Source organism: Novosphingobium anseongense, assembly GCF_037482895.1.
GTDB classification, from domain to species: Bacteria; Pseudomonadota; Alphaproteobacteria; order Sphingomonadales; family Sphingomonadaceae; genus Novosphingobium; species Novosphingobium anseongense.
This window is the reverse complement of sequence record NZ_JBBHJZ010000003.1, coordinates 224444-337059: the sequence shown is the minus strand read 5'-3', so window position 1 is coordinate 337059 and position 112616 is coordinate 224444. Positions and strand designations below refer to the sequence as shown.

The 112616-nt window shown below is 66.5% G+C and carries 108 protein-coding genes, 1 pseudogene and 1 riboswitch (2 of these 110 running past the window's edge); of the genes and pseudogenes, 49 read left to right on the top strand and 60 right to left on the bottom strand.

The features are described from left to right. Nucleotides 1-253, top strand: partial view of a hypothetical protein gene (locus tag WG901_RS15615; protein WP_339588022.1) — the 3' portion only. The gene continues 98 nt to the left of window position 1, outside the view; 253 of the gene's 351 nt are visible here — the last part of the coding sequence; its start codon lies off the left edge, out of view; its stop codon occupies nucleotides 251-253. Nucleotides 254-304: 51 nt separating this feature from the next. Here the strand turns inward: WG901_RS15615 and WG901_RS15610 are convergent, their stop codons facing one another. Further along, nucleotides 305-1213, bottom strand: a complete 909-nt coding sequence (locus tag WG901_RS15610) for an SMP-30/gluconolactonase/LRE family protein (protein ID WP_339588021.1) — start codon at nucleotides 1211-1213, stop codon at nucleotides 305-307. Nucleotides 1214-1395: 182 nt separating this feature from the next. Between WG901_RS15610 and WG901_RS15605 the strand changes: the two genes are divergently transcribed. From WG901_RS15605 to WG901_RS15590, 4 genes are read left to right on the top strand one after another with little or no spacing between them, the layout of a single operon-like run. After that, the gene (locus WG901_RS15605; protein WP_339588020.1) at nucleotides 1396-2706 is read left to right on the top strand and encodes an NtaA/DmoA family FMN-dependent monooxygenase; all 1311 of its coding nucleotides are present in this window, start codon (nucleotides 1396-1398) and stop codon (nucleotides 2704-2706) included. A 2-nt stretch (nucleotides 2707-2708) separates the two neighbouring features. Further along, on the top strand, nucleotides 2709-3665 hold the full coding sequence (locus WG901_RS15600; protein ID WP_339588423.1) for a hydroxyacid dehydrogenase: 957 nt from the start codon (nucleotides 2709-2711) through the stop codon (nucleotides 3663-3665). Beyond that, nucleotides 3662-4384, top strand: coding sequence for a 4-carboxy-4-hydroxy-2-oxoadipate aldolase/oxaloacetate decarboxylase (locus tag WG901_RS15595; RefSeq protein WP_339588019.1), 723 nt, complete (start codon nucleotides 3662-3664; stop codon nucleotides 4382-4384). The genes WG901_RS15600 and WG901_RS15595 overlap by 4 nt, the downstream gene beginning before the upstream one ends. Nucleotides 4385-4407: 23 nt before the next feature. Then, nucleotides 4408-5559: an alpha-hydroxy acid oxidase gene (locus WG901_RS15590; protein WP_339588018.1), complete on the top strand. Its 1152-nt coding sequence runs from the start codon at nucleotides 4408-4410 to the stop codon at nucleotides 5557-5559. Here WG901_RS15590 and WG901_RS15585 read toward each other — a convergent pair. After that, nucleotides 5556-6266, bottom strand: a complete 711-nt coding sequence (locus WG901_RS15585; RefSeq protein WP_339588017.1) for a Crp/Fnr family transcriptional regulator — start codon at nucleotides 6264-6266, stop codon at nucleotides 5556-5558. The genes WG901_RS15590 and WG901_RS15585 overlap by 4 nt on opposite strands. 360 nt (nucleotides 6267-6626) lie before the next feature. Between WG901_RS15585 and WG901_RS15580 the strand changes: the two genes are divergently transcribed. Then, on the top strand, nucleotides 6627-6944 hold the full coding sequence (locus tag WG901_RS15580) for a response regulator (RefSeq protein WP_339588016.1): 318 nt from the start codon (nucleotides 6627-6629) through the stop codon (nucleotides 6942-6944). Here WG901_RS15580 and WG901_RS15575 read toward each other — a convergent pair. Beyond that, nucleotides 6941-7963, bottom strand: a complete 1023-nt coding sequence (locus WG901_RS15575) for a DNA topoisomerase IB (protein ID WP_339588015.1) — start codon at nucleotides 7961-7963, stop codon at nucleotides 6941-6943. The two genes, WG901_RS15580 and WG901_RS15575, sit on opposite strands and share 4 nt — an antisense overlap. A 75-nt stretch (nucleotides 7964-8038) precedes the next feature. On the opposite strand from WG901_RS15575, the gene WG901_RS15570 reads away from it, so the two are divergent. The 5 genes from WG901_RS15570 (at nucleotide 8039) to WG901_RS15550 (ending at nucleotide 13312) form a co-directional block, all read left to right on the top strand. Beyond that, complete coding sequence (locus WG901_RS15570) at nucleotides 8039-9277, top strand: putative DNA modification/repair radical SAM protein (RefSeq protein ID WP_339588014.1); 1239 nt, start codon at nucleotides 8039-8041, stop codon at nucleotides 9275-9277. A 49-nt stretch (nucleotides 9278-9326) separates the two neighbouring features. After that, complete coding sequence (locus WG901_RS15565) at nucleotides 9327-9809, top strand: hemerythrin domain-containing protein (protein ID WP_339588013.1); 483 nt, start codon at nucleotides 9327-9329, stop codon at nucleotides 9807-9809. Continuing rightward, nucleotides 9793-11202, top strand: coding sequence for a UdgX family uracil-DNA binding protein (locus WG901_RS15560; RefSeq protein ID WP_339588012.1), 1410 nt, complete (start codon nucleotides 9793-9795; stop codon nucleotides 11200-11202). The genes WG901_RS15565 and WG901_RS15560 overlap by 17 nt, the downstream gene beginning before the upstream one ends. 103 nt (nucleotides 11203-11305) lie before the next feature. Beyond that, nucleotides 11306-11770: a pyridoxamine 5'-phosphate oxidase family protein gene (locus tag WG901_RS15555; protein WP_339588011.1), complete on the top strand. Its 465-nt coding sequence runs from the start codon at nucleotides 11306-11308 to the stop codon at nucleotides 11768-11770. Nucleotides 11771-11791: 21 nt separating this feature from the next. Then, nucleotides 11792-13312, top strand: coding sequence for a PAS domain-containing protein (locus WG901_RS15550; RefSeq protein WP_339588010.1), 1521 nt, complete (start codon nucleotides 11792-11794; stop codon nucleotides 13310-13312). A gap of 4 nt (nucleotides 13313-13316) precedes the next feature. Here WG901_RS15550 and WG901_RS15545 read toward each other — a convergent pair whose 3' ends face one another. From WG901_RS15545 to WG901_RS15525, 5 genes are all read right to left on the bottom strand, one after another. Next, on the bottom strand, nucleotides 13317-14657 hold the full coding sequence (locus WG901_RS15545; RefSeq protein WP_339588009.1) for a glycoside hydrolase family 130 protein: 1341 nt from the start codon (nucleotides 14655-14657) through the stop codon (nucleotides 13317-13319). Then, a complete protein-coding gene (locus WG901_RS15540; RefSeq protein ID WP_339588008.1) occupies nucleotides 14638-16851 on the bottom strand; it encodes a glycosyltransferase family 4 protein in 2214 nt (737 codons plus the stop codon). Before WG901_RS15540 ends, WG901_RS15545 begins: the two co-directional genes overlap by 20 nt. 299 nt (nucleotides 16852-17150) lie before the next feature. Beyond that, nucleotides 17151-17450: a hypothetical protein gene (locus WG901_RS15535; RefSeq protein ID WP_339588007.1), complete on the bottom strand. Its 300-nt coding sequence runs from the start codon at nucleotides 17448-17450 to the stop codon at nucleotides 17151-17153. Between the two features lie 24 nt (nucleotides 17451-17474). Further along, nucleotides 17475-17897, bottom strand: a complete 423-nt coding sequence (locus tag WG901_RS15530) for a response regulator (protein WP_339588006.1) — start codon at nucleotides 17895-17897, stop codon at nucleotides 17475-17477. Nucleotides 17898-17905: 8 nt separating this feature from the next. After that, nucleotides 17906-18556, bottom strand: a complete 651-nt coding sequence (locus WG901_RS15525; RefSeq protein WP_339588005.1) for a sigma-70 family RNA polymerase sigma factor — start codon at nucleotides 18554-18556, stop codon at nucleotides 17906-17908. A 178-nt stretch (nucleotides 18557-18734) separates the two neighbouring features. On the opposite strand from WG901_RS15525, the gene WG901_RS15520 reads away from it, so the two are divergent. After that, nucleotides 18735-19046, top strand: coding sequence for a hypothetical protein (locus tag WG901_RS15520; protein ID WP_339588004.1), 312 nt, complete (start codon nucleotides 18735-18737; stop codon nucleotides 19044-19046). Nucleotides 19047-19246: 200 nt separating this feature from the next. Here the strand turns inward: WG901_RS15520 and WG901_RS15515 are convergent, their stop codons facing one another. Then, a complete protein-coding gene (locus WG901_RS15515; RefSeq protein WP_339588003.1) occupies nucleotides 19247-20191 on the bottom strand; it encodes a TIGR03619 family F420-dependent LLM class oxidoreductase in 945 nt (314 codons plus the stop codon). 103 nt (nucleotides 20192-20294) lie between these two features. On the opposite strand from WG901_RS15515, the gene WG901_RS15510 reads away from it, so the two are divergent. The 6 genes from WG901_RS15510 to WG901_RS15485 all read left to right on the top strand — a co-directional run bounded on the left by WG901_RS15510 (nucleotide 20295) and on the right by WG901_RS15485 (nucleotide 25629). Further along, entirely contained in the window at nucleotides 20295-20972 is a 678-nt protein-coding gene (locus tag WG901_RS15510; protein WP_339588002.1) for a TetR/AcrR family transcriptional regulator, read from the top strand. 70 nt (nucleotides 20973-21042) lie between these two features. Then, nucleotides 21043-21807, top strand: coding sequence for an SDR family NAD(P)-dependent oxidoreductase (locus WG901_RS15505; RefSeq protein WP_339588001.1), 765 nt, complete (start codon nucleotides 21043-21045; stop codon nucleotides 21805-21807). A 13-nt stretch (nucleotides 21808-21820) separates the two neighbouring features. Continuing rightward, the gene (locus tag WG901_RS15500) at nucleotides 21821-22633 is read left to right on the top strand and encodes an SDR family NAD(P)-dependent oxidoreductase (protein WP_339588000.1); all 813 of its coding nucleotides are present in this window, start codon (nucleotides 21821-21823) and stop codon (nucleotides 22631-22633) included. 10 nt (nucleotides 22634-22643) lie between these two features. Then, entirely contained in the window at nucleotides 22644-23933 is a 1290-nt protein-coding gene (locus tag WG901_RS15495) for a hypothetical protein (RefSeq protein ID WP_339587999.1), read from the top strand. Next, complete coding sequence (locus tag WG901_RS15490) at nucleotides 23923-25107, top strand: sulfotransferase family protein (protein WP_339587998.1); 1185 nt, start codon at nucleotides 23923-23925, stop codon at nucleotides 25105-25107. The genes WG901_RS15495 and WG901_RS15490 overlap by 11 nt, the downstream gene beginning before the upstream one ends. A 12-nt stretch (nucleotides 25108-25119) precedes the next feature. Then, a complete protein-coding gene (locus tag WG901_RS15485) occupies nucleotides 25120-25629 on the top strand; it encodes a VOC family protein (protein WP_339587997.1) in 510 nt (169 codons plus the stop codon). 33 nt (nucleotides 25630-25662) lie between these two features. Here WG901_RS15485 and WG901_RS15480 read toward each other — a convergent pair whose 3' ends face one another. Continuing rightward, nucleotides 25663-26154 (bottom strand): VOC family protein, encoded by a 492-nt coding sequence (locus WG901_RS15480; protein ID WP_339587996.1) that lies wholly within the window; start codon nucleotides 26152-26154, stop codon nucleotides 25663-25665. A 218-nt stretch (nucleotides 26155-26372) separates the two neighbouring features. Between WG901_RS15480 and WG901_RS15475 the strand changes: the two genes are divergently transcribed. The 3 genes from WG901_RS15475 (at nucleotide 26373) to WG901_RS15465 (ending at nucleotide 30331) form a co-directional block, all read left to right on the top strand. Beyond that, nucleotides 26373-28952, top strand: a complete 2580-nt coding sequence (locus tag WG901_RS15475) for a putative bifunctional diguanylate cyclase/phosphodiesterase (RefSeq protein WP_339587995.1) — start codon at nucleotides 26373-26375, stop codon at nucleotides 28950-28952. A 327-nt stretch (nucleotides 28953-29279) separates the two neighbouring features. Beyond that, nucleotides 29280-29549 carry a GlsB/YeaQ/YmgE family stress response membrane protein gene (locus WG901_RS15470; protein ID WP_339587994.1) on the top strand — a complete coding sequence of 90 codons (270 nt, stop codon included), beginning with the start codon at nucleotides 29280-29282 and terminating at the stop codon, nucleotides 29547-29549. A 131-nt stretch (nucleotides 29550-29680) separates the two neighbouring features. Then, complete coding sequence (locus tag WG901_RS15465; RefSeq protein WP_339587993.1) at nucleotides 29681-30331, top strand: superoxide dismutase; 651 nt, start codon at nucleotides 29681-29683, stop codon at nucleotides 30329-30331. 59 nt (nucleotides 30332-30390) lie between these two features. Here WG901_RS15465 and WG901_RS15460 read toward each other — a convergent pair whose 3' ends face one another. Together WG901_RS15460 and WG901_RS15455 are read right to left on the bottom strand one after the other, a co-directional pair. Beyond that, nucleotides 30391-30936 (bottom strand): sigma-70 family RNA polymerase sigma factor, encoded by a 546-nt coding sequence (locus tag WG901_RS15460; protein WP_339587992.1) that lies wholly within the window; start codon nucleotides 30934-30936, stop codon nucleotides 30391-30393. Further along, on the bottom strand, nucleotides 30923-31210 hold the full coding sequence (locus tag WG901_RS15455; protein ID WP_339587991.1) for a NepR family anti-sigma factor: 288 nt from the start codon (nucleotides 31208-31210) through the stop codon (nucleotides 30923-30925). Before WG901_RS15455 ends, WG901_RS15460 begins: the two co-directional genes overlap by 14 nt. Nucleotides 31211-31308: 98 nt before the next feature. On the opposite strand from WG901_RS15455, the gene WG901_RS15450 reads away from it, so the two are divergent. Continuing rightward, the gene (locus WG901_RS15450) at nucleotides 31309-32964 is read left to right on the top strand and encodes a CHASE domain-containing protein (protein ID WP_339587990.1); all 1656 of its coding nucleotides are present in this window, start codon (nucleotides 31309-31311) and stop codon (nucleotides 32962-32964) included. Between the two features lie 177 nt (nucleotides 32965-33141). Here the strand turns inward: WG901_RS15450 and WG901_RS15445 are convergent, their stop codons facing one another. The 4 genes from WG901_RS15445 to WG901_RS15430 form a co-directional block, all read right to left on the bottom strand. Continuing rightward, nucleotides 33142-33939, bottom strand: a complete 798-nt coding sequence (locus WG901_RS15445; protein ID WP_339587989.1) for a response regulator — start codon at nucleotides 33937-33939, stop codon at nucleotides 33142-33144. Between the two features lie 466 nt (nucleotides 33940-34405). Continuing rightward, on the bottom strand, nucleotides 34406-34939 hold the full coding sequence (locus tag WG901_RS15440; RefSeq protein ID WP_339587988.1) for a nuclear transport factor 2 family protein: 534 nt from the start codon (nucleotides 34937-34939) through the stop codon (nucleotides 34406-34408). Continuing rightward, complete coding sequence (locus tag WG901_RS15435; protein WP_339587987.1) at nucleotides 34929-35828, bottom strand: SDR family NAD(P)-dependent oxidoreductase; 900 nt, start codon at nucleotides 35826-35828, stop codon at nucleotides 34929-34931. The genes WG901_RS15440 and WG901_RS15435 overlap by 11 nt, the downstream gene beginning before the upstream one ends. Beyond that, nucleotides 35828-36364 carry a nuclear transport factor 2 family protein gene (locus WG901_RS15430; RefSeq protein WP_339587986.1) on the bottom strand — a complete coding sequence of 179 codons (537 nt, stop codon included), beginning with the start codon at nucleotides 36362-36364 and terminating at the stop codon, nucleotides 35828-35830. The genes WG901_RS15435 and WG901_RS15430 overlap by 1 nt, the downstream gene beginning before the upstream one ends. Before the next feature lie 130 nt (nucleotides 36365-36494). On the opposite strand from WG901_RS15430, the gene WG901_RS15425 reads away from it, so the two are divergent. Next, the gene (locus tag WG901_RS15425) at nucleotides 36495-37505 is read left to right on the top strand and encodes an AraC family transcriptional regulator ligand-binding domain-containing protein (RefSeq protein ID WP_339587985.1); all 1011 of its coding nucleotides are present in this window, start codon (nucleotides 36495-36497) and stop codon (nucleotides 37503-37505) included. 70 nt (nucleotides 37506-37575) lie between these two features. Then, nucleotides 37576-38406 carry a TIGR00266 family protein gene (locus WG901_RS15420; protein WP_339587984.1) on the top strand — a complete coding sequence of 277 codons (831 nt, stop codon included), beginning with the start codon at nucleotides 37576-37578 and terminating at the stop codon, nucleotides 38404-38406. On the opposite strand, the gene WG901_RS15415 is transcribed toward WG901_RS15420, so the two are convergent. From WG901_RS15415 to WG901_RS15395, 5 genes are all read right to left on the bottom strand, one after another. Then, nucleotides 38407-38991 (bottom strand): nitroreductase family protein, encoded by a 585-nt coding sequence (locus WG901_RS15415; RefSeq protein ID WP_339587983.1) that lies wholly within the window; start codon nucleotides 38989-38991, stop codon nucleotides 38407-38409. 226 nt (nucleotides 38992-39217) lie between these two features. Next, a complete protein-coding gene (locus WG901_RS15410; protein ID WP_339587982.1) occupies nucleotides 39218-40117 on the bottom strand; it encodes an SDR family NAD(P)-dependent oxidoreductase in 900 nt (299 codons plus the stop codon). Between the two features lie 130 nt (nucleotides 40118-40247). Next, on the bottom strand, nucleotides 40248-40688 hold the full coding sequence (locus tag WG901_RS15405) for a cytidine deaminase (RefSeq protein ID WP_339587981.1): 441 nt from the start codon (nucleotides 40686-40688) through the stop codon (nucleotides 40248-40250). After that, complete coding sequence (locus WG901_RS15400; protein WP_339587980.1) at nucleotides 40667-41365, bottom strand: glycoside hydrolase family 25 protein; 699 nt, start codon at nucleotides 41363-41365, stop codon at nucleotides 40667-40669. Before WG901_RS15400 ends, WG901_RS15405 begins: the two co-directional genes overlap by 22 nt. 22 nt (nucleotides 41366-41387) lie before the next feature. Then, entirely contained in the window at nucleotides 41388-41864 is a 477-nt protein-coding gene (locus WG901_RS15395) for a UPF0262 family protein (RefSeq protein WP_339587979.1), read from the bottom strand. A gap of 156 nt (nucleotides 41865-42020) precedes the next feature. Here WG901_RS15395 and WG901_RS15390 point away from each other — a divergent pair, with 156 nt between their 5' ends. Further along, a complete protein-coding gene (locus WG901_RS15390) occupies nucleotides 42021-43538 on the top strand; it encodes a replicative DNA helicase (protein ID WP_339587978.1) in 1518 nt (505 codons plus the stop codon). Beyond that, nucleotides 43528-44286, top strand: coding sequence for an SDR family NAD(P)-dependent oxidoreductase (locus WG901_RS15385; RefSeq protein WP_339587977.1), 759 nt, complete (start codon nucleotides 43528-43530; stop codon nucleotides 44284-44286). The genes WG901_RS15390 and WG901_RS15385 overlap by 11 nt, the downstream gene beginning before the upstream one ends. A 4-nt stretch (nucleotides 44287-44290) precedes the next feature. Here WG901_RS15385 and WG901_RS15380 read toward each other — a convergent pair whose 3' ends face one another. The 3 genes from WG901_RS15380 to WG901_RS15370 all read right to left on the bottom strand — a co-directional run bounded on the left by WG901_RS15380 (nucleotide 44291) and on the right by WG901_RS15370 (nucleotide 46202). Further along, the gene (locus tag WG901_RS15380; protein ID WP_339587976.1) at nucleotides 44291-44479 is read right to left on the bottom strand and encodes an FmdB family zinc ribbon protein; all 189 of its coding nucleotides are present in this window, start codon (nucleotides 44477-44479) and stop codon (nucleotides 44291-44293) included. Between the two features lie 30 nt (nucleotides 44480-44509). Next, on the bottom strand, nucleotides 44510-44872 hold the full coding sequence (locus WG901_RS15375) for a winged helix DNA-binding protein (RefSeq protein WP_339587975.1): 363 nt from the start codon (nucleotides 44870-44872) through the stop codon (nucleotides 44510-44512). Nucleotides 44873-45014: 142 nt separating this feature from the next. Further along, nucleotides 45015-46202, bottom strand: coding sequence for an aminotransferase (locus WG901_RS15370; RefSeq protein ID WP_339587974.1), 1188 nt, complete (start codon nucleotides 46200-46202; stop codon nucleotides 45015-45017). Nucleotides 46203-46354: 152 nt separating this feature from the next. Here WG901_RS15370 and WG901_RS15365 point away from each other — a divergent pair, with 152 nt between their 5' ends. Next, complete coding sequence (locus WG901_RS15365) at nucleotides 46355-48184, top strand: hydantoinase B/oxoprolinase family protein (protein WP_339587973.1); 1830 nt, start codon at nucleotides 46355-46357, stop codon at nucleotides 48182-48184. Nucleotides 48185-48342: 158 nt separating this feature from the next. After that, a complete protein-coding gene (locus WG901_RS15360; RefSeq protein WP_339587972.1) occupies nucleotides 48343-50415 on the top strand; it encodes a hydantoinase/oxoprolinase family protein in 2073 nt (690 codons plus the stop codon). Here WG901_RS15360 and WG901_RS15355 read toward each other — a convergent pair. Both WG901_RS15355 and WG901_RS15350 read right to left on the bottom strand, forming a co-directional pair. Beyond that, nucleotides 50412-50795 (bottom strand): EthD domain-containing protein, encoded by a 384-nt coding sequence (locus tag WG901_RS15355; protein WP_339587971.1) that lies wholly within the window; start codon nucleotides 50793-50795, stop codon nucleotides 50412-50414. The two genes, WG901_RS15360 and WG901_RS15355, sit on opposite strands and share 4 nt — an antisense overlap. Before the next feature lie 12 nt (nucleotides 50796-50807). Beyond that, the gene (locus WG901_RS15350) at nucleotides 50808-51209 is read right to left on the bottom strand and encodes a nuclear transport factor 2 family protein (RefSeq protein ID WP_339587970.1); all 402 of its coding nucleotides are present in this window, start codon (nucleotides 51207-51209) and stop codon (nucleotides 50808-50810) included. Between the two features lie 164 nt (nucleotides 51210-51373). Here WG901_RS15350 and ftsH point away from each other — a divergent pair, with 164 nt between their 5' ends. Then, nucleotides 51374-53305, top strand: coding sequence for an ATP-dependent zinc metalloprotease FtsH (gene ftsH, locus WG901_RS15345; protein ID WP_339587969.1), 1932 nt, complete (start codon nucleotides 51374-51376; stop codon nucleotides 53303-53305). An 82-nt stretch (nucleotides 53306-53387) separates the two neighbouring features. On the opposite strand, the gene rpoZ is transcribed toward ftsH, so the two are convergent. From rpoZ to WG901_RS15330, 3 genes are all read right to left on the bottom strand, one after another. Continuing rightward, the gene (gene rpoZ, locus WG901_RS15340; RefSeq protein ID WP_339587968.1) at nucleotides 53388-53732 is read right to left on the bottom strand and encodes a DNA-directed RNA polymerase subunit omega; all 345 of its coding nucleotides are present in this window, start codon (nucleotides 53730-53732) and stop codon (nucleotides 53388-53390) included. 89 nt (nucleotides 53733-53821) lie between these two features. Next, nucleotides 53822-54142 carry a 2Fe-2S iron-sulfur cluster-binding protein gene (locus tag WG901_RS15335; protein ID WP_339587967.1) on the bottom strand — a complete coding sequence of 107 codons (321 nt, stop codon included), beginning with the start codon at nucleotides 54140-54142 and terminating at the stop codon, nucleotides 53822-53824. 8 nt (nucleotides 54143-54150) lie between these two features. Further along, nucleotides 54151-55356: a cytochrome P450 gene (locus WG901_RS15330; protein WP_339587966.1), complete on the bottom strand. Its 1206-nt coding sequence runs from the start codon at nucleotides 55354-55356 to the stop codon at nucleotides 54151-54153. Nucleotides 55357-55449: 93 nt separating this feature from the next. Between WG901_RS15330 and WG901_RS15325 the strand changes: the two genes are divergently transcribed. Beyond that, nucleotides 55450-56043, top strand: a complete 594-nt coding sequence (locus WG901_RS15325) for a TetR/AcrR family transcriptional regulator (RefSeq protein WP_339587965.1) — start codon at nucleotides 55450-55452, stop codon at nucleotides 56041-56043. On the opposite strand, the gene WG901_RS15320 is transcribed toward WG901_RS15325, so the two are convergent. Next, entirely contained in the window at nucleotides 56019-57149 is a 1131-nt protein-coding gene (locus WG901_RS15320) for a sulfotransferase family protein (protein ID WP_339587964.1), read from the bottom strand. The genes WG901_RS15325 and WG901_RS15320 overlap by 25 nt on opposite strands. A 13-nt stretch (nucleotides 57150-57162) precedes the next feature. Next, a complete protein-coding gene (locus tag WG901_RS15315; RefSeq protein ID WP_339587963.1) occupies nucleotides 57163-58194 on the bottom strand; it encodes a hypothetical protein in 1032 nt (343 codons plus the stop codon). A gap of 85 nt (nucleotides 58195-58279) precedes the next feature. Between WG901_RS15315 and WG901_RS23790 the strand changes: the two are divergent. Together WG901_RS23790 and WG901_RS15305 are read left to right on the top strand one after the other, a co-directional pair. Then, nucleotides 58280-58399, top strand: a pseudogene (locus WG901_RS23790) (hypothetical protein); the annotation flags it as partial. 403 nt (nucleotides 58400-58802) lie between these two features. After that, entirely contained in the window at nucleotides 58803-59117 is a 315-nt protein-coding gene (locus WG901_RS15305; RefSeq protein ID WP_339587961.1) for a hypothetical protein, read from the top strand. Nucleotides 59118-59120: 3 nt separating this feature from the next. On the opposite strand, the gene WG901_RS15300 is transcribed toward WG901_RS15305, so the two are convergent. Next, nucleotides 59121-59963, bottom strand: coding sequence for a MurR/RpiR family transcriptional regulator (locus tag WG901_RS15300; protein ID WP_339588422.1), 843 nt, complete (start codon nucleotides 59961-59963; stop codon nucleotides 59121-59123). 291 nt (nucleotides 59964-60254) lie between these two features. Between WG901_RS15300 and WG901_RS15295 the strand changes: the two genes are divergently transcribed. The 5 genes from WG901_RS15295 to WG901_RS15275 all read left to right on the top strand — a co-directional run bounded on the left by WG901_RS15295 (nucleotide 60255) and on the right by WG901_RS15275 (nucleotide 67292). After that, nucleotides 60255-62429, top strand: coding sequence for a TonB-dependent receptor plug domain-containing protein (locus WG901_RS15295; protein ID WP_339587960.1), 2175 nt, complete (start codon nucleotides 60255-60257; stop codon nucleotides 62427-62429). Nucleotides 62430-62556: 127 nt separating this feature from the next. Next, nucleotides 62557-63480, top strand: coding sequence for a phosphate/phosphite/phosphonate ABC transporter substrate-binding protein (locus WG901_RS15290; protein WP_339587959.1), 924 nt, complete (start codon nucleotides 62557-62559; stop codon nucleotides 63478-63480). A 10-nt stretch (nucleotides 63481-63490) separates the two neighbouring features. Further along, nucleotides 63491-64216, top strand: coding sequence for a phosphonate ABC transporter ATP-binding protein (locus tag WG901_RS15285; protein WP_339587958.1), 726 nt, complete (start codon nucleotides 63491-63493; stop codon nucleotides 64214-64216). Next, entirely contained in the window at nucleotides 64213-65160 is a 948-nt protein-coding gene (phnE, locus tag WG901_RS15280; protein WP_339587957.1) for a phosphonate ABC transporter, permease protein PhnE, read from the top strand. The genes WG901_RS15285 and phnE overlap by 4 nt, the downstream gene beginning before the upstream one ends. Before the next feature lie 26 nt (nucleotides 65161-65186). Next, on the top strand, nucleotides 65187-67292 hold the full coding sequence (locus WG901_RS15275) for a phosphocholine-specific phospholipase C (protein WP_339587956.1): 2106 nt from the start codon (nucleotides 65187-65189) through the stop codon (nucleotides 67290-67292). Here the strand turns inward: WG901_RS15275 and WG901_RS15270 are convergent. Genes WG901_RS15270 through WG901_RS15250 form a run of 5 tightly spaced genes read right to left on the bottom strand, consistent with a single transcriptional unit; the run spans nucleotide 67289 to nucleotide 72402 of the window. Beyond that, nucleotides 67289-68488 carry a glycosyltransferase family 87 protein gene (locus WG901_RS15270; RefSeq protein ID WP_339587955.1) on the bottom strand — a complete coding sequence of 400 codons (1200 nt, stop codon included), beginning with the start codon at nucleotides 68486-68488 and terminating at the stop codon, nucleotides 67289-67291. The genes WG901_RS15275 and WG901_RS15270 overlap by 4 nt on opposite strands. Then, nucleotides 68485-69222 (bottom strand): SDR family oxidoreductase, encoded by a 738-nt coding sequence (locus WG901_RS15265; protein WP_339587954.1) that lies wholly within the window; start codon nucleotides 69220-69222, stop codon nucleotides 68485-68487. Before WG901_RS15265 ends, WG901_RS15270 begins: the two co-directional genes overlap by 4 nt. After that, on the bottom strand, nucleotides 69219-70541 hold the full coding sequence (locus tag WG901_RS15260; RefSeq protein WP_339587953.1) for an FAD-binding oxidoreductase: 1323 nt from the start codon (nucleotides 70539-70541) through the stop codon (nucleotides 69219-69221). The genes WG901_RS15265 and WG901_RS15260 overlap by 4 nt, the downstream gene beginning before the upstream one ends. After that, complete coding sequence (locus WG901_RS15255; RefSeq protein ID WP_339587952.1) at nucleotides 70538-70963, bottom strand: GtrA family protein; 426 nt, start codon at nucleotides 70961-70963, stop codon at nucleotides 70538-70540. The genes WG901_RS15260 and WG901_RS15255 overlap by 4 nt, the downstream gene beginning before the upstream one ends. After that, on the bottom strand, nucleotides 70960-72402 hold the full coding sequence (locus WG901_RS15250) for a UbiA family prenyltransferase (RefSeq protein WP_339587951.1): 1443 nt from the start codon (nucleotides 72400-72402) through the stop codon (nucleotides 70960-70962). Before WG901_RS15250 ends, WG901_RS15255 begins: the two co-directional genes overlap by 4 nt. Before the next feature lie 237 nt (nucleotides 72403-72639). On the opposite strand from WG901_RS15250, the gene WG901_RS15245 reads away from it, so the two are divergent. Both WG901_RS15245 and WG901_RS15240 read left to right on the top strand, forming a co-directional pair. Further along, on the top strand, nucleotides 72640-73458 hold the full coding sequence (locus WG901_RS15245; protein WP_339587950.1) for an SDR family NAD(P)-dependent oxidoreductase: 819 nt from the start codon (nucleotides 72640-72642) through the stop codon (nucleotides 73456-73458). Nucleotides 73459-73579: 121 nt separating this feature from the next. Then, nucleotides 73580-74062 carry a Dps family protein gene (locus WG901_RS15240; RefSeq protein ID WP_339587949.1) on the top strand — a complete coding sequence of 161 codons (483 nt, stop codon included), beginning with the start codon at nucleotides 73580-73582 and terminating at the stop codon, nucleotides 74060-74062. Between the two features lie 7 nt (nucleotides 74063-74069). On the opposite strand, the gene WG901_RS15235 is transcribed toward WG901_RS15240, so the two are convergent. From WG901_RS15235 to cyoA, 5 genes are read right to left on the bottom strand one after another with little or no spacing between them, the layout of a single operon-like run. Next, the gene (locus WG901_RS15235) at nucleotides 74070-74738 is read right to left on the bottom strand and encodes an SURF1 family protein (protein ID WP_339587948.1); all 669 of its coding nucleotides are present in this window, start codon (nucleotides 74736-74738) and stop codon (nucleotides 74070-74072) included. A 26-nt stretch (nucleotides 74739-74764) separates the two neighbouring features. After that, nucleotides 74765-75109: a cytochrome o ubiquinol oxidase subunit IV gene (gene cyoD, locus WG901_RS15230; RefSeq protein ID WP_339587947.1), complete on the bottom strand. Its 345-nt coding sequence runs from the start codon at nucleotides 75107-75109 to the stop codon at nucleotides 74765-74767. Next, nucleotides 75106-75738: a cytochrome o ubiquinol oxidase subunit III gene (gene cyoC, locus WG901_RS15225; RefSeq protein ID WP_339588421.1), complete on the bottom strand. Its 633-nt coding sequence runs from the start codon at nucleotides 75736-75738 to the stop codon at nucleotides 75106-75108. Before cyoC ends, cyoD begins: the two co-directional genes overlap by 4 nt. Before the next feature lie 2 nt (nucleotides 75739-75740). Next, nucleotides 75741-77741, bottom strand: coding sequence for a cytochrome o ubiquinol oxidase subunit I (gene cyoB / locus WG901_RS15220; protein ID WP_339587946.1), 2001 nt, complete (start codon nucleotides 77739-77741; stop codon nucleotides 75741-75743). Further along, nucleotides 77738-78880 (bottom strand): ubiquinol oxidase subunit II, encoded by a 1143-nt coding sequence (gene cyoA / locus WG901_RS15215; RefSeq protein ID WP_339587945.1) that lies wholly within the window; start codon nucleotides 78878-78880, stop codon nucleotides 77738-77740. Before cyoA ends, cyoB begins: the two co-directional genes overlap by 4 nt. A 127-nt stretch (nucleotides 78881-79007) precedes the next feature. Here cyoA and WG901_RS15210 point away from each other — a divergent pair, with 127 nt between their 5' ends. Further along, complete coding sequence (locus tag WG901_RS15210) at nucleotides 79008-80339, top strand: MFS transporter (protein ID WP_339587944.1); 1332 nt, start codon at nucleotides 79008-79010, stop codon at nucleotides 80337-80339. Nucleotides 80340-80535: 196 nt separating this feature from the next. Here the strand turns inward: WG901_RS15210 and katG are convergent, their stop codons facing one another. The 4 genes from katG to WG901_RS15190 form a co-directional block, all read right to left on the bottom strand. Beyond that, nucleotides 80536-82776, bottom strand: coding sequence for a catalase/peroxidase HPI (gene katG, locus WG901_RS15205; RefSeq protein ID WP_339587943.1), 2241 nt, complete (start codon nucleotides 82774-82776; stop codon nucleotides 80536-80538). 124 nt (nucleotides 82777-82900) lie between these two features. Next, nucleotides 82901-83518, bottom strand: coding sequence for a response regulator transcription factor (locus tag WG901_RS15200; protein WP_339587942.1), 618 nt, complete (start codon nucleotides 83516-83518; stop codon nucleotides 82901-82903). Between the two features lie 68 nt (nucleotides 83519-83586). Beyond that, complete coding sequence (locus tag WG901_RS15195; RefSeq protein ID WP_339587941.1) at nucleotides 83587-83952, bottom strand: response regulator transcription factor; 366 nt, start codon at nucleotides 83950-83952, stop codon at nucleotides 83587-83589. Continuing rightward, the gene (locus WG901_RS15190; protein WP_339587940.1) at nucleotides 83949-85361 is read right to left on the bottom strand and encodes a sensor histidine kinase; all 1413 of its coding nucleotides are present in this window, start codon (nucleotides 85359-85361) and stop codon (nucleotides 83949-83951) included. Before WG901_RS15190 ends, WG901_RS15195 begins: the two co-directional genes overlap by 4 nt. Before the next feature lie 320 nt (nucleotides 85362-85681). Between WG901_RS15190 and WG901_RS15185 the strand changes: the two genes are divergently transcribed. The 8 genes from WG901_RS15185 to WG901_RS15150 all read left to right on the top strand — a co-directional run bounded on the left by WG901_RS15185 (nucleotide 85682) and on the right by WG901_RS15150 (nucleotide 93587). Continuing rightward, nucleotides 85682-87214, top strand: coding sequence for a sensor histidine kinase (locus WG901_RS15185; protein WP_339587939.1), 1533 nt, complete (start codon nucleotides 85682-85684; stop codon nucleotides 87212-87214). A 96-nt stretch (nucleotides 87215-87310) separates the two neighbouring features. Next, nucleotides 87311-88768, top strand: coding sequence for a catalase (locus tag WG901_RS15180; RefSeq protein ID WP_339587938.1), 1458 nt, complete (start codon nucleotides 87311-87313; stop codon nucleotides 88766-88768). Nucleotides 88769-88814: 46 nt separating this feature from the next. Continuing rightward, on the top strand, nucleotides 88815-89507 hold the full coding sequence (locus WG901_RS15175; RefSeq protein WP_339587937.1) for a hypothetical protein: 693 nt from the start codon (nucleotides 88815-88817) through the stop codon (nucleotides 89505-89507). A 25-nt stretch (nucleotides 89508-89532) separates the two neighbouring features. Next, a complete protein-coding gene (locus tag WG901_RS15170; protein WP_339587936.1) occupies nucleotides 89533-90228 on the top strand; it encodes a dienelactone hydrolase family protein in 696 nt (231 codons plus the stop codon). Between the two features lie 44 nt (nucleotides 90229-90272). After that, nucleotides 90273-91103: an alpha/beta fold hydrolase gene (locus WG901_RS15165; protein ID WP_339587935.1), complete on the top strand. Its 831-nt coding sequence runs from the start codon at nucleotides 90273-90275 to the stop codon at nucleotides 91101-91103. A 164-nt stretch (nucleotides 91104-91267) separates the two neighbouring features. Further along, complete coding sequence (locus tag WG901_RS15160) at nucleotides 91268-92068, top strand: alpha/beta hydrolase (protein WP_339587934.1); 801 nt, start codon at nucleotides 91268-91270, stop codon at nucleotides 92066-92068. Between the two features lie 18 nt (nucleotides 92069-92086). After that, nucleotides 92087-92686 (top strand): NAD(P)H:quinone oxidoreductase, encoded by a 600-nt coding sequence (gene wrbA / locus WG901_RS15155; protein WP_339587933.1) that lies wholly within the window; start codon nucleotides 92087-92089, stop codon nucleotides 92684-92686. Between the two features lie 10 nt (nucleotides 92687-92696). After that, nucleotides 92697-93587 carry an alpha/beta fold hydrolase gene (locus tag WG901_RS15150; protein WP_339587932.1) on the top strand — a complete coding sequence of 297 codons (891 nt, stop codon included), beginning with the start codon at nucleotides 92697-92699 and terminating at the stop codon, nucleotides 93585-93587. Nucleotides 93588-93594: 7 nt separating this feature from the next. Here WG901_RS15150 and WG901_RS15145 read toward each other — a convergent pair whose 3' ends face one another. The 6 genes from WG901_RS15145 to WG901_RS15120 form a co-directional block, all read right to left on the bottom strand. Beyond that, nucleotides 93595-94275: an MOSC domain-containing protein gene (locus WG901_RS15145; protein WP_339587931.1), complete on the bottom strand. Its 681-nt coding sequence runs from the start codon at nucleotides 94273-94275 to the stop codon at nucleotides 93595-93597. A gap of 24 nt (nucleotides 94276-94299) precedes the next feature. Next, nucleotides 94300-94962: a hydrolase gene (locus WG901_RS15140; RefSeq protein ID WP_339587930.1), complete on the bottom strand. Its 663-nt coding sequence runs from the start codon at nucleotides 94960-94962 to the stop codon at nucleotides 94300-94302. Between the two features lie 121 nt (nucleotides 94963-95083). After that, nucleotides 95084-95578 carry a peptidase S14 gene (locus WG901_RS15135; protein WP_339588420.1) on the bottom strand — a complete coding sequence of 165 codons (495 nt, stop codon included), beginning with the start codon at nucleotides 95576-95578 and terminating at the stop codon, nucleotides 95084-95086. 77 nt (nucleotides 95579-95655) lie between these two features. Further along, complete coding sequence (locus WG901_RS15130; protein ID WP_339587929.1) at nucleotides 95656-95955, bottom strand: hypothetical protein; 300 nt, start codon at nucleotides 95953-95955, stop codon at nucleotides 95656-95658. A gap of 85 nt (nucleotides 95956-96040) precedes the next feature. Further along, nucleotides 96041-97750: a methyl-accepting chemotaxis protein gene (locus WG901_RS15125; protein ID WP_339587928.1), complete on the bottom strand. Its 1710-nt coding sequence runs from the start codon at nucleotides 97748-97750 to the stop codon at nucleotides 96041-96043. A 187-nt stretch (nucleotides 97751-97937) separates the two neighbouring features. Continuing rightward, nucleotides 97938-99179 (bottom strand): cytochrome P450, encoded by a 1242-nt coding sequence (locus WG901_RS15120; protein ID WP_339587927.1) that lies wholly within the window; start codon nucleotides 99177-99179, stop codon nucleotides 97938-97940. A 115-nt stretch (nucleotides 99180-99294) separates the two neighbouring features. Between WG901_RS15120 and WG901_RS15115 the strand changes: the two genes are divergently transcribed. Continuing rightward, complete coding sequence (locus WG901_RS15115) at nucleotides 99295-99873, top strand: TetR/AcrR family transcriptional regulator (RefSeq protein ID WP_339587926.1); 579 nt, start codon at nucleotides 99295-99297, stop codon at nucleotides 99871-99873. Here WG901_RS15115 and cobN read toward each other — a convergent pair. The 8 genes from cobN to WG901_RS15075 form a co-directional block, all read right to left on the bottom strand. Continuing rightward, nucleotides 99870-103601 (bottom strand): cobaltochelatase subunit CobN, encoded by a 3732-nt coding sequence (gene cobN / locus WG901_RS15110; RefSeq protein ID WP_339587925.1) that lies wholly within the window; start codon nucleotides 103599-103601, stop codon nucleotides 99870-99872. The genes WG901_RS15115 and cobN overlap by 4 nt on opposite strands. A 157-nt stretch (nucleotides 103602-103758) precedes the next feature. Next, a complete protein-coding gene (gene cobW, locus WG901_RS15105; RefSeq protein ID WP_339587924.1) occupies nucleotides 103759-104793 on the bottom strand; it encodes a cobalamin biosynthesis protein CobW in 1035 nt (344 codons plus the stop codon). 111 nt (nucleotides 104794-104904) lie between these two features. Beyond that, a riboswitch (cobalamin riboswitch) is annotated at nucleotides 104905-105125 on the bottom strand. A 67-nt stretch (nucleotides 105126-105192) separates the two neighbouring features. After that, nucleotides 105193-106458 (bottom strand): acyl-CoA dehydrogenase family protein, encoded by a 1266-nt coding sequence (locus tag WG901_RS15100; protein WP_339587923.1) that lies wholly within the window; start codon nucleotides 106456-106458, stop codon nucleotides 105193-105195. Further along, nucleotides 106455-107594 carry an acyl-CoA dehydrogenase family protein gene (locus WG901_RS15095; RefSeq protein WP_339587922.1) on the bottom strand — a complete coding sequence of 380 codons (1140 nt, stop codon included), beginning with the start codon at nucleotides 107592-107594 and terminating at the stop codon, nucleotides 106455-106457. The genes WG901_RS15100 and WG901_RS15095 overlap by 4 nt, the downstream gene beginning before the upstream one ends. 96 nt (nucleotides 107595-107690) lie before the next feature. Next, nucleotides 107691-108899, bottom strand: a complete 1209-nt coding sequence (locus WG901_RS15090) for an ABC transporter permease (protein ID WP_339587921.1) — start codon at nucleotides 108897-108899, stop codon at nucleotides 107691-107693. A gap of 157 nt (nucleotides 108900-109056) precedes the next feature. After that, entirely contained in the window at nucleotides 109057-109776 is a 720-nt protein-coding gene (locus WG901_RS15085; RefSeq protein ID WP_339587920.1) for an ABC transporter ATP-binding protein, read from the bottom strand. Then, on the bottom strand, nucleotides 109766-111157 hold the full coding sequence (locus WG901_RS15080; protein ID WP_339587919.1) for an efflux RND transporter periplasmic adaptor subunit: 1392 nt from the start codon (nucleotides 111155-111157) through the stop codon (nucleotides 109766-109768). Before WG901_RS15080 ends, WG901_RS15085 begins: the two co-directional genes overlap by 11 nt. Nucleotides 111158-111159: 2 nt before the next feature. Continuing rightward, nucleotides 111160-112616: the 3' portion of an efflux transporter outer membrane subunit gene (locus WG901_RS15075; RefSeq protein ID WP_339587918.1), read on the bottom strand. 37 nt of this gene lie beyond the right edge of the window; the window shows 1457 of its 1494 coding nt (coding positions 38-1494); its start codon lies beyond the right edge, outside the window — the gene reads right to left on this strand; it ends in the stop codon at nucleotides 111160-111162.

Genomic DNA, 112616 nt, shown 5'->3' with positions numbered 1-112616 from the left:
GGTCATGTCCGATGCGCTCGCGAAGGCGCTGGCGACGCGCTCGTTCGAAGGCAATCCGCGCCTCGCGGGCTGGCAGACCTTCGTTCAGGGATTCCACGCCGATCTGGCTTGGGCGAAACCCGCGCTCGAGAGCGTTCGCGCCCTGACGCAGATCGCCACCTATTCGCCCCTCGACATGGCCGCGGTCGGCGACGACGCCTCTGCGCAACTGCTGGGTATCGAGGTGGGCGTCAGCATCCGCGCCACCTTCTGATCTTCGCGGCGTGCTTTCGGACACCTCCGGAGGCACGCCGCCCCAATGTGGTCAGAGCAAACGGCGCCCCGCCACCGGCACCTCGGCCTTGAGCACGGTCCCGCTCGACGATTCCGTGAAGTAGATCGTGCGGTTGCCGGGTCCGCCATAGGCGAGGTTCGTGGTCATCCGGCCCTTGGGCGACTTGATCCGCAAGGTCGGCTCGCCCCAGGCGTCGAACAGCCAGACCGAGCCCATGCCGACGTGGCAGACGGCCAGGCCGTCGTTCTCGTCGATCGTGATGCCGTCTGGGCCGTGGCCGCCCGAGAGCTGGATGAACAGACCGACCTTGCCCGTCGAGCCATCGGCGTTGAAGTTGATCTTCCAGATCGCATTGGCGCGCGTGACCGCGAGATAGAGCGCGTTTTCGGCCTTGTTGAGAACGAGGCCGTTGGGGCTCGGAATCTTGTCGAGCACGAGGTCGAGCTTACCCGTCGCGGCGCGCAGGCAATAGACCCGGCCGTAGGCGTCGGCGAGGCTCGATTGCGCCTGGTCGGTGAAATAGACGTCGCCATTCCGGGCGACGCAGAGGTCGTTGCAGCCGCGGAACGGTTCGAGCAGGCGGCGTGTCAGATAAGGCTCGACCGTACCCTTGGCCGCATCGAACTTCATCAGGCCGTTCTTGAGATCGGCGATCAGCGCCGTGCCGTCGGCGAGGAACTTGAGCCCGTTGGGATAGCCGTCGTACTCGGCTCCGACCGAAACCGTGCCGTCCTGTGCGATCTTGAGAACGCGCCCCCAGGGAATATCGGTGACCCAGAGATCGCCAGCGGCATCGAAGCACGGTCCCTCCAGGAAGGTCGGCGTGGCATTGCCATGCACCTGGACCGAGGCCCAGTCCGACTTTCGGCTTCCATAGCTGAGCGCCTCGGGGATTTCGGCAAAAACCTCGGCGTCGACGCTCGGGGAAATAGGATACATTTTTACCTCTCCTGTCACAAAAGGGATGCACACGGCCTTGCTGCAGCCTATAGGCACCATCAGTGATTCTTGTCGCATACGGCGCTTATTATGAGTTGCCCGGCGGTGGAAGAGCTTTCAAGCCCCGGCTAGAACCGGGCACGGATCGGATACGTTCGGCCACTCGGGCGAGAGGACAGGCAATGGGCAAATACATTCATCTGGTCAGTTTCCAGATCAATTCCCCGATCAACCACACCGTACTGTCCTGGGCGCACCCAGACGACAATCGACTCAAGGCACTGGGCGACATGAGCCTGTGGATCGACATGGCCAGGACGCTCGAGCGCGGCCTGTTCGACGCGATCTTCTTCGCCGACACGCCGGGCGTGTTCGACCGCTACGAGGATCGGATGGACGACGCGATCCGCTATGGCGTCTGCTGGCCGACGATGGACCCGGTGACCCTGCTCGGCGCGATCGCCGGAGCGACCACACAGCTCGGCCTTGCCGCCACGGTCTCCACTGGACCGCATCATCCCTATTCGGTGGTCCGCCAGCTCTCGACGCTCGACTACATGAGCGGTGGCCGCGTCGGCTGGAATATCGTCACCGGCCACCTGCGCGGCGAGCACCGCGCCTATGGCCTGACCGAACTGCCGCACGACGAACGCTACGACCGTGCCGAAGAGTATATGGAGATCTGCTACGCGCTGTGGAACAGCGTGGGCGAAGGCGCGGTGATCGCCGACAAGGCCAGCGGCGTCTTCGCCGATCCGAGCAAGGTCGCGAAGATCGCCCACCAGGGCAAATACTTCAATTGCAACACCGTTGCGCCCGCCCTGCCCTCGCCTCAGGGCCGCCCCGTGTTGTTCCAGGCCGGCTCGTCGGGCCGCGGCCAGGCCTTCGCGATGAAGCACGCCGATGTGGTTTTTGCGATCCAGCCGAACATTCCCGGCATGAAGAAGTTCATGACCGACTTCAATGCCACCGCCGCCTCGCTCGGCCGCCAGCCGGCGCCGGGCGTCACTTTCGGCATTCAGCCAGTGATCGCGGGGACCGAGGAAGAGGCCAGGAAGAAGCTGAACGACATCGTCGAGCGCATCCCCCTGGAGGGCGCGATCGCGCGGCTTTCGGGCACGATGGGCGTCGACTTCAGCGGCATGGAGCTCGACCAGCCGCTGGCCGAGATGCAGACGCAGGGCTCGCAGGGACTGATGAAGGCCTTCTCGAACATCGTCGGCGAGAAGCCGCTGACCCTGCGCGATGTCGCGATCCGCTGGGGTCTCGCCGTGGGCATGCCGCAGTTCGTCGGCAGCCCCGAACAGGTCGCCGATCAGATCGAGACGATCTGGCGCGAAACGGGTTGCCACGGCTTCAACGTCACCCCCAACATCATGCCCGTGTCGGTCGACGACTTCGTCAACGAGGTCGTGCCGATCCTGCAGAAGCGCGGCGTCTATCCGACCGAATACCTCGGCAAGACGCTGCGCGAGAAGCTGGAGCTGGCGTGACCATGTCGGGAGAAATCGTCTACATCCTCGATCCGATCCATCCTGCGGGCACCGAGGCCATCAGCGCCAAGCACGATGTCATCACCCCGGAACAGGGTGTGACGGATCCGCGCATCGAGGACACCAGCTTCATCGTCATTCGCACGACCGTGCTGCCCGAGGGGCTGATCGCGCGAATGCCCAGGCTCAAGGCGATCGTGAAGCACGGCGCGGGGGTCGACAACATCCCGATCCCGTTCGCGAGCCAGCGCGGCGTCCTCGTCTGCAACACGCCGGGCGGCAACAATTCGACCGCCGTCGCCGAAGGCGCGGTGACCCTGATGCTCGCCGTGCTGCGCCGCGTGCGCGAGATGGACGCGGTCGTGCGCGAGGATCGCTGGAACGAGCGCTGGAAGACGCGGCTGGGGGACCTGACCGAAGCCCGCGTCGGCCTGATCGGCTTCGGCCGGATCGCGCGCTTCACCGCGAAGATTTGCGGCGCCGGCTTCGGCGCCGAGCTCGGCGTCTACGACCCGATGCTCTCGGCCGAGGACGTCACCTCGGCTGGCGCCGCACCGATGGCCCTCGACGAACTGCTGGCCTGGGCCGACGTCATTTCGATCCACGTGCCGCTAACCGATGGCACGCGCAACCTGATCGGCGCCGACCAGCTCGCGAAGATGAAGCCCGGCGCGGTAATCGTGAACACCAGCCGAGGCGGCATCATCGACGAGTCCGCACTCGCCGATGCGCTCAAGGCCGGCACGATCGGCGGCGCGGGGATCGACGTGTTCGAAGCCGAGCCGCCGCCGGCCGATCATCCGCTGTTCGCGCTCGACAACATCGTACTCGGCCCGCATGTCGCCGGCGTGACCGAGGCGAGCATGAAGCACATGGCGCTGCATTGCGCGCAAGTAATCGAAACGATCCTGAGCGGCGAGCGCCCTGCGACGCTGCTGAATCCGGAGGCCCTCTCGTGAAGCCGCAAAAGTCCGTCATTTATCGCCAGATACCCCGCCCGGATCCGGCACTGCTCGCGCGCGCAGCCGAATTTGGCGTCGCCGATCTCCACGGCGCGCTGGGCCTCGTTGCGGGTCGGATGAGCCTGATGAGTCCGGCCATGAACCCGATCGCACCCGGCCAGAAGCTCTGCGGCCCCGCAATCACGGCGTGGAACTTCCCCGGCGACAACCTCGCGATCCACATCGCGCTCGACACCGCCCAGGTCGGCGACGTGCTGGTCTTCACCAACGGCGGCGGTCACCAGGGCGCGCTCTGGGGCGACGTCGCCTGCGGCTTCGCGGTCAAGAAGGGCGTCGCCGGCGCCGTGGTTCACGGCGCCTGCCGCGACACCGATGCGATCCGCGACCTGGGCTTCCCCGTCTGGTCGACCCACGTCTCGGTCGAACAGCCCGAAAAGCGCGGCCCCGCCGCGGTCAACGTGCCCGTGGTGGCGGACGGCGTGCTGGTCGAGCCGGGCGATATCGTCTGTGGCGATGCCGACGGCGTCGTCGTGATCCCGCTGGCGCTGCTGGCCGCGACCGTGGCCGGCGCAGAGGCGCGCGCCGCCAACGAGGTCAAGATTCGCGCGCGCATCGCCGCGGGCGAGCTGCCACTCGACATCCTGGGCATCCGCAATACGATCGAGACGCTCGGCATCGAGCAGATCGAAGGCACCTGGCAGGACGGCCAGGGCTGATCGCGACCGAGGGGGATGACAGCGTGAAGCCGGCCTACAACATCTGGGACCTGCGCGATCAGGCCAAGCGCAATCTCCCCAAGGCGATCTGGGAGTTCATCGAGCGCGGCACCGAGGACGACATCCTCACCGCGCACAACAACGCTGCGCTGCGCGCGATCAAGTTCGATCCGCGCACCCTGCGCGACGTCTCGACACGCGACCTGTCGATCGAGCTGTTCGGCAAGAAACGCCCCTCGCCGCTGATCATTGCGCCGACGGGCATCGCCGATCTTGCCTGCTTCCGCGGAGAGAGCGCGATAGCCGGCGCGGCCGCGGCGGCGGGCCTGCCGTTCAGTCTCGCGACCAGTTCGACGACGAGCGTTCAGACGATCGCCGACATCACCCGGTCGGGCGCCGGCTTCTGGCAGCAGATGTACCTCTGGGAACGCCGTGACCTGTCATGGCAGGTGGTCGACCGCGCGGCGCAGCTCGGCGCCGAGGCACTGATCATCACGGTCGACACGCCGATCTGGCCGAACCGCGAATTCAACAAGCGCAACGGCATGGCCAATCCGATCAAGGCCAATCCGCTGCTCGCCTGGTCGATCATGCAGAAGCCCGGCTGGATGACCACCGTGCTCGGTCGTTACATGTTGAACGGCGGCCTGCCCAAGTTCGCCAACTATCCTGCGGAAGTCGCCGCCAGCGGCGGGCGCGTGACCAATTCGCCGTCGGTGAGCTGGGACGACGTGGCCGAACTCAAGCGCCGCTTCCCCGGCAAGCTGCTGCTCAAAGGCATGCTCAATGTCGACGATGTCATCGCGGCAGCCGATCACGGGGTCGATGGCGTGATCGTCTCGAACCACGGCGGCCGCACCTTCGACGCCTCGCCCGCCTCGATCGAGGTGCTCGCCGGAATCGTCGATGCCGTCGGCACCCGCATGACCGTGATCTTCGACAGCGGCGTGCGCCGTGGCAGCGACGTGCTCAAGGCCATGGCGATCGGCGCGCATGCGGTGATGATCGGCCGGGCGACGCTCTACGGCGCGGGCGCGGGCGGCCAGGCCGGCGCCGCGCGCGCGATCGAAATCCTCAAGGAAGAGATCAGCACCGCCATGGCCATGGTCGGGGTGACCAACCTTGGCGAACTCGACCGCAGCTTCCTGCGGCGCCAGACCGTACCCGGCCTCTAACCCTCGGGATATACGCCAGCCAGCACGGCTTCGAAGTGCTCCTTGACCAGTTCGTTGCACTGGCAGGCACGCGCGCGCAAGGCCTCTGGCTGGAGCACTTTGAGGCCGCCTCGACGCGTCTGGATGATGGCATCGGCCTTGAACCGCTGCACGACGCGGCTGGCATAGGATCGCCCGATGCCCATCATCGCCGCGAGCTGTTCCTGAGTCATCGTGATCTCGGACTCGCCGGTGCGTTCCATCGCCGCGCTCAGCCACTTGGCCGCGCGCTGCTCGATCGTGTGCGTGGCGTTGCAGGCAACCGCCTGGAAGACCTGCGCCATCATGCAATCGGCATAGCGCGCGAAGAGCTGGCGGATCTGCGGCGACTGCTCCTTGAGCTGCGCGAGATCGGACGAGGCGATGCGATAGAAGCTGCCCTCGTGCATCACGCAGGACCTCGCATAGCTGGGCACCCGTCCCTGGCTGACGATGCCGCCGAGCGCACCTTCGCGCCCGACCATCGTCGTTTCGACGACTTCGCCGTTTTCCATAGTCACGAGAAACACCGCGAGCGCCGCATCGCGCGGAAAATAGGCGTGACGCACGACTTCACCGGGCTCGTAAATCGATTCGCCTGCAGAAAGCTGAACCTCGGTAACGAACGGTTTGAGCAGGGCGCGATCCTTTTGCCGCAATGCACCCAGCAGATTGCTGCCCTCCAGCATCCCCTAACCTCTTCACGCCAAACTAAAACCCCATCTCGGGCGAACGGCACAGCCAAGGAAAAGTTCCAGAAAATGCACACAAGTGGACAGACAGCGCATAACTATGTGCTATGGTGAACATAGGCAAAGGTGCCACCCGAGCGGGGGCGCCATAGGCCTGCGGGCATCCTGATCGCCGCAAAATGTCGCACGCCCAGGGTGTGATTGGTTCGCCAGCGGGGTATCCACCGCCGATCGCACGAATCGCGCTTTCTGCCGCATTGTGAACTTTTCTTGCGGTCTAAGATGAGAAATATAGATCGATCGGGTACGGGACAGATGACAGAAATTCCGCGGACGGCGCTCGTCGTCGAAGATAACATGATCATCGCCATGGAGGCCGAGGAAATCCTGCGCGACCTCGGCTATGAAGATTGTCATGTCTGCGGCTCGGTTCGAAGTGCGCTCAAACTGATCGCCGACCATCCGATTACTTTCGCGCTACTCGATATCGATTTGGGCAGCGAGACCAGCGAGGAAATCGCAACGACGCTTCTGTCCCGCGGAACGCCGTTTATCTTCGCGAGTGGCTATAACGAATTTCCGGAACTCGCCAAGGATCTGGTCGAGGTGCCGGTGGTGACCAAGCCCTATACCGCGAGCGACGTTGCCGGCGTGATCCGGAAGCTCGGCCTCTAACTCGCCGTCAGCGCGGCCATCGCGCGCGGGCTTTCCAGAAAATCGAGCAATCCACGCTCGACCCGGCTCAACCACTGCGTCTTGCGCGGCAGCTGCGGGGGCAGCTCGGCAATCGGCGCCTCGCCCTTGGCCGCAGCGGTAACGGCCGGGTGGATGTAGGACTTGCGTACGATCGCCGGCGTGTTGCCCAGCCGTTCGGACACCGCGGCAAGCATGGTCTTGAGCGGAACGTCGAGCTCTTCCACCAGCATTCCGAACGCCAGAGCCGAGGCCGTCCAGGTGCGGAAGTTCCGCGCTGTGAACTCCTCACCCATCGTTTCGCGCAGGTAGTCGTTGACCTCGGCGCTATCGACCGGAACCGCGCTGCCGTCTTCGGGATCGACATATTGGAACAGGTGCTGCCCCGGCAGGTCCTGCATCTTGCGTACGCAGCGTACCAGCGCAGCGTCGGTGCAGGCGATCTCCTGCTGCTTGCCCGACTTGCCGCGGAAACGCAGCCGCAGCAGCCGGCCCTCGATTCGGGCATGGCGATTGCGCAAGGTCGTAGCGCCGTAGCTCTTGTTCTCGCGCACGTAACACTCGTTGCCAACGCGGATCATGCCCGTGTCGAGCAAGGCGAGGACCGAGGCAACGGCGCGGTCGCGCGTCAGGCCGCGGATCGCCAGATCCTCTGCCACCCGCGCGCGCAACCTGGGCAAAGCCCGCCCGAAAGGCGCGCAAAGCTCGAACTTGCGCGCCTCGCGCTCCTGCCGATAGTCCGCGTGATAGCGATACTGCTTGCGCCCGCGCGCATCGAATCCCGTCGCCTGCAAATGGGCATTCGGCTTGGGCGCATACCAGGCATCCCGATAGGCTGGCGGCAGCGCGATCCGGTTGAGCCGCGCCACCTCATCGGGATCGTTGATGCGCTCACCCAGCGGATCGAAATACACCCACTTCCCGCGCAGCAGGCGTCGGGTGATGCCCGGCGCGCTGTCATCGACGAAGGTCAGGCGCGGTCGCGAAACTCTGTCCAGCATGAGGCTGCAACGCATGAACGAGGAAAGAGTTGTCAGCCGCTGGACAAAAGGCCGACAGGAACATATGAAGAACCAATGGCCCATATGTCTTTGAAACAGAAGCTGGAAGTTCTGGCCGACGCGGCCAAGTACGATGCTTCCTGCGCCTCCTCCGGCACGGCCAAACGCGATTCGCGCGGCGGTGGTATCGGTTCGACCGAAGGCATGGGCATCTGCCACGCCTATGCACCCGACGGTCGCTGCATCTCGCTGCTCAAGATCCTGCTGACCAACGTCTGCGTGTTCGATTGCCACTATTGCATCAATCGCAAGAGCTCGAACGTTCGCCGCGCGCGCTTTACCGTCGAAGAGGTCGTCCAGCTTACGCTCGGCTTCTACCGACGCAACTATATCGAGGGGCTGTTCCTGTCCTCGGGCATCATCAAATCGTCCGACTACACGATGGAGCAGATCGTCGAAGTGGCGAGGCTGCTGCGCGAGGAGCACCAGTTCCACGGTTATATCCACCTCAAGACGATCCCCGACGCCGATCCCGCGCTGATCGAGGCCGCGGGTCGCTATGCCGATCGCATCTCGATCAATGTCGAATTGCCGACCGTGGCCGGGCTCAAGCGGCTCGCACCCGAGAAGTCGGCGACGCGGATCAGCACGGCCATGGCGGGGATGAAATCGGCAATCGTCGATGCGCACGATGCCAGCCGACGGTACAAGTCGGCGCCGCGTTACGCGCCCGCCGGCCAGTCCACGCAAATGATCGTCGGCGCCGATGCCGCGACGGACAGCCAGATCATCACCAGCGCCTCGGGACTCTACGACAGCTTCGGCATGCGCCGCGTTTACTATTCGGCCTTCTCGCCGATCCCCGACGCCAGCGCCGTGCTGCCGCTCAAGCGCCCGCCGCTGCTGCGCGAGCATCGGCTCTACCAGTCCGACTGGCTGATGCGGTTTTACGGCTTTCGCGCCGAGGAGGTGGGCGCCGCGACCGAGGGCGGCATGCTACCGCTCGACATCGATCCCAAGCTTGCCTGGGCGCTCAAGTTCCGCGACAGCTTCCCGGTCGACGTCAATCGCGCCGACAAGGAACGCCTGCTGCGCGTCCCCGGGCTCGGCACCAAGGCGGTCAAGACGATCCTGTCGGCCCGGCGTCACCGCCAGTTGCGGCTCGAGGACGTCGGTCGGCTGACGCAGTCGATTGCCAAGGTCCGGCCTTTCATCACGGCCGCAGACTGGCGCCCCGTTGCGCTGGTCGACCGCGCCGACCTGCGCACGCGGCTCGCGCCGCCCGCCGAGCAGCTCGAACTTTTCGCCGCCTGATCCGTTGATCCCAGCAAAGCTCGCATGAGCCAAGTTCAGGAGAAAAGTCATGGCCGAAGCCCGTATCTTTGCCGATCTCAAGAAAGACCACGATCGCCAGCGCAAGTTGCTCGAGGATCTGGGCGAGACCCAGGGTGCGAGCGACGACCGCAAGACGCTGTTCGAGACGCTGCGCCAGGAGCTGCAGGCGCATGCCGCGGCGGAGGAGGAGTCGCTCTACGCGACGATGCTCGGTCTGCCCGACCTGCGCGAGGATGCACGCCATTCGGTCAGCGAACACAAGGAGGTCGACGACATGCTCGGCGAACTCGTCGAGATGGACATGAGCTCGAGCGGCTGGCTCGTGAAGTTCAAGGAGATGCGCCACCGCTATCTCCACCACATCGACGAGGAAGAGGAAGAGATGTTTCCCTCCGCGGCCAAGGGCCTGACCAAGGAGGCCGAGGACCGCATCGCCAAGGTGTTCGAGACGCGCAAGCCACGCGAGCTCGAGCGCGCTGCCGCAGAAATGCCCGGTGACGCCCGCGAGTAAACCCGCTCCCGCCAGCCGTGCGCGTTTCCTGACCGTGCGGCTGGCGGCCGAGGATGATTTCGACGGCTGGCGCGATGCCGCGCGCCGCCTTGCCGGCGCGGATGTGTCGCCCGATGTGGTGATATGGCAGGTCGGCGAACATGTCGGAGAGCTTTTCGCCGATGCTCTCCCCCTGCCCCCGCCGCCCGTCAGCGAGTTGCGCGTTTCGCGGGCTTTCGTAGAGCTGGCACGAGCCGCCGCGCTCCACCGCGATCCCGAGCGCTTCGCGCTGCTCTATCGCCTGCTCGTGCGGCTGAGCGCCAAGCCGGGGCTGATCGAGGATCACGCCGATCCGCTCGTCCGCCGGATCGAGATGCTGGCCAAGGCCGTGCGCCGTGACATTCACAAGATGCGCGCCTTCGTGCGCTTTCGCGAGCTGGACGGCGCCTTCGTCGCTTGGTTCGAGCCCGAGCATCACATCGTCCGCGCCAATGTCGGCTTCTTCGTCCGCCGCTTCGCGGCGATGCGCTGGTCGATCCTGACGCCCGATGTCTCGCTGCACTGGGACGGAGCGAACCTGCAGGAAGGACCCGGCGCCGATCGTTCGCAGGCTCCCGACGGCGACGTCCTCGAAGAGGTGTGGAAGGCCTACTATGCGTCGATCTTCAATCCGGCGCGTCTCAAGGTTGGCACCATGCTCAAGGAAATGCCGCGCAAGTATTGGAAGAACATGCCCGAGGCAGAGCTTATCGCGCCGCTGATCGCCGGTGCCCAGGCGCGCGAGGCGACCATGACCGCGCAGGTCGTGGCCGAGCCTGAGCGCGCAATCACCCTGTCCGGCCTGCGCGAGGAGGCCCAGGCCTGCCGTCGCTGTCCGTTGTACCAAGACGCAACGCAATGCGTGTTCGGCGAAGGACCCAGCGATGCGCGGATCATGATCGTCGGCGAGCAACCCGGCGACGAGGAGGACAGACAGGGTCATCCCTTCGTGGGTCCTGCCGGCCAAGTGCTGGAACGCGCCATGGCCGAGGCGGAAATCGATCGAGGAAGGATCTGGCTGACCAATGCGGTCAAGCATTTCAAATTCGTCCAGCGCGGCAAGCGGCGTATCCACCAGTCGCCCACCGCGGGCGAGATCACGGCCTGCAAGTGGTGGCTCGATCAGGAGATCAGCCTGCTGCGCCCCAAGGCCACGGTCATGCTCGGCGCCAGCGCGATCCGCGGCGTGACCGGCAAAGCGGGCGCGGTCGGCGCTCTGCGCGAGCAGGCGCTGCCGTTGGCACACGGCCTGGGGATCGCCTCCTACCATCCGTCCTACATCCTGCGGCAGCCCGATCGCGAGGCGGCCGATCAAGCCTATGCCGCGCTCGTCACCGATCTGCGCCGGGCCGTGTCGGAAGCTGGTTCAGACTGAGACCTCTCGCGGAAATACGGCGAATTGCCGGAACGAGCCCACGGTCCCCGCGTTGATCCTGCACAAACGCCCGAGGCGTCCCCAAAAAAGCAGGAGAGATCCGATGAAAAAGGAACTGCGCGAGGAATTCTGGCACGCGTTCGAAAAGAGCCCGTTCATCATGCTGCGGCTCGAAGACAACGGCGGCCATGCCGAACCGATGACCGCCCAGTTGGACAAGGAAGCGATCCATACGATCTGGTTCTTCACCTCGAAGGACAATCGCATCGCCGTTGGCGGCCGCGCCATGGGGCAGTTCTCGGCCAAGGGCCACGATGTCTTCGCCTGTCTCGCAGGCACGCTCGTCGAGGAGACCGACCAGGCGCGGATCGACAAGCACTGGTCGAAGGAGGTTGAAGCCTGGTTCCCCGAGGGTCGTAACGATCCCAATCTCAAGATGCTGCGCTATGAAATCGACGACGCCGAGGTCTGGACCGTCGAACTCGGCCTGTTCGGCACGTTCAAGATGCTGACGGGACAAGAGGTCAAGTCGAGCGAGCTGGGCCAGCACGCCACCGGCCTGGTCTGAGGAGTAAAGGGGTAGCGAGACGTGAGTGAAAACTGGGCGACCGCGGGGGCCGAAGCTCGGCGGTTGGCCATCCTCCGCTCCTACCCCGTCGATCGCGCGGGGATATCCGAGCAACTCGATAGGCTGGCGGCGCTTGCCGCCAAACTTTGCGACACGCCGATCGGCCTCGTCAGCCTCGTCGAGGCCGATCGCCAGCGTTTCGTCGGCCGCAGCGGCATGGAACTGACCGAGACCGCGCGCGAGCATGCCTTCTGTGATCTCGGCCGCTTGGCCGATTTTGGCATGGTCGTGCCCGACGCCCGTGAGGACGCTCGCTTCAACGGCAATCCGTTGGTGACGGGTGCGCCGGGCATTCGGCTGTACGCAAGCCAGCCGCTGCGCTCGCTCGAAGGCGCGCCGCTCGGCACCCTTTGCGTGATAGATACTCGACCGCGGCCAGATCTGTCGCAAGACCAGATCGAAGCGCTGCGCACGCTGGCCGACGCCGCGATGGGACTGCTCGAGCGCTGGCGACTCGATGGTCGCCGAAAAACCGAAGCCGCGCGTTCTAAGACGACGCTCTATGACCTCGAGCAGCGCTTCCAGATCCTGGCGGATGTCATGCCGCAGATGGTCTGGTCGAGTCTTTCCAGCGGCCGCTCCGACTATTTCAACCGCCTGTGGTGCGACTATACCGGGGCGCCCGTCGAGAGGAGTCTGGGCGACGGCTGGATGCGGTTCCTCCACCCAGACGACGTGGACCAGGTCAGCGCCACCTGGCAGGAGGCCGTGCGCAGCGGCGGCAGCTATGACCTCGAATATCGCCTGCGCCGCGCCGACGGCGTCTATCACTGGATGCTCGTGCGCGGCATGCCGATGCGTGACGAGGAGGGTACGGTCTACCGCTGGCTAGGCACCTGCACCGACATTCACGACCAGAAGCTGGCCGCCGATCAGCACGCCCTGCTGACGCGCGAACTCAGCCACCGGATCAAGAACATCTTCGCGGTGATCAGCGGCCTGATCACGCTGTCGCTGCGCCGCAATCCGACCTTCGAGGCAGTCGGCGGCGATCTTCAGAAGCGCGTGCTCGCCCTGGGCCGCGCGCACGATTTCGTGCGGCCGCATAGCGAGCAATCGCGATCGGCGCATTCGCACAACAGCCTGTTCGGGATGCTCGAAAGCCTGCTGGGCGCCTATCAGGCGGCCCCGGGAGAGCGTGTGACGGTGTTCGGCGACGACGTGCGCATCGACGATCGTTCGGCGACGCCGCTGGCACTGTTCTTCCACGAACTGGCGACCAACGCCGCCAAATACGGCGCACTGGCGGCAAGTGACGGCCACGTCACGATCACCGTCGCACCCGATGGCGAGGACCACGTCGTGCTCGTCTGGGACGAGGCCGGCGGCCCGGCGGTCGCCCCCCATCCGGCCTCTGGCTTCGGTTCGCATCTGATCGATATGAGCATCACGCGTCAGCTGGGCGGCACCCTGCGACACGACTGGCGCGACGAGGGTCTGCGCGTCGAGGCGCGCGTTCCCAAGACGATGATGGCGCGCTGATGCCTCACCCCAGCGAGGCGATCAGTTCCTCGATCCCGACCGTCGCGAAGCCGATCGCGCTGTCCGAGATGCCGTAAGGCATGAACAGCGTCTCGCCGACCTTCATCGCGCCGCAGGTGTAGACGACATTGGGCACGTAGCCCTCGCGGTCGCTGTCCTTGGGCGAGAGGATCGGCTTCTCGCTGCGCGCGAGCACTTTCGACGGAATGTGCCGGTCGAGCAGCAGCGCGCCGATCGAATACTTGCGCATCGCGCCAACGCCATGGGTCAGCACCAGCCAGCCGTGATCGGTCAGGATCGGGCTGCCGCAATTGCCGATCTGGATGAATTCCCAGGGAAACTTCGGCTCGAGCAGCAGCACGCCATCGTCGTCCCAGCGGTCGATCTTGTCGGAAGACAGCAGGTAGAGGTTCTTCCCGTCCTGTCGGCCGATCATGTAGTAGCTGCCACCGAGCTTCTCGGGGAACAGCGCCAGACCCTTGTTGCGTCCGGCCTTGCCTTCGATCGGTCCGAGCGTGAAGTTGCGGAAATCCCGCGTATGGAGAATCTCCGAGCGGATCTCGCGGCCGTTGAAGGCGGTATAGGTGCCGACCCATTCGAAATCGCCGTTGTCATCGACGAACCGGACCAGGCGTAGATCCTCGAGCCCATTGCTCTGCTGCTCGGTGATCGGGAAGATCACCGAGCCCGACAGCGTGGACTCGGGGTGACGACAGATTGCCACTTCGCTTTTCGAATCGATCTGGCTCTTGTCGATCAGCGAGAAGGCCGTCGCGACATTCGGCTGCGGCCAGAGGTCGAACGAACCGTCGGGCTCGACGATACCCTCACGAAAGGCGATCGAACTGATGTGCCCCTCGCCCACCGAACGCAACGACATGACGAAGCGGACCGCGCCGCCAGTCAGTCCCGACTGATCGGGATGCTCGACCACGCTGGGATTCATCAGCGCCGCGGCGGCGTAGGAATATTCGTGGCAGAAATAGGCTCCGATCAGCCGGCGCCGCTCTTCCGACAGGTTCTTCGGCAGGCGTACGGTTTCGGCGACTTCCTTCGCGCGTTCGTCGAACACGCGCTCGGTCTGCCAATGGCGTTCCGAGAAGTCTGACAGGATCGCGCGGTATTCCTCGTGAACCTGTTCATCGCTGAGCGCGAGAATGTCGGACACGAGCCGGCCGGCCCGCGACGAGCTGTGCCCCGAGGCCTGCCAACCCAGGTGGAACGGCCGGATCACGACGCGCGAAGGCGCAGCCATCAGCTTGCGCTCGTGCAGTTTCAGCAGACCACCTCCAGAACCGGGCTCTGGCGTGGTTTCCATCTCGTCCTTAATGGCTCTGAGCCGCATCTTCCCTCCAATCGGGGGCACATCCCAGCAACTGCTCGAAACCATAATAGGCCAATTGGAACGCCAGCAAAGATTCCGCGCCGACATTCTGGTTCGCGCCAAGCGGCGTGACGCCGTCCATGCACGAACCGAGTTGCAGGTCGGCCAGCGGTACGTTGCGATCGTTCTCGCCCAAAAACCAGCGATAAGCCCGGCGCCCGTGTTCGAGCCAAAGCGACGATGCCGGATCGCAGCGCCGTGCCGTCACGCAGGCGTCGATCGCCGCCCAGGCTTCGAGCGGCTGCTGGTCGAATGGCAGGATATCGCCGGTTCGGCCGAAGCTTTCGGACCCGACAGGGCGGAACTGGCCCGAGGCGCCACATTGATTGGCCATGACCCAGCGCAGGCTGTCGAGCCCGGCTTCGATCCAGTCCGGCCGCCCGCTCACCCGTCCGCATTCGATGAGCGCTTGCGACAGGCGCGGATTGTCGTAGCCGATGATAGTCTCGAACCAGGTCCAGTCTGGCCGACGCGTGCCGCAGAGCAGCTTGTCGAGCAGATCGCCGCATCGCTCGACGATCGCGCGGGCCGTACGGTTGCCGGCATCGACTTCGAGCAATGCGGCCGCCCCTAGCGCGGCGAAAGCGATGGCGCGCGGCGCCTCGAACTCGAAGGCGATCTCGGCATGCGAGGCGAAGCCGTGCGCCGCCCAGTTGCGCATGCCGGCCAGGCGCGAGTTCGCCGCGGTATCGCCGAGCGCCCAGATCGTCCGGCCATTGCTATCTTCCGATCCGATGTCTTCGCACCAGGAGCGGTCGTAGTTCATGAAGTTGCGGAAGCGCTTTGCATCCGGGTTCCACGCGTATTGCAGGAACGATGCGAAGGTGCTGGCCCGGCGCAGTTCCTCGCCGGGGCTGCGCCAGGGCACGCGGTTCACCAGCATCAGCGCACGCACGTTGTCGTCGAGACAATAGCCGTGATGACGGTTGGGCACCGCATAGTGCCCGTGCTGGAGCATGCCGGTACCGTCGCAGAGCGCGTCGAAGGCCGCCAGTCCCGGCGCCACGCGCTCGACCGCGGCCGGCACGGCGCGGCCCGGGGCGACGGCGGACTCGAGCATGGCCTTGGCATTGGCGGCGAAATGCCGCCAGATGGTCTGCCGCCCGCGACGATAGGTGCGAAGCTGCAGCGCTTCGAGCTCCGCCGGATGATCGAGCAGCCGCGTGACGGCCTGGGCGATTGCCTCGGAATCGTTGGGCTCGACGAGCATCCCGCCCGTGTCTGACAGCAGTTCTCGTGCGTGGATATAGGGGGTCGAGACGATCGCCCGGCCCAGCGCGACCGCATAGCTCAGCGTCCCGGAGGTCGCCTGCTGAAGGTTGAGATAGGGCGTCATGTAGATGTCGCAGTCCTCGAGCATCGCGACGAGTTCGTCGGCGTCGAGGAAGCGGTTCACCCACTCGATATGATCGCCCACGCCAAGGCTCTTGGCGAGCGCCTCGAGGCTCTGACGATAGGCCTCGCCATGACGGCGCAATTCGTTGGGATGCGAGACGCCGACGATGCGATAGACCACGTCGGGATGGCGCGCGACGATGGCGGGCAAAGCCTCGATCGCGGTTTCGAGCCCTTTGCCCGGCCCCAGCAGACCGAAAGTCATCAGCTTGCGCGGAGTGTGCTTTTCTTCCGCGTGCGAGAGGCGCAACGGCCGATCGGGCGCGCCGTGCTCGATTACACTGACGCGGTCGCTCTGCGCGCCGTAACGCTCGATCAACAGCCGGCGCCCGGTCTGGCACATCACCATGATATGACTTGCGCGCGCCACGAGGCGGCGCGTGATGACGTCCTGCTTCTTCGAAGGCTGGGACAACACCGTGTGGAGGGTCACGATCAGCGGCGCCGCGATCCGCTCGACCAGACCGAGAACATGTTCGCCGCTGTCGCCGCCGAAGATACCGAACTCATGCTGAAGCCATACCGCATCGACCCCATTTTCGTTCATGCGGCGCGCGGCTTCGGCGTAGGAAGCGCGCTCTGAACGCAGGATTTCAGCATGGGCCTGATCGTGGTCGACCGGATCGTCGAGGTCCTGAAGCGCATAGACGTCGAGCCGGGTCTCGGGCTGGAAAATGCCGAGTTGATCGACGATGTCGGTGGTGAAGGTTGCGATACCGCATTTGCGCGGGGCGAAATTGCCCACCAACGCCACGCGCATCGATCGCGCAGACCTATACGAAGCGAGAGCCCTGGGTTCGAGTGAAACGACCGCCAAGGCAGGATCGCAGGCCGGCCGATCGCCATCACTCCCCAGAAGCACGTTCTCCATGATTGACCCTTCTCGATTGCAGACGCACGTCCGCCCGCACGCCGCTGACCATTCAACGACCTGCGTCGGCGAAGGTTTCTTGCACTGCACAATTTTCGGACGAAGCGATGGCGCAGATCGCCGAATGCTCGACCCTGGTGGGGAGCACTCCGGAATGCCCCCAGCCGATATCGATGGCGACGTTCCGATCAGGCGACGGGCGCGGGCTCATGCGGGCGATCGCCCGCCGCATCCTTGCGGTGCGGAGACAGCAAGTAGCGCCAGACGCCGACCCCGTTGATGACCAGAAGGACCACGTTCTGCATGCCGATGCCCTCGCTATCGGGCTGGAGAAAACCCCAGACGATCAGCGCCAGCGAGGACGTCACGAACACCACCATGGCATAGCCGGTCCATCGCCGACCGAGATCGAGCGAGACCAGGAGAGCCGCGATCGTCGCCGCGATCGCGCCGTAATATTGCAGCCCGGTGAGGACAGCTTCGTTCATGGCGCCACCGTCAAAATAGAGAGTTCAACTGGCCGCGCGAAAGCAGAGATTGAGTTCTGGCGGCACGTTCTCGGCCTCACCGTTCAACGCCATCGACACGGCCGCCAGAATCGCGTGGTGTGAAAACGGTTTCTGCACCACGCCCAGCGCAGTGGGTGCCGGCGTACCGATCTGTGCAGGGTTCGCCGTGACATAGACGATCACCGTGCCATAGCGCTCTGCAAGCTGTTGCGCGATCGTCAGACCCGACGGCCCGTCACGCAGATTGAGATCGACGAGCGCCACTTCGGGCCATTCGTCGAGTGCATGCGCGGAAGCCTGATCCGGAACGATGCCGACCACCTTGTGGCCAGCATCGGTAAGGATGTCTTCGAGTTGGAGCGCCACCAGAAACTCGTCCTCGACGATAAGGACGTTGGCGCTCGTACGGGTCGTCGTTTGCAGCATCTGCTTTTTCAGGCCGCCCTGGCTTCCAGAGCCTGGGGGTTGGCGATCCGCGCCAGTTCGTCAAAGAACGCGCCGACCGCATCGCCCGACAGGACGAAGTTGTGACGGAAGTCCGGCAACTTGCCCGAAGCGAGAACGTGGCTCAGCATTGCACGAGCGCGACAAATCCGGCTCTTCACCGTACCCAACGCGATTCCGCAGATGTCGGCAATTTCCTCATAGGAAAGGCTGCCGATGGCGACCAGGATAAGGGCTTCGCGATAAGTGTCGGGAACGACGGCCAGCGCACGCAGCACGTCCGAGAGCTCGACCGCGCTTTCCTGCGAGGCGGGTGCGCGCAGCACGCGCTCGGCAACGCCCTCGTCGTAATCACCATGAAAGCGAGCACGGCGCGCTTCGCTGTAGAAGTGGTTGCGCAAGATCGTGAAGGTCCATGCCTTGAAGTTGGTGCCTGCGCGATAACGCTCACGTGCAGCCCAGGCACGCAGCAGCGCTTCCTGAGCCAAGTCGTCCGCGCGATCGCGACATCCACAGAGCCCGCGAGCAAAGGCACGAAGATGGGGTGCGACTTCGGTGAGCGCGCGCTTGAAATCCCTGTCGCTCAGGGGGGCGAATTCGCGCTCGGCCGTATCAGCCGCCTCATTCATCTCCACCGCCATGCGATAACCTCCGCTTGTTAATCCTTGACCCCGTTAACTGTTCTCGATGCGCGATGGTTCCCGAGTGCGCAATTTTACACGGAACCTCATGATCTCGACGATCGCCGGGAACCGCTTTCGCATGCGTCACGTTCTTCCCTCACCGGCCCGAAAGTGGCCGTGAGCACAGGAGATCATCATGAGTGACATCGCCGAAACCGCGCCAGCGCAGGCCGTCACCAGCGACGCCGCGTCGGCCAGGGCGCCCGATCCGCGCCGCCACTATTCGAGCCCGGAAGAACTGCGCGAGGACATTGCGCTCGATCTCGACACCCGCGAGGAACTGTTGCGCCAGTGGCAGAAGGATCTCGATCAGCGGCTCGAGGCAGAGTCCGAAGGAATGAGCGCGTCAGATCCGATTTCGGAAGAGCAGGAATCGAAGCTCGCAAGCGAACATCGTCGCGTCAGCAAGGCTCTCGAAAACATCGCCGCGGAACGCCAGCGCATCTAGCCTGCGTCCGCTCCCCATCCCAGGTGCGCCCCCGCTGGCAAAGCGGGGGCGCGGGTCTACTGGGGCCGGCCGCAGTGCCCTTCACACGACGGCTGACGATCCCTGTTTGGGCGAAATGCCTTGTAGTGAGCTTTACCGGACTGGTTGCCAAACGACCTTGCCACTTTGCTAACCCGCATCGGCCGATTCAAGGCAAGTGCTTATAAATCCTCGATCGGCGCCACGATCGTTTCTGCGAATTCGGCAAATTTGGCCTTAATACCCGCCTGTTCGCGCGGAAGCTCGCCGCTCGAAGCGAGGTTGAATTCGGTGACACCGGCGTCGCGATAGCGCTTGAGATCGTCGAGCGATGCATTGCTGTAGACGATCTTGATGATCCGCAGCGCCTCCGGATCACGGCCGGCCTCACGCGTCATCGCCTTGAGCTCGGCGATTGCGGCAGGCGCCTGATCCACGGGCAGGTTGTAGGGCAGCCAGCCGTCGGCCAACCGCGCGACGCGGCGCATGGCGGGCTTGCTCTCGCCGCCGATCAGAATCGGCACGCCGCCCGGGCGCCTGGGCTTGGGGAAGGAATAAGCATCGGCGAAGGCGAAGTGATCGCCCTGATAGCTGGACCTTTCGTCGCGCCAAAGGCGGCGCAGCGCGACGATCGCCTCGTCGGTGCGCTTGCCGCGCGTGTGAAAGTCGAGCCCGAGCGCGTCGAACTCTTCCTTGGCCCAGCCGACGCCGACGCCGAGCACCACGCGACCGCCGCAGAACGAGTCCAGCGAGGCCAGTTCCTTGGCGAGGGATAGCGGATTGCGCTGCGGCAGGACTAGGATGTTGCTGCCCACCTCGATCGTCGATGTCGCTGCCGCGGCCCAGGCCATGCCCATCACCGGATCGACCAGCGGCGCGCGCACGTCGGCCATGGCATAGGTGTCGTCGTCCCATTGCAGCGGCGCATCGTCCGACTGTTCGGGCATGTCCTGCCCCGAACCCGCGGCATAGGGGTAGGCGCTATCGGGATAGGCGGCGAACTGGACGACATGCTCGGGCAGCCAGTAATGCGCGAAACCCGCCTCCTCGGCGGCGCGCGCCGAATGCCGGATGAAATGGCCATCAGCATAAGGGCCGATGCCGCCGCAGGTGATGCCCACCTTCATCGCACACGCTCCTCGTTGCCGCCGCTGACAGACGAACGGCTTGGCAAGGCGCCAAACCTGTCCTAATCCTTACGAATTATCAAGCGAGCGGACGGACTGCAGGTTGACCGAGAAGGCAAGGCGAATTTCCGAGGCCGCGAGTGGCGGCGAGACCGCGCTGATCCTGGCGGCCGAGCGCCTGTTTGCCGAGCGCGGGATCGCGGCCGTGGCGCTGCGCCATGTCAACCAGGCGGCGAACCAGCGCAACATGTCGGCCGCACATTACCACTTCGGCTCGCGTGAGGGGCTGGTCCATGCCGTGCTGATGTACCGCTGGCCAGACCTCGATCGGCGCCGCGGCGTCATGCTCGAGGAACGATCGGGCAAGCGCGACCTGCGCTTCTACCTCGAGGCTTTCATCATGCCGCTGGCAGAGGAATTGCACCCGCGCGACGGGGGCAATTTCTACATTCGCTTCATGCAGCAATACGAACGGTTCCGGCAGGACTACAGCACCGCGCGCCAGTTGACGCCGTTCAGCGTCGAGATCTACGATCATATCGAGCGGCTGATCGGCTATCTGCCCGAGGCCGTCCGCCGGCTGCGCATCGGCTATCTGATCAACATGATCCATTCGGTCCTGGCGATCGCCGAAGAGCGGCTGGGCCAGGACAAGGTCGCGCCCGCCGAGATCGCGTTGATCGCCGCGAACCTGATCGACATGTGCGCGAGCGCGCTGACCGCGCCGCTGTCGATCGACACCCAGGATCTGCTTCCCGGCGAGCCAAGTACCTTGCCCTGACGGTCAAGCGTGGCGCGCTTGACCGCAAATCCTAATTCCCACAGATTATTCCGTGAGAGGGAGAGTCGCGATGGGCATGCTCGAAGGCAAGATCGCGCTGATCACCGGCGCGGGCACCGGAATCGGCAAGGGCACGGCGCTGATGTTCGCCGAGGAGGGCGCCAAGGTCGTCATCGCCGCGCGACGCGAAGCGCCCTTGCAGGCGGTTTCTGCGCTCGCACCCGACAGCATCAGCTACGTGCAGATGGACCTGACCAGCGCCGAAGGTCGCGCCCGCGCACTGCAGACCGTGATCGATCGCCACGGCCGGCTCGACGTGCTTGTCAGCAATGCCGGCGCCCAGCTGTGGAAGAGCTTCGCCGAGACCAGCGACGACGAGATCGAGACGATCTTCGCGACCAACCTCGCCGCGACCACGCGCTTCTTCAAGCAGGCGTTGCCCTACCTCGAAGCGAGCAAGGGCAACGTCGTGGTCGTCTCGTCGACGGCCTCGCACTACACCTTGGTGCCCACGCAGAAGCTCTCGGTCTACGGCGCCTCGAAGGCCGGCCTCAACCAGCTGACGCGCACGCTGGCACCCGAGCTCGGGCCGCTCGGCATTCGCATCAACGCGGTCGCGCCGGGGCTGACGCGCGGCGAATATTCGGGCGAAAGCCTCGATCTCGAACAGGATCAGGCGACACGCGACTGGATCGCCTCGGTCACCGCGCTCGGCCGCATGGGCGAGCCGCGCGACATTGCCGAGGCGATCACCTGGCTCGCCAGCGACCGCGCCGCCTGGATCACCGGCCAGGTCATCGACGCAAGCGGCGGCTGGCAGATCGGGCCGCGGTGAGGGGAGAAGCGCGATGAGCGAAGGCAAAAACGTAGTCGTCACCGGTGCGGCCGGCGGCATCGGCCGGGCGACCTGCGAGCGGCTGGCCGCGGCCGGCTGGCAAGTGCTCGCGGTCGATCACGACGCGGGCAAGCTCGCCTGGACGCAGGGTCTGGCCAACGTCGTGGCGCTGGCGGCCGACGTATCGTCGGAGGCGGACAACCAGCGGATCGCAGCGGAGGCCGAAACGCGGTTTGGTGGTGTTCGGGCGGCTATTTTCAACGCCGGGATCGGCGGCGGCGGATCGATCGACGGCCTGCCTTTCGCCCAGTTTCAACGGATTCTCGGGGTGAACCTCGTCGGTCCCGTGCTCGGCATCCGCGCGCTGCTGCCGCTGCTGCGCCGGGCCGGCGGTGGCGCGATCGCGGTGACGTCTTCGACGATGGGCGTGGGTGGCGAGGCCGAAAACTGGGCCTATTCGATGACCAAGCACGCGCTGATCGGCCTGGTCCAGTCGCTCTCGCGCGAGATCGGCTGGGAAGGCATCCGCATCAACGCGCTCTGCCCCGGGCCGACCCGAACCGCAATCGCCGGCATGGAAGGTCAGGACGGCGTTGCCGAGGCCGATCTGCCGCCGCACTATCATTCGCTGAAGCGCCAGGTGCCGCTGCAGCGCTGGGCCGATCCTGACGAGATGGCCTCGGTGCTCGAATTCCTCGTCTCCCCGGCATCGTCCTACGTCAACGGTCACGCGCTCGTCGCCGACGGCGGCGCTGTGGTCGGCACGGGGTTGACCCTGCCCAAGACCGGCGCGGCGCGTACCTACCCCCTCGACGACAAGCATTGAGGCAACACCCATGACCGACAATTCGAGTGGCATGTCGCAGGACAATTTCGTGCCTGTCGTCGATAGCGCCGAGCGCGCGCCCGCCGACTTCTCGTCGGACGAGGGCGCGCTGGCCTATGCCTATGGCGAGATCGACAAGCTCGTCGAATCGATGCGCTATTCGCTGAAGAAGCAGATAGTCGGCTGGCCCGCGGAAGACCGCGAGATCAACACCTACGAGGCGCTGCGCCACCTGCTGCGCAACATGAGCTTCGGCCACGCCGCGCATGTCGAGGGCGACTACGGCAACCCGACCCTGACCAAGATGGGCGGCACCAACCGCATCCAGTTCCAGCTGCAATCGACCGACTGCAACTACCATTCGGCGATCCTCCACGGCGCCCACACCTATCGCCTCAAGGGCCATCGCGGCTCCTGCGCGGTGTTCCAGATCAGCACCTACAACAGCCATTCGTGCGACTTCGTCGGCGGCTGGAAGATGATCGGCAACGCCAACAACGTCGACACGCCGCAATTCGCCGCGGGCCAGGACATCGACGTCGTGCTGAGCCACCAGCGGCCCGCGGACCTCGGCCCCGGCCAGGTCTGGCTCGAACTGCCCGAGGGCCGCTGCGAGATGCATATCCGCCAGTATTATGCCGACTGGTTCACCGAGCAGCCCGCCAATCTGATGCTGACCTGCGAGAACCAGGTCTTCCCCGCGCCGCTGCTCACGCGCGAGAGTTCGGAAGAGCGGTTCAAGCGCCTCGTCGACCTGCTGCGCGTCCACGCCGATTTCTGCGAGGCTGGCGTCAAGGGCCACCTCGCGTCGCCACCCGACCGGATCGCGCGCTTCGTCGTCCCCGGGGCTTTCGCCGGCACCGACTATTTCTCGGGCGCCCTCCGCTGCCGGCCCGACGAGGCGGTGATCATCGAAGTCGACAAGCCCGACTGCGAATACTGGAACGTCGAGTTGACCCAGCTCCAGTGGGAGCCCGGCGACTGGTGGGCGCGGCTCCTCAACTACAACCTCGCACAGGTCCACTACGAGGCCGACGGCAAGGTGCGCTTCATCGCCAGCTGGAACGATCCGGGGCTGCCCAACTGGTTCGACTGCTCGGGCCGCACCACGCACCTCGTCGGCTTCCGCTTCTTCGAGACCAAGAGCGAGCAGGCCGAGCCGCGGGTCAAGGTGGTGCCGCTGGCCGAGCTCGCACAGCACATTTCCGCCGACATGCCGCGGATCAGCCCGGCCGAGCGGCAGGCGCAGATGGAGGCGCGGCTGGTCTCGGTCTACCGGAGGCGTTTCCATGACTTCTGAACTCGATCAGGCCAAGCAGGCCTTTGCCTTCGAGCCGCTGCTCGACCAGGCCTTCGCCGAGGCCGGCACGGGTGCCAGTTCGTTCCGCGACGAACGCTTCTTCGAGGGCCTGCATCGCGTCCTGGCGATCCCGCACAACATCGCCATCTCGCTGAGCGGGGTGCAGATCATGCACGCGAACTCGCTGCGCTTCCTGGTCAACCGGCTGCGCTGGGAAGCCGACGTCGCGCGGCATCCCGAGATCCTCGACGAGGACGTCGACGATCCGATCGTCGTGCTCGGCCTGCCGCGCTCGGGCACGACCAAGCTGCAGCGCTTCCTCTCGGCCGATCCGGCGCTGCAGGCGACCCCGGCCTGGGCGATGTGGAACCCCGCGCCGTTCCCCGGCGAGATGCGTGGCGATCCCTCGCCCCGCCGCGAATGGGCCGCGCGGATGATGAACGCGGTGACCAACACCGGCGAAACCTATCAGAAGATGCACGAGTTCGCCGCCGACGAGGCCGAGGAATCGAGCTTCATCCCGATCGCCAATTTCGACAACATCGGCCAGTTCATCACCGCGCCCGACTATTCCTATCTCGACTGGCTGCGCTCGCGCAGCCGCGTGCCGTCGCAAGAGTACCTCAAGCAACAGCTCAAGTACCTGCAGTGGCAGAACGGCGGCAAGAACGACCGGCCCTGGCTGCTCAAGAACCCCTGCAACACCGGCGAATTCCTCGAAGTTCTCGAGGTCTTCCCGCGCGCGACCTTCGTGATCTCGCGACGCGACATCTACAAGACGATGGGCTCGTCGATGCGCATGGGCACCGAAATCCTGCAGAACACCTTCGACCCGCTCGATCCGCAATTCGTCGGCCGGTACACGGTCGACATCTGGGCCTATGAGGCGAAGCGTTATCTCGAACAGCGCCAGGCCAAGGGTTCCGAGGTGCGGCTGATCGAGGCAGACTACCGGACTTGCGTGACCGATGGCATCAGCGTCGCACGCGAGGTCTATGCGGCGCACGGCCTGCCCTGGACCGCGCGGGGCGAGGCCGCGATGCGCCAATGGGACATCGACAACCCGCGTCACAAGCTCGGCTCCTACGGTTACGAGCTCGAGGACTACGGCTGGTCAGAGGAAAAGATCGCCGAGGCCTTCGGCCCAATCGCCGAAGATTGGCGCGGAAAGTAAGGGAGAGATACAATGATGTTCCTGCGCGGACACATGCAGAATGCCTATGTCACCCACGATCTCGACAAGGCGATCGAGATCATCGGCAACCAGTACGACATGGAGCCGTTCCAGCGGATCGATCCCGTGCTGACGATCAAGACGCCAAAGGGCAATCAGCCGATGGCGAACCGCGTGGCGTCCTACTGGGCCGGCGGGCTCAACATCGAGATCATCCAGCCCGTTTCAGGCTATGTCGATGATTACCTGGCGATGCTGCCGAGCGATAAGACCGACTGCGTGCCGCGCTTCCACCACATCTCGCTGCGCCGAGACGACGAGGCCGAGATGCGCAAGGAGATCGCCGCGCTGGGCCTGCCGCTCGCTTTCGAGGGGCCGCTGACCAGCGAGGCCGATATCCCGCCGCTGATCTTCATCTATCTCGACGGCCGCAAGTCGCTTGGCCACTACGTCGAGTTCACCTGGAAGAGCCCCGAGGCTTGGCAGTTCGTAGGTTGGCCAGAGGGTCGGCCGGTCTGGTAAAGCGGCGGCCCGGGTAAGCCCGGGCCACTCGCCTCAGGCCTTCACCGCTTTGCCCTCGGGCCAGCCCTGGCCTTTCCAGCCCTCGGCATCGGCCCAGACATATTCGAAGAAGTGCCCGAGGCTTTCGCGCGCGTCGAGATAGATGAAGACGAGGCCCGGCACCGAACCCTCGAACACGACCGGCAGCCCCAGGTCGGCGATCTCCTGGCGCATCTGCGCCTCGTCGTCGCGGCGCACGGCCACGTGGTGGAAGACGGGTGTCGGATCCGATCTGTCGGCGCCGAGCACGCAGGCATAGGGATCGGTCCAGCCCTCGACCGGCTGGATCAACTCGATCTGCACGTCGTCGCACCAGCCGAGCGCCACGCGCACGCTGGCCTCCTTGTCGCCCGTAGGCGTGGCCAGCACCATGTCGGGCTCGAAGCGGATCCAGTCCTTCACACCCCAGCGATCGCTGACGAGCGTCATCGCCGCTTCGAGATCATGCGTGATGTAAGCGTTCTGGTAGTGGTTCCTCAGGAACATGCGCCGATCCTCCGCCCGATTTCCTCGAAAGGTGCGGGGCGCACTTCGGGTCGTCAAGCGCGGCGACGGGCCGGTCAAGCACCTCTGCCGCCCCGGCCAATCCCCGCTCACCGGGCCGAAACAGGCTTAGCGAAATCTCAACCAAAACCGGTCCAAGAGCATGCGGACTTGGAAAAATGGTGGCCTGACCAGGGCAGGCAATAGGAAACCGAACGAGCATGGAGCGCTTCCAGTCCCTGATTGCTCGCCTTAAAGGCACGCGGCGCACGCAGGCAGCGATCTTCGTCTGCGCCGCGCTGGCGATTGCCATGGGCCTGCTCGGCATGTCGGGCTGGGTCTTTGCCAGCGACGTCCTCCGCGTCCAACTGATCGAATACACGACCCTCAATCCGGCGACGGCCATCGGGCTCATTCTGGCTGGCACCTCGGTTGCCTTTACCGCGCTACGCCAGCGGCCCTGGGCCATGGGCGCTGCGCTGCTGGTGATCGCCATTGCCGCCGCGAAGATTGCGGACATCGTGATCGGCGGAATCCCGGTCGATCGCCTGATCTTCACCGACCTGCTCGACAGCGGCATCGTTCCGCGCCCGAGCCGGATGGCACCGAACACCGCCGTCGCGCTCATGTGCGCAGGACTGGCGCTCTGCCTGCTCCAGACCCACGGACGTCTGACGCGTCAGGGCGCGCAACTCCTGGCGATGTGGGTCATGCTCGGCGCGTCCTTCGTGCTGGTCGGCCACACCTTCAGCCTGTTCTACTTCAACCGTTTCGGAACCTATCTGCCGATGGCCAAGCCCACGGCGATCGGTCTCCAGGCAATCGGCTTCGCCGTCATGGCGCTGTCGCGCGACATCGGCCTCATGCTGGTGCTGCGCGACCGCGGTCCTTCGGGCGCCATGTTCCGGATCACCCTGCCGCTGATCATCGTCATCCCGCTGACCGTGGGCGTGCTCCGCATCCTGGGCGAGCGCAACGGGCTCTACGGCCGAGAGGCGGGGATGGCACTGCAGGTCATGGGCAATGTCATGGTCACTTCGACCCTGCTTCTGGCCTGCGCGATCGTGCTCTACCGCAGCGACATCGCGCGACGCCAGCAGGAGATCGAACTGCGCAACAGCGAACAGTTCAGCCGGTTGGTGGCTTCGGCCAACCCCGATTGCATCTCGCTGCTCGACGAAGACCACACCGTGCTCTTCGCCAACGAAGCGCTGCTGCGTGCTTACAGGCTCGACAACGTATCGCAGATCATCGGCAAGCCGTATGGCCATCTGCTCGACAACGGCACTCGGGCAGATCGCGACGCCGCCCTGGCTGCGGCGCGCGACGAGGGCAGCGGGCGCTTCACGCTGTGCTATCCCGACGCGGCGGGCAAGCCCCGCTGGTTCGACTCGATCATCTCGCGGCTGCCGGACGACCACAATTGGCCGTTCCGCTACATGGTGATCTCGCGCGACGTCTCGGAAAAGCGCGAGATCGAGGACAAGGTTCGCTGGAAGGCATCGCACGACGACCTTACCAAACTGCCGAACCGCGCCCAGTTCCAGACCCATCTCGATCGCCATGTCCGCCAGGCCGGGCAGGAAGGCTTCGCGCTCTTCGCGCTCGACATCGACAACTTCAAGACGGTCAACGACACGCTCGGACACGACGCCGGGGATCGGCTGCTGAAGACCGTTGCCGAGCGCATCAGCCGCGCCGTCCGCCAGGGCGACGTCGTCGCCCGCCTGGCCGGCGACGAATTCGCGGTCATCGCGCGCAACGTGCGCACCGAGCCGGGCGCGGTGGCGTTGGCCGAGCGGATCTTCGACAGCCTGCGCGAGCCATGGCTCTATGAGGGCCGGCCGCACGAATGCCGTGTGAGCATCGGCGCGTCGCTCGCGCCGCGCCATGGCGATGGCGCCGAGGAACTTTTCAAGCACGCTGACATCGCGCTCTACGAGGCGAAGGCGCGCGGCAAGGGGCAGATCGCGGTCTTCCGTCAGACCATGAAATCGGCGGTCGAGAAGCGCAGCCGCCAGCTTTCGCTGGCCCGTCATGCGCTCAGCAGCGATTTCATCGTGCCCTACTACCAGCCCAAGGTGGAACTCAGCACGGGTCGCGTCGCCGGCTTCGAAGCACTGCTGCGCTGGCGGCACCCGACCCAGGGCGTGCAGATGCCGGGCACGATCGCTGCCGCTTTCGAAGACCTGGAACTCGCGCATGAGATCACCGATCGCATGCTCGGCCAAATCCTGATCGACATGCGTCGCTGGCTCGATCGCGGCCTGCCGTTCGGCCATGTCGCGATGAATGTCACCGCGTCGGATCTGCGCCAGGAGAATTTCTCCGATCGGCTGCTCACCAGCCTGGCCGAGCTGTCGTTGCCGCACGATTGCCTGCAGGTGGAGGTCACCGAAACCGTGTTCCTTGGCCGCGGCGCCGAATATGTCGAGCGGGCGCTACGGCAGCTCCACGATGCCGGCATCCGCGTTGCGCTCGACGACTTCGGCACGGGCTACGCCTCGTTGTCGCACCTCAAGCAGTTCCCGGTCGACATCGTGAAGATCGACCGTTCGTTCCTGCACGACTTTGCGCTCGATCCGCAGAACCAGGCCATCATAAACACGGTGATCAACTTGGGGCACAGCCTCGACATCGAGATCGTCGCCGAAGGGATCGAGACTCGCGAGCAGGAGCGGCATCTGCTGTCGCGCAATTGCACCTATGGACAGGGCTATCTCTACGGCAAGGCGATGCCGGCGCTGCGTGTGCCGCGGCTGTTGACCACGTTCCAGAGCGAGTTTCAGCGCGCCGCCTGAGGTCTCAGAGGCTTAACACAAAAAAGCCCCCGCCGGAGCGGGGGCAAGACAGTCGTGTTTTTCGAGATCTGCCACCCGTGGTCATGGGCGGCGGACTCGACCGTCTTACAACGCCGGAGCTCCCTTGTCTCGCCCTTTGCCGGGCACTGTTTCAAAGCGGGACAAGCACTTAGCCGCGAAATCGAGCCACCCCGCCGACACTGCCCAAATACCGCCATCGCGCCACGCCAGGCCGCCCGCGCCACCGGTGGGCGCCGCCCGGCGCAACGGGAACAAATTCCGAACCCTGTCGTTAGGTTCTACACATCTGACAGGAGTTTGCGTGCCATGACTCTCATACTCGTACTCGTCGTCGGCGGCGTCATCGGCTGGCTTGCCAGCATCGTCATGCGCACCGACGCCCAGCAGGGCATCCTGCTCAACATCGTCGTCGGCATCGTCGGCGCGCTCATCGCGGGCGTGCTGATCACCCCGCTGATCGGCGGCGCGCCGATCACCAGCGGCGCCTTCGACTTCATGTCGCTGCTCGCCTCGTTCCTCGGCGCGGTGGTCCTGCTGGCGATCATCAATCTGTTTCGTCGCGGCTCGACGCGTTAAGCCATAGACCTACGATACAAGAGGATGACGGGCCGATGTGCCCGTCATCTTTTTTGCACGTCCGGGCTGGGCGCAGAAACCAGCCAAGGGCACGAGGGGTTTGAAGGGCAAGCATCATAGGAACCTGATCCATGACCATTTCGCTCATTCCCCTGCCCTATCCCGCCGATGCTCTCGAACCGCATATCTCGAAGCGGACGCTCGACCTGCATCACGGCGCTCATCACAAGACCTATGTCGACAAGACAAACGACGCGATCGCCGGCACCAAGCTCGCCGACGCTGAACTCAACGACGTGGTCAAGGCCGCGAAGGACGATCCCAAGCTGTTCAACAACGCCGCGCAGGTTTGGAACCATGGCTTCTACTGGCACAGCCTGACTCCGGAGACGACGACGCCCAGTGGGGCGCTCGCGAAGGCGATCGATCGCGACTTCGGGTCGCTCGACGCGCTCAAGGAAAAGCTCGAAGCCGAGGCTGTCGGACATTTCGGTTCGGGCTGGGCGTGGCTGGTGGCCAAGGGCGACACCCTCGAGGTCGTGTCGACACACGACGCCCATTCGCCGTTCAGCGACGACAGCGGCATTCCGCTGCTGACGATCGACGTCTGGGAGCACGCCTATTACCTCGACGTGCAGAACAAGCGCCCCGCCTATATCAAGGCGGTGCTCGACAAACTGATCAACTGGCGCTTCGCTTCGGAGAATTTCGAGCGTGGCAGCGTCTGGCGCTATCCGAGCGAGGTCGAGCAGTCGACGGGCAAGCTTGAAAACGCGAGCTGATCCAAAGCTGAAATCAAAAGAACGGCCCGCCAGATCGGCGGGCCGTTTGGTTTGTGGCGTCAGACCTTCTCGGGCTCGACGATGATCGTGTCGCGCTCGGGGTCGAGCAATCGCGCGAGCTGATCGCGGGCGCGGGCGACGCGGCTCTTCATCGTACCGACCGCGCAATCGCTGATCTTGGCCGCTTCCTCGTACGTGAAGCCGCCGGCTCCGACGAGAAGCAACGCTTCGCGCCGTTCGGGCGAAAGCTTCATCAGCGCCACTTCCATGTCCGAGAGATGCAGCGGTGCTTCCTGATCGGCGTCGATCACCAGCAGGCGCTCGGCCGAATCCGGATCGTAGTCGGCCTGATGGCGGTTGCGGCGGAGTTCGCTGAGGAAATGATTGCGCAGGATCGCGAAGGTCCAGGCACGCATGTTCGTCCCGGGCGTGAAACGCTCGCGCGCGGTCCAGGCCTTGATCGCGGTTTCCTGCACAAGGTCGTCGGCAAAGTCGGGACGGCCGCAAAGGCCGCGCGCGAAGGCGCGAAGGTGCGGCAGAACGGCGAGCAGATCGCGCTTGAAGACCTCGTCGTCGTGAGCGATCGAGCCGTCAGTCACGCTCATTTTTCGCCCGGTCGAGCTTTTTGAGCAGATCGTCAAAGCTGTCGGGCAGGGGTTCGTGCACGACGGAGTTGTAGAGCTGCCTCAGGCCATCGGCCCAGCCCGGCTCCGCGCGATCGCGTGCCGGTTCCGAACGCACCTGACTAGGCTTCCGGTCATTCATTCCCGGTGGCTGGCTCAAAACAAACTCCATCTTGCAAGGTCCTATTTCCTTCCAATCCGCCGGAGCGTCAAGCACACCGCTCATTGCGACAGTCAGCAATGGAACTTTCGACACTGGACATGGTTCCATTGCCGACGAAAGCTTGCCAAGTAGTCGAAGGGGGGCACTTGCGCAGGTCCGTGACCGTCATCCCCATTTGTATTTGAGGCGTCATGGATAAAGCGCTGCTCGCCCGTGTCGAAAAACAGGCGTGGTTTCACCGCTACCCACGCGGCTGGCCGCTCCTCCTGTTCCTGCTCGTCGCCGCGGGTACGCTTCTCAGCGTCATGGCCATAGAGCGCGCTGAGGCCGAGCGCCGCCAGATCGAGCTCGACCGCAACGTCACCGAGCTCGCATCCGGTCTGCAGCGTCGCGCCTCTGAGAACATCGCCATCCTGCGCGCGGGCGCGGCGCTTTTCACCGCCAACGACCGCGTGTCTCCCGAAGCCTTCGAGGAGATCGCCAAGGGCCTCTACAGCGACAATGACTACCACGGCTCGATGGGCATCGCCTGGGCCCGCTGGACCCCGGCAGACGACTTCGCGCGCTTCGAAAAGGCAGTCCAGGATGTCGTGGACCCCGCTTACCACGTAAAGCCGGGGGTCCAGCCAGGGCGCGGAGTCTACGTGCCGATCGTCTATGTCGAACCCAAGACCGACGCCAACCGTGCCGCGGTCGGCTTCGACATGTATTCGGAGCCTGTCCGCCGCGAAGCGATGAACCTCGCCGCCGCGCTGGGGCAGCCGGTGGCTTCGGGCCTCGTCCACCTGGTGCAGGATCGTGGTGCGCCCGAAGCCAAGGGATTTCTGATCTACATGCCGGTCTTCGCCGGGCAAGGCGCAGAGCGCCGCGTGCGCGGCTTCGTCTACAGTCCCTTCCGCGCGCGCGAGTTCCTGGGTTCGGCGGTCGAGTTGGTGCGCGATCGAGGCGTCGAGATTGCAATCTACGATGGCATGCGCCGGCCCGACCGGCTGCTCGCAGCGCGACTGATCGATGGCGACAATGCGGTCTCGCTCGATCGGCGGATCGTCGTTGCCAACCGGCCCTGGATCGTCAGCGTCAGCTTCAAGCGCGCGCGGACCTTGTCGGCGCTGTCGCGCGCGACCCTGGTGTTCGGCGCCGTGCTCGGCGTGCTGGTCATGTTCATCGCGCGGCTGATCACCAAGCGCTCGGCCGAGGACCGGATCGTGCTCGAATGGTTCAGCGACCAGTCGGCGATCCGCAACTCGCTGACCCGCGAACTCAATCACCGGGTGAAGAACACGCTGGCCAATGTCCTGTCGATCGTCGCGCTGACGCGGCGGCGATCGGTCGACCTCGACGATTTCGCCGAGAGCCTGACCGGTCGCATCCGCGCCCTTTCGGCGACGCACGACCTGCTGTCGCAGAGCGACTGGACCGACGCGCCGGTTGCCGAGATCGTCCGCAGCGAACTCGCGCCTTACATGGGCGAGAAGGACGGACACATCGACATGGCCGGGCCGGCGATCAACCTCGCGCCCAACGACGCGATGTCACTGGGGTTGGCGATCCATGAACTGGCGACGAACGCCGCGAAATACGGCGCGCTGAGCACGTCGGAGGGGCGCGTCTATATCGAATGGCGGCTGATTGCGCCCGATGTCGCCGAACTGCACTGGCGCGAGGCTGGCGGCCCGCCCGTGATCGCGCCGAAGAAGCGCGGCTTCGGCCGTGATCTGCTCGAGAAGATCGTGGCCCACGAACTCGGATCGAAGGTCGACCTGCGCTTCGATCCCGAAGGTGTCGAATGCACGCTGCAGGTCCCCGTGCGCAAGCTGACGAGCTTCGCGCTGCGCTCCACGCGATAGAGGAAGCCGCCCGAAGCCGGTCGTGCTGAGCCCCAGGCGCAACCGTTGCGCCAACACCCTGCGACACGCTCAGGGTGAGCGGGTTTCGGTTACGAAGCGGGCAAAGCAAGGTCCCCAAAGCAAAACACCCTCCCGTTAGGGAGGGTGTGAAGTGAAGCCAAGCGTGCCGGAACGACGTCAGCCCAGCGGGCGGCTCGTACCGAAGAACAGCGCCTGGCTGATCGCGGTGCGCACCGTCGATTCCTGGAAAGGCTTGGTAACCAGGTAGGTCGGCTCGGGCCGCTCACCGGTCAACAGCTTTTCGGGATAGGCGGTGATGAAGATCACCGGCAGGTCACCGAACTTGAGCAGATCCTCGACAGCGTCGATCCCCGAGCTGCCGTCGGCAAGCTGGATGTCGGCAAGAACGAGCCCGGCGGGATGCTCGGAGAAAATCTCGAGCGCCTGGCTGCGCGTGGCAGCCGTACCGATGACGCGATGGCCGAGATCCGTGACGAGGTTTTCGAGCTGCATCGAGATCAAAGGTTCGTCCTCGATGATCAGGACGTCGGTCGCAGTCTCGCTCTCGATTTCGTTGATCGCCTGGACGACCATTGCGTCGACCTTGTCGACCGATGAGTCGAGGATGATCGCAGCTTCCTCCGAGGTGAAATCCTCGAGCGTCGTCAGCAGCAGCGCCTGGCGATGTGCCGGCGTGACATGCGACAGACGAGTCTGCGCAAGCTGTTCATGTGCGCCGCCTTCATCCACCTCGGCCACGGCGGCCTCGACATGGCCGGTCGACCAGATGCGGTTGAACGCCGCATAGAGCGAAACGCGGCTCTCGCCGATCTGGTCGAGCAGATCCTTGTCCGCCAACGCCGCCTCGAGCGTGGCGCGCACATAGGTGTCGCCCGAAGTCTGTGATCCGGTCAGCGCACGTGCATAGCGGCGCAGGTAGGGAAGTTGGACCGCAATCTGGTCAGCCATCGACATGGAATACCTCAACAAGAATACACGGGTTTAGAAAGGTATAGTCAAAGAGCACCGGCCATTTGGGCTGTTCACTGGCGCGTTTGGCATCCTCTCCTAAATCCCTTGACGTCCTAACACAGCGTCTGTTCCGCGCCTCGCGAAATATTTTTCGCCCGTCGCGGAACCAAAGGCCTGGGATCGGGTTTTGCCAGTATCACCACTGGCCCTCCCGTACCCACCCCCCGCAAACCGGTGGTGACCCGATCCCGAGGCCTCCGTTCTCCACCGAGTGCGGAGGCCTCAAGGATTCTGAGGCCATGGCCATCGCTCCAAGCGTTCGCGGATCGCGTAAAATCATCTCGCTCTTCGTACCGATATCGGGCGCCATCATGGCGCTTCCGATCAGGCTGCAAAACGCCTGAACGAGCGGTCGGTTCCGATTGCGCTTTGTTTTCAGCGCAGGAATGTCACGAGCGAGCGAAAGCCCCTATGGGATGTTGCGCGCGCGCAGGTTGGTGAGCGGTCGGCGGTACGACGGATCCGATCCGTCGCGCGCCGGTGCGCCGTTGCCGTAAAGATCGGGTACTTCGGCGAAGGGAATCGGAATGCTGGGCAGCAGTCCCGCCCATTCGATCGCATTGGTGCGCAATGCGATCTTCCATGCATCGCCGCGCCGCTCGAACCGGTCGATGTAGCGTCCACCCGCCTGGACGAGACTCTCGTCCTTGTTGCGCGCGACAAAGAGGTAATAGGTTTCGACGTGCGCCGTATCGCCATCGAGGTCGATGGTCGTGTTGAGCAGCGCATGGTGCGTCAGGATCTGCCCCTGCTCGTGCATCGGAAAGGCCCAGTCGGCGCATTCCGATGCGAGCCCGACGAAAGGCCCCGCCGCCATTTCGGCGTCTTCGTGGAACGCCGAGAGGTAGAGCGCGCGATCAAGCCGGTCCATGCCGCGACTGAAGCGCGCAAGCGCCTCGGAAATGTCCTGCTTGTCGAGCAGCGCCGCGAGCTTAGCGTCCATTGCCATATCCATGCGCCCGGATCGGTTGCCAGATCGGCGAGCCGCGCTCGGCCCGCAACGAAGGGATCGTCCGCCCGTCGGTGTCGGTCACGCCATAAAGCTGCGCCGCCTCGGCAGTGATGAAAGTGCCGCCCGAAAGGCGCATGATCTTGTCGTCGGCGGCCATCGCCGCGATCACCCGCCCGGGATGTTCGACCGAGGAACCGATGTCGGGATTGGTGACCGTGCTGCCCTTCATGTCGGGATTGGCGTTGAGGTTGTAATGCGCCTTCTCGGTGAAGGTGAGCCCCTGCCACAACGAGACGGAGGCGACATCGTGCGGCTCGAGCTCGATCGCCATATCGCGCGCCATGCGGTCGACCGCGGACTTGGCCGTCCCGAAGACGACGCCGAAGGTATAGGAGACCGCCGCATAGCCACCGATCGCCACGATCAGTCCCGACTTCTGCGGGACCATGATCTTCGCCGCGTGCCAGGCCGCGACGAAGCTGGACTTCACCCCGACCTGCCACATCTCGAGGTTCGAAAGCGGCTTTTCCCAGAACGGCTGCTTGACGATCAGATCGTCCGAAAGCTGGAAGGCGTTGTTGACGAGCAGGTCGAGCCGGCCTTGTTCGGCATTCACACGTTCGAACAGAGCCGCGACCTGTGCGTCGTCGCCGTGATCACAGGCGACGGCAATGCCCTTGCCGCCCTCGGCCGCGCCGCGCTCGGTGCATAGCGCCGCGGTCTCGCCGACCGTGCCCGGCAGGTAGTATTCGCCCGGGGTCACCGTGCGGCCGGTCACGTAGACCGTCGCGCCCTGCTCGGCCAGCACGAGGGCAATGCCCTTGCCGATGCCGCGGCTGGCGCCGGTAACGACCGCGACCTTGCCCGTGAGCGCGCCCATCAATTCGATCCCTTGAAGAAGTCTACGCTACGATCGCCATTGGCGCGGCCCGAGAACCATTCCTGGCTGAAGGGCATGCCCATGACGCCCTGCGACCAGTCGATCGACTGCCCCCAGTCCTGATACCAGTCGTAGAGCATCGTCCGGCCGGCGATCCGCCATTCGCCGTCGCGCTTTTCGAAGAGATCGAGGTAGCGCCCGCCGATCACGGTATCGCGCTCCTCGGTGCCCATGTCGACGCGGTGGTAGGAAACGACGTGGGTCTCGACCCTGGCGCTGTCGCCGTCGAGCTCGGTGTAGGACTGGCCGAGCACGTGCTGGGTGTTGGTGATCGCGTCGCTGCCGGGGATCACCCAGGCGTAATAGGCATCGAAGTCGCCTTGGAACACGCCGTAGTCGGTGACCGAGTCGGGCCAGTAGGCGGCCTTGATCATCGCCCCGTCGCGCCGGTCCTCGCCGCGCGCCAGGCGCTCGATGCACTGGCGAATGCGATCCCGATCTAACAGCGCGCGCAGGTCCTCGCTGGTGGCATCCATTATGTGTCTCTCCCAAGCGTCGGCACCGACTCCGGACCGCGACGTCGCGAGAGCTTACGCGCAGCCGCACAGGCAACGCTTGACCGATTTGGACAAATCGGCTCGGACAGCGGCGAGGATGCCCCCAGTGATGCCTGCCACCGTGACCGACCTGTTCGACACCGTCCACGCGCAGATGCTGCGCCATTTCCCCGAGCTCGTCACCGAGCTCGGCGGGGATCCGCAGGATCTGCTACGCCGCGCCGGCATCGCCGCGCCCGAGGCGACCTATCGCCAGGCGATCCACCTGCTCGAGCTCGCCGCCGTCGAGCTGCGCTGCCCCGACCTCGGCCTGCGGCTTGCGCACCGGCAGGGCGGCGGTGGCATGTTCGGGCCGCTGGGCCTGGCGATGAAGAACTCGCGCACGTTCGGCGAGGCGCTGACCTATGTCAGCGAGCACGCCTATGCCCACAGCCTCGCCGCGCGGATCCGGGTGACACGGCTTGCGGACGGCGGCCTGTTCTCGGCGCACGACATCCTGCTCGAAGGCGTGCCGGTCAAGACCCAGCTCGTCGAGCAGATCATCCTCATCGGCCATCTCGCCGCACTGGAAATCACCGGTGGCCATGCGCGCGTGCGCCGCGTCCATTTCCGCCACCAGCCGCTGCTGCCGCTGCGCGCCTATCGCCGCCATTTCGGCTGCGAGGTGCGCTTCGGCCAGAACGAGGACGGCGTTCGCTTCTCCGCCGCCGATCTCGCCGCGCCCGTGGTCGAGCCCGATGCCGAAGCCTTCGCGCGCGTCGCCGCCTTCATCGACAGTGCTTTCCCGCGCCAGCACCCGCCCCTCCACGCCGAAGTGCGCGGGCTGGTCATGCAGCACCTGGGCACGGGCCTCTGCACCAACGAGTCGATCGCCGCCGCGCTGCACCTGCATCCGCGCACCCTGCACCGCAAGCTGCGCGCCGAGGGCACCGCGTTCCAGAAGATCAAGGACGAGGTGCGCCGCGACATGATGCTCTATTATCTGCAGCAGACGCGGCTCGACTTCCTGCGGGTGTCCGAGCGGCTGGGTTTCGCCGAGCAGTCGGTGATGACGCGCAGTTGCCAGCGCTGGTTCGCCGCCTCGCCGACGCGGATGCGTCAGGATGCGACAGCAGGCTGAGCCTGACTCTTTCCCGTCACCCCATTCCCCGATAGACGGCTCCGCACATTTCCTTGCTGAGGAGCACTCCATGTCTTCGAGCCCCTGGTCCCATCACAGCCGCAACGCCAATGTCTCGGACGATATCGATTTCGAGATCAAGGGCCAGGAGCTCCAGTTCCTCGAGATTGAACTCGATCCCGGCGAGAGCGCCGTGGCCGAGGCCGGCGCCATGGTCTGGAAGGACGCTTCGGTCGCCATGACCACGGTGTTCGGCGACGGCCGCGCGCAGGAAGGCGGCTTCATGGGCAAGCTGCTCGGCGCGGGCAAGCGACTGGTCACGGGCGAGAGCCTGTTCACCACGGTCTTCACGCACCAGGGACAGGGCAAGGCGCGCGTCGCCTTTTCGGCCCCGGTCCCCGGCGCGATCCTGCCGATCAAGCTGTCCGACTACGGCGGCACCCTGATCTGCCAGAAGGACTCGTTCCTTGCCGCGGCCAAGGGCGTGTCGATCGGCATCCACTTCCAGCGCAAGATCCTGACCGGCCTGTTCGGCGGCGAAGGCTTCATCATGCAGAAGCTCGAAGGCGACGGCTGGGTCTTCGTCCAGATGGGCGGCACGATCGTCGAGCGCGAGCTGGCGCCGGGCGAGGAGCTCCACGTCGACACCGGTTGCATCGCCGCGTTCACGCCCTCGGTCGACTTCGACGTGATCGGCGCGGGCGGCGTGCGCTCGATGCTGTTCGGTGGCGAGGGCCTGTTCTTCGCGCGGCTGCGCGGCCCGGGCAAGGTCTGGATCCAGTCGCTGCCCTTCGCGCGCCTGGCCGGCCGCATGCTCGCCGCCGCCGGCTCGAGCGGAGGCCAGAACCGCGGCGAGGGTTCGATCCTCGGCGGTCTCGGCAACCTGCTCGACGGGGATTGATCAGCCGGCCGGCGGCACCCATTCCGACACGACGTCGGCGAACTCAGGCCGCGGGCGTTCTTGCAACTCACGCCCCGGCGTGCCGAGGAACAGGAACCCGGCGATCCGCCCACCGGGCGAAAATGCCACGCGCACCGTATCGGAAAAGGCCGGCCAATCGGTCAGCCAGCTGCCGACGAAGCCCTCGGCATGGGCGGCGTTGAGCAGGTTCATGCAGACCGCGCCGGCGGACAGCTCCTGCTCCCAGAGGGGAATCTTCGAACCCACATCGGGCACCGAGACCGCGACCACCAGCACCGGTGCCTGCCTCGCGAACTCCTCGGCCGCGGCAATCTCGCGCTCGCTGGGATCGGGCTTGGCTTCGCGCAGCGCGCGCTGGAGCAGCGCGGCGAAAGCGTCTCGCTTGTCGGGGCCGATCACGACGAGCCGCCAGGGCGCGAGCTTGCCGTGATCGGGCACGCGCGTCGCGGCGGCGAGGATGCGGTGCAGTTGCGCCGCATCGGGCCCGGGCGCGATCATGTCGCGCGGCTTGCCCGAACGGCGGGTGGCGAAGAAGGCGGGGAGCGAGGAGAGATCGTTGAACATCGGCCCTCTATAGGCATTGCGAGCGGCTCGCAAAAGAGGCGAGGAGCCCATTGACGCTTCCTCAACCCAGCCCGTCACCCTGAACCCGTTTCCGGGTCCATCGCGCGGAAAGCGCAGGCAGGTCGGAGATCCTGTGCGGCACGGCCTTGCTGCCGAGTAGCGCTCCGATCTCGACCGGGAAATGGCCCCTGAAACATCTTCAGGGTGACGACGAAGGGATCAAAAACTACCCCGTCGGGTTGAGCAGCATCGCGCCGTGGGGATTGGCCTCGGGCATGCCGTGCTCGTCCTCCCAGGCCTGGGTCGCGTCGTAGCAGGCCTCGACCACGTCCGAATAAGTGCTGCGGAAATGCACACGCTGTTCGGGATGGTCGAAAGCGAAGGCACGATTGTGCTTCACCGCATCGAGCACGATCGGCGCCACGGCCTCGGGCGTGTAGAATGGCTGGCTCGCGGCGACGTCGGTCGATTCCTGGCTGACATGGACCTCGCCCTCACCCGGCCCGCCGAACTTGGCCGGACGATACTTGGCGTTGTTGACCTTCATCCCCGTGGCGACGCCGCCGGGGCAATAGGAGGTCGTATGAATGCCGTGTTCCTTGAGTTCGAGCGACAGGTTCATCATCAGGCCGATGATTCCCGCCTTCGCCGCCGAGTAGGGCGCGTGGGTCGGGATCCAGCCGGGCAGCAGCCCCGCCATGGAGGCCGTAGCGCAGACATGCCCGCCGCCCGCCGCGATCATGTCGGGCAGGAAGGCGCGGGTCGTGCGCATCACGCCCATCAGGTTGACGTCGACGATCCACTCGATGTCGTCCTCTGACATCTCGACCAGCGGATCGAACGAGGTCGCGCCGGCATTGGCGAAGACGAGCTGGATCGGCCCGAAGGCGGCATTGGCCTGGTCCTTCAGGCGGCGGATCGAGTCGCGGTCGGTAACGTCGCACTCGATCGCCACGGCCTTACCGCCCGCGGCCTTGATCGCCTCGGCAACCGTCTCGGCATTGGTCAAGATGATGTCGGCGATCACGACGGAAGCGCCCTGCCTCGCCAGTTCCTTGGCCAGTCCCATGCCGATGCCGCTGCCGCCGCCGGTGACCACTGCCGCCTTGCCGCTGATATCCGTCATTGCCCGCATCCTCTCGCTTTATGATACGCATACGACCTTTAATCGGTCACACGCGCATGTCCATCGTCGCGGATCAGGATGGGCAGAAACGCGGAATCGCACAATGCCCGTATCGTGCGAAAGCTTGCCTCTAGCCGAGGTTGGCCGGACCGAAGGCGTGCGGCAGCAGGTCTGACAGGCGCAGTTCGAGCACCTCCGCCCCGCCCGCGCACCAGATCACGGGATCGGTGCCGCCAAGTTGCGCGAGTTCATTGAGCACCTGGCGGCAGCGACCGCAGGGCGTGACCGTGGCCGGCGCACCGCCCGGCTTGCCGCCGATCACCGCGACCGCGACGAGGCCGCCGCGCGTGCCGGCATTCATCGCGCTCGCCACGGCCACCGTCTCGGCACAGAGCGCGAGGCCGTAGCTGGCGTTCTCGACATTGCTGCCGGTGACCACCGAGCCGTCGGCAAAGGCCAGCGCCGCGCCGACGTGGAAGTCCGAATAGGGCGCATAGGCCCGGGTCGCGGCGTCGCGCGCTGCGGCGATCAGCGTGTTCTGGTTCGGCGTCACGGCTGCAGTACCACCCATCGCAAATCGGCTCCGCTGGCCTCGTTGGAGAAGGCGTCGTTCGCGGTCCACAAGGCCCACGGCCGCCCGGCATAGTCGGGTTGGAAGCGGTTGCGCACCAGCCAGACGTTGCGGTCGATCGTGTTGGCGACCTGATAACGCGTCTCGAACCGCTCGGTAAGCTTGAGCAGCGAGGGTTTGCCCGTATGCGTCTCGACTTGGTTGAGGAAGGTCGTCAGCTCGCTCTGAATCGCGGCATCGCTGACCTTGACCGGGCAATCGTCGGCCAGCCGATCGAGCTCGACCGCGGGGGGCAGCATCGTCGGATCGCGCGGCACGACGGTGACGAAGTTCGCCGCCTGGCGATCGGCCGGCTGACAGGGATCGTAGCGGTGCAGCGCGCCGACCTGCAGCTTGGCGCCGCGCGCGCCGGTCAGGTTGCGCGTGAAGGCGGGATCACGCGCAAAGGCGCTGGCGCTGGCATCGATATAGACGAAGTCGGCGCCGATCGCCTTGATCGCGCGCCAATCGACCTCACCGTCGTCAACGCCGATCTCGACGCCCTGGACGCGGTAGATCGACCGCTCGGGGCGCCAGTGATGCAGATGCCACCAGCCATAGAGGCCGCCGACCAATGCGATCAGTATGAGCGCACCCAGCACCCGCAACTGCGTGCGGCTGCTCGCCTTCCTGGCCATTCTAACGTCCCGTATTCGATCCCTAACCCCTGATATGCAGGACGCAGATCAGGGTAAAGAGGCGTCGGGCCGTGGCGAAGTCGGTTTCCACCTTTCCATCGAGCCGTTCGAGCAGCATCTCGGCCGCCTCGTTGTGGATGCCGCGGCGAGCCATGTCGATCGTCTCGATCTCGGTCGCGGTCGCCTTGCGGATCGCCTGGTAGTAGGAATCGCAGATCGCGAAGTATTCGCGGATCGGCCGGCGGAAGCGACCGAGGCCGAGTACCAGCGTCTCGATCGGCAGGCCCTGCTCGTTCGAGATTTCGAGCACCAGCCGCCCGTCATTGACCGAAAGCCGCAGGTGATAGGGCCCCTCCTGCCCCGCGGCATGGGCACGCAAGGGCCGAAAAACGTTCTCTTCCTTGAGATCGAAGATCGCGATCCGCCGTTCCTGCTCGATATCGGCGTTGCGCCACAGGATCGTGGCCTCGTCGAGTTCGATGTGCGTGATGCGCGTCATTCCACGCGCAGCATTCGCAAATGCAGCAAGGCGCGGCAAGAGTGCGCTTCATCGGGACGGCATGAAGCCTGTCATGGTTTTGCACAGGGCTATCCCGCGTGGCCTGCAATGCCCCCACTTGCCCGCGAGTCAGCAAGAGCGCATTGACGGCGGCTTATGACCGACCTGGCGACCCTGACCCGCGAACCCGATGCGGCGCTACGCACGCTGCCCGCGAACATCGAAGCAGAGGCCGCCTTCCTCGGCGCTGTGCTCATCGACAACCGCGTGATGGAAGAGCTTCCGGTGCAGATCAGCCCGGCGCATTTCTTCGAGCCCGCGCACGCACGCATCTTCGAGCGGATCACCCAGCTGATGGATCGCGCCGCCATCGTCACCCCGGTGACGCTGCGGCCCTATTTCGAATCGGACGAGGGGCTCAAGGAGCTCGGCGGCCTCTCCTATCTCGCGCGATTGACCGCCGACGGCCAGGGCCTGCTCGCACCCCGGGAACTGGCCGAGCAGATCTATGATCTCGCCCTGTTGCGCGAACTGGTCTCGGTGGGGCGCGGGCTGGTCGAAGGCGCGATGGACACGTCCGAATCGGTCGCGCCGATGGAGCAGATCGAGCGGGCCGAAGCCTCGCTCTACAAGGTCGCAGAGGGCGCGGGTACGAGCAATGAGGCCAAGGGCTTCGCCACCGCCACCCGCGTTGCCATCGCCGGCATCGAAAAGGCGCTCAATTCGGGTGGCCATGTCTCGGGCAAGACCACGGGCCTCACCTCGATCAACCAGAAGATCGGCGGCCTGCACGATTCCGACTTGATCATCCTCGCCGGTCGTCCGGGCATGGGCAAGACCTCGCTCGCCACCAACATCGCCTTCAACGCCGCCGACCGCATGCGGCGCGATCGCGCAGACGGCATTGACGACGAAAAATCGATCGGCGCGGCCACGGCCTTCTTCAGCCTGGAAATGAGCGCCGACCAGCTCGCCACGCGTATCCTGGCCGAGCAGTCGGGCATCAGCTCCGAAGCGCTGCGCATGGGCAAGATCAGCCGGGAGGACTTCCAGCAGCTGTCCTATGCCAGCCAGCGGCTCGCCGAACTGCCGCTGTTTATCGACGATACCCCGGCGCTGACGATCGCGGGCCTGCGCACGCGTGCACGCCGGCTCAAGCGTCGGCACAACATCGGCCTGATCGTGGTCGACTACCTCCAGCTGCTCCAGGGCACGGGCCGCGCCAACGACAACCGCGTCAACGAGATCTCGGAGATCAGCCGCGGCCTGAAAACGCTGGCCAAGGAGCTGTCCTGCCCGGTGATCGCGCTGTCGCAGCTCAGCCGTGCGGTCGAGCAGCGCGAAGACAAGCGGCCGATGCTCTCGGATCTTCGCGAGTCGGGCTCGATCGAGCAGGACGCCGACATGGTCTGGTTCGTGTTCCGCGAGGACTACTACGTCAACGCGACCGAGCCGAAGTATCCGGCTGAAACCGATCCGCCCGACGTTCACGCGAAATGGGAAGAATGGCGCGCGAAGATGGAGCAGGTCACCGGCCTTGCCGAACTGATTGTGGCCAAGCAGCGCCACGGTTCGACCGGTCGTGTGCGCATGCGCTTCGAAGCGCGGATCACCCGCTTCTCCGACCTCGCGCCCGACGACATGCGCGGACAGGTGCAGGACGATGGTGACTGAGCCCCTGTCGCGCCCGGTCATGCTCGTGACCGGCGGCACCGGCTCGGTTGGTGAAGCGATCGCACGCGAAGCGGCTGCGCAGGGCTGGGCCGTGGTGATCCAGGGTCGCGACGCCGCGAAGCTCGCCGCGTTCGCCACCTCGCTGCAGCACGTCACGGCGGCGGACTTTGTCGCCGAGGACGTGACGAAGGCTGATGCCGCGGCGCGGATCGTTGCCGAAGCCAAGGCGCGGTTCGGGCGGCTCGACGCGGTGGTCGACTGCGTCTCGACCGGGCCGCGCGAAGGCCGGCTGACCGGGCTGTTCAAGGACACGACGCCCGAGCACTTCACCGCCTTCTACGACCTCTCGGCCGCCTGGTTCCAGCGCCTGGCCCATGCTGCCTACCCCGCTCTCGCCGAGCGCGGCGGCACCTTGATCGGTTTCATCTCCGACGCCGGCAAGTTCGCCGCGCCACGCCAGACGATCATAGGGGCCGCGCGGGCGGCGGAGATTGGCTTCGTCCGCAACCTCGCGGTCGAAGCCGCGCGCGATCTCATCCGTGTGCACGCGATCGCGCCGAGCTACGTGCTCGAAAGCCGCACCGCCGAACTGATGGGTTCCGAACGGATGGAATCCGCGGCCAAGCGCGCGGGTCTGGATCTGCCGACGCCGGCCGACATCGCGCCGATGGCGGTGTTCCTCTGCGGCCCGGGCGCGGCGAAGATCACCGGCCAGATCGTCAGCGTCAACGGCGGGCTCAACGCCTGATCGGCTAGTGCCGGCAGCCGGGTCCGTGCACGTGACCACCGCCGCTCGCGGACTGGATCGCCGGTGCGGAAACCTGCTTTTCCACGCCTTCGCGGCCACAGGCCGGGCATTCCCGCGGCGCAGGGTCGCTCAGCTTCTGCAGCACCTCGAACCGGTGATCGCACGACAGGCAACTATAGTCGTAGAAAGGCATGTTTCGCTCCTGCCACCGGGATCGGACTGACTATTTCACGGCTCGCAGCCGACCCAGACCCAGTTTCGCATCGCTCGCCGACGCTCCGTCGAGCGCCTCCTCCATCTTCCGCACGCCTTGGGCGGAAAGATTGAGGAAGGTGCGCCGCCGGTCCTTGGGATCGCGCGAACGCGTGACCAGGTCTCGGCTCTCGAGGATGCTGATCCACCGCAGCGCCGTCGTCGCGGGTACGCTCGAAGCGATGCAGGCATCGCTGATCGTTCCGCGCACGTCCTGGGCATGACAGATGTAGAGATCGAGCAGGATGTCCCAGGCGGGATCGGCGAACAGCGAAGAATCGAGAACCCGATTTCTGGCCTGCCGCGCAGCGACCCAAGCCAAGGCAATGGTCAAGCGAGACGGCGTCGGATCATTGCCGGGCGTGTCCGCATCGACACTCGCCCCGTAAGCGACCTCCCTCATTCCTCTGTACGCCCCCTTCTGTCGGGATTTCCGGCTAACAAGCTATTGTAAATCTTGCCCACGCGCCAGCGCCTTAACCCTGTTTTGCGACGAGTTCGCGCCGGAAGGTCGCCAGCCGCTCGACGGCCGCGTCGAGCACGGCATCGGGCTTGGTGAAGCAGAACCGCACGACATGCCGCGGTCCGCCGAGAGCGCCGACGTCATCGAACAGCGCGGAGACCGGGATCGAGGCGACGCCCGCCTCGCGCACCGCGCGCTCGCTGAAGGTCCGATCGTCGAGCATCACGCCCGAAGCCGCCAGATCGACGCAGAGGAACCAGGTCGCGACACTCGGCAGGACGGCATAGCCCGCCGCCGTCAGACCTACCTTCAGCCGTTCGCGCGACGCGGCCCAGGTTTGATTCTGCGCGGCAAACCAGTCGTCGGGCTTCGTCAGGCCCTCGGCCACGGCCCATTGCAGCGCCGGCGGCGACGTGAAGGTCAGGAACTGATGTGCACGCGCCAGGGTCAGCGTCAGGTCGCCGCGGGCGCACATCCAGCCGATCTTCCAGCCGGTGAGCCCGAAGATCTTGCCGGCCGAACCGATCTTGACCGCGCGTTCGCCCATACCCGGAAAATCGAGCAGCGAGCGATGCCGCACACCGTCGAAGCGGACGTCCTCCCAAACCTCGTCGCAGATCGCGTAGAGATCGTATCGCCCACAGAGCTCTGCAATGGCAGCGAGCTCTGCCTCGCTGGCCGCAGATCCCGCCGGATTCAGCGGATCGTTGAGAATCAGGATGCGTGTCCGCTCCGTTAATGTCTCCTCAAGCTTGGCCGCATCATAGGCCCAGGCGGGCGGGGTCAAGGCCACCGAGACCGGCACCCCGCCCGCCCTTTCGACCAGCGGCGCATAGGCATCGTAGGCGGGCTGGAACAGCACGACCTCGTCCCCTGGCCGCACCAGCGCGAACAGAGCCGCCGCCAGCGCCTCGGTCGCGCCCGAAGTCACGATCACCTCGTCCCGGCGCAGCACCAAACCCTGCCGCCGTGCATAGAACGCGGTCACGGCGTCGCGCAGTTCGGGGAGGCCGGGGCTCGGCGGATACTGGTTCGATTTCTCGGCCAAGGCCCGCGCCGCGGCCGCGATCAGATCGGGCGAGCCGGGCTCGTCCGGGAAGCCCTGCCCGAGATTGATCGCGCCCAGTTCGCGCGACAGGCCCGACATCTGCTCGAAGATCGTCGTGCCCATGGCGGCATAGACGGGGTGGATCGGAATCACGCGGCGCTTCTCCTGTCTGTCGCGGAGCCATAACCCACGACTTCACAATCTGCCTATCGCGCCGCGCGCTCTGTCGAGAATGCGCCCCGCGTGGTAGCTATTCGCCGGGAATAACCGTGGCGTGAAGCGCCCGGGAGAGAGGATCACACGCCATGTCCTACGAGCTCAATCGAAAGCTTGCCGCCAAGCGCGACCCGCTGCCGACCGCGGTGACGATCGATCAGGTCACCGCCGACATCATCCGCGGCGCGTTCGAGACCGTCTGCTTCGAGTCCGCGACCTTCCTCGGCCGCGCCGCCTCTTCGCCGATCATCAACCAGTCGAACGAGCGCAACGCCGCAATCGTCGACGCGAACGGCCGCCTGGCGATGGGCGCGGTGGGGACCCCGCACCTCACCTTCGTCAACCAGATGGAAACGCGCTGGGGCCTGATGAACCAGGACCGCTACGACTGGGGCCCGGGCGACATCTTCGTCGCCAACGACCCCGATCACGGCGGCGGCCACCTGCCCGACTATTGCGTCTATGGCCCGGTCTACGACGACACGGGCGAGCTGATCTGCATCCAGACCCTGCAGGCGCACCAGGGCGACACCGGCGGCAAGGATCCGGGCGGCTTCTCGCTCGACGCCAAGGACATCTTCACCGAAGGCCTGGTCCTGCCCTGCCTCAAGCTGGTCCACCGCGGCGAGCTGCGCCGCGACGTGTTCGACATGGTCACGCGCAACAACCGCTTCGCAACCTTCGCGGGCGACCTCGCGGCGATGATCGGTGGCGTCCAATATGCCAACCGCATGCTGCAGGAACTGATCGGCAAGTGGGGCTCGGACACGATCAAGGCGGCGATCAACCACTCGATCGAGCACACCGAGAAGCGCGTGCGCGAAGAGGTGACGAAGTGGGCCGACGGGTCCTACGAGGCCACCGTGCTGATCGACCACGACACCGCCGGCACCAAGGACATCAAGGTCCACGTCACCTGCACGATCAAAGGTGACCAGCTCACCGTCGACCTGACGGGCACCGACGACCGTCAGGACCTGATCGGCGTGTGGAACACCTTCGCCAACAGCCGCTCCTACGTGATGACCCAGGTCGTCGCGGCGATGGACCCGACGATCGTCAAGAACGAAGGCTTCTTCGACGCGGTCGAGATCGTCATTCCCGAGGGCTGCATCGCCCAGCCGCCGCCGAACAAGCCGGCCGCGCTCGGCTCTTTCCACCCGGCCTGCGAGATCACCGAGGCGGTCTGTCTGGCGCTGAGCAACGTCGCGCCCGAGCGCTCGCAGCCGCAGCTCTACAAGATCGGCATGCCCAACGCCGTGATCGGCTTCGACGACGAAGGCATGATGTGGATGGACCAGGGCGTCGACTGCCGCTCGATGGACGTCTCGGCCGTACAGGGCATCGACGGCTGGGGCTCGTGCCCCAATGCGCTCGGCAGCCTGATCCTGTCCGAGGCCGAGGACGCCGAGAGCCGCTTCCCGATTCTCAACATCAGCCGCGAGATGACCACCGACGGCGGCGGCGCCGGCCAGTGGCGCGGCCAGGCGGGCAGCCTCAACGTCAAGCAGGTGCTCAAGCCCACTTCGGCGATGGCTTGGATGGTCTCGGCCGATCACCCGCTGCGCGGCATGTGCGGCGGCGACGATGCGATCCCCTATTCGAACCACTTCGAGGTCGGTTCGGCGAACGAGCGCAAGATCGAGCACACGGCGCAGGACCTGCTGCCGACGGGCGCGGTCATCGCCTACCAGCACGGTGGCGGCGCCGGCTTCGGCCATGCCCTGCTGCGCGACCCCGAGCAGGTGAAGGAAGACGTGCTCGACGAGTACGTTTCGGTCGAGGCCGCGCGCGCCAAGTATGGCGTCGTGCTGACGGGTTCGCTGGCGGAATATACGCTGGAGGTCGACTGGGACGCCACCGCGGCGCTGCGCCGCGAGATGGGTGTGGACGATCTGCTGCCGCAGGCGGCCGAGTAACAATTATCCTCCCCGGCACGGGGAGGGGGACCATCCGCAGGATGGTGGAGGGGGTTGGCAGGCGGGCGCCGCATTTCGCGGAAAGCCCCCTCCACCACGCTGCTGCGCAGCGCGGTCCCCCTCCCCGTTCCGGGGAGGATCAGGGGTAAGGGATTACAATGAGCTATCGCGTTGGCATCGACATCGGCGGCACCTTCACCGACTTCGCGCTCCTGAAGGGCACGGAAGTCATCCTCCACAAGAACCTGTCGACGCCCGAAGACCGGTCGGTCGGCGTTCTCGAAGGCCTCGGCAAGCTGGCCGAGAAGGAAGGCCTGTCGCTGCGCGATTTCCTCGGCCAATGCGAGGCGATCGTCCACGGCACGACCGTCGCTGACAACACGCTGATCGAGATGAACGGCGCGCTGACCGGCCTGATCACCACCGAGGGCTTCCGCGACGAGATCGAATACCGCCGGGGCTTCAAGGAAGACATCTGGGACGTGCGTCTGGCGCCGCCCAAGCAGATCACCCCGCGTCGCCGCCGCCTTACCGTGCCCGAGCGCATTCTCCACGACGGCTCGATCCACCAGGCGCTCGACGAGGACGCGCTGCGCGAACAGTGCCGCAAGTTGCGCCTCCAGGGTGTCGAGGCCGTCGCGATCTCGTTCCTGTTCTCCTTCGTCAATCCCGAGCACGAGAAGCGCGCCAAGGAGATCGTCACCCAGGAGATCCAGAACGCCTACATCTCGGCGAGCCACGAGGTCCTGCCGCGCGCGCCCGAGTACGATCGCACCTCGACGACGATCGTCAACGCCTACTGCGGCCCGCGCGTCACCGCCTATCTCGAGCGGCTGGTCACGCGCCTCGCCGAGGGCGGCTACAAGAACCAGCTGATGGTCATGCAGGCTTCGGGCGGCGTGATGACCAAGGAATACATCGACGGCGCGCCGATCCGCGTGCTGGCTTCTGGTCCTGCGGGCGGCGTCATCGGCTCTGCCCACGCGGGCCTGGCCAAAGGCCACGAGAACCTGCTCTGCGTCGACATGGGCGGCACATCCTACGACATGTCGGTCGTGGTCGGGGGACAGGCCCCAGCCGAGGCCGGCTGGAACATGCACCACCGCTACCTGATCGGCGTGCCGATGGTGAAGGTGGAGACGCTCGGCGCGGGTGGCGGCTCCATCGTCAACGTCAACAACGGCGCGCTCCAGGTCGGCCCGAAGTCGGCCGGCTCCGAACCCGGCCCGATCTGCTACGGCCGCGGCGGCACGAGCCCGACCGTGACCGACGCTCTGGTCATGCTCGGCATCCTCTCGACCGACGAAGGCTTCGCCGGCGGCTCGTTCCGTCTCAAGCGCGACGGCGTGGAAGAAGCCTTCTCCCAGCTCGGCGCCGAGATGGGCTATGGCGCCGAGGACGCGGCCTTCGACGCCTGGCGCGTGGTCAATGCCAACATGAGCCAGGGCGTGCGCCGCACCACGGCGGGCAAGGGCATCGATCCCAAGGACCTCGTCATGCTCGCCTATGGCGGCAACGGTCCGGCCTTCGCCGCCATCCAGGCCGAGGACCTGGGCATCAACAAGGTACTCGTTCCCAAGGCCTCGCCGACCTTCTCGGCGCTCGGCACGCTCGTCGCCAATCCGACGATCGACGAGGAACGCTCCTACATCGCCAAGGCCACCGAGCTCGATCTCGACAAGGTCCGCACGCTGTGGACCGACGTCGCCAAGCGCGCCGATCACTATTTCCGCGGCGCCGGCTTCGATCCGGCCGACCTGACGATCCAGTACCAGCTCAACATGCGCTATCCGGGGCAGAACTTCTCGCTGACCTTCGACTACAAGGCCGAGGGCAAGCTTCACGACCTGTCGTTCATCGACGAGGGCTTCGGCGCGCAGGCGATCGAGCTGTTCAACCAGCGCCACATGGCCGAATACAACCACATCCGCGAGCACGAGGTGCCCGAGATTTCGGGCGTGCGTCTGGTCGCGCAGATCGCGACGCCCTCGCCGCAGGCCAAAGGTGGCTTCACCCCTTCGGGCGCCACCCCCAGGCCCGCCAAGACCCGCCGCGCCAATCTCGGCCAGGGCTTTGCCGAGACGCCGATCTACCTCGGCTCGGACCTTGCCCCGGGCACCGAGGTCGCCAGCCCGGCGATCATCGAGGAAACCTTCACCACGATCGTCGTCTACCCGGGCTGGAAGGCCCGCGTCGACGATGCCGGGGATTACGAGCTGATCAAGGCCTAAGCGGTGGGGTGCAGGTCTTCCACAACGGTCTCACACCCCACCAGCCAACAGCGCGTCTGCTCGAACCAGCGGGCCTCGTCCTCCTTGATCCGGTCATGGTTAGCCAGGGCGATCCGGCCCATTTCTTCAAGCGCCGCCGCATCGCGCAGGACGAATTCGGAGACGGCATCGAAACCGATCTCCTCGGGCCCGCCCGTTCCGTCACCGCTTCCCGGCTCGAAGCTGTAGCCGCTCGTGAGGTAGTTGCGCCGATATTCGAGCCATAGGTGGCCGAACAGTTCGACCGCGATGCGCGAATGGCTGTTCTCGTAGCCCTCGCGGAACTGATCGGGCGTGAGGCCTTGCTTGCGCTTGACCATGACGATCCTCTTGATGGACATCCGCGAGTCCCCTCAGGCTACCAGCATCGCCGAATCCTGTCGCTGGATCAGCCAGCCCTCGCCGCTGCGCACCAGTTGCGCTTTCGACATGGCCATGACCGTCATCTTTGCACCGTCGGCCCAGTTGGTGACGTAGTTGTAATAGCTGGCGTGCACCCTATCGCGACCACCCTGGTAGTCGCACATGAGGTTCGCGGCGACGTGGCGCGTCTTGCCCGGACCGCTGGCCTGTCCCATCCGCACGATCTGGCGCAACGCCTCACGGCCTTGCACGGGTTCGGGCGTGACACCCGCGAAGACCGCGTCCTCAGCCCAGAGCGCGATCCAGCCTTCTTCGTTCCCCTCGTCGACGTGCCAGCAATAGCGCGCGAGGTGATCGGCGATGGCGACATAGTCCTCGGTCGTTACCGGCATCAGGCGCTCTCCCTTCGTGTTTCCGCCAGAATAGCGCCGGGCACAGACGCTGTCTCGCTTCGCCCCGATCATTCGCCCGGACGATGACACTGATCGCCCCGCGCTAACTTGCCATTCAGTCCTTGTGGCCTACATTGGGACACGAAAAGGATTCCACGCGCATCATGAACGACGACCAGCCCACCGGTAACCCCTGGATCAAGAGCCTCCTCGTCTGGGGCGGTATCTTCCTTGCCCTCCTCATGGTTGTCTCGATGTTCGGGGCTCGTACCGACGTCGGTACGGCGGTCCGCTATTCGGATTTCCGCACCAAGGTCGCGGAAGGCACGGTCTCCGAAGTCCAGATCGGCGAGGACCGCATCGTCGGCAAGTACAAGAACGGCGACAGCTTCAGCACGATCCCCATCCCCAACGACACGACCCTGCCGACCCTGCTGCAGGACAACGGCGTGAAGTATGCGGGCAAGGCGCCCGAAGAGCCGAACCTGCTGCTCTACATCCTCGTCCAGGCCTTGCCCTTCATGTTGATCCTGGGCGTCGCGTTCTTTGCGCTGCGCCAGGTCCAGAAGGGCGGCGGATCGGGCGCGATGGGCTTCGGCAAGTCGAAGGCCAAGATGCTGACCGAGCGCCAGGGCCGCGTGACCTTCAACGACGTCGCCGGCATCGACGAAGCGCGCGAGGAGCTCGAGGAGATCGTCGAATTCCTGCGCGATCCGCAGCGCTTCTCCAAGCTCGGCGGGCAGATCCCCAAGGGCGCGCTGCTGGTTGGCTCGCCTGGTACCGGCAAGACTCTGCTCGCCCGCGCGATCGCGGGTGAGGCCGGGGTGCCGTTCTTCACGATCTCGGGCTCGGACTTCGTCGAGATGTTCGTCGGCGTCGGCGCCAGCCGCGTGCGCGACATGTTCGACCAGGCCAAGAAGAACGCGCCCTGCATCGTCTTCATCGACGAAATCGACGCGGTTGGCCGCCATCGCGGCCACGGCCTCGGCAATTCGAACGACGAGCGCGAGCAGACCTTGAACCAGCTGCTGGTGGAGATGGACGGCTTCGAGGCCAACGAAGGCATCATCATCATCGCCGCGACCAACCGTCCCGACGTGCTCGATCCCGCACTGCTGCGTCCGGGCCGCTTCGACCGCCAGGTCGTCGTGCCGATCCCCGATATCGAGGGTCGCGAGAAGATTCTTTCGGTCCACATGAAGAAGGTGCCGCTCGCGCCCGACGTCAATCCGCGCGTCATCGCGCGCGGCACGCCGGGCTTCTCGGGCGCCGACCTCGCCAACCTGGTCAACGAGGCCGCGCTGCTCGCCGCTCGCCGCAACAAGCGCCTCGTCGCCATGCAGGAGTTCGAGGACGCCAAGGACAAGGTCATGATGGGCGCCGAGCGCCGCTCCATGGTCATGACCGAGGAAGAGAAGAAGATGACCGCCTATCACGAGGCGGGCCACGCGATCGTTTCGGTCAACGAAGACGCCTCGGATCCCATCCACAAGGCGACGATCATCCCGCGCGGCCGCGCCCTCGGCATGGTCATGCGCCTGCCCGAGCGCGATTCCTATTCGTACCACCGCGACAAGATGCACGCGAACCTTTCGGTCTCGATGGGCGGACGCGTCGCCGAAGAAATCATCTTCGGCTACGACAAGGTGTCCTCGGGCGCCTCGTCGGACATCCAGTACGCCACGGGCCTCGCGCGCAACATGGTCACCAAGTGGGGCATGTCGGACAAGCTTGGCCCGCTCCAGTACGAAGAGCAGCAGGAAGGCTACCTCGGCATGGGCGGCTCGGCCCGCCTGTTCGCCTCGGACGAGACCAACAAGCTGATCGACACCGAGATCCGCGGCCTGGTCGACGGCGCGCATGCCCGCGCCACCGACATCCTCAAGACCAACGAGGACAAGCTGCACCTCCTCGCCAACGCGCTGCTCGAGTTTGAGACCCTGACGGGTGACGAGATCAAGGAACTGCTCGACAACGGCAGGATCGACCGACCCGAGACGCCGCGTGGCCCGAACAAGACTGCGCCCGTGCGCGGTTCGGCCGTGCCGAAGTCGGGCAAGCGCTATTCGGGCGACGCCTCGCCGCAGGGCGTCTGAGCCTCCCGAACCTGAAGGCCGAATCAAAAAAGGGCTCCGGATCGCTCCGGAGCCCTTTTTCGTATCAGGAAGGACAGTCGGCTCAGCCGTCGTAGTCGCCGCCGATCGAGGTGTTGCGCACCGGTGCCGCAGCGGTGATACGCAGCGCTTCGGCCGACTGGCTGAGCGAGCCGATCTCATCGACCTCATCGTCGTCGTCGGGCAGGACGCGCTGGAGCGAACCGATCAGCGTCTCATGCAGATGCGTCGGACGCACGGTCTCGTCCGCGATCTCACGCAGGGCGACGACCGGGTTCTTGTCGCGGTCGCGATCGATGGTCAGTTCGGCGCCGCCCGAGATCTCACGCGCACGCTGTGCGGCAAGCAGGACGAGATCGAAACGGTTGGGAATCTTGTCGACGCAATCTTCGACGGTAACGCGCGCCATGGGCACTCCACTGGCAAGAATCTGCGGAAGACAGGCGAGCTAGGCACTGGCCGGGTTAAAGTCAAGGAAACTCGCGCCGGTCGGTCGTCTCAGCCCTGGCTTGCCGGGGTGCGGACCACCAGGCCATCGAGATCGGGCGTCACCACGATCTGGCACGACAGCCGCACGCCGGGCGTCTCATCGCCCGAGGCTTCGATCATCGGCAGTTCGATGTCACCTGCTTCGCCCAGCCTGCCCTGCCAGGCCGCATCGACGTAGACCCGGCATGTGCCGCAATAGGCATTGCCGCTGCACACGGCCTCGATCGCCTCGATCCCGTTGCCGACGGCGTTTTCCATCAGCGAGAGATCTTCGGACGCGTCGATCGTCCGCTCCGCGCCGTCCGCGGCGATGAATGTTATCGCGACCATGGCTGGCGTCAGGCAGGATCGCAGGCGACGACGCAGCCGCGCAGTTCGTAGCCCTGGATCTGCGGGCTCCACAGGATTTCCGGCTCGCGCTCCATGCGGATACCCGGCAGGCGGAACAACGTATCGAGGAAGATTCGCGTCTCGTGCAACGCCACCTGCGCGCCGGGGCAGCGGTGCGGGCCGTCGCTGAAGCTCATGTAGGGGCCGACGACCTTCATCCGCTTGGCCCGATCGGGATCGAGCTCGAACGGGCACGGGCCGGTGATCGCCTCGTCGGTGTTGGCATCGCGGATCGACACGGCGACGACCTCGCCCTTCTTCACCGAGGCTCCGTCCTTTGTCTCGATGTCCTCGGCCGCGCGGCGGTGGATAAGCGAAGCGACCGGCTCGAGCCGCAGGATCTCCTCGAGAATGGCGAACTGATCCGCTTCCTCGCCGGTGAGGAAGCGCTCGCGCAGATCGGGTTTCTCGAACAGGTGCCAGGCGCACATGACGATGAATTCGCGCGTGGTCATCATCCCGGCGCCGCCATAGCTGAGCGCCTCCATGATCATGCCCTTCTTCGAATAGTTCTCCTTCACCATGTAGGAGATCACGTCGTCCTTGGGCTCCACGCGTCGCGCGGCGATCGCGGGGACCATGTCCTTCTTCCAGAAGCGGCCGACGCGCGTCAGCATCTGGATCATGAAGACCACCTTGCCGAGCGGACCACGGCTCTTGCTCAGCGACGAATCGAGCACGGCCTTGACGCGGTTGGCGAGATTCTCGGTGCTGTCGCTGTCGGTCAGGCCGATGATGTCGGCGGCGACGACCACGGCCATGTGCCAGGACAGTTCGTCGAGCGGGGCCGAGCCCGTGGCGCATAGCTTGGCGACGATGTCGTCCATCGTGCTGGTCATCACCGCCTGGTGGCGCGTGACGATCGTCTTGGGCGCGAAAAGACCGGCGACCGCGGCGCGGCGCTTGCGGTGCTCCTCACCGTCGAGGAAGAAGAACGAGACCTCGCCGGGGTTCTTGATCTCGGCATCGTCGGTCGGCGAACCTGCGGGACCCGCCTGGCGCACCTTGGGCGAACGCAGGAGGTCGCGCGACAGGCCAAAGGTCCCGACCGGACGCGCACCGTGCTGCGGCGCGAGATTGGCCTCGGCGATCTTCGCCGATTTGCGATCGTCGCGCCCTTGGTGAACCGGGCATCCCTGCGCCACTGCGGTCATTCGGCATTCCTCTGTTTGTGGTCGGTCGGCGTTTGTTCACGCGACCATACCGTGTTAGCTTATGATCCATGATATATCATGGATCATTGATAAATGACTAGCGCAATTCGTCTTTCGGGCGACACCCGCAAGCGCAAGACGCGCGAAGCGCTCTGCGCGGCCATGCTCGACCTGCTCGCGGAGAAGCCGTTCGACGAGATCCAGATCCTCGAACTGACCGTCCGCGCCGGGGTCGGTTACGCCACCTTCTTCCGCCACTATGCGCAGCCGGTCGAGGTGCTCGACGAGGTGGCGGGCGAGCTCATCCGCGAACTGCTCGCCATGACCGTGCCCGCCTTCGAGCGGACCGACAGCGCCGCCGGCCTGCGCTCGCTCTGCTCCTACGTATTCGAACGCCGCGCGCTCTGGCACACGCTGCTCACCGGCGGCGCCGGCTACCGCGTGCGCGCCGAATTCGTGCGCCAGGCGCGCGAGTGGAGCCGGCACGGCGACGGCGGACCAACGTCGGTGCCGGTCGATCTCGGCACGGTCTGCGCCGCGGGATCGGCGATCGACGCGCTCGCCTGGTGGCTCGACCAGGGCGAGGCCTATTCGGCCGAGGAAATGGCCGATTTCATCGACCGGCTGATCATCTCGCCCTTCGTCGGGAGGATGGCCGCGGATCAGAGCGCGAAACGCTCGACGTAGTCCTTGAACTCGGCGCGGATCGACGCGTCGGTCAGGCCGTACTCCTCGGCCGTATAGCGGTGCGCGCCGAAATTGCCCGGCGCGTTGCGGCTGTTGTAGTCGTCGAGCCGCGCGCGCAGCGCGGGGTTCAGATCCATGCCGAGATGGTCGTAGATTCGCTCGAAGGTCTCGATCGGGCGCTGGACCACCTCGTCGTTGCGCACGTCGACGAAGCGGTGCTCGCCGATCTCGGCGCGTGCGGCCAGGGCACGACGCATGCCCTCGGCCCAGATCGCCAGATGGCGCGGGCCTACCGCCTTGCGATCGATCGTGCCGGGCAGGCAGCGCTCCTCGTGCAGCGCCGAATGCAGGCTCGCGACCGAAGCGATCACCTTGCGCGGATCGCGGTGCGTCATGACGAACCTGGCCTTGGGATAGCGCGCCGCGATCTCCTTCAGCCGGAACAGATGCGGCGGCGACTTGAGCAGCCAGAGGCCGGGCTTGCGTCGCGACTGCAGCAGCTTGAGCAGGCGTTCGTGCAAGGCGTAGAACGAGGTGAAATCGGCATGGAGCCACCAGGCGACGTAGTCGTCGGGCATCGGCAAGACGCCGTGATAGGACTTCATGTCGAAGCCCGCGAGGATCGCGAGATCCTCCTCGGGTCCGTCGACGTCGCGGATATGCATGTGCGCCATCGTGTAGTCGACCGCGCCTCGCGCTGCGACGACGCGCGGGTCCGTGTCTTCCTCGCCCGCCACGGGCGGCGGGATCGGGCTCGCGCCCTCCCAGGCGCGCAGAAAGCGAAAGCGCTCGTCGAGCGCCATCATGCCGACCATGGCCGTGGTGCCCGTGCGCGGGAGGCCGACGACGAAGACCTGACCGTCGAGCTGCTCGTCGGCGGTCTCGGGATGATCCTGATACCACTGCTCGATCTTCAGCCGCATGACGAGATCGTGGACCAGCTTGCCATGCTGGGTGGCCAGTGCCTCTTGTGTCATCGGCACGCGCGCGAAACCTGCCAGCGAACGCGCCAGCCCCTCCTGCCAGCCATCCGCGCCGAAGTCGTCCGAGCCCGCGACTTCGATGGCCCGCGCAACGATCTGCTCGGATGAAACGCCGTGCTTCATATGCTTTCGCGCGTCAGCCATCGCGCCCAACCACCGAAGTCGAGGAGCGCTCGACCATGCCTCGCGCGACCACGCCGTCCCAGGTGTAGCGCGCGCCGCTCTGGCTGAGCGCCAAACCCCAGAGATGGCCGCGCGCGACCTGGAAGGTGGTCAGTTCGGTCACGCCTTCGATGCGCGTCGTGCCGAGTTCGGATTCGAGTTCGAACGAGACGTCGTCGCCGCTCTCGCGCAAATGCGTGAGCCAGGGCACTTTCGTGGCCTTGGCCGGATACATCTTGCCGTCTTGGTAGACGAAGCCCTCGTTCCACGGCTCGTTGCCGTCATCGTGCACGGGCCGCGCCTCGTAGCCGGCGGCGCGCCCGTCTGGAAAGACCACCGCTTGCCAGGCATGACCGCGCAGGAACAGACCGTCGGTGCGCACGCTGCGCCGCTTGATGCGGCTGCCGTTGACCCTCGCGGTGAATTTCGTGCCGTCGACCTCGACCACGCCTTCGCCGCGCAACATCTGCTCGAAGCGCCAGCCGAGCCCGACCGAGGCGGCGTCGCGCTGCTTGCCCTTGCCCCAGGTGAAGAACTTTTCGGGCGAGATGTCCTGCTCGTTCGGCGGCACGACCATGTCGAGTTCGAACTCGTACTTGAGCGGGATGAGCTTCTCTGGATCGACGGTCTGAGCGATCTGATGCGACACGTGGGTATCGGCGACCATGCCGTCGAACTGGACGAGCCAGCGCTTGAACGGCTCGATGCAGCGATAGGTCAGCGGACCGGCGCCCATGATCGCCGGACGCCCCTCCGCATCGAGCGTCGGCACGGCCGTGCCGCTGCCCGAACGCTGAAGCACGCGGCCGTCGGGAAAGGCGAAATTGGCCTGGAAGCGACGGCTGTCCCAATTGTGCGGCTCCGCCTCGACGCCATTGCGTGGGATACCGAACGCGCCGTTCTCCTCGAACAGCCAGTACGAGGTACCCTCGCGCACCCAGTCGAACGGCGCCGGCGGCGGCGACTCGAACATCAGGTCAGCCTCGATCGGCAAAGAGCCCAGCATCTCCAACTCCTCGTGATTATGGACGGAGAATAGGACCGGCGGAATTTGTTCGCAATTGCAAACGGTAATTTGTATATGCAAACTTATGACCAGACCGTCACTAGGCACCCAGCGTGTTGTCGCCCTGCTCGATCTTCTCGCCAGCAATGCCGGCCGTGCCTTTTCGCTGACCGATCTGATCACCGCGCTGAAGATGAACCGCGCGACCTGCCACGCTCTGGTCAACGAACTGGTCGAGGCCGGCTATCTCTACCGCACGCGCGACAAGCTTTACGTCCTGGGACCGGCTGCAGCGGCGCTGGCCCGGGCGGCGAGCCTCGGCACGACCGCGCTCGACCTCGCGCTGCCCGAGATGAAGGTCCTGGCGCATCGCCACGACGCGGTCTGCGCGGCGATCTTCCGCGATGGCGGCGACGTCGTGCTGCGTGAGCGCGCGATCTCGAGCTCGCACACCAACCGGCTGGCCAATCGCGAGACGCGCTGGCCGCTGCGCCCACCCTTCGGTTCGGTATTCCTCGCCTTGGTCGACCGAACGCCAGGTCAGCGCCTGGTTCGAATCGCTCGACCCGCGGCCGAGCCTCGAAGAGCAGGAGCGCACACGCGAGGGCATGGCTTTCGCGCGCGAGAACCGCTTCCAGTTCGTGGTCCACCGCTTCCCCGATACCCGTCTGGATGGTGGCATCGACTGGCTCTACGTCCGCGATCCGACGCAGCGGCCGCTCGAGATCGAGACCTCGCTCGACCCGCAAGGCTCCTACTGGATGACCTCGATGTCCTCGCCCGTCTTCGACAGGCAGGAGCGCGTGGCCTTCGTCCTCTCGCTGATGGGGTTCTCCGGGCCCATCGCCGGCGAGCGCGTCATCGCCGTGGCGCAGGAACTCAAGGACGCCTGCGCGCGCATCGGCGCGGCGGCGGTGTTCTAGGCCTCAGAACCGCTTGATCGACAGCACGTCGAAGGTCTGTCGCAGCGCATCGGTCGAGCGGTCGTAGTCGGCCAGGGCGAGCGCCGCGATCAGCGCGTCGATCACGCAGAGTTGCGCGATGCGGCTGGCCATGGCCTCGGTGCGAAAGCGGGTTTCGCGCGCCATCGTGAACAGGACCGTATCGGCATAGGCCTGGATCGGCGAGCGTCCGAAATTGGTGATGACGATCGTCTTCGCGCCGGCTTCGCGCGCGAGCCGTGTCGAAGCGACGGTCTCGTTGGTAGCGCCCGAATGCGAGATCGTCAGCACGGCGACGTCGGAAGTGCAGCGCGAGGCCGAGATCGCCTGGACGTGACTGTCGATGACCACGCGCGCATCGAGACCGATGCGCAGCATGCGGTAATGCGTGTCCTCGGCGATCGGCGCCGACGAGCCGATGCCGTAGATCTCGACGCGCCTGGCCGCGCGAATCGTCTCGACCGCCTGGGCCAGCGCCGCCGGATCGAGCACCGACAGCGTGTCGCTGAGCGCCTGGATGCCCGAGTGGAACACCTTGCGGCAGACCGTACCGGTGGCGTCGTCGCGATCGAGGTCTTCGTGAATGAACTGAACCGGCTGGACGATTTCCTGAGCCAAGCTCAATTTCAGCTGCTGAAATCCGCTGAGCCCGATTCCCCGACAGAAATTGATCACGCTGCCTTCGCTGGCATCGACGGCATCGGCCAGCTCGGTGATCGACATGCCGACCACGTCCCGCGGATGGGCCAGGACATACTCGGCGACTCGCGTCGCGATCTTCGACATTTGCGGCAAGGAAGTGCGGATTCTCGCGAGCGCGTTCTCCACCGGGCGGTGGCCCGTGGCCGGTTCGAGCGGCACGATCTGGCTATCAATCGACACTGTTTCCGAAGACCTTTCCCGTGCAGCACCCGCGCCCTCAACGAGGCCATGCAGCATAGCTTTGTGTCAGGATAGTGAAAACAGCGGTACGACAAGGTTAGAAATATGAAACTCAAAAATGAGTGAATTTCATTCATCCGTCACAATCGCTGCCTAGGTCGCACTCCGACAGCGGCGAACGAGCACCCTCGGATCGGGCGGCCGCCGCTGAAACAACGGAAACGGGGACTAGAGACCATGAAGACGCCAAACCTGCGTTTGACGGCGCTTGCGCTGTTGCTTTCCACCAGCCTGCTGCCGGCCGTGGCCCATGCGACCGCCGATGAGGCCGATGCCGCTGCAGATGCCGCGGCCGACGACCAGGGTCGCGAGAGCATCGTCGTGACCGGCCTGCGCGAGAAGGCCACGCAACAGGCGGCCGAGGCGATCACCTTCGGCAACAACGTCCAGATCGTCGACCGCGCAGCGATCGAGGCCACCGGCGCGACCAACTTCGCCGAGATCGCCCAGTTCCTGATCAAGGGCGCCAACGTCGGCTATTCGCCCGATGAAGGCGAATACACGATCCGCCTCGACGGCGGCGGTGACCGCGACACGCTCGTCGTGCTCGACGGCGTGCCGCTCTACGATCGCGGCCCCGCGCTCGAGGACATCTGGGGCACGACGACGATCGATCCGCACATGATCGAACGCGCCGAGGTCTATCGCGGCGGCAACAGCCTGTTCTTCGGCTCTAACGGCGGCATCGGCGTGATCAGCCTGGTCACCAAGCGCCCCGACGGCACCGATCGCGTCGAGCTCGGCGCGCAATACGGCGAATTCAACACGCGCGAGATCTGGGGCAACGCCCGCTTCGCGATCGATGCCGACAAGCGCCACAGCTTCATGGTCTATGGCAGTTCGATCCAGACCGATGGCCCGCGCATTTTTCGTCCGCAGGACATCATCGACAACGTCGCGGCATCGGGCGGCATCCAGAAGTATCCGCTCAACCGCGGCAACGTGGGCGTGAAGTACCTGTTCCAGCCCGACGAGAAGACCCAGTTCCGCGTCAATGCCCAGTACACCCAGATCGAGTTCCAGGATCCGTTCCCCGACACCGAGACCTTCTCGCCCAACCGCGTGCGCTATCCGATCGTCGATTTCACCTTCGAACGTCGCTGGTCGGACAAGCTGTTCACCGAACTGGCCGGCTACTGGTCGAACCCGAAACTCAACAACACCGAAACCTTCCCCGAAATCTGCATGATCCGCACGGGCTGCGTCGATCCGACCAACGCCGCGCGCACCGTGCAGTTCGGCTTCTCGACCGGCCGCTCGGTGCCATTCCCCAACAAGGGTTTCGGCGAGGCCTCCAAGGTCGGCGGCTTCCGCGAGATGGGCCTCAACTTCCGCAACACGATCAACCTGCCCAACGCGCTCGAAGTCGTCGCCGGCGTTCAGGTCGTTTCCTACAAGGACGATTCCGACCCGGTCTTTCGGATCGGCAGCGAAAGCCAGACGGTGACCGGCCTTTACGCCGATTTCCGGCCGGTTATCCCGTTCAGCCCCGACACCAAGCTGTCGCTGGCGATCCGCACCGACTTCTCGGAGAGTTTCGGCAGCAAGACGATCTGGAAATTCGGCTTCCGCCAGCCGATCGGCGATTTCTACCTGCGCGGCAACGGCGGTACCTCGTACAGCCTGCCGCGGACCAACGAGCTGTTTCGCCAGGAACCGACGATCATCGGCAACCCCGACCTGAAGACCGAGCAGACCAAGACGTTCAACTTTGCCGCCGGCTTCGCCAAGGACTTCGGCGGGCTCTATTTCGACGCTGAGTTCGGCTGGTTCAAGACCGATATCACCAACCGCATCCAGGCGACTTCGGGCCTGACGCCCAACACCTATTTCAACAACACCGCGGTGACCCAGATCCGCGGCCTTGCCGCAGACGTCAATCTGCGGATCGGCGAAACGCTGTCGGCCAACGTGAACTTCACCAAGCAGCAGGCCCGACTTGCCGGCAGCAGCCTTCAGATCAACGAGACGCCGGAATATATGATCGGCGGCAACGTGGCGTGGCACAGCCCCGACAAGACCTTCCACGTCACGCTGTTCCCGCGCTATCAGGGGCCCGAATATTCGACCGGCGGCCTCAACAACTCGCTGCGCTACAACTTCGGCAACTACTTCGTGATGAACGCTTCGATCGGCCTGTGGCTGGGCGAGGACCGCCAGCACAAGTTCCAGCTGCGCGTCGCCAACGTTTTCGACAAGGTCTATGCCGAGCGTTACGGCTTCGGCAACCGGCGCTATGACTCGCGGTTCATCCGCGGCGAGATCGCGCTGAACAGCCCGCAATACTTCTACGGCTATCCCTTCGAGGGCAAGCCGCGCGCCTTCTACGTCTCGTACAACACCTCGTTCTGACCACCCCTGACCCGGCCTGCCCGGATCGGGCGGGTCGGGTGCTTCTTCGGCTTCACAGTCATGTCACAGCCGCCGCGTAGGCGCCCGCGGACTCGATATGACGGGAAGCCGAAAACATCAGGGAGTGGTGCTCGCGTTTCTCGGGATCGCGGCCCTGTTTCTGCTCGCCCTGGCAACGGGAGCCTGCGGAGGGGCCGGGACCGCGGAAGCGGAGACGCCGATCCGGGTCGTGCTGATCCCGGCAGATGGCGGAACCGCGTCCGGAACGCTCGCCGATTATCGCCCGCTGTTCGCCACCCTGTCCCGCTCCACCGGCATGAGGTTCGAGTTGACCGTCACGCAATCCTACGGTGCTGCCGTCGAAGGCATCTGCAACGGCGTGGCCGACCTGGCCTTCGTCGGGCCCGCGACCTATCTGCAGGCGCGCGACCGTGGCTGTGCGCAATTGCTCGCGGTCGGCATCAAGAACGGCCAGCCGCGCTACTACGCCGCATTCTTCGTGCGCGACGACGCCGCAGCGCAAAGCCTCACGGACCTGCGCGGCAAGCGTGTGGCCTTCGGCGACATCAATTCGACCTCGTCGTTCCTCATGCCCGTGGCGATGCTGATGGAGACCGGGCTCGATCCCGCGCGCGACCTTTCGGCGGTGCGACTGACCGGCAGCCATCCCAACAGCCTCAACGCGTTGCTCCAGGGCCAGGTCGATGCCGCCGCGCTCTCGCTCGATTCCTACGATCGCGCCTTGCGCGCCGGCGTGCCCGGTGCCGAACGCCTGCGCGTGCTCGCGCGCAGCGAGGCGATGCCCTATCCGCCCTTCATTGTCTCCACGCGCCTGCCCGCGGCCAAACGCGAAGCGCTGCGCAAAGGTTTCGCGCGGCTCGCGCGGGACGCGGCGATCTCCCAAGGGCGCATCACCGGCTACGGCGGCGGCGCGATCGAGGGCTATGCCACCGACTTTTCCGATGCCCCGTTCGACAGCATGGCGCGGCGCATCGCGCGCGTGACGCCGGCGCTCAAGGCCGCGCTGCTCGAACGCGCGGCACAGCGGTGAGCGCCGGGTGATGCAGATCGAACTCGACCGGGTCTCGCTGGCCTACGCCGATAAAACCAGGCCGCTCGACGACCTCACACTGACGATCCCGTCGGGCCAGTTCTGCGCGGTGCTCGGACGCTCGGGCGCGGGCAAGAGCAGCCTGCTGCGCCTGCTCGGCGGCATGGTGGCGCCAACCGGCGGCGCGGCGCGGATCGACGGCATGGCGCTGTCGCCGGCCATGCCCCGTGCGCTGCGCCGGCGGATCGGCCAGGTCCATCAGGACGGCGCGCTGGTCGGCGAGGCGAGCGTGGCCGAGAATATCGTTGCCGGTGCCGCCGCAGCCATGCCGCTGTGGCGCGCGCTGATCGGGCTCTATCCGGCCTGGACGCGCGAGCGCGCGGTCGCGCTCCATCTGGAACTCGGGCTCGATCCCGCCTTTCTGGCCGCGCCCGTCGCACGGCTCTCGGGCGGGCAGCAGCAGCGCGTCGGCGTCGCGCGTGCGCTGATGCTCGAACCCGCGCTGGTCCTGGCCGACGAGCCCGTGGCCAGTGTCGATCCCGATACCGCGCGCCAGGTGCTGAGCGTGCTGGCCGCACACCGCACGCGGCTCGGTGCGACGGTTGTCTGCGCGCTGCACCAGCCCGAACTCGCCTGCGCTTTCGCCGATCGCATCGTCGTGATCGACGAGGGTCGGATCGCCTTCGACGGAAGCCCCGAACTCTATCGCCGCTCGCACCGGGTGGAAACGACATGAGCACGGCGACCGCCTTCCCGCGCAGCTGGAGCCTGCGGCGGATCGCCGTGCTCGCCGTGGTGCTCGTCCTGCTCGCGGTCAGCGCGGTGCGGGTCGACGTGCCGCGGCTGTTCACTCAGGCCGGCGCGAGCCGCGCGCTCGCCGGCATGGCCGCGCAGATGTGGCCGTTGCAGATCTCGGACCGCCAGGACGTGGCAGAGATCCCCGGCTTCGATCCCGCGCATCTGCCGCTTTTCGCCTATCTGCAGACGACCGACGAGACCACGCGCGAACTCGATCGCGATCGGCTCGCACCGGCCACAGTCCGGCATCGCAAGGTCTGGCTGGTCCAGCCTTTCGGCTATGTCACGCAGGTGGCGAGCAAGCTGCTGGAGACAATCGAGATCGCGATCTGGGGCACGCTGATCGCGGTCCTGCTCGGCCTGCCGCTGGGGCTCGCCGGTTCGGCGTCGCTGGTGCGCAGTCCCACAGTCCGCCAGGCCGCGCGCGCCGCTTCTGCGGGACTGCGTGCGGTCCCGGAGCTTCTGAGCGCACTGGTCCTCGTCACCGCTTTCGGCTTCGGCCCGCCCGCGGGCATCCTCGCGCTCGGGCTGCACGCCGCGGGCTTCCTCGGCCGGTTCTACGCCGACGCGATCGAGGATGCGAACCAGGCGCCCGTGCGCGCGCTGCAGGCCAGCGGCGCCGGCCGGCTCGCCACCTTCCGCTTCGCGCTCTGGCCGCAAGTCCGCGCGCCCTTCGTCTCCTCGACCTTCTACATCCTCGATCGCAACGTCCGCATGGCCACCGTCGTCGGCCTCGTCGGCGCGGGCGGGATCGGCCAGGAGCTCAAGGGCCGGATCGACATGTACGAATATGCCCACGTCGGCACGATCCTCGTCGGGATCCTGATCGTGGTGCTGCTGCTCGACCACATCGCCGCGCGCCTGCGGCGGAAAAAGACCTGACAGATCAGACCAACGGGAGACCACCGATGTCCAACACCCGCCGAGACTTCCTCAAGACCGCTGCCGTTGCCGGCGCCCTGCCCGCCGCGATCGGCCGCGCCCTGGCGATCCCCGCCAACCGCCGGACCGGCACGATCAAGGACGTGCGCCACATCGTGATCCTTATGCAGGAGAACCGCTCGTTCGATCACTACTTCGGCACGATGCGCGGCGTGCGCGGCTTCGGCGATCGCCACCCGATCCCGCTCGCCTCGGGCAAGGACGTCTGGTGGCAGAGCAACGGCGCGCGCGAACTGCCGCCGTTCCACCTAGACACCGCGAAGACCAACGCGCTCAAGGTGCCCGGCACGCCGCACAGCTTCGCCGACGCCCAGGCCGCCTGGAACCAGGGCAAGTTCGGGCTCTGGCCCAAGTACAAGACCGACTACTCGATGGGTTACTACAAGCGCGAAGACGTGCCTTTCCAGTTCGCCCTGGCCGAGAGCTTCACGATCTGCGACGCCTATCACTGCTCGATCACCACGGGCACCGATCCCAACCGCATCGTCTTCTGGTCTGGCGGCAATTTCGATCCGGCGATGCGCGCCCAAGGTGTGAATTGCCGCGACGACAAGTCCGAACCCAACAACCTGCGCTGCTGGATCAAGGGCGCGCTGCCCGAGCCTGGCTATACCTATGCCGGCAACGACCTCGAATGGGCGACGATCCCCGAAGTGCTCGAAGCTGCGGGGGTCGACTGGAAGATCTACCAAGACCCCAACGACAACTGGACCGGCGCGATGCACGGCGGCCTGGCCTTCAAGGGCTTCCGCGAGGCCAAGCCCGACAGCGGGCTCTACAAGCGCGGCATGAGCCACTTCTCGCTTGAACGCCTGGCCGAAGACGTCAAGAACGGCACCCTGCCGCAGGTCTCCTGGGTCCTGCCGCCGATGCCCTGGTCCGAGCATCCGTCGACCTCGTCGCCGCTCGAAGGCGCGGAGTTCACCGCCAAGGTCCTCGATGCGCTGACCGCCAATCCCGAGGTCTGGGCCGGCACCGTGTTTCTCCAGACCTTCGACGAGAACGACGGCCTGTTCGACCACCTGCCGCCCCCCGCGCCGCCTTCGTACAACGCCGACGGCTCGCTGGCGGGCAAAGCGACCTTCGATCTCAAGGGCCACTATTTCGACGATCACAAGGACGCCTACACCTCGCGCGACGACAATATCAGCGGCACCACGCGCCCCTGGGGCCTCGGCCCGCGCGTGCCGCTCTACGTCGTCTCGCCGTGGTCGAAGGGCGGCTGGGTCAACAGCGAGGTCGCCGACCATACCTCGGTCGGCCAGTTCCTCGAAAAGCGCTTCGGCGTGACGGTGCCGGCGATCAGCCCTTGGCACCGCGCGGTCTGCAGTGACCTGACCTCGTGCTTCGACTTCGCCGCCCCCGCCGATGCCCAGTTCCCCGACTTGCCCGACGTCAGCAATTCGCCCAAGACCGTGGCAGTCCACCAGAAGCGCGACAAGCTGCTGCCGCCGCGCCGACCGCAGGACCTGTTCCAGGAACCCGGCCTGCGCCGCTCGCGCGCGCTGCCCTACAAGCTCGCGGTCGATCTCGCGGCAGAGGCGGCAGATCGCCGCGTGCGACTGACCTTCGTCAACGACGGCAGCGTCGGTGCGGTCTTCCAGGTCTACGATCGCAAGCAGCTCGACCGCATCCCGCGCCGCTACACGGTCGAGGCGCGCAAGCGCATCGACGACAGCTGGGACCTCGGCGCGGGCGGCGAGTTCGATCTCTGGGTGCTCGGCCCCAACGGCTTCGTGCGGCACATGCATGGCAAGCTGGAAGACGGCGCGCCATTGCCCGCCGTGACGATCCGTCCGCACACCAGCCGCGCCGCGCTGACGGTCGCACTGCGCAATCCGGCAAAGGCCGAAAGCCGCGCGACCTTGGGCAAGGACGCCTATGGCCATGTCGAGAGCTTCCAGACCGCGCTGCCCGCGGAAGGCAAGGCCGAGGCGGCCTGGCCGACCGACAAGAGCCAGGACTGGTACGACTTCACCGTCACGCTCGCGACGGTGGAAATCCGGGCCGCCGGCAGGCTCGAACGCGGCCGCCACGGCGTCAGCGATCCGCTGATGGGCCGCGAGGTCTAGGTCGTAGCGGGTCGTTTCAGGATCGCGGCGGCAGCGCCGACGAGGAGCACCAGCGCGGGTGCCGTCAGCGATGGCCATTCGGCCGGCTGAAGGCTCCCGGGCCGGCTCTCGCCGAGCGAGGCGACCGCGAAACCGTAGCCGGTGGTGAACCACGAGAGCAGCAACAGCCCGGTCAGTTCGCTCGAGCGAGCGCGGGCGATGACTGCAGGAAGTACGAAGGCGATCGCCAGGCCGAGGATCGTGAGGTCGTAGTCGTAGTTGTAGGGGCTGACGAAAAGCGACATCGCGCAGGCCGCCGCCGCCACGACCCGCGGCTCGCCGCCGCCGTGCCAGAGCCGCAGGAACAGGCCGATCGCGATCAGCGCGCCGAGGCCGTGCAGGACGATCGCGAGCGAGGCCGGAGCCCCCAGGCTGCGGACGCAGGCATAGACCGAACTCATGCGGAACAGCTGGTAGTATCCGGCAGCGAGGAAATCCCCGGCCTCGCGCACACCGCTAAGGAAGGCCCCCCACACGCCAGGGCTGAAAGCGAGGGTAGCGGCCGCTCCCGCGGCAATGACCACACCCGCCGCAGCGGCCATGGCGCTCCAGCGCCGCCCGATCAGCGCGAGCAAAGCGATCCCCGCGGCGAGGTGCGGCTTGATGCACATCAGCCCCAGCGGCAGCCCCGCGCCCGCGCGCCCTGCCGGAAAGGCCAGCAGGAAAGCACCGATGAGCCCGGCGGTCAGGAATCCGTTCTGACCGGTGCGGACCGTGAGCAGGACCGCGGGCAGCGCCGCAATCAGGGTGCCGGGCAGATGATCGCCGGCGATCCGCCGCAGGACCGCAAGGTAGAACAGCAGGCTGCCCGTCACGAACAGCATATAGGCCAAGCCGATCGGCAGTTGCGCCAGCCCGGCGACGAAGAGCATGTAAGGCGGCGGATATGTCCACGGAAACAGCAGCTGATCGTTAGTAATCGCCTGCTGCGCGGCCAGCATCTCGGCCGCCTGGTAAGTTTCGTTCGCCTCGCCGTGCGCAGCCATGGTCCCAGCGATGTAAAAGGCGTCGAAGTCGGTCAACACCTTGTCGCGCCCGAGCAGGCCGGGCGCCTGGAACAGCACCGCAGAGACCAGCGCGAGTACCGCCGCGACCGCCAGAATGGCGATCAGCACGGGCTTGCTCGTCGCCAGTCCGGGCGGCGACGGCTGGATCAAATGCTCATGCCCTTGAAGATCCGCTCAGGAATGGCGCGGATGATCGTCATGATGACCCACCAGATCGGCTTGACGTAGAGCACGTTGCGCCGCGCGCCGACCGCCTTGAACACCGCGCTGGCAACTTCGGTCGGCTGGGCAGTGAGCTTGGCCGGCAGGTCCATGCCCGCGGTCATGCGCGTGTCGACGAAGCCCGGCAGGACGCTCAGTACGTGGACGCCCTTCTTGGCCAGGCGATTGCGCAGGCCCGACAAGAACGCCGTGTAGCCGGCCTTGGCCGAGCCGTAGACGTAGTTGCTCGCACGGCCGCGTTCGCCGGCGACCGAACTGATGCCGACCAGGGTGCCGCTGCCGCGCTGTTCGAAGCGGTTGGCGATCAGGCCGGTCAGCAGCGCCGGTCCCTCGAAATTGCTGCGGAAGGTCAGCGTCGCGGCTGCGGGATCGCTCTCCGAGCGCGCCTGGTCGCCGAGCAGGCCGACCACGCAGATCGCCGTGCCCGGCAGAGCGGGAAGGCCGTCGAGGAACGGCGCGAAGCTTTCGGTCGCAAGCACGTCGATCTCGTGCAGGGTTACCGCGACGCCGTGTCGCAGCTCGATGTCGGCCTTGTCGGTGGCCAGCGCCCCAACGTCGCGCGCGGCGAGCTGGATCGGGTGACCGGCTGCGGCGAAGCGGTGTGCGAGGGCGAGGCCGATGTCGGACTTGCCGCCGATGATGAGCACGGGGTCTGCGGTCATAGCTCCAGTCTTTCCGATTGGCTCGAGGCGAAGGCGCCGGCGCCCTCGGCCTGGCGCAAGGCGAGGAATTGGGGAACGCGGGCGTCGCTCGCGCGCAAGGTGGCGGCGCTCATCCGGCTGTCCTTGGCCAGATAGAACCGCCCGCCGTGCGCGAGCACGATCGCGTCGAGCCGCTCCATCAGCGCGAGCGTCTTGGCGGAGACGGGGAAGTCGAGCGCCAGCGTGTAGCCGTCGAGTGGAAACGAGAAGGCTCCCCCCGGCAGCCCGCCGAGCCGCTTGAGCACGGCCAGGAACGAGCCCTGCCCGCTTTTCGCGATCGCCTCGAGCAGTTCGATCAGCCCGGCCCGGGCGGAGGCGAGCGGCAAGGCGCACTGGAACTGCAGCAGGCCGCGCCGGCCGTAGATCCGGTTCCACTGGCCGACCGCGTCGAGCGGATAGAAATAGCTGTCCCAGTCGACGAGCTGGAGCCCGCGCTTCATCACCTGGCGGCGATAGTAGGCGGCGTTGAACGCCTTGACGGTCAGGCCGTTGAGCAGACTCGCCGGCGCGTCGAAAGGCAGCGTGCGCAGCTTGCGGCGGGGCGTGCCGAACGGCGCAGCCTGCAGCGGTTCGGGCAGGTCCGCGACCGATGCGTGCTCGCCGAGCATGATCGCCGAGCGGCCGAGACTCCGCCCGCCGGCGAGGCAGTCGATCCAGGCGACCGAATAGCGGACCTCGGCGTGGTCTTCGAACAGCCGCATCGCCGTGTCGAGATCGGGCGCGGGCAGCGTGGTCTGGCGGATCCAGCCGCTCTCGACCCGCTGCAGGTGAAAGGCGATGCGCAGTATCACGCCGGTGAGCCCCATGCCGCCGATCGTTGCATCGAACAGGTCGGGATCGCTCGTCGGGCTGCAGCGCCGCACTTCGCCCGTGCCGTCGAGCAGGTCGAACCAGGCAACGAAACGGCCGAAGGCGCCGTCGCGGTGGTGGTTCTTGCCGTGGACGTCGGCCGCGACCATGCCGCCGATCGTGACGAACTTGGTCCCCGGGGTCACGGGTGGGAACCAGCCGCGCGGGAGGAAGGCATCGATGACCTCGGCCAGCAGCACGCCGGCCTCGACGACGAGCAATCCCGTATCGGCATCGAAGGCGAGCATGCGGTTGAGGCGCAAGGTCGACACGGTGCCCGCCGGCTGTTGCGCGCAATCGCCATAGCCGCGCCCGTTGCCGCGCGCGATCAACGGACTCTGCCCGATCAGCCCGCGCAGATCGTCTGCGGACCGGGGATCATGGACGACGCAATCCTGCCGCGGATAGCGCCCCCAGCCCGAGATCATCATGTGGCGTGCCCTGCCCCTGCGCCGCCGGTGAACACGTGGCGGCGATCGAGGTGATACTTGACGAAATAGCCGATCGAAAGCCCCAGTATCGCCCCGATCTCGCGCGCGGTCTGGGTCTGCCAGGAAAGCCAGAACAGCGTCTCGGTGCCCCAGAAGATCACCGTCGTGACCACGCCCATCAGCGTGTAAAGCGTGAAGCGGCGCCCGTGCGCCACCAGCCCGCGGGCCGGATCTGCGAAGATCCAGCGCTTGTCGAGCAGGTACTTGATGACGAGCCCCACGGACGTGCCGGCCAGCAGCGCCGGATAGTAGGCGACCTGGTCGTCGTCGAGCCCGAGGACCAGGCGCTGGGTTGCGAGATTGCTCGCCGTCGCGACCAGGGCGAAAACCACATAGCGCAGCGCCAGCGTCAGTGGGCTCACAGCAGGGTTCCAGCCAGGGCCAGCAGGCCGACCGCGGCGACGCAGCCGTAGCTGACCCGGTCGCGCGCGGCGAAGACGAGCGGATCGTCGTGCATCTGCCCGCGATGGGTCAGGATGGCGATGCGGCTGTTCCAGAACAGCAGCACCAGGCAGATTCCCCAGAGCACCTCGGGCGTCGAGTAGAGCTGCCGCACCGGCTCCGAATTCGCGTAGAGCGCAAGCACCAGCACCGAGACGAAGCCCGATGAAACCGCCATGTTGCTGACGATCGCGAGATCGTCGACATGATAGCCGCGACCGTGCGCACGCACCGTTCCCGAGGCGATGCCGTCGACGAGCTCGGCCTGGCGTTTCACGCTGGCGAGCGAGAAGAAGAAGAAGGTGGAGAAGGCCAGCAGCCAGACCGAGGCGGGCAGCCCCGTGGCCACCGAGCCCGCCAGGATGCGCATGGTGTAGAGCACCGCGAGCATGCAGATGTCGATCACGACCATCCGCTTGAGCCAGAACGAATAGGCCGTGGTCAGCGCGAAGTAGCCGGCGAGCATGGCGAACAGTCCGGGTCCGGACAGCAGTGCGACGGCGCCCCCGGCCAGCCCCAGGACGGGCGCCATCCAGGTGCCGTGGCTGACCTTGACCGCGCCCGAGGCGAAAGGCCGCCGGCACTTGCGCGGGTGTGCGCGGTCGGCCGCGAGGTCGAGCAGATCGTTGAGCACATAGGTGCTCGAAGCGACGAGGCTGAACGCGATCACGGCGAGCAGCGATTGCCAGAGCGTCGCGGGCGTCAACTGATGCGCGGCGAGCATCGGCAGGAGGATCAGCGCATTCTTGAGCCACTGATGCGGACGCAACACGCGCAGATAGTCGCGCACTTGCGAAGGTAAAGCCTCGAGATGCGTGGTGTCCTTGCCCAAGGCGTCGACGCGGGCGCGGAAAGCCGCGCTGGGGTTGACCGTGACCACGCCCGCCGAATGCTCCCAGACGGGCAGGTCCGCCGGTGCATCGCCGATATAGCTGTAGCCCCCGGCGCCGAACCGCTCCTGCAGGAACTGCGCCTTGTTGGCCCCTTTGAGATTGATCCCGCCGCCCGATCCGTGCGCCTCGTCGAACAGGTCCAAGTGAGCGGCGATGGCATCGGCCGTGGCCTGGAGCGAGGCCGTGACGAGCGCGACGCGCCCGCCGCGCGCGCGCCAGTCGCGGACGAGGTCGAGCACTTCGGCGTTGTAGGGCAGCCGCGCCGCATCGAGGCTGGCGATAGCCCCCAGCCGCTGCTTGAGGGCGAGCGGCCCTTTATGAAGCACAAAGGCGGCGACGAAGGGCGTGTACCATTTTGCCGTGCAGGCCGACCAGAAGGTCTCGAACAGCGAATCCGTCTGGATGAGCGTGTCATCGAGATCGACGACCAGCGTCAATTTGGCGGGATTCCAGTTCGCGATGCTCATCGGCGGCTCCACGTCAGCAAGCGAAGCCCGCGACGAAGGGAAAATGCAGCTCTGCGGATTATGGTTAACAACCTAAAGAACCGTAAAAATTCCGAACATTCGCGGTAACCGATCGCACCGGATCGGGGGCTTCGCACGGTCATTCGCGCATCCGCGCCATGGCCGGGACAATCAGTTGACCCCAGCCCTGCAGCATTATATGCGACACACTATCGCACATAATCGAGAGCGTAGCCCATGCCCCAAGCCGTAGCCGACGTCTCCGCCCGCTCGATCGCCGAGCTCGTTTCGCTCGCGGGACGCCGCGCCGTCGTCACCGGTGCCGCCTGGGGCCTGGGCAAGGCCACCGCGCGGCGCCTCGCCGAAGCTGGCGCCACGGTACTGATCGGCGACATCGATGCCGAAGCGGCCGCGGCGACCGCCGCCGAGCTGAGCGCCACCCATGGCACCCGCGTCCTGTCGGTACATATGGACGCCAGCAACGCCGCATCGATCACCGCCGCAGCGGACCTCGCGGTCGCCGAATTCGGGGGCATCGACATCTGGGTCAACAATGCCGGCATCCCGCTGCACAAGCCGCTGCTCGACCTGACCGACGAAGAGTTCGACAGGGTCCAGGCGATCAACCTGCGCGGCACCTTCGTCGGCGCGCGCGAAGCGGCGCGACGCATGATCGCCGCCGAAATCCCCGGCGTGATCGTCAAAGTCGCCTCGCTCGCCGGCCTGCGCGGCATCGCGCCGGGCCAGGCTGCCTATGTCGGCTCGAAGCACGGCGTCGTCGGCCTGACCAAGACGATGGCGCTCGAGTTCGGCCCGAAGGCCATCCGCGTCCTCGGGATCGCGCCGGGCGTCTGCCTGACCGAGAAGACCATGCACCTCGCCAGCCTCGACGCCGAAGCGCTCAAGCGCATTCCCATCCCGGGCATCGGCGGCAGCCCCGTCGGCCGGCTCGGCGTCGCCGACGACGTGGCCCGCGTGATCCTCTTCGCGGTTTCCGACCTGGCGATGTTCATGAGCGGCTCGACCTTGATGGTCGAAGGCGGCGTCGCCGCCTGATCCCCACGCGCCGTCTCGAGGCCTCTGGACGGCGGGCCGTGCCGCTCTACTATACCAGGGTATGAGCGCGCCGAGGCGCCAGCCGGCTATAGTGCGGATCACGAACAAGCGGAGCCAAGCCATGGGAAAGAGTCGAGCGATCAACATCGGTCTGACCGAGCAGCAGCGGGCGGACATCGCCGAGGGCCTCTCGAAGCTGCTGGCCGACAGCTACACGCTCTACCTGATGACCCACAACTTCCACTGGAACGTCACGGGGCCGATGTTCAACACGCTGCATCTGATGTTCATGACGCAGTATACCGAGCAGTGGAACGCGCTCGACCTGATCGCCGAGCGCATCCGCGCGCTGGGTTTTCCCGCGCCGGGGACCTATGCCGAATTCGCCGAACTGGCTTCGATCAAGGAAGTCCGCGGCCAGCCCAAGGCGCTCGAGATGGTCGAGCATCTCGTCGCCGCGCAGGAAGCCACGGCGCGGACCGCGCGCGGCCTGTTCGACTTGGTCGACGAGGCCAACGACCAGCCGACCGCCGACCTGCTGACCCAGCGGCTCGACGTCCACGAGAAGACCGCCTGGATGCTGCGCAGCCTGCTCGAGGAATAGGTCGAGGCTATCGCCGGAGCGCGACGATCGCAGCTCCGGCGCACAGCGCGGCGAGCGCGAACCAGGTCAGCGCATAGACCAGATGGTTGTCGGCGAACCGCACGACGGTGAGCCCGCCCAGCGGATAGCCGCCCGGATTGGGCGCTGCGTCGGCATCGACGAAGAACGGCGCGACCGGGCCAAGCCTTTTCGCCCGCGCGATCGCCGCGACGTCGCGCGAATACCAGCGGTCGGCGGCGGGATCGTTCGCGCGCAGGAAGCCTCCGCCGGGCTCGCTCGCGCGCATAAGCCCGGTCACGGTGACAGGCGATGTGCTCCGCCCCTCGCGTCGGCTTGCTACCGCGCGATGCTCGCCGGGCACGAAGCCGCGGTTGACGAGGACGATGCCCTCGGAGGTGCGCAGCGGCGTCAGCACCCAGAACCCCGCGCCGCGCTCGGTCAGCGCCTGGACCAGTGCTTCGCGATCGTGGAGGAACATGCCGCTGAGCCGCACCTTGCGATATTCGAAGGCGGACGGCTTCAGGCCCGGCCATTCGGTCTCCAACGGCAGGGCCGCCGCCGGCGCGTGGATCCGCGCTTCGACACGCGAGATCAGATCGTGCTTCCAGGCGCGCCGCTCGACCTGCCAGATGCCCAGCGCCGCGAACAGGCCGGCGCCGAACAGAGCCAGCGCCACGAACCCCCGTTCCTTGGCCAACCGCTTCAGGATGGGCCGCCCATCTCGGTCATCGGCATCATGTTGGTGTTCAGGTGGTACATGATCCACAGCGAGCCGGCGATCACGATCAGGACGATCACCGCCGCGAAGGCATAGGCAAGCAGAGTCCAGCCGCCTTCGGACTGCGTGTTGACGTGAAGGAAGCAGACCGTGTGAACGAGAATCTGCACCACCGCGAGCGCGATGATGATCGCCGCGACGGTCCCGACGTCGGCGATCGCCCCGGTCATCACCAGCCAGAACGGCACCGCGGTCAGCACGGCCGACAGCAGGAAGCCGATCAGGTAACCGCGGCGCGAACCGTGCGGGACTTCCGCGTGATCACTCATCGCAGGACTCCTAGCAGGTAGACGAAGGTGAAGACGCCGATCCAGACGACGTCGAGGAAGTGCCAGAACATCGACAGGCAGAGCAGCCGCCGCTGGTTCTCGGCATGAAGCCCGCGCTGGCCGAGTTGGACCAACATCACCCCGATCCACAGGATGCCGAACGAGACGTGCAGTCCGTGCGTGGAAACCAGCGTGAAGAAGGCCGAGAGGAAGGCGCTGCGCTGCGGCGTCGCGCCCTCGGTGATGAGGTTGCCGAACTCGAACAGCTCGACCCCGACGAAGGCCAGCCCGAGCAGGCCGGTGATCGCGAGCCACAGCCTGGTGCCGCCGAGCTTGCCCTCCTGCATGGCGATCATCGCGAAGCCGTAGGTGATCGACGAGACCAGCAGGATCGCGGTGTTGAGCGCGACCAGCGGCAGCTCGAAGATCTCGCGCGGGGACGGGCCGCCGGCATAGCTCGTGCTGAGCACGCCGTAGGTGGCGAAGAGCGTCGCGAAGATCAGCGCGTCGCTCATCAGGTAGATCCAGAACCCCAGCAAGGTGCCCGAGCCGGGCTCGTGGTGGTGTTCGTGGGGGTCGAGGACGTAGAAGGCCGGTGCCGCGTCTGCGGGTTGTTGCGCGTCTGCCATGGTCACGCCCCCGCCGCGAGCAGCCGGCTGCGCTCGTCCTCTGCCTGCGCCACCGCATCCGCCGGGATGTAGTAGTCGCGGTTGTAGTTGAACGTATGCGCCACGCCGTAGACCAGCAGCGCCACGGCCGAGAGAGCCGCGAGCCACCAGATGTACCAGATCATCGCGAAGCCCAGCACCATGGCGAGGGCCGAAAGGATCACCCCGGCCCCGGTGTTGCGCGGCATGTGGATCGGCGCGAAGCCGGCGACGGGCCGCTGCGCGCCGCGGTCCTTCATGTCGTACCAGGCGTCGAGCGCATGGACCTGTGGGGTGAAGGCGAAGTTGTAGGCCGGCGGCGGCGAGGCGGTCGACCATTCGAGCGTGCGACCATGCCAGGGATCGCCGGTGGTGTCGCGCAACTGGTCGCGGCGCATGATGCTGACGGCGATCTGGATGACGAAAGCGACGATGCCGACGAGGATGATCAGCGCGCCGATCGCCGCGAGGACGAACCAGATCTGTAAGGAAGGATCGTCGAAGTGGCGCACGCGGCGCGTCGTGCCCATCAGGCCGACCACGTAGATCGGCGTCCAGGCGACCCAGTAGCCGATCACCCAGCCCCAGAAGTGGATGCGCCCCCAGAAGCGATCGAGCTTGAAGCCGAAGGCCTTGGGGAACCAGTAGTCGAGCCCGGCGAAGAGCCCGAAGACCACGCCGCCAATGATCACGTTGTGGAAGTGCGCGACGAGGAACAGCGAGTTGTGCAGCACGAAATCGGCGGGCGGCACGGCCAGCAGCACGCCGGTCATGCCGCCGACCACGAAGGTCAGCATGAAGGCGATCACCCACATCATCGGCAGCTCGTAGCGGATGCGGCCGCGGTACATCGTGAACAGCCAGTTGAAGATCTTCGCCCCCGTCGGGATCGAGATGACCATCGTGGCGATGCCGAAGAACGAGTTGACGCTGGCGCCCGATCCCATCGTGAAGAAGTGATGCAGCCAGACGAGATAGGACAGGATCGTGATGACCACGGTCGCGTAGACCATCGACGAATAGCCGAACAGCCGCTTGCCGGTGAAGGTCGAGGTGATCTCCGAATAGATGCCGAAGACGGGCAGGACCAGCACGTAGACCTCGGGATGCCCCCAGATCCACACGAGGTTCCAGTACATCATCGGGTTGCCGCCGAGATCGTTGGTGAAGAAGTTCGTCCCCACGTAGCGGTCGAGCATCAGCAGCGCGAAGGCGCCCGTGAGCACCGGGAAGATCGCGATGGCCAGGACGTTGCTGCACAGCGCGGTCCAGCAGAACACCGGCATCTTCATCATCGTCATGCCCGGCGCGCGCATCTTGATGATCGTCGTCACCATGTTGATCGCCGAGAGCGTCGTGCCGACGCCGGCTATCTGCAAGGCCCAGAGGTAGTAGTCTGGCCCGGTGTCGGGACTGTTCGCCAGATTGGTGACGGGCACGTAGTTGAGCCAGCCCCCGCGCGAGAACTCGCCGACGAACAGCGAGACCATGACGAGCAGCGCGCCCGCCACGGTCAGCCAGAACGACAGGTTGTTGAGGAAGGGAAAGGCCACGTCGCGCGCGCCGATCTGCAGCGGCATGACGAAGTTGATCAACCCGACGACCAGCGGGATCGCCACGAAGAAGATCATGATCGTGCCGTGCGCGGTGAAGACCTGGTCGTAGTGGTGCGCGGGCAGATAGCCCTGGCTCGCGCCGAAGGCCATGGCCTGCTGCGCGCGCATCATCAGCGCATCGGCGAAGCCGCGCAGCAGCATGATGATGCCGAGGATGATGTACATGATGCCGATCTTCTTGTGATCGACGCTGGTCAGCCATTCGCGCCAGAGCCAGCCCCAGAGCCGGTACTTGGTGACGGCGCCGACGATACCGAGGCCGAGCAGCACGACGACCGCGAAGGTCACCATCAGGATCGGCTCGTGGATCGGAAACGATTCCCAGCTCAGCCGGCCGAATATGGCGCTGGTGACGGTCTCTCCGGTCATGCGAAACTCCGGCCGACGGACAGCAGGTTGAGCGAGGTCTTGCCGGTCTTGGGCGACCCCGGCGCGGTGCCGTCGGGCGCGCGCGGCTGGGTCACGTTGGGGCCTTTGCCCTTCTCGTCACCTTCCTTGAACAGCGCCCCCTCGGGCTTGGTACCGGGCGGCGCCGGATTGTTGCGACCCGAGGGCATGCCGCCGCCGACGTGCGTGTCGTGCGGCGCGCCACCCGCGCGCTGGTCGTGGCGCATGACATCGCTCATGCAGGGCGTGCCGGGCTTGACGCAGCGGTTGTAGATCCGGTCGAACAGCTTCGCCTCGACCGCCGAATAGTACATCGCCGGCACTTTCTCGCTGGGCTTCTCGAGCGCGAGGAAACCCGGCGTGTCGAGCTTCGGTCCCGACCGGACCCGCGCCACCCAGGCGTCGAAGCCCGCCTGGTCCAGCCCCTTGAGCTTGAACCGCATGTCGGAGAAGCCCTCACCCGAATAGTTGGCGGACATGCCCTCGTATTCGCCGGGCCGGTTGAGCACGGCGTGCAGGGTCGAACGCATGCCGGGCATCGTATAGATCATGCCTGCCAGAGTCGGCGCGTAGAAGGTGTTCATCATGTTGGTCGAGGTCAGGTCGAACTTGACCGGCCGATCGACGGGCAGCGCGAGTTCATTGACCGTCGCGATGCCCTGTTCGGGGTAGATGAACAGCCATTTCCAGTCGAGCGAGACCACCTGGACGGTCAGCGGCGCGACCTTGGGATCGATCGGCTTGCCCGCGGCGATGCGGTTGAGCGGCCGAAACGGATCGAGCAGGTGCGTCGACCACCAGGTCAGCGCGCCCAGGCAGATGATGATCAGCAGCGGCGCCGACCAGATGACCAGTTCGAGCGAAGTCGAATGGTCGAAATCGGGGTCGTAGGTCGCCTGCTTGTTCTTGGCCCGATAGTGCCAGGCGAAGACCACGATCAGCGCCATGACCGGCACGATGATCAGCAGCATGAGCGCGGTCGAGATGTAGATGATGTCGCGCTGCTGGACGGCGATGTCGCCGGCAGGATCGAGCACCGCGCGGTTGCAGGCGGCAAGCAGAACCAGCGGCACCAGCGCAAGGCACCGTCGCAGAATCGATACCGACTCGTCTTCGCGCATGGACCTCGCTTGCCCCCGGCGCCTGCGCACCGACGTTTGAGAATTGTCCTCCCGCCGCGGAGCTTTTCTGGTGCAATGCGCGTTCGATTGCAATACCATCGCGCCCAAGACCGCCGGAGCGAACTGCATGACAGGATCGATCGCCGCGTCGAATTCGACGCCTCTGGAACGCGACGCAAGGGCCCTTCACGCCCACGATCGCCCCATCGCGCCGGGCGAAATCGCGATCGGCGTGATCATCGGGCGGACCAGTGAATTCTTCGATTTCTTCGTCTACGCAATCGCATCCGTTCTGGTCTTTCCGTCGCTGATCTTTCCTTTCGTCGATGCCATCACCGGCACGCTCTATTCGTTCGCGCTGTTCGCGCTGGCCTTCGTCGCGCGGCCGGTCGGCACGCTCGTCTTCATGGCGATCGACCGCGCGCACGGGCGCGGAGTGAAGCTGACGATCGCGCTGTTCCTGCTCGGCGGCTCGACCATGGCGATCGCTTTCCTGCCCGCCTATGCCCAGATCGGCAGCGCCGCGATCTGGCTGCTGGCGATCCTGCGCATCGGCCAGGGCGTCGCGCTCGGCGGTGCCTGGGATGGCCTGCCCTCGCTGCTCTCGCTCAACGCGCCGGCCGACCGCCGCGGCTGGTACGCGATGATCCCGCAGCTCGGCGCGCCGCTGGGCCTGATGGTCGCCGCCGCGCTCTTCGCCTTCTTCATGGCCTCGCTCTCGACCGAGGACTTCCTCTCCTGGGGCTGGCGCTATCCGTTCTTCGTGGCCTTCGCGATCAACGTCGTCGCGCTGTTCGCGCGGCTGCGCCTGGTGGCCACGCCCGAATTCCAGGAGCTGTTCGAAAGCCGCGAGCTCCAGCCCTCGCCCGCCTTCGCCACGCTGTTCAGCCAGTGGCGCACGATCGTGCTGGGGGCCTTCGCGCCGCTGGCCAGCTTCGCGCTGTTCCATCTGGTTACGGTCTTCCCGCTCTCCTGGGTGACGCTCTACGGCCGCGAGACTCCGGTCACCTTCCTCGTCATCGAGATCGTCGGTGCGGTGGTCGGCGTGCTGGCCATGCTGGCTTCGGGGCTGATCGCCGACAGGGTCGGCCGGCGCGCGGTGCTCGGCGTCTCGGCCGTGCTGATCGGTGCCTACAGCGGCTTCGCACCGCAACTGCTCGGCGCGGGCAGCCTGGGCGAGATCGTCTACATGATCGCCGGTTTCGCTCTGCTCGGGCTCGCCTTCGGCCAGTCGTCGGGCGCGGTGAACGCCAGCTTCCCCGCCGAGTACCGTTACACCGGCGCCGCGATCGTCGCCAATTCGGCCTGGCTCCTCGGCGCGGGCTTCGCACCACTGGTGGCGCTGTTCCTCGCCAGCGAGTTCGGGCTGTGGTCGGTCGGCGCCTACCTGCTTTCGGGCGCCGCCTGCACGCTCGCCGCGCTCGGCATCAACAAGGAATGGGCGCGCCGGGGGCAGTGACAGTAGATCCTCCCCTGCAAGGGGAGGTGGCATTCCCGCAGGGAATGACGGAGGGGTGTCCCCCCTCTCGATAGCGCGACACCCCTCCACCACTCGCTTCGCGAGCGGTCCCCCTCCCCTTGCAGGGGAGGATCTAGCGCACAAAAAACCCCGCGACGACCGGAGCCATCGCGGGGTTCTTCCTAAAGCCGTCCGATCAGTAGCGGTCGGCGTTCATCACCTTGGTCCAGGCGGCGACGAAGTCGTTCGCGAACATCTGGCCGGCATCGTCCGAACCATAGACCTCGGCCACGGCACGCAGTTCCGAGTTCGAGCCGAAGATCAGGTCGACCGGGGTCGCCGTCCATTCGAGCTTGCCGCTGGCGCGATCGCGGCCCTCGTAGAGCCCCTGATTACTCGCCGACTTGGCCCAGACAGTCTTCATGTCGAGCAGGTTGACGAAGAAGTCGTTGCTGAGCTGGCCCGGCCGCTTGGTGAAGACGCCGTTCGACGATCCACCGGTATTGGCACCGAGCGCGCGCATGCCGCCCACGAGCACGGTCATTTCGGGCACCGTCAGGTCGAGCGCGTCGGCCTTGTCGACGAGCGCCGCGGCGGGCGCGAGCGTCGCATCGGCCGCGTGGTAGTTGCGGAAGCCGTCGGACTTGGGCTCGAGGAAGGCGAAGGAGGCGACGTCGGTCTGCGCCTGGGTGGCATCGACGCGGCCCGGGGTGAACGGCACCGAGACCGCATAGCCGGCCTTGCTCGCCGCCTGCTCGATCGCCGCACCGCCGCCGAGCACGACCAGGTCGGCGATCGACACGCGCTGACCGTCCTTGGCCGCCTTGTTGAAGTCGCGCTGGATCGTCGCGTACTTCGCGAGCACGCGGGCGAGTTCGGCCTTGTCGTTGACCGCCCAGTTGCGCTGCGGATCGAGCCGCAGGCGACCGCCGTTGGCCCCGCCGCGCATGTCGGTGCCGCGGAAGGTCGAGGCCGATGCCCAGGCCGTGCGCACCAGTTCGGGGCCGGTCAGGCCCGAAGCCAGGATCTTGCGCTTGAGATCGGCCACGTCGGCATCGTTGATCGTCGCATAGTCGGCCTTGGGCAGCGCGTCCTGCCAGGCAAAGGTCTGGGTCGGAACGTCCTTGCCGAGATAACGCGCCTGCGGCCCCATGTCGCGGTGGGTCAGCTTGAACCAGGCGCGCGCGAAGGCGGCGGTGAACTCCTCGGGGTTCTTGTGGAACCGCTCGGCGATCCTGCGGAAGCCTGGGTCTTCCTTGATCGCGATGTCGGTGGTGAACATGATCGGCGCGTGGCGCTTGCCCTCGACATGGGCGTCGGGAACGAGGTTGGCCGCGTTCGGATCGGTCGGCGTCCACTGCGTCGCGCCCGAGGGCGCCTTGCTCTTCACCCATTCGAAGCGGAACAGGTTGTCGAGATATTCGTGGGTGAACTGCGCCGGGCTCGAGGTCCAGGCGCCTTCGAGGCCGCTGGTCACCGCATCCTCGGCGTTGCCCTTGCCGCACTTGTTGGCCCAGCCGAGGCCCTGCTGCTCGATGCCCGAGGCGGTGGGATCGGCACCGACGCAGTCGTCGGGCTTGTGCGCGCCGTGCGCCTTGCCGAAGGTGTGACCGCCGGCGATCAGCGCCAGCGTTTCCTCGTCGTTCATCGCCATATTGCCGAAGGCGCGGCGGATGTCGGCGGCGGCGGACAGCGGATCGTGGTTGGCGTTGGGGCCTTCGGGATTGACGTAGATCAGGCCCATCTGCGTCGCGGCCAAAGGCCCGCGCAGGCCGCCCTTCGCGTCGCGGCGCCGGTCTTCCATGAACTTGCGCTCGGGGCCCCAGAAGACGAGGTCGGGCTGCCAGGCGTCGACGCGGCCGCCGGCGAAGCCGACGGTCTTGAAGCCCATGTCCTCGAGCGCGACATTGCCCGAAAGCACCATCAGATCGCCCCAGGACAGCTTGCGGCCGTACTTCTGCTTGATCGGCCAGACGAGCCGGCGCGCCTTGTCGAGGCTGGCATTGTCGGGCCACGAATTGAGCGCCTCGAAGCGCTGCTCGCCACCATCCGAACCGCCGCGACCGTCACCGGCGCGATAGGTGCCGGCCGAGTGCCAGGCCATGCGGATGAAGAAGGGACCGTAGTGACCATAGTCAGCCGGCCACCACGGCTGCGAGGTCTTGAGGACCTTGCGGATGTCCGCCTTGACCGCCTCGAGATCGAGCGTGGCGAACTCCTTGGCGTAGTCGAACTGGTCGCCATAGGGATTGGCGTGGGTTTCGTGCTGGCGCAGCGCCGAGAGATCGAGGCTCTGCGGCCACCAGTCGCGGTTGGTCATCGGCGCGGGCTGGGGCGCGGTCTGGGGCGTTTCCTGCGCTGCAGCCGGGCTGGCCATCATGGCTGGCGCCAGCGCCGCCGCGAGCAATGCGAACAGCGATACCGATGTCTTCGTCATGAAACCCCTCCTGTGCCTTATCGAGGCGCGAAGGGGTAAACCGCGATCACTTCATCGCAAAACCGATGAAAGCGCTCAGAGTTATAGGCGAAATCGATTTGTCGCGAGAACGGCGAAAATCGGGCTAGGCCATTGCCTGGACATTGAGCCGCTCGGCCATCTTCACCAGTTCGGCAAAAGTCCGCGCTTCCATCTTCTTCATCGCCGAGGCGCGATAGAGCTTCACCGTGATCTCACTGAGGCCGAGATCGAAGGCCACTTGCTTGTTCAGGCGCCCGGCGGTGACGAGCCGCATGACCTGCTTTTCCCGCACCGAGAGGGCATCATGCCGAGCGACGAGTTCGGACAGCCCGGCGCTGGCATGGCGTAGCTGGCTGTCGCGCTCGATCGCCGCGCTCACGGCGTCGAGCAGATCCTGATCGCGGAAGGGCTTGGTCAGGAAGTCCACTGCACCCGCCTTCATCGCCCGCACCGACATGGGGACGTCGCCGTAGCCCGTCATCATGACAACCGGCATCGCAATGCCGTGCGTGCTGAGCTGGCTCTGGAATTCTAGCCCGCTGAGCCCCGGAAGGCGCACGTCGAGCAGCAGGCACGAGGGCACGTCGGGCGGGATAGACTGGAGAAATTCGCCGCAGGTCCCGTAACTTATCGCACCGATGCCGACCGATCGAAGCAATGTCGAAATCGCGCCGCGCAGCGACTCGTCGTCGTCGATGATGTGAACGACCGGTTGCTCCATATGCACGACCTATCATCATCCGTTGGTACGATGAAACTGTACCTTGGTTTGTTCGTGACCGCGCCGCGTCAGACCAGGGCGCGCTCGACGCAACCGAGCAGTTCCTCCGCATCGAACGGCTTGGCCAGGAAGCAGATCGCCCCGGCGCCCAGCGCGCGATCGCGCACGGCGGGTTCGGGAAAGGCGGTCATCACGATCACGGGGAGCGCGGGCCACATCTCCGCGAGGATCGCCTGGAGTTCGAAACCGCTGAGCCCGGGCATCTGAATGTCGGTGATCACGCAGGCCGGGGCGACGGCCGGAGGATCGGCGAGGAAATCCTCCGCGGACTTGGCCAGCGCCACGACATAGCCGGCCGAACGAAGCAGATTGGAAAGGCCGGTGCGGATGGCAGGATCGTCGTCGACGACCAGGATAAGAGGCTCGGTAATCATGTCAGGGGGTCGGGCAGCCTTATCTCGAAGCAGGTTCCCATGCCCAGCGTGCTGCGGGCGGAGAGCGTGCCACCATGTGCCTCGATCGCGGTCCGGCAGATGGACAACCCCATTCCCATGCCGCCAGTCCTCGTCGAATAGAATGGCTCGAAGATCCGCCGTAGATCCTCGGCCGCGATGCCGGGCCCCGTGTCCTCAACGGTGATCCGGAACAGGCCCTCGCCGCGCGCGGCCGCGATCATCAGGCGGCGTTCGCGATCGCTCGCACCCATCGCCTGGATGGCGTTGATCATCAGGTTGACGAAGGCCTGTTGCAGGCGAACCGGATCGCAGACGATCTCGCCGAGGTCATCGGCGAGCACCAGGCTGATGCACACCTCGTGGCTGTCGGCCTCGCGGTCGACGAGTTCGAGCGATTCCCGGATGAGGGCCTTGAGGTCACGCCTCTCCTGCGCACGGTCGGCCTTCTGCAGATAGCCACGCGTCCGCTCGATCACCGCGCAGACCCGCTCGACATCGGCGATGACCGCCCCCACCGCGTCCTTGGCTTCGGCGAGATCGGGCGCGGGGCGGTCGAGCCAGCGGCGGCAGGCCGCCGCGTTGGACGAGACGGCGGCCAGCGGCGAGTTGATCTCGTGCGCGATAGAGGCGGTCAGCGCGCCGACCGTGGCGATGCGCTGGGCACGGGCGATCTCGTCGCGCGCCTCGGCCAGCCGCGCCTGATCGCGCTTGTAGCCGGTGATCTCGATCACGCTGACGATGATCTCGCGAAAATCGCCGGTTTCCTTGGGCAGCGCCGCGGTCACGAAACAGTCGAGCGGTTCGCCGTCGCAGCGCTGGATCACGCTTTCGCCGACATAGACCGTGTCGCCGCGCGCAAAGGCGGCCAGCCAGCGGCCGAAGGACGCGATGGAGCCGGGCAGGATCTGAGCCAGGCTGCCGATCAACTGCGCTTCGGAATGGGCGCGCATCAGTCCCACGGTATAGCGATTGACGCCGGTTATCATGACCTGCGCGTGCAAGGCGCGGGCCTCTTCGGGGCGCACGTCGAACCAGGCCGCGATGTCGGTCACGCCGCGTTCGCGCAGCCGCGCGATGGCATCGCCGACCGCCGACCAGTCTTCCTCCCAGATGCTGATCCCGGCACGCCCATAGACCTCGCCATACTTGCGCTCCATCCGTTCGAGCTCGCGCTCGACCTCGAAATGGATGCGCCAGGCGCGGCGGAAGAACCCGATCGAGGCGCCGGCCGCGGCGATGATCGCGAAAAGCGAGGCGACGTGATAACCGTCGGTGTTGAGCAGGACAGCGCCGACCGTGGCGGCGATGCACAGCGAGACCACACCTGCCAGGCTCCAGGCTTGGTGCGCCCACATCGACGGGCGGGTGGAGGCAGCCGTTGTCGTCACCGGATACTCCGAAGGACCGCGCGGCCGCTCACCATAGCTCGCCAGGTTCGATGCGGCTTCGCCGACTATGGCGGAGTCAGCGTAGATAGTCACGGCTTGCGCCGGCATAGGACGGCAGCCTCATAGGAGCGCAAAAGCGCCAACTCGCTGCGATGGACCCGAACGACATAGCCTCTCTCTGGCCGCATCATGCGACAATGAGCCGCCGCGAAGGTATTCCGGTTCGCCGGGGCCGAGCGACTATACGATAGTTTAGTGGACTATGGGCCTTGGAACGGCCCGAGTGAAATCCGGGAAACGCGAGCAATGGTGGACTTCGGATGAGGCAGGTTTTCACGCTTTGGCCGAGCGAAGAGGCCATCACCTCGGACGGCGGCCTCGACGCAGACGGCATGCCGCTGTGGGCCTCACGCAACAAGGAACGGCCCCGCCCGCCGCGCTGGACCAGACCGGACACGCGACGCCTTGCCGTCTTCGCCCTGATCCTCGCGGCAAGCGCGCTGCTGGCCCCGCAGCTGTCCGACGCCCCCCTCGCCACCCTGCTCGTCGCAGGCGTGGCGATCGTCCTCGCCGCCATCGGCCTGCGCGCCCACCGGCGCGCGATCGGCGCGCTGAACGAACAGCTCGACGGCAGCAGGCGCTGGAACGAGATGCTGTTCGAACGGACCGGCATCGCGCTGTGGCGCGAGGACTGGACCGTGGTCCGCGACGAGGTGCTCAAGCTCCTGCGATCGGGCGTGAAGGACATGCAGGCCCATTACGCCACGCGGCCCGATCAGCTTCGCGCCTTGCGCCGGGCGGTGATCATCAACGACGTCAACCGCTTCGCCGCGATCCGCATGGGTGCGCCCGACAAGAAAGACATCGTCGGCCCGCTCGATCGGATCCTGCCCGATACCGACGGCACTTTCGTGCAATGGCTGGTCGCCTTCGCCCGCGGCGACGCGCTCTATCGCTCCGAAACCCACCTGCAGACGCCCGAGGGCCCGGTCAACACGCTGTTCGCCGCCGGTCTGCCGCGCGACATGGACGACTTCGAGAACATCATCGTCAGCGATCTCGACATAACCGAATACAAGGCCGCCCAGGCGCGACTGGCGCAGGCCGAGCTCGAGGTCGCCCGCGCCGCGCGCGTCACGACCATGGGCGCTCTGTCCGCCTCGATCGCGCACGAGGTCAACTCGCCGCTCGCCGCGATCATCGCCAATGCCGAGGCGACGTTGCGCTGGCTGCGCCGCGACGATCCCAACCTCGCCGAAGCGCTCTCGGGCGTCGAGCATATCATCGAGGCCGCGGTGCGCGCCAAGGGCGTGGTCGAGCGGACGCGCGCCTTCCTCGGCAATTCGCCCGCCGACATGCAGCCGCACGACGTCGCCGGGCTGATCCAGGACGCGATCATTCTGGTCGATCGCGAGTTGTGCTCGATGAAGGTGTCGATCCACGTCGATACGACCGATCGCCTGCCGCGCGTGCTGGCCGACCCGATCAACATCCAGCAGGTGCTGATCAACCTCCTGCTGAACGCCGCGCATGCCATGGACGACCGCTCCGGCCCGCGCGACATCACCGTCACCGCCCGGCAGGACGGCGCGCGCGTGCGCATGGAAGTCGCCGACCGGGGCCCAGGCATCGATCCCGAAACGATGAAGCTGATGTTCGAGCCGTTCTATTCGACCAAGGCCGGCGGGATGGGCATGGGCCTGGCGATCTGCCGCACCTGCATCGCCGCGCACGGCGGACGGCTCTGGGCGACGAGCACGGTCGGCGAAGGCGCCCGCTTCCACTTCGACCTGCCGATCGCGGAAGCCGCGCCGGAGCCCGGCGCTACGTATTCGGCCGCCGCACCGGCATAATCCATACTTTGGTTTGGTCTCAGGACCAGCGGGTACAATCGATCCGGCTCGAACCGGCGGTCTATCCTGGCGGCGCACCTCAGACAGGAGCCCGCAATGCCGAGCGACCAGCCTCTATCGCACGCCAATGGCGCACCGGTGGTGGACAATCTCAACACGATGACCGCCGGCGCGCGCGGCCCCGCCCTGCTCCAGGACATCTGGCTGATCGAGAAGCTCGCGCATTTCGACCGCGAAGTGATCCCCGAGCGACGCATGCACGCCAAGGGCTCGGGCGCCTATGGCACCTTCAAGGTCACACACGACGTCTCCGCCTTCACCAAGGCCAAGCTGTTCGCCGAAATCGGCAAGCAGACGCCGATATTCGTGCGCTTCTCCACCGTCGCCGGCGAGCGCGGCGCGGCCGATGCCGAGCGCGACATCCGCGGCTTCGCGATCAAGTTCTACACCGAGGAGGGCAACTGGGACCTCGTCGGCAACAACACGCCCGTGTTCTTCTTCCGCGATCCGCTGCGCTTCCCCGATCTCAACCACGCGGTGAAGCGCGACCCGCGCACGGGCCTGCGCAGCGCGCAGAACAACTGGGACTTCTGGACGCTGCTGCCCGAGGCGCTGCACCAGGTGACGATCGTCATGTCCGAGCGCGGCATTCCCAAGTCCTATCGCCACATGCACGGCTTCGGCAGCCACACCTTCAGCATGATCAACGCCGCCGACGAGCGCGTCTGGGTCAAGTTCCACTATCGCTGCCAGCAGGACATCGAGAACCTGACCGACGCCGAGGCGGCGACGCTGATCGGCGGAGACCGCGAGAGCCACGGCCGCGACCTGCTGGAAGCGATCGACGCGGGCGACTTCCCCAAGTGGACGCTGTTCATCCAGGTCATGACCGAGGCCCAGGCCAAGACCCATCGCCACAATCCGTTCGACCTGACCAAGGTCTGGCCCAAGGCCGACTATCCGCTGATGCCGGTCGGCGAGTTCGCGCTCGACCGCAATCCCGACAACGTCTTTGCCGAGGTCGAGCAGGCGGCCTTCTCGCCGGCCAACGTCGTGCCGGGCATCGGCTTCTCGCCCGACCGGATGTTGCAGGCGCGGCTGTTCTCCTACGGCGACGCGCAGCGGTACCGGCTCGGCGTCAACCACCTGCATATCCCGGTCAACGCGCCCAAGTGCCCGTTCCATTCCTATCACCGCGACGGCGCCATGCGCACCGACGGCAATCTCGGCGCGACGCTGAGCTACTATCCGAACGGCGCCGGAGTCTGGCGCGACAGCCCCGAACTGTCCGAGCCCGGCCTTCCCCTCGACGGCCCCGCGGCGCACTGGGATCACCGTGTCGACAACGATCACTGGGAGCAGCCCGGCGATCTCTTCCGGCTGATGACGCCCGGCCAGCAGCAGGCGCTGTTCGAGAACACCGCGCGGCAAGTCGGCGGGGCCTCGCTCGAGGTGCAGCAACGCCACGTCGACAACTGCACGCGCGCCGATCCCGCCTATGGCGCCGGCGTCGCTCGCGCGCTGGGCCTCGATGTCGCCGTCGCCGCCGAATGATCGCCGAAATGCCAGGGAGCCTGCCATGAAACGCCTCCGTTCCACAATGACCGCAACCCTCGCGCTGGCGAGCGTCCCCGCCTTCGCCCAGCACGCCGGGCACATCGCTTCGCCCCCGAACGAGAAGATCGACGCCGCCTTCGACATCGTCCGCACCGAGGTGAAGAGCGAGGGACCCGACGTGGTCTTCCGCGTGCAGGTGCGCGGCAAGGCCGGGACGATCCGGCCGAAGCCGACCGGGCAGTTCGCGGGCAGCGCGGTCTATTCCTACGTCTGGCCGACCAGCCTCGACAGCGCCGGCGTCGGCTTCGAGAGCAAGCAGGGCATCCTCGCCCTGGCGGTGACCTTCCATCCCGATTTCGACGACGCGGCAGACGGCGGCGCCAATCGTCATGTCTGGCACCCGCACTGGGTCGTGCTCGTGCCCGACGACGCCTGCGGCAAGGGCTCGCTCAAGGTGAAGGACATTCCCGCCGGAACCACGCCGAAGGTGCCGGCCACCTGGCCCAAGGTGCCACTGCTGATCGACAGCCCGACCTATCCGACCACGCTGGCGACCGACACCGTCGAAGTCCGGGTTCCCGCCCCGGTGATCGGCGCGACCGCCGGGGTGAAGTTCGACGGGGTGACCTCCGCGCTCAAGGTCAACGCCAACCTGCACGCACCGCTGCTGTGCATCTCGAACGTGTTCGACGTCGCCTCGGGCGACCTCAGCCTGCCCGGCACGATCGCGCGCTGAACACGCGCGCAACTGGAGACCGACCATGGGAGACTATCTGACCATCGCCGTCGCCGACGGTTCATTCCAGGCCTTCGTCGAGCGACCGGCCGCGGACACCGCACCGATGGTGATCGTGCTCCACGAAGTGTTCGGCGTGAACGACGACATCCGCGCAAGCTGCCGCGAACTGGCCGACCGCGGCTTCATCGCGCTCGCGCCAGACCTGTTCTGGCGCCAGGAGCCGGGCCTGGCGCTTTCGCACTGGACCGAAGCCGAATGGCAGAAGGGCCTCGCGCTCTATCAGGCCTATGACCGCGATCGCGGCGCGCAGGACATCGCCGACGTGATCCACTTTGCGCGCGCGCTGGACGGCGCCTCGGGCAAGGTCGGCGTCATGGGCTATTGCCTCGGCGGGCTTATGACCTTCCTCACCACAGCGCGTCATGGCGCCGACGCGAGCGTCGCGTACTATCCGGGTTCGGCCGAGGACTACCTGGCCGAGTCGGACAAGGTGGAGACACCGATGATCGTGCATCTGGCCGAGCAGGACGAATTCATCACCCCCGCCGCGCAGACCGCGATCCACGGCGCCTTCGCCGACAATCCGCAGGTCGAGGTCTTCGCCTATCCCGGTTGCCACCACGCCTTCGCGCGTCACACCGGCGTCCATTTCGACGCCGATGCAGCCGCGCTCGCCAATGGCCGCACCTGGAGCTTCCTGCGCGAACGCCTCGCCTGAAAATCCCGAGCCGCCTCCCCCTTCGTCACACAAGGACGCAGACCATGCCTTTCATCGAAACCGCCGACGGCACCGAAATCTACTACAAGGACTGGGGACCGAAAGAGGCCACGCCGATCGTGTTCCACCACGGCTGGCCGCTGACCGCCGACGACTGGGACAACCAGATGATGTTCTTCCTGGCCGATGGCTATCGCGTCATCGCGCACGATCGGCGCGGGCACGGGCGATCGACCCAGACCTGGACGGGCAACGAGATGGACACCTACGCGGCCGACGTCGCCGCGCTGACCGACGAACTCGATCTCAAGGGCGCGATCCACATCGGCCATTCGACCGGCGGCGGCGAGGTCGCGCACTATGTCGCGCGGGCCAAGCCCGGCCGCGTCGCCAAGGCCGTGCTGATCGGCGCGGTGCCGCCGGTCATGGTACGGTCGGACGCGAACCCCGGCGGTCTGCCGATCGAAGTGTTCGACGGCTTCCGCAAGGCGCTCGTCGACAACCGTGCACAGTTCTTCCTCGAGATCCCGAGCGGGCCGTTCTACGGCTACAATCGCCCCGGCGCGAAGGTCGACCAGGGCGTGATCCAGAACTGGTGGCGGCAGGGCATGATGGGCGGCGCCAAGGCGCACTACGACTGCATCAAGGCCTTCTCCGAGACCGACTTCACCGAGGATCTCAAGACGATCGAGGTGCCGACCCTCGTCATGCATGGCGATGACGACCAGATCGTGCCTTACGCCGATTCCGCGCCGCTCTCGGCCGAACTGCTCAGGAACGGCACGCTCAAGACCTATCGCGGCCTGCCGCACGGCATGTGCACGACCCATCCCGACGTGGTGAACGCCGACCTGCTGGCCTTCGTCCGCGGCTGACCGAGCCCCCCGCGCGGGCCCGGCCGCATCCCCGGCCGGGCCCGCCAAAGCTTGCCGACCAAACCTTCGTCTAGGCGTCTTGAGCCAAAACGAACGGCTAGCATGCGCCGCTGCCGAATTCGGGCGGCGTCCCCCGCGCCGAGGCGCGCGACAGGAGAACTACGATGTCGAAGACGATCGTCCTCATCCACGGCGCCTGGCTGAATTCGCGGAGCTGGGAGGGCTTCAAGGCGCGCTACGAAGCCGCCGGCCATACGGTGATCGCGCCCGACTGGCCCTATGACGATCGTCCGCCCGAAGAGCTGCGCCAGTCTCCTGCTCCCGAGCTCGCGCGGCTGTCGCAGCGGCAGATCGTCGACCACTACCAGCGTATCATCGAAGCCCTGCCCGAGGAACCGATCCTGATCGGCCACTCGCTGGGCGGCGTCATCGTCCAGCACCTGCTCGACCGCGGGCTGGGCCTGGCCGGCGTCTCGATCGACCCGGCGCCGACGCCCGGCGTGCCACTCCATCCCCACGCGATCCGCTCGGCCCTGCCGGTGTTCATCGACCCGCTGTCCTGGCGCAAGGCCAAGGTCATGTCGCGCAAGTTCTTCGCCACGCGCTTCGCGCAGACCGCACCGGCCGCGCGCGTCGACGCGCTCTACGATCGTTACATCGTGCCGACCCCGGGCCGGGTCTACTGGAACGGCGTGATCGGCGCGATGTCGATCCGCTGGGACAATCCCGACCGGGCCCCGCTGCTGCTGATCGGCGGCGAGATCGACCTCATCGCCGACGCCTCGATGACCGAGGCGATCTACGACAAGCAGAAGCGCGCACCGTCGAAGACCGAGCTGCGGATATTCCCCGGCCGGTCGCACTGGACCTGCATCGACGATGGCTGGGAAGAGGTCGCCGATACCGCCCTGAGCTGGGCCCTCGCCCATGCCCGCGCGCCCCGATCGGCGCCGATCGCCGCCTGACCCCACCAAGGAGCCACCATGAGCAAGATCCTCGTCCTCTACTATTCGACTTACGGCCACGTCGAAGCCCTTGCCAATGCCGTCGCCGAGGGTGCTCGCCAGGAAGGCGCCCACGTCACGGTCAAGCGCGTCCCCGAAACCGCGCCGATCGAGGTCGCGCGCAATGCCGGCTTCAAGCTCGACCAGGACGCCCCGGTCGCGACGATTGGCGAACTCGAGGACTACGACGCGATCGTCATCGGCGCGCCGACGCGGTTCGGCCGCATGCCCTCGCAGATGGCGGCCTTCCTCGACCAGGCCGGCGGCCTCTGGGCGCGCGGCGCGCTCAACGGCAAGGTCGGCGCGGCCTTCACCTCGACGGCGACGCAGCACGGCGGGCAGGAGACGACCTTGTTCTCGATCATCACCAACCTGCTGCACTTCGGCATGACGATCGTCGGCCTGCCCTACAGCCACCAGGGCCAGATGAGCATCGACGAGATCGTCGGCGGCGCGCCCTATGGCGCGACGACGGTGGCAGGCGGCGACGGCTCGCGCCAGCCGAGCGAAATCGACCTCGCGGGCGCGCGACACCAGGGCGGCATCGTCGCCCTGGTCGCCGGCAAGCTGTTCGGCTGAGGCGGCCATGATGAAAACCGCCATACTCGCGACGCTGCTAGCCTTCGCTGCGACGCCGACCCTCGCCTGGGCCGGCGCGGTCGACGCGCCCACCCGCTTCGTCGAGGCCGAGGGTCGCCGCCTCGCCTATCGCGCGGTCGGCACCGGCCGGCCGCTGATCCTGGCGCTGCGCTTCCGCGGGACGCTCGATTCCTGGGATCCGGCCTTCATCGACGCACTGGCCAAGGACTTCCGCGTCATCACCTTCGAATACAGCGGCATCGGCCGCTCGACCGGCGCACGCGCGGGGACGATGGAAGCCATGGTCGACGACGTCCGCGACCTGGCCGACGGGCTCAAGATCGACCGCTTCGTGCTCGGCGGCTGGTCGATGGGCGGTGCCGTGGTCCAGGAAGCCGCAACGCGGATGCCCGATCGCGTCTCGCATCTCGTGGTCATCGCCGCGGGACCGCCGGGGCAGGCGTTCTGGGTGCCCGAGAAGGCCTTCCTCGACGCCGCTTCCAAGCCGGTCAACGATCTCGCCGACGAGGAAGTGCTGTTCTTCCGCCCCTCGTCCGAAGTCAGCCGCGCCGCAGCCAAGGCCTCGTGGGACCGGATCCACGCGCGCACCGGCGATCTCTCGCCGCCGGTCATCCCCGCCGCCTTCGCCGACCAGGCCAAGGCAGTGGCCGATTTCCGCGCCGATACGCACGGGGTCAGCCAGTTCCTCTTCACCACGCGCATGCCGATCCTGGTGGTCGCCGGCGATCGCGACGTCTGCTGCCGGGTCGAGGACTGGTTCGCGCTCAGCGGCCGGCTCGCGACCACGCGATTGCTGGTCATGCCCCAGGCCGGCCACGGGCCACAGCATCAGTATCCCGAGGAAGTCGCGGCGCAGATCGCGGTTTTCGCCAAGCCCTGACCCGCGATCATTCACCCTTGAGGCGACGGTCCCAGTCTTCGACTTCGCCGCGCTGCAGCCGCGCCTGGCCGATCTCGCGCCAGCGTTCGGGCAGGTGTTCGAGCGCGATCATGGCGGCCAGCGCCTCGCGGTCCAGCACGTCTACGTAGAGCAGGCGCCAGAGCCGCGCGATCGTCCAGTCGGGCGCGCGCCGCTCGACCAGTTCCAGCGCATCGCCGGGCGCGACCAAGCCCGGCTCGATCACGCGATAGTACCAGCCCGTGCGGCCCGACTGCTGCATCCGCAGCGCCATGTCCTTCACCCCGAAGCGCAGGTTGAGGCGGAAACAGGGCTGGCGACCCTGGCTGACCTCGACCAGCGCCGTGCCCAGGCGAAAGCGATCGCCCACCGCGACCTCGTTCTCGGTCAAGCCCGACGTCGCGACGTTCTCGCCGAAAGCGCCCGGCCGAGCGAGCAGGTCCACCGCCTCGACTTCGTCGCGCCAGGCCGCATAGTGCTCCTGCGGATAGTGGTGCACGGCCTTGTCGGGTCCGCCATGATGGCGGGTGTCGCCCTGCTCGTCGCCGACGAAACCCAAGGTTTCGAGGCGGATCTGCCGGTCGACGGCCTGCTTGGCGATGCCGCTCGCGATGCCCTTGGGCCCCAGCGGGCGCACCGCCCCGATCAGAACATCGTCCACCCGGATCATTTCGGTCCTCTTGTGCACCCGAGCCTAGCCGTGGCCGCCCTCCGCGGCGCCGAACATGGTCTTGGCATAGACGATGCCGATGCCATAGCCCCCGGCATATTTGCGCGCGATGCCCGTGGTCAGCCCATAGGTTTCGCCGCGCGCCCAGTCGCGCTGGAGCTCGAGCAGGTATTGCAGCGCCGTCAGCGGCCGCGCGCCCGCCTGGATCATGCGATCGATCGCGCGATCGTGCGCTTCGGCCGAAACGTCGCCGCAGATGTCGCTGACGAAATAGACCTCGAAACCCTGTTCGAGCGCGGACAGCACCGGGCCGACGATGCAGACCGAGGTCCAGAGCCCGCCGATCACGACTCTCGGCTTGCCGATGGCGTTAAACGCCGCGACGAAATCGGCGTCTTCCCAGGCGTTCATCGTCGTCCGGTCGATCACGCGCCGATCGGGAAAGGCCGCAAGGATCTCGTCGAAGATCGGTCCCGAAAAGCTCTCCGCCGCCACTGTCGTCAGGATCGTCGACACGCCGAAGCCCGCCGCCGCTTCGGCGACCAGGCCGGCGTTGAGGCGCAGCACGGCGACGTCCTGCGAGCGCACGGGAAAGGCCATCTGCGATTGATGATCGATCAGCACGAGCGCGTGATCGCCTGGCGTGAGCAGCGACTTTGCGGGCGTGGCGACGGCGGTGACGGTCATCGGGCTCTCCTCGCGGGTCGGAAGCGCCCCCGCGCCAGGATGATCGATGAGAGCGCCCGATGCGCCAACCTGTCCCCGCGCGTGGGATCGGCATACCTTGGTATGGGAGATGCGCCGGCTGCTAGAGCACCGCTTCGATCAGCCCGAGCCGTTGCGCCTCGCTTGCTTCGATGTACCAGTTCGACGGCGCCTTGCGCAGCACCTCGTCCATCGTGACGTTCGATCCGTAGATCAGGTTCCGGAAGCCTTCGTTCTGGATCTTAATCGACGCCTGGATCTCGTTGAGCGTCGCTTCGACCGAGGCGATGCAGGTGGTCAGCGGCCCCTCGATCTGCAGCGTCTTGGTCAGCTTTCGCTCGTGGATCATCAGCCGCGTACCGCGCGTGAGATAGCGGTTCTCGCGCGCGAAGAACGACATGAAGGTCGTGCCCGCCGAATAGATCGCGGCCTTGCCCAGGAACACGATCCGCCGCTGTGGCGAAACTTCGCTGTGGAAGCGGACGTCCTCGCCCATCATGCGCGCCACTTCGGGATCGCCGCCGAGGGTGGAAAGCTCGATCGTCACCAGGCCCTCCTGGGCGCAGAGGTCGAGCTGCTGCCGGAAGGTCTGATACATGGCATAGTCTACCGTGCCGGACAGCCGGACCGACGGCGCCCGGAAATCGACATTGGTCAATCGCACGGGAGTGCCCGTCAGCCGCAGTTCATGCCGGAGATCGGACTGCCGACCGCCAGGGCCGGAAGCAGCCGCCGCGGCGCTCTGGCCGCCATCGGCTGCTCGGATCCCTTCGCGGCATCGAGCGCCACGGGAACGCACTGCGCTTCGAGGAAAGCCTGACGCACGAGCCGTTGCTCGGTCTGGACGCGATGCCGCGCGATGGCTTGGCAGAGCGGGCCATCGTCATCGAGCCGATACCAGAAACCCGAAATGTCGGCCAAGGCCTCCCGCAAGGCCAAGGCGGCTTCTCTATCGGCGGTCGTCACAACCTGCATTCGCGCTCACTCCGTCGGGTATGACGGAATAACTCGTTGAACTGCAGGCAGTTCCTCCGCTCGTCGCAGCGACTGCCTGCGACGATCAGGCGGCCTTTGCGAGGGCGAAACGGCCGACCAGCTCGGTCAGATTGTTCGCCGCGTGATCGAGATTCCGGGCTGCGGCGTGGCTCTGTTCGACCATCGCGGCGTTCTGCTGGGTTACGCGATCCATCGCCGACATGATGCTGTTGGTTTCGCGCAGACGCGTCGACTGCTCGCTCGCCGCCTGCGAAATGTCCATCACCGTCCCGGTCACGCTTTCGACGCTGCCGCTGATCCGCTCGAGCACGCTGCCCGCGCGCCGCACCATCGCGACGCCGGTGCCGACCTGCTGGGTGCTGCTCTCGATCAGCGTGCGGATGTCGGTCGCCGCGTCGGACGAACGCTGCGCGAGCGCGCGCACTTCGCTGGCCACCACGGCGAAGCCGCTGCCTGCCTGGCCCGCACGCGCGGCCTCTACGCCGGCGTTGAGCGCCAGCAGGTTGGTCTGGAATGCGATGGAATCGATCACCGAGATGATCTGGCCGATCTGCGCGGTCGACTGTTCGATGTTGGACATGGCGCCCACCGCCTGGCGGACGATGTCGGTGCCCTCGCTGGCCACGGCCACGGCGTCGCAGGTGCCCTGGTGGGCCATCCGGGCATTCGCCGCGGTGCTGCCGACGGCCGTCGTCAGCGCGTCCACGGCCTCGGCGGCACTGGCCAGTTCCGATGCGTGGTGTTCGGTGCGCTGCGCCAGATCGGCCGAAGCCTGGCTGATCTCGCCCGAGCCGCCGCGGATGTTGTTCGCCGCTTCGGCGACCGCGATCATCGTATCGTGCAGGCGCGTGATCGCCGCGTTGAAGTCCGAGCGCACGCCTTCGTAGCCGGCGCCGAGATCGGGCAGGTTGACCGTCAGGTCGCCGCCCGCGAGCTTGCGCAGCGATTGCCCGACGACGTCGACCATGCGCGCCATGTCCTGGTCGGACTGGACCTTCGAGCGGCTGGTCTCGCGCAATTGCTCGGCCGCGCGGGCAAGTTTGCCGAGTTCGTCCTGACGGCTCGAATGCAGCACCTCGACGTTGAAATCCTGGCGCGAGATCCGCGAAATGGCTTCCGCCATGATGCCCAGTTCGCTGCCGATCGTGCGCTTGATGACGCGCGCCAGCACGAAGGAGGCCATGCCCGCGAGCGCGGCGATGGCGATCGTGATCGCCATGGTCAGCATGGAGAGCTGCTCCTGCTGCTTGGCGATGACCGCCGCCTGCGCAATAACCGGCTTGCGGATCTCTTCGATCTTGGCATCGACGACGTCGCCGGCAGCGACGATCGCGGCGGCGCCTTCGGCATCGGCCGGACCGGCCGCCATCACACCGTCAACGGTCTTCACATATTCGGCGGCGCCGGCTTCGACCTCGCGCACGAGCTGGTGCTCGGAGGCGTCGAGAACGGTTTGGGTTTCCTTGAGCGACGTGCCGAAATCGGTGGCATTGCCGCGATAGCTTTCGAGCGTTTCGGGGCTGCGCAGCAATGCGTAGCGGAAGGCGTCGCGCTCAAGCGAGGTGAAGTCCTTTTCGAGCAGCGCGATCTTGAGCGCCTGCTCGGCAACGCGGTTGTCTTCCTGGCCCATCCGCCAGCTCAGCCCCGCACCCATCGTAATCGCCACGATCAGGCACGCGCTCAGCACAAGCGCCGCGATCACCTGGAAGTTCAGCCGCTGCGCAATCGGCATGCGGACGAACCAACGGTCGAGGAAGTTGTCGGATTGCTGCACGATATGAGTGTCCATCTGCCTGGCCGCGCCGCGCGCAACACCGTCATCCCATAGACACGAAGATGGTTAACGAATCGCCGTCCGCCCGCCCGCGTGGACTCCCTAGGACATCCCAGCCCGACGCGAGAGCCCCGAAGCCGTGCTGGGTTTCGCCATTATGAACCACATGTCGCAAAGGTGATTTTGGTTAATGCGCGACTTCGGAGACCTTGGCCTCGGCGGGATCGAACGCGATCGGTAGCCCCTTGATCCCCCAGGTGCCCGGATAGGGCCGCCAGCCGGCCGGCCCCGTCGAGCGCAGGTTGGTGATGCGCTGGGCGATCAGGTGCAGGCCTTCCTCGAGCTGCGCCTTGGCGATGTATTGGCCGAGGCAGATGTGCGCGCCAAGACCGAACGGGATCGGCGGGTTGGTGTGGACGCGGTCGGGATCGAAGGTTTCCGCATTTTCGGCAACGCGGGGATCGCGGCCGATAACGTTGAGCGGGAACCAGATCATGCTGTCCTTCGGCAGCACGACGCCGCGGTATTCCCAGTCGCGGCCGAGCATGCGCAGCGCCGGCGCCGTGCTCATGTGGCGGAAGGTCTCGCGGATGACCTTGCGGCAATAGTCGATCGATTCGCCGCAGCGCGCGAACATTTCGGGCCGGTCGGCGAGCAGAGACATCATGATCGTCAGGATGTTCTTCGAGGTGTCATAGCCCGCCACGAACAGGAAGATCAGGATGTTCTCGAGCTCGGCATCGTCGAGGCCGCCCTCCTCCTGGTTCTTGAGCAGCAGGTCGAGCAGGTCCTCGGTGTCGGACAGGCGCTTGCCCGCGCGGCGGTCGGCGACGAACTGGCCGACGAACTTCTCGAGCACGAGGGTCGCTTCCTCAAGCTGCGGCAGGAAGTTCGGATCCATGCAGACGCTGAGCCCCAAGGTCTCGAGCGAGGAACGGATCGGCTGGATGGCTTCGGGGGATTGCCCGATCAGCCGGCACATGACGGTGATCGGGAAGTAGGAGGCGAATTCCTCGAAGTCGAACCCACCCTTGGGCACCCATTCGTCGAGCAGGTCGGAGATCACCTCGCGCATCACGTCGCGGTTCTTGTTCGCCTGCCGCGGGGTGAACGAGGGCGCGAGAATCGCGCGCAGCCGCTGGTGCTTGTCACCGCTGATCGCCAGCATGTGGTTGGTCTGGAAGCGCCCCCAGGCCGTGCCGTGCGCCTGCATCACGTCGAGCAGGCCGCCATAGGGCGGCGCGTACTGGTCCTCGCTATGAAAGAACTCGCGGATCGCCTTGTAGTCGTTGATCAGATAGCCGAACGGCGAGGTCGCCAGCCAGGGGTGCTGTTCGCGCGCCGCGGCGAAGTGCGGATAGGGATCGGCGGCGAACCAGTCCTGGCCGATGTCGAGGAAAGGCAGGTCGAGTTCGGTCGCGCGGGGCATGGGATTCACCTCTTCCAAAGTCTTGTGCCACCACGCTTAGCCCGCCGATTACATGTAACCAGATTTACATTTGCGCGGGCCGCACGGTATCCCGCACGCGGGAGACGCAGCGGACATGCGCATCGTAGATCACGAGCAGCGGCGGCAGGAGATCGCCGAAGTGGCGATGGACCTCATCGCGCACGAAGGGCTCGAAGCGACGACGCTCAACCGCATCGCCCGGCAGATGGGCGCGAGCATCCGCGTGATCACCCACTATTTCGCCGACAAAGACACGCTGCTGCTCGCGGTCTATCGGATCCTGGCGCTGCAGGGCCAGGCGCCGATCGCCGAAGTGCTGGCGCGCGATCCCGCCGATCTCGCCGGCGCACTGAACGTGCTCTGCGGCAGCGACGAGGCCACGCTTAAGCGCTGGCGCGTCTACGTCGCCTTCTGGGACAAGGCCGCGCGCAGCCCTCGCTTCGCCGCCGAGCAGCGGCTGTGGATCGAGAAGACCCTGGCCCTGATCGGCGAGGTCATCGTCGCGCGCACGGGTAGCGCCGGCGAGATCCGCCCGCTGGCGATGGAGCTGATCTCGCTGGTCTACGGCATGTCGGTCCAGCGCACGCTCGATCCCGAGAGCTGGGCGCCCGAGGCGATCGCCGCGGTGATCGATCGCAAGGTGCGCGAGGTCGATCTGCTGCGCCCGTCCTAACCGGCTTCGGCAAGTTCCGCGAGCAGGGCGGCAGCGCTGTTCGAGCGTGGCTGCCAGAGCCCGCGTTCGAGCGCTTCGGCCAGTCGCGCCGCGGTCTCGCGCAGCGCCGCGGGATTGGCCTCGGCCATGAACAGGCGCACCGCCTCGTCCTCGATGAAGGCGGCGTGGACCGCGTCGAAGTGATGATCGCGCACCGCGTGCGTCGTCGCAGCGAAGGCAAACAGATAGTCGACCGACGCGGCGATCTCGAAGGCGCCCTTGTAGCCATGGCGCATGACCCCGGCGATCCACTTGGGATTGGTCACGCGGGCGCGGACGACGCGGCCGATCTCGTCCTCGAGCGTGCGGATCACCGGCTTTTCGGGGCGCGAGTGATCGTTGTGATAGGACTGAGGCTTGCGGCCTGAGAGGTGCTCGATCGCCGCGGCGACGCCGCCCTCGAACTGGTAATAGTCGTCGCTGTCGAGCAGGTCGTGCTCGCGGTTGTCCTGGTTCTGGATCACCGCCTGGGCCTGGGCGAGCCGCGAAGCGAAGAGGTCGCGCTCGCTGTCGCCCTCGACCCCGGCGCCATAGGCATAGCCGCCCCAGTCGAGATAGACCGCGGCCAGATCGGCGCGGCTGTGCCAGAGCCGCTCGTCGATCATTGCCTGGAGGCCCGCGCCATAGGCCCCGGGCTTCGAGCCGAACACGCGCGCTCCGGCGCGGCGCGCGGCCTGGGCCGGATCGGCGCCATCGGCCACCAGCGCAGCCAGCTCGGCGCGGTGGCGGGCGGCGGCGGGGTTGTCCGCCTCGTCTTCGTCGAGCGCCATGACCGCGCGCGCGGCGCTGTCGATCAGGTCGATCTGCTCGGGGAAGGCATCGCGGAAGAAACCCGAGACGCGGAAGGTGACGTCCACGCGCGGTCGGCCGAGCTCGGCCAGCGCCATCATCTCGAAGCCGACGACGCGGCCAGAGGTCCATTCCCAGCGCGGCTTGACGCCCATCAGCGCCAGGGCCTGGGCGATGTCGTCGCCGCCGGTGCGCATGTTGGCCGTGCCCCAGGCCGAGAGCGCGACCGTCTGCGGGTATTCGCCCTCGCGTTGCAGATAGTCGGCGACGAGCAGTTCGGCCGACTTGCGCCCGAGTTCCCAGGCGACCGCGGTGGGCACGGCGCGGGTATCGACCGAATAGAAGTTGCGCCCCGTCGGCAGCACGTCGGGACGACCACGCGTCGGCGCGCCCGAAGGACCGGGCGCGACGAAACGGCCGTCCAGCCCGGCCAGCAGGGCCGCGCGCTCGGCCGGACCGCAGGCGTCGATGCGCGGGGCGAGATTGTCGACGATCTCGGCAAGGACACTCGCAACCTTCTCGCCGTAACCGTCAGGAGGAGATGCGGCTTCCACGAGACTCGCCACCAGCAATTCCAGCCGCTCGATCGTATCGCCCATGGTCCGCCAGGGATCGTCCGAAACCGAGGCCAGTCCCGCGGGCCGCGGCCCGTCCCAGCGATCGCCGAGCTTGCAGTCGAGCGGATCGAAGCCGAGCGCGAGGTCGTCAGCCAGCGCGCGCAGCAGCGAGGCCTGCCCGGGCCGGTCGTAGCCGCGCGGCGTACGCGCCAGCGCCACGATCAGGTCGCGGCGCAAACGGCCCTCGGGCGATGCCGTGAAGATGTGCAGCCCGTCGCGGATCTGCATCTCCTTGAGCTCGCAGAGATAGTTGTCGATCGCTGCGAGGGCATCGTCGTCGTCGCCGACGGCGCCGGCGTCCTGGTCGAGCCCCTGCCCGCGCGCGAGGTCGAGGATGTCGCGGCGCAGCCGGTCGAGCCGGCGCGGGTCCATACCGGCGGCGAGGTAGTATTCGTCGACCAGCGCCTCGAGCTGCTTGAGCGGACCGTAGCTTTCGGCGCGGGTCAGCGGCGGGGTCAGATGATCGACGATCACCGCGCCGATGCGGCGCTTGGCCTGGGTGCCCTCGCCCGGATCGTTGACGATGAACGGATAGAGCTGCGGCAGCGGTCCGGCGCAGATCTCGGGAAAGCAGTCGCGCGACAGCGACACGGCCTTGCCCGGCAGCCATTCGAGATTGCCGTGCTTGCCGACATGGACCAGCGCCTGGGCATCGAAGAGGCGTTCCAGCCAGACGTGGAAGGCCAGATAGGCGTGCGGCGGCGGCAGCGCCGGGTCGTGGTAGCTTTCCTTGGGATCGATGTTGTAGCCGCGCGCCGGCTGCACCGCGACGACGGTATTGCCGAAGCGATGGACCGCGAGCCGGAACGCCCCGTCGCGGACGAAGGGATCGGCTTCGGGCTCGCCCCAGCGCTCGGTCATGCCCGCACGCGCCGCTTCGGGGATCGCGGCGAAGGCCTCGCGGTAGATCGTCAGAGGCAAGGCGATCTCGCCGGGCCGATCCATAGAGGTCAGATCGTTGGTCACACCGCCGGTCATCACCGCCATCAGCCCCGCGCCGTCCTCGGGCGCGCCCGCCGTATCGTAGCCCTCCTCGCGCAAGGCGGTCAGGATCGCCGCTGCGCTCGCGGGCGTGTCGAGACCGACGCCGTTGCCGATCCGTCCGTCGCGGTTGGGATAGTTGGCCAGCACCAGCGCGACGCGGCGATCGGCCGCCGGTGTGCGCCGCAACCGCGCCCAGTTCCAGGCGAGATCGGCGACGAAATCGACGCGATCCTGCGCCACCTGCGGCACGATGATCCCGCATTGCGTGCGTTCGTCGAAGCGTTCGGCCGCCTTGAAGGCGATGGCGCGGGTGAACAGCCGGCCGTCGACCTCGGGCAGCGCCACGTTCATCGCCAGATCGCGCGGGCCGAGGCCGCGCGCGGCCGCCTGCCATTCGCTCTCCTCGATCCCCGCGAAGGCGGTCTGGAGGATCGGGCAGTCGGCGCGTTCGAGCACGCCGGGCAACCGCGGTTCGCCCGAGGGCGAGGCGGCGAAGCTCGTGGCGTTGACCACGACCTGAGGCGAGACCGCCTCGATCAGCCCGCCGAGCAGGTCGATCGCGAAAGGCTCGCGCAAGGCGCGGACGTGGACCGCGGCGACGTTGAAGCCGCGCGCTTCCAATGCCGCGATCACCGCATCGGCCGCGCCGAGCGTACCGGCGATCATCAGCGCGCGGTAGAACACGAACAGCGCCACCGGTCGCCCCTCGACCCAGCGCGCCCCGAGGTCGGCAAGGCCCGGCCGCTCGACGCCGGCGAGATAGAGCCCGGCATCGGCGATCGGCACGGGATCGTCGGGCAAGCCGACATCGTGCCCGATCAGCCGCGCGGCCTGGCGCAGGAACGACAGGGCATTGGGCACCCCGCCCTGGCGCAGGTATTCGCGCAGCTTCTCGCGGACCTCGGCCGGCACCGTCGAGGCGCGGTCAAGCGCGGGATCGGCCTCGCGCCCGTCGGCGATCGCGGCGAAGGCAATGCCCTTCTCGCGCGCGACGAGCGCGATCTCGTCGATGCCGTAGGGCCAGTAGGACTTGCCGCCGAGCAGGATCACGCAGACGAATTTCGCCTTGGCGACGACCTTCTCGACATAGAGATCGACCGAATAGGGATGCTTGAGCTGGAGCAGGTTCGCCAGCCGAACCGACGGCGCGCCATCCGGCAACAGCGCGGCGGCACCGGCGAAGCAGGCGAGTTCGCTGTCGGCCACGGTCAACACGACGATGTCGCCCGGCGCCTGATCGAGATCGATCGCCTCGTCGCCGTTCGAGACGGTGCCGGGGGTGGCGGAGAGCAGGTGCATTACGGCAAGATCCTCCCCTGAAAGGGGAGGTGGCGCGCGCGTAGCGCGTGACGGAGGGGTGTCCCGCTATCGAGGGGGCGACACCCCTCCACCACGCGCTGCGCGCGCGGTCCCCCTCCCCTTCCAGGGGAGGATCGGGACTGCTCCATCATAGCCCTCAGCCCACCACGCCGCGCAACCCCGCCTCGATCGCCGCCTGGTCGAGCCCCTTCTGGCCGATCACGACGAGCCCCGTCTTGCGCGCCTCGCCCGGCTTCCAGGCGCGGTCGAAGAAGTGCTGCACGCGCGGGCCAACCGCCTGTATCACCAGCCGGCTCGGCTTGCCCGCGACCGCGACCATGCCCTTGATCCGCAGCACGTCGTGCGCGGCGATGACCTCGCCCAGCTTGCTCACCAGCGCGTCGACATCGGCCACTTCGCCGCCGTTCAGCACGAAGCTGTCGAAGTCGTCGTGGTCGTGCTCCTCGGCGCCGTCCATGTGCGACTTGCGGCTGTCGAGATCGTCCTCGGCGGCGGCGGTGATGCCGAGCAGCGCGGCGATGTCGACCGCGCCGTGGTTCGCGTTGACGATACCGACGCCGGGGCGCGTCTCGGCCTCGACCTGCTGGCGCACCGCGGCCAAGGTCGCGGCATCGACGAGGTCGGTCTTGTTGAGCACGACCATGTCGGCGCAGGCGAGCTGTTCCTCGAACAGCTCCTCGAGCGGGCTGTCGTGATCGAGATTGGGATCGGCCGCGCGGGCTGCGGCCAGCGCCGCCTCGTCATGCGCGAAGCGGCCCGCGGCCACGGCATCGGCATCGATCAGCGCAACCACGCCGTCGACCGTCGCGCGGGTGCGGATGTCGGGCCACTGGAAGGCCTTGACCAGCGGCTTGGGCAGCGCGAGGCCGGAGGTCTCGATGATGATGTGCTCGGGCGGGTTCTCGCGGTCGAGCAGCTTCTGCATGGTCGGCAGGAAATCGTCGGCCACGGTGCAGCAGATGCAGCCGTTGGCCAGTTCGACGATGTCGTCCTCGGGGCAGGCTTCGTCGTTGCAGCCCTTGACCAGCTCGCCGTCGACGCCGACGTCGCCGAACTCGTTGATGATCAGCGCCAGCCGCTTGCCCTTGGCGTTCTGCAGCAGGTGGCGGATCAGAGTGGTCTTCCCCGCGCCGAGGAAACCCGTGATGACTGTGGTCGGCACCTTGCTCATGCGCATTCTCCTCGTCGCGGACCGCACACGCGGCCCGTCCGCGCGCACCGGCCCTGGTGCGCCGCTCAGACGGAGAAATACCGTGCCATGGCCAGTCCCTGGACCGCGGCAAGAGCGACCGGTGCGCCGGCAGGTCTCCTGGCTCGCGGGTCGTCACGCGATGCACGAGCCTTCCCGGACCGTGCTCGGTCCAGTGGCCGCTTCCCGGAAACCGGGAAGCCAGTGCAGCGCGCTATCCGCTTACAGTTGCAGGGACAGCCTGGGTTTTGAGCGGCGAACGCCCGCACCCCGTTCCCGATTAAGCCCCTCGCGGGGCACCGGCGCGATCTGCGGGCGCTCTAGAGCGGCGGCGGTGGCAGCGCAAGCATTCCTCCCCCGCCGGGGGGAGGGACTAGGACCCTAGCCCCGCTTGGGCCCGCGCGGGACCTCGCGGAAGGCGACGCCCTTGTCGCCCGAGGCCTCGCGCGGCATGCCGAGCACGCGCTCGGCGATGACGTTGCGCGAGATCTCGGTGGTGCCGCCGCCGATGCACGAGACCTGACGCATCAGGAACTCCATGCCCTGCACGCCGACGCCGTCGCTCTCTTCCTCGGTCCAGCCGGCCGCACCGGCGCCGGCGAGATCGAAGGCGATCGTGCGCTGGCGGACATTGGCCATGCCGCGGAACAGCCGCGCGACCGAGGACATGTCGGTGTTGCCCTTGCCCGCTGCCGCGCCCGAGGCGAGCCGGCGCTGCAGCTCGTTCGCGACGAGGCCGAGCGCGCGCGATTCGCCGATCAGCTCCTGCGCGGCGGGATCTTCGAGACGCCCCGCCTGGCGCGCGATTCCCACGGGCGTCACCTCGCTGCGGCCGTGCGACAGGCCCACGGGCTGCGTCACATAGGGCGAGTTGTGACCCATGCGCTCGTGGAACATCCAGCGCTGGCCGACGGTCCAGCCGCCGTCGATCTCGCCGACGCGATCGCTGTCGGGGATGCGGACGTCGGTCATGAACTCCTCGCAGGCCTCGCTCTCGCCGTTGAGGCGCTCGATCCGGCGGATCTCGACCCCCGGCTGCTGCAGCCGCATGAGGAACACGGTGAGCCCCTGGTGCTTGGGCACGTTCCAGTTGGTGCGTGCAAGGACGATTCCCCAGTCGTGCCACCAGGCGCGCGAGGTCCAGACCTTGGCGCCGTTGAGGATCCAGTCGTCGCCATCACGCACGGCCGAGGTCGTCGCGCCGGCAACGTCGGAACCGCCGCCGGGCTCGGACAGCATCTGCGCCCAGAACTCGTCGCCCTTGAGGATCGCGGGGATATGCGCGGCCTTCTGCTCGGGCGTGCCGAACTCCATGATGACGGTCGCGCAAGGCGTGAAGGTCGGCACGGTGAAGCGCGAGGGGTATTCGTGGCCCGCGAGTTCCTCGTTGAAGGCACGGTTGTGCTCGGGGGTTAGACCCTGGCCGCCGTATTCCTTGGGAAAACAGAGCCCCGCGAAGCCGGCGTCGTAGAGCTTGCGCTGCAAGGCGCGGTCACGCGCCACGGCGACGAGTTCCTCTTCGTCGTCGGCACAGTCCTGGGTCAGGTCGAAAGGCTGGATCGGGCCGAGATTGGCCTTGATCCAGGCGCGCGCGCGCAGGCGGAAGTCTTCGACGCTTTCGCCAATGGCATTGTTGCCCTCGCTCATGCCGCGGCCTCCTTCTCGATCTGGATTTTGGCGAGCAGCCGGCGGTGGTCGGCCGGGGTGCCGTAGAGCAGGCGGTTCAGCGAAACGCGCCGCAGGAAGAAGTGCAGGTCGTGCTCGTAGGTCACGCCGATGCCGCCGTGAAGCTGGACGCAGTCCTGCGCCAGTTCGGGGCCCTGCTCGCCGATGTAGGACTTGGCGGCGCTGGCCTTCTCGGTCGCCGATGCGGTCCGGTCGGCAACGGCCTCGGCCGCGGCGTCGGCGATCGCATGGCTGCCTTCGAGCCAGGACTTCATGTCGGCGAAGCGGTGCTTGAGCGCCTGGTACGAGGCCAGCGCGCGGCCGAAGGTGTAGCGGTCGAAGGCCCAGTCGAGCGTCATCGCGAAGGCCATGTCCATCGCGCCGACGGCCTCGGCCGTGAGCATGACCGCGGCGTTCTCGACCTGGCGCGAGACCTGCGCGCCGGCCTGGCCGTATTCGCCGATCAGCGCAGACGCAGGCGCGCGAACGCCGTCGAAGGAGACCGCGCCGAAGCGGCGCGTCACGTCGATGCCCTTGAGTGCGGTGACCGTGACGCCCGGCGCATCGGCGGGGACGAGCACCTGGGTCATGCCGCTGTCGCTGCGACCGGTGACGAGGAAGTATCCCGCCTGCTTGGCCGACTCGACCGGACGCAGGGTGCCGTCGATCACCAGGTCTTCGCCGTCCTTGCGGATCGTGATCGCGGCCTCTCCGGGGTTCTGCCAGGGCGCGTGGCCGAGAACGCTCGTGGCGATAACGCCGCCGGTCAGCACGTCGCCGAGCACGCCGCGCTGAAGATCGCCCGCCTGGCCGCTCAAGGCCGATGCGACGACGTTGCAGTCCACGAGCGGCCCCGGTGCGGCGTTGCGGCCGAATTCGTAGGCGATCAGCGCGAGATCGACCGCACCGCGGCCGCTGACGCTGCCGCCGCCGTCGTCCTCGCTCACCAGCAGCATGGTCCAGCCGAGTTCGGCGCCCGAGCGCCAGTAGGCCGGATCGAAGCCCGCCGGATCGTGGCGCAGATCCTTGCGCTGCCGGCTCAAAGGTACGTGATCGCCCAGAAAGCGCGCGGTCGTGTCGCGCAAGAGCTCCTGGTCAGACGTCAGGACATGCCACATAGATTCGTTCTCCCGCCGCGAGGGCTAAATGCTGCGGGAGAGCTTGGCAATCCAGCATGCCGAACAAGTGTTCAGCATATCGCGGGGCCGAAGTGCCTATTCGTGGCGAAGGGCGTCGATCGGATTGAGCGAGGCGGCGCGGCGCGCGGGGAAATAGCCGAAGACCACGCCGATCAGCCCCGAGATGATGAAGGCGACGACGTTGATCTGCACATCGAAGGTCCAGGGCACCTGCATCAAGGGCGTCGCCACGGCGATCACGACTTGCGCCAGCAGCAGCCCGATCACTCCGCCGAGGCACGAGAGCACGATCGATTCGACGAGGAACTGGAGCAGCACCTCGTTGGCCACGGCGCCGATCGCCAGGCGGATGCCGATCTCGCGCGTGCGCTCGGTCACCGAGACGAGCATGATGTTCATGATGCCGATGCCGCCGACGACAAGGCTGATCGCCGCCACGGCGGTGACGATGCCCGTCAGCAGGGTCGTCGTGCCCGTCAGCGTGTCCGAAATCTGCTTGGTGTCGAAGATGTTGAAATTGTCCTCGCGCCCGTCGGTGATCCGCCGGCGTTCGCGCAGCAGGTCGCTGATCGAGGCCTGGACCTGGCTCGTCGAATAGGCCTGGTCGACGCCGACGAGCATCAGCCGGACGTCGGTGCTGCCGGTGAAGCGGCGCTGGACCGCCTTGATCGGCATGATCACGACATCGTCCTGATCGCCGCCGAAGCCTGCTTGGCCGCGCGTCGAGAGCACGCCGATGACGTCGCAACTGACATTGCCGATGCGGAAGCGCAGTCCCACCGCGCCGCCGCCGCGGAACAGGTTCGAGCGCACCGTATTGCCGATGATGCAGACCGCCTTGCCCGCGGCTTCCTCGGCCGGGGTGAAGTACCGCCCCGAGGCGAGCGGCCAAGGCTGGACCTTGAAGTAGTCCGAGGTCGTGCCGTTGATCGTCGTCGACCAGTTGGCGCCTTCGTAGATCGCCGTCGCAGTCGATTGTGCCTGCGGCGCGACCGCGGTGACGCCGGCGATCTGCTGGGCGATCGCGGTGACGTCGCTGGGATCGAAGTCGGGCGGGCGCGGTCCGCCGCCACCGCGGCCGAAGCCCTGGCCCGGGCGGATCTGCAGGACGTTGGTGCCCAATGCGGAAATCTGCTGCTGCACCGCCGCCGTGGTCGCCTTGCCCAGCGTGGTCATCGCCACGACCGCGCCGACGCCGATGACGATGCCGAGTATCGTCAGGAACGAGCGCAGCATGTGCCGGCGGATAGACCGCAGCGCGAGAAGGAAGATCGTGCCTAGCATGGGAAATCCTCCCCGGAACGGCGAGGGGGACCGCCACCGAAGGTGGTGGTGGAGGGGGTTCTCGTCCTTTCGCAACGTCGCGCGATGAGGAGAGCCCCCTCCGTCAGCGCTTCGCGCTGCCACCTCCCCGTACCGGGGAGGATGAGATGCACACCGCTCATGCCGGTGCCCCCGCACTCTGGCCTTGGTCGATGCGGTCGACGAGGCCATCCTTGAAGTGGACGATCGTGTGCGCGAAGGCGGCCATGTCGGGCTCGTGCGTGACCATCAGCACGGTGATCCCGGCCTCGCGGTTGAGGCTGGTCAGCAATTGCATGATCTCGACCGAGCGCTCGCTGTCGAGATTGCCCGTGGGCTCGTCGGCAAGCAGGACGTCGGGGTTGGTGACGATCGCGCGCGCGATCGCGACGCGCTGCTGCTGGCCGCCCGAGAGTTCGGCCGGAGTGTGGTCCCACCAGTCCTTGAGCCCGACCTTGTCGAGCGCCGCCAGCGCCGCCTCGCGCCGCGCCTCTTTGTCGTCGCCGCGATAGACCAGCGGCAACTCGACGTTCTCGAGCGCCGAGGTCCGCGCCAGCAGGTTGAACCCCTGGAACACGAAGCCCAGGTACTTGCGCCGCAACAGTGCGCGCTGGTCCCGGTCGAGCGCCTCGACCGGGCGGCCCTTGAACAGGAAGGTGCCGGCGCTGGGCACGTCGAGGCAGCCGAGGATGTTCATCGTCGTCGACTTGCCCGACCCCGAAGGCCCCATGACCGCGACGAAATCGCCGCGCTGGATGTCGAGGTCGACGCCCTTGAGCGCCTGGAACGCGGTGGCGCCCTCGCCGTAGACCTTGGTGACGCCGCGCAGCCGGATCAGCGGGTCGGGATCACTGACCACCGCCGCCGCCTCCGCCGCTGCCACCCTGGCGCCGGCGTTGGCCGCCGCCCTTGCTCTGGTTGTCGCCCGCGCCGGCCAACTGCCCGGTGATGACCTGCATGCCCGGCTTGAGCCCGCCCGAGATCACCTCGGTCTGCGAACCGTCGCTGTCGCCGGTGACGATCTGCACGGCCTGCGGCTTGCCCTCTTCCCCCTTGATGTAGACGGTCTGCGTCGCGCCTCGGCTCAGGGTCACCTGGCGTTCGGCGCGGTTGCGCCGCGGCGGGCCCATCGACAACTGCTTGGCGATGCCGCCCTGGTCCTGCCCGCTTGCGGCCGAAGCCTGCGGCGTGAAGCGCAGCGCGGCGTTGGGCACGAGCAGCACGTTCTGCTTGTCGGCGGTGACGATGTCGGCTGTCGCGGTCATGCCGGGGCGCAATTGCTGGTCGCCATTGCTCACCGAGAGATCGGCCGCATAGGAGACGACCTGGCCCGTGGTCGAAGTGGTCGAGGTCGTAGACGAGGAACTGGCCGCCTGCGCGCTCAGGTTCGAGCCGATCTCGACGCGCGTGATCTGGGCGGGGAAGGACTTTCCGGGGAAGGCGTCGACGGTGAAGGTCGCGCGCTGGCCCTGCTTCACCGCGCCGACGTCGGCCTCGTCGATCGCGACCTCGAGCTTCATCGCCGACAGGTCCTCGGCGATGACGAAAAGGGTCGGCGTGTTGAACGAGGCGGCGACGGTCTGGCCGGGATCGACCTGGCGCGCGAGCACCACGCCGGCGACGGGCGAGCGGATGATCGCGCGGGCGCGTTGCGTCTGGCTCTGCGACAGGGTGGCCTGAGCCGCGGTGACGTTGGCCTGCGCGACCCGGAGCGCGGCGACCGCGCGCTGGGCATTGGCGCGGCCGGTCTGGAGTTCGGTGCCCGAGGGAACCTTGCCGTTGGACAGGCGATAGACCTCTTCGAGCCGCGCGAGCTGCGCCTGTGCCTCGGCCACCGTGGCGCGCGCCTGGCCGACCTGCGCCTGCTGCGCGGCGACCTGGGCCTGACCCTGGCGGATCTGGTCGTCGATCTGTTCGGGGTCGATCTCGGCGAGCGCCTGACCCGCTACGACCCGGTCGTTGACGTCGACCAGCACCTTGACGACGAGGCCCGACAGCTGCGAGCCGACGGTGACCTGATTGGTCGGCGCAAGCTTGCCCGTGGCCGAGACCGTGGTGACGAGGTGGCCGCGCTCGACCGCGACAGTGGTATATTCAGGCTCGCTCGAACCGCCGACGCAGCGTGCGAGGACGAGCACCAGGATCAGCACAACCACGACCACGCCGCCCCACTTGGCATAGCGATACCAGGCCGGCTGCGGCTTCACGCCGAGGAATTCGTCGAGGTTTTCATCTGCCATGGTCAATTCGTCCCTGCCGGCCCGGGAGCCGCGCTTGTCGCGTTAAATTCCGGCGTCGTATCCACGGTGGGCGTCACCGCCGGATCCCAGCCGCCGCCGAGCGCGGCATAGAGCGCGATCAGCGCCGTCGCCTTGTCCGAGCGCGCCTGGACCAGCCCGTTACGCGCGGAGATCAGCGAGGCTTCCTGCGTGTTGAGCGTGGTGAAGTCGGTCAGGCCCGAGCGGTACTGGCTGCGCGCGAGCAAGGTCGAATTGCTCGCCGCGTCATAGGCGATGGCGAACTGGCGTTCGCGCTCCTGCGCCGATTGCACCGCGACGACGGCGTTCTCGACATCCTCGAGCGCGGTCAGCACGGTCTGCTTGTAGGCGGCGAAGGCGGCATCGGCGCCGGCGCGGCTCGATCGCACCTGCGCGTTGAGCCGGCCACCGTTGAAGATCGCCTGGCTGATCCCGGCGAAGAGCCCGCCGGTGATCGTGTCGAACAGGCCGCCGATATTGCCGGCATTGGCATCGAGGCTGCCGCTGATGCTGAGCGCCGGGTAGAGCTGCGCCTTGGCGACGCCGATCTGCGCGGTCGCGGCGGCCAGGTTGCGCTCGGCCGCGCGCACGTCGGGGCGCTGGCGCAGGACATTGGCGGGAATGTCGGCGCCGACGCTCGCCGGGCCCTTGGGGATCGGCTTGACCGCCGCGAGCAACGGCTTGAGCGCGCCGGGCGCCTGGCCGGTCAGCACGCCAATGCGCGAGACCGCGGCGTTGTACTGCTGCTCGACCTGCGGAATGTTCGCCGCGGCCTGCGCACGGCTGGCACGGGCCTGCTCCTGATCGACCGACGAGACCAGGCCCGCCTGAACGCGGAAGCCCGCGATCTCGAGATTGTCGTCCTGGATCGCCAGGCTCGCCTTCGCATTCTCAAGCTGCGCCTGATAGGCGCGCGCCAGCACGTAATTGCGCGCGACCTCACCCTGCACCGAGAGCAGCGCGGTGGCATAGTCGAAGCCCGCGGCTTCGTATTGCGCGCGGCTCGCCTCGACACCGCGGCGAATGCCGCCGAACAGGTCAAGCTGATAGCTCGCGTCGAGCCCCAGCGAGAAATTGCTGCGACCGCCGCCGCCGGCCGTGGTCACCGTGCCGTCGGGCAGGGTCAGGGTCGAGCCGCCGCCGCGGATCGCCTCGCTGCGGCTGAAGCCGCCCGAGCCCGAGATCGTGGGAAACAGCGAGGACTGGCTGACCACGAGTTGCTCGCGCGCCTGGCGCAGCCGCGCCACGGCCTGAGCCAGATCGAGATTGGCCGCGGCCGCCTGCTCGACGAGCTGGCCGAGCACGGGATCGTCGAAATTGCGCCACCAGCGCGTCAGGTCCTCGCGCGTCGGCGCCGCGGTGACCGACCAGGCATCGGGAACGCCGAGCTCGGTCGCGCTCCTGGGCCGATAGTTCGGCCCCACGCTGCAGCCCGACAAGA

Excerpts from the sequence above, each read along its gene's own strand:
- WG901_RS15390 (WP_339587978.1), top strand. The coding sequence starts at position 42,021 with ATGACCGACCTGGCGACCCTGACCCGCGAACCCGATGCGGCGCTACGC.
- WG901_RS15250 (WP_339587951.1), bottom strand. The coding sequence starts at position 72,402 with ATGAGCATCGCGAACTGGAATCCCGCCAAATTGACGCTGGTCGTCGAT.
- WG901_RS15525 (WP_339588005.1), bottom strand. The coding sequence starts at position 18,556 with ATGGCGGTGGAGATGAATGAGGCGGCTGATACGGCCGAGCGCGAATTC.
- WG901_RS15080 (WP_339587919.1), bottom strand. The coding sequence starts at position 111,157 with ATGGCAGATGAAAACCTCGACGAATTCCTCGGCGTGAAGCCGCAGCCG.
- WG901_RS15555 (WP_339588011.1), top strand. The coding sequence starts at position 11,306 with ATGAAAAAGGAACTGCGCGAGGAATTCTGGCACGCGTTCGAAAAGAGC.
- WG901_RS15530 (WP_339588006.1), bottom strand. The coding sequence starts at position 17,897 with ATGCTGCAAACGACGACCCGTACGAGCGCCAACGTCCTTATCGTCGAG.
- cyoA (WP_339587945.1), bottom strand. The coding sequence starts at position 78,880 with ATGCGCGAAGACGAGTCGGTATCGATTCTGCGACGGTGCCTTGCGCTG.
- WG901_RS15240 (WP_339587949.1), top strand. The coding sequence starts at position 73,580 with ATGGGAAAGAGTCGAGCGATCAACATCGGTCTGACCGAGCAGCAGCGG.
- WG901_RS15145 (WP_339587931.1), bottom strand. The coding sequence starts at position 94,275 with ATGATCCGGGTGGACGATGTTCTGATCGGGGCGGTGCGCCCGCTGGGG.
- WG901_RS15430 (WP_339587986.1), bottom strand. The coding sequence starts at position 36,364 with ATGGATGCCACCAGCGAGGACCTGCGCGCGCTGTTAGATCGGGATCGC.
- WG901_RS15475 (WP_339587995.1), top strand. The coding sequence starts at position 26,373 with ATGGAGCGCTTCCAGTCCCTGATTGCTCGCCTTAAAGGCACGCGGCGC.
- WG901_RS15410 (WP_339587982.1), bottom strand. The coding sequence starts at position 40,117 with ATGACGGATATCAGCGGCAAGGCGGCAGTGGTCACCGGCGGCGGCAGC.
- WG901_RS15210 (WP_339587944.1), top strand. The coding sequence starts at position 79,008 with ATGACAGGATCGATCGCCGCGTCGAATTCGACGCCTCTGGAACGCGAC.
- WG901_RS15600 (WP_339588423.1), top strand. The coding sequence starts at position 2,709 with ATGTCGGGAGAAATCGTCTACATCCTCGATCCGATCCATCCTGCGGGC.
- cyoD (WP_339587947.1), bottom strand. The coding sequence starts at position 75,109 with ATGAGTGATCACGCGGAAGTCCCGCACGGTTCGCGCCGCGGTTACCTG.
- WG901_RS15170 (WP_339587936.1), top strand. The coding sequence starts at position 89,533 with ATGGGAGACTATCTGACCATCGCCGTCGCCGACGGTTCATTCCAGGCC.
- WG901_RS15285 (WP_339587958.1), top strand. The coding sequence starts at position 63,491 with ATGCAGATCGAACTCGACCGGGTCTCGCTGGCCTACGCCGATAAAACC.
- WG901_RS15350 (WP_339587970.1), bottom strand. The coding sequence starts at position 51,209 with ATGCCGGTAACGACCGAGGACTATGTCGCCATCGCCGATCACCTCGCG.
- WG901_RS15495 (WP_339587999.1), top strand. The coding sequence starts at position 22,644 with ATGACCGACAATTCGAGTGGCATGTCGCAGGACAATTTCGTGCCTGTC.
- WG901_RS15095 (WP_339587922.1), bottom strand. The coding sequence starts at position 107,594 with ATGTGGCATGTCCTGACGTCTGACCAGGAGCTCTTGCGCGACACGACC.
- WG901_RS15380 (WP_339587976.1), bottom strand. The coding sequence starts at position 44,479 with ATGCCTTTCTACGACTATAGTTGCCTGTCGTGCGATCACCGGTTCGAG.
- WG901_RS15295 (WP_339587960.1), top strand. The coding sequence starts at position 60,255 with ATGAAGACGCCAAACCTGCGTTTGACGGCGCTTGCGCTGTTGCTTTCC.
- WG901_RS15400 (WP_339587980.1), bottom strand. The coding sequence starts at position 41,365 with ATGGCCAGGAAGGCGAGCAGCCGCACGCAGTTGCGGGTGCTGGGTGCG.
- WG901_RS15545 (WP_339588009.1), bottom strand. The coding sequence starts at position 14,657 with ATGCGGCTCAGAGCCATTAAGGACGAGATGGAAACCACGCCAGAGCCC.
- WG901_RS15465 (WP_339587993.1), top strand. The coding sequence starts at position 29,681 with ATGACCATTTCGCTCATTCCCCTGCCCTATCCCGCCGATGCTCTCGAA.
- WG901_RS15360 (WP_339587972.1), top strand. The coding sequence starts at position 48,343 with ATGAGCTATCGCGTTGGCATCGACATCGGCGGCACCTTCACCGACTTC.
- WG901_RS15605 (WP_339588020.1), top strand. The coding sequence starts at position 1,396 with ATGGGCAAATACATTCATCTGGTCAGTTTCCAGATCAATTCCCCGATC.
- WG901_RS15470 (WP_339587994.1), top strand. The coding sequence starts at position 29,280 with ATGACTCTCATACTCGTACTCGTCGTCGGCGGCGTCATCGGCTGGCTT.
- WG901_RS15395 (WP_339587979.1), bottom strand. The coding sequence starts at position 41,864 with ATGACGCGCATCACGCACATCGAACTCGACGAGGCCACGATCCTGTGG.
- WG901_RS15385 (WP_339587977.1), top strand. The coding sequence starts at position 43,528 with ATGGTGACTGAGCCCCTGTCGCGCCCGGTCATGCTCGTGACCGGCGGC.
- WG901_RS15575 (WP_339588015.1), bottom strand. The coding sequence starts at position 7,963 with ATGCTGGACAGAGTTTCGCGACCGCGCCTGACCTTCGTCGATGACAGC.
- WG901_RS15415 (WP_339587983.1), bottom strand. The coding sequence starts at position 38,991 with ATGTTCAACGATCTCTCCTCGCTCCCCGCCTTCTTCGCCACCCGCCGT.
- WG901_RS15450 (WP_339587990.1), top strand. The coding sequence starts at position 31,309 with ATGGATAAAGCGCTGCTCGCCCGTGTCGAAAAACAGGCGTGGTTTCAC.
- WG901_RS15445 (WP_339587989.1), bottom strand. The coding sequence starts at position 33,939 with ATGTCGATGGCTGACCAGATTGCGGTCCAACTTCCCTACCTGCGCCGC.
- WG901_RS15435 (WP_339587987.1), bottom strand. The coding sequence starts at position 35,828 with ATGGGCGCGCTCACGGGCAAGGTCGCGGTCGTTACCGGCGCCAGCCGC.
- WG901_RS15260 (WP_339587953.1), bottom strand. The coding sequence starts at position 70,541 with ATGATGATCTCGGGCTGGGGGCGCTATCCGCGGCAGGATTGCGTCGTC.
- WG901_RS15265 (WP_339587954.1), bottom strand. The coding sequence starts at position 69,222 with ATGACCGCAGACCCCGTGCTCATCATCGGCGGCAAGTCCGACATCGGC.
- WG901_RS15610 (WP_339588021.1), bottom strand. The coding sequence starts at position 1,213 with ATGTATCCTATTTCCCCGAGCGTCGACGCCGAGGTTTTTGCCGAAATC.
- WG901_RS15585 (WP_339588017.1), bottom strand. The coding sequence starts at position 6,266 with ATGCTGGAGGGCAGCAATCTGCTGGGTGCATTGCGGCAAAAGGATCGC.
- WG901_RS15120 (WP_339587927.1), bottom strand. The coding sequence starts at position 99,179 with ATGCCCCGCGCGACCGAACTCGACCTGCCTTTCCTCGACATCGGCCAG.
- WG901_RS15090 (WP_339587921.1), bottom strand. The coding sequence starts at position 108,899 with ATGCTAGGCACGATCTTCCTTCTCGCGCTGCGGTCTATCCGCCGGCAC.
- WG901_RS15165 (WP_339587935.1), top strand. The coding sequence starts at position 90,273 with ATGCCTTTCATCGAAACCGCCGACGGCACCGAAATCTACTACAAGGAC.
- WG901_RS15160 (WP_339587934.1), top strand. The coding sequence starts at position 91,268 with ATGTCGAAGACGATCGTCCTCATCCACGGCGCCTGGCTGAATTCGCGG.
- WG901_RS15420 (WP_339587984.1), top strand. The coding sequence starts at position 37,576 with ATGTCTTCGAGCCCCTGGTCCCATCACAGCCGCAACGCCAATGTCTCG.
- WG901_RS15480 (WP_339587996.1), bottom strand. The coding sequence starts at position 26,154 with ATGTTCCTGAGGAACCACTACCAGAACGCTTACATCACGCATGATCTC.
- WG901_RS15115 (WP_339587926.1), top strand. The coding sequence starts at position 99,295 with ATGCGCATCGTAGATCACGAGCAGCGGCGGCAGGAGATCGCCGAAGTG.
- katG (WP_339587943.1), bottom strand. The coding sequence starts at position 82,776 with ATGACGAAGACATCGGTATCGCTGTTCGCATTGCTCGCGGCGGCGCTG.
- WG901_RS15565 (WP_339588013.1), top strand. The coding sequence starts at position 9,327 with ATGGCCGAAGCCCGTATCTTTGCCGATCTCAAGAAAGACCACGATCGC.
- WG901_RS15515 (WP_339588003.1), bottom strand. The coding sequence starts at position 20,191 with ATGAAGGTGGGCATCACCTGCGGCGGCATCGGCCCTTATGCTGATGGC.
- WG901_RS15365 (WP_339587973.1), top strand. The coding sequence starts at position 46,355 with ATGTCCTACGAGCTCAATCGAAAGCTTGCCGCCAAGCGCGACCCGCTG.
- WG901_RS15330 (WP_339587966.1), bottom strand. The coding sequence starts at position 55,356 with ATGACCGCAGTGGCGCAGGGATGCCCGGTTCACCAAGGGCGCGACGAT.
- WG901_RS15505 (WP_339588001.1), top strand. The coding sequence starts at position 21,043 with ATGGGCATGCTCGAAGGCAAGATCGCGCTGATCACCGGCGCGGGCACC.
- WG901_RS15570 (WP_339588014.1), top strand. The coding sequence starts at position 8,039 with ATGGCCCATATGTCTTTGAAACAGAAGCTGGAAGTTCTGGCCGACGCG.
- WG901_RS15540 (WP_339588008.1), bottom strand. The coding sequence starts at position 16,851 with ATGCGCGTGGCGTTGGTGGGCAATTTCGCCCCGCGCAAATGCGGTATC.
- WG901_RS15200 (WP_339587942.1), bottom strand. The coding sequence starts at position 83,518 with ATGGAGCAACCGGTCGTTCACATCATCGACGACGACGAGTCGCTGCGC.
- wrbA (WP_339587933.1), top strand. The coding sequence starts at position 92,087 with ATGAGCAAGATCCTCGTCCTCTACTATTCGACTTACGGCCACGTCGAA.
- WG901_RS15135 (WP_339588420.1), bottom strand. The coding sequence starts at position 95,578 with ATGTATCAGACCTTCCGGCAGCAGCTCGACCTCTGCGCCCAGGAGGGC.
- WG901_RS15535 (WP_339588007.1), bottom strand. The coding sequence starts at position 17,450 with ATGAACGAAGCTGTCCTCACCGGGCTGCAATATTACGGCGCGATCGCG.
- WG901_RS15425 (WP_339587985.1), top strand. The coding sequence starts at position 36,495 with ATGCCTGCCACCGTGACCGACCTGTTCGACACCGTCCACGCGCAGATG.
- WG901_RS15245 (WP_339587950.1), top strand. The coding sequence starts at position 72,640 with ATGCCCCAAGCCGTAGCCGACGTCTCCGCCCGCTCGATCGCCGAGCTC.
- ftsH (WP_339587969.1), top strand. The coding sequence starts at position 51,374 with ATGAACGACGACCAGCCCACCGGTAACCCCTGGATCAAGAGCCTCCTC.
- WG901_RS15315 (WP_339587963.1), bottom strand. The coding sequence starts at position 58,194 with ATGCTGGGCTCTTTGCCGATCGAGGCTGACCTGATGTTCGAGTCGCCG.
- WG901_RS15150 (WP_339587932.1), top strand. The coding sequence starts at position 92,697 with ATGAAAACCGCCATACTCGCGACGCTGCTAGCCTTCGCTGCGACGCCG.
- cobW (WP_339587924.1), bottom strand. The coding sequence starts at position 104,793 with ATGAGCAAGGTGCCGACCACAGTCATCACGGGTTTCCTCGGCGCGGGG.
- WG901_RS15485 (WP_339587997.1), top strand. The coding sequence starts at position 25,120 with ATGATGTTCCTGCGCGGACACATGCAGAATGCCTATGTCACCCACGAT.
- WG901_RS15180 (WP_339587938.1), top strand. The coding sequence starts at position 87,311 with ATGCCGAGCGACCAGCCTCTATCGCACGCCAATGGCGCACCGGTGGTG.
- WG901_RS15195 (WP_339587941.1), bottom strand. The coding sequence starts at position 83,952 with ATGATTACCGAGCCTCTTATCCTGGTCGTCGACGACGATCCTGCCATC.
- WG901_RS15320 (WP_339587964.1), bottom strand. The coding sequence starts at position 57,149 with ATGAAGCACGGCGTTTCATCCGAGCAGATCGTTGCGCGGGCCATCGAA.
- WG901_RS15100 (WP_339587923.1), bottom strand. The coding sequence starts at position 106,458 with ATGAGCGAGGGCAACAATGCCATTGGCGAAAGCGTCGAAGACTTCCGC.
- WG901_RS15275 (WP_339587956.1), top strand. The coding sequence starts at position 65,187 with ATGTCCAACACCCGCCGAGACTTCCTCAAGACCGCTGCCGTTGCCGGC.
- WG901_RS15335 (WP_339587967.1), bottom strand. The coding sequence starts at position 54,142 with ATGGTCGCGATAACATTCATCGCCGCGGACGGCGCGGAGCGGACGATC.
- WG901_RS15580 (WP_339588016.1), top strand. The coding sequence starts at position 6,627 with ATGATCATCGCCATGGAGGCCGAGGAAATCCTGCGCGACCTCGGCTAT.
- WG901_RS15325 (WP_339587965.1), top strand. The coding sequence starts at position 55,450 with ATGACTAGCGCAATTCGTCTTTCGGGCGACACCCGCAAGCGCAAGACG.
- WG901_RS15440 (WP_339587988.1), bottom strand. The coding sequence starts at position 34,939 with ATGGACGCTAAGCTCGCGGCGCTGCTCGACAAGCAGGACATTTCCGAG.
- WG901_RS15405 (WP_339587981.1), bottom strand. The coding sequence starts at position 40,688 with ATGGGTGGTACTGCAGCCGTGACGCCGAACCAGAACACGCTGATCGCC.
- WG901_RS15490 (WP_339587998.1), top strand. The coding sequence starts at position 23,923 with ATGACTTCTGAACTCGATCAGGCCAAGCAGGCCTTTGCCTTCGAGCCG.
- WG901_RS15460 (WP_339587992.1), bottom strand. The coding sequence starts at position 30,936 with ATGAGCGTGACTGACGGCTCGATCGCTCACGACGACGAGGTCTTCAAG.
- WG901_RS15520 (WP_339588004.1), top strand. The coding sequence starts at position 18,735 with ATGAGTGACATCGCCGAAACCGCGCCAGCGCAGGCCGTCACCAGCGAC.
- rpoZ (WP_339587968.1), bottom strand. The coding sequence starts at position 53,732 with ATGGCGCGCGTTACCGTCGAAGATTGCGTCGACAAGATTCCCAACCGT.
- WG901_RS15175 (WP_339587937.1), top strand. The coding sequence starts at position 88,815 with ATGACCGCAACCCTCGCGCTGGCGAGCGTCCCCGCCTTCGCCCAGCAC.
- WG901_RS15305 (WP_339587961.1), top strand. The coding sequence starts at position 58,803 with ATGGCTTTCGCGCGCGAGAACCGCTTCCAGTTCGTGGTCCACCGCTTC.
- WG901_RS15185 (WP_339587939.1), top strand. The coding sequence starts at position 85,682 with ATGAGGCAGGTTTTCACGCTTTGGCCGAGCGAAGAGGCCATCACCTCG.
- cobN (WP_339587925.1), bottom strand. The coding sequence starts at position 103,601 with ATGCACCTGCTCTCCGCCACCCCCGGCACCGTCTCGAACGGCGACGAG.
- WG901_RS15355 (WP_339587971.1), bottom strand. The coding sequence starts at position 50,795 with ATGTCCATCAAGAGGATCGTCATGGTCAAGCGCAAGCAAGGCCTCACG.
- WG901_RS15130 (WP_339587929.1), bottom strand. The coding sequence starts at position 95,955 with ATGCAGGTTGTGACGACCGCCGATAGAGAAGCCGCCTTGGCCTTGCGG.
- cyoB (WP_339587946.1), bottom strand. The coding sequence starts at position 77,741 with ATGACCGGAGAGACCGTCACCAGCGCCATATTCGGCCGGCTGAGCTGG.
- phnE (WP_339587957.1), top strand. The coding sequence starts at position 64,213 with ATGAGCACGGCGACCGCCTTCCCGCGCAGCTGGAGCCTGCGGCGGATC.
- WG901_RS15140 (WP_339587930.1), bottom strand. The coding sequence starts at position 94,962 with ATGACCGTCACCGCCGTCGCCACGCCCGCAAAGTCGCTGCTCACGCCA.
- WG901_RS15500 (WP_339588000.1), top strand. The coding sequence starts at position 21,821 with ATGAGCGAAGGCAAAAACGTAGTCGTCACCGGTGCGGCCGGCGGCATC.
- cyoC (WP_339588421.1), bottom strand. The coding sequence starts at position 75,738 with ATGGCAGACGCGCAACAACCCGCAGACGCGGCACCGGCCTTCTACGTC.